The following is a 115343-nucleotide window of genomic DNA, read 5'->3' as shown; positions in this document are numbered from 1 at the left end:
GCGCGACAGTTGGCAGGCAGTGGACGGCCGGGTGCATGTGAACCGTTTTCGTCATGAGGATGACTATCGTCAGCTGTGCGCAGCGAGCGGCCTGCAAGTGCGCAGCCTCGATGTTCGCCCGCAGGTTCTGCATTACCCGGACGTGCGCAGCCTGACGCACGAGTTGAAGGCGCTCGGTGCGCACAATCTCAACCCCGGACGACCCAATGGCCTGACCGGGCGCGAGCGAATCATGGGCATGATTCAGGCCTATGAAGGCTTCCGCCAGGACGCCGGACTGCCCGCTACCTATCAAGTGCTGTACGCGGTGCTTGAAAAAAACTGACGGACTGACAGGAAAGACTGCTGAGATGACTGCTGCCTACTTCATCACCGGGACCGATACCGACGCTGGCAAGACCACGGTGGCTGCCGGTTTGCTGCATGCTGCCCGAATGTCCGGTCTGAGCACGGCAGCCGGCAAGCCCGTTGCCTCCGGTTGTTTTGTCACGCCACATGGGCTGCGCAACCCGGATGCTCTGGCGTTGCTGGCCGAGTGTTCTGTCGAGCTGGATTACGCTGAAGTCAACCCGCTGGCTTTCGAACCAGCCATCGCTCCGCACCTGGCAGCACGCGAAACTGGCGTCGCGTTGACCGTCGATTCGGTGCTGCAACCCATGCGGCAGATGCTCGCCAGACAGGCCGATTTCACCCTGATCGAAGGGGCGGGCGGTTGGCGCGTGCCGCTGTCCGGGCAGAGCACATTGTCCGACCTGGCCATTGCTTTGGACCTGCCGGTGATTCTGGTGGTGGGCGTGCGTCTGGGCTGCATCAATCATGCGGTGTTGACTGCCGAAGCGATTGCCCGTGACGGGTTGCGCCTGGCCGGCTGGGTGGCCAACATCGTGGATGCCGACACCTCGCGGCTTGAAGAAAACCTCGCCACGCTGGTCGAGCGTCTGCCTGCACCTTGCCTGGGGCGGGTGCCGCGCTTGAACGAGGCGAGTGCCGAAAATGTGGCGCAGTATCTCGATTTAAAAGTATTGAGCTGACAGGGCCGCTATGTCGCTGACCGGCAAGACAGTTTTGGATTTTCAAGACTCAGGCTATCGTGCGGCCTAGTGCCATTAGTCTGTTTGTCGAGTATTTCCGGGCAAATGCTGCTTCAATGGGCGTGTTCGTTTTTTGAACTGAGGATCGGCTTATGCAAATCACCATGAACAACACCCTCTACCCAGGCCTTAGCGCAATGCAGGTCGGGCAAAGTCGTGTGGATCAGGCGGCCACCCAGATTGCCAGCTCCAATATCGAAGTGTCGGGCAGAAGCCAGTCTTCTGACTTTCAGCTCGAGAACCTGCGCTCGGTTGATCGCAGCCAGCGTTCCGACTTGCCGTCCAACATCGTCGAACTCGAGGCTGGAAAGGATCAGTTTGCAGCCGGACTGGCTGCGCAGAAAGCCAGCAATGAAATGCTCGGCACGCTGATCGACACCTACGCCTGATTTTCGCGTCAATTCCCGCCGTGCCATCTGCGCACGGCGTTGCCCGCTGAATTTCTCCGCATCATTGTCCTGTATCTCACCTGCACCCGGTTTCGCCCTCCACTAGACTTTTGCTTACGTTTCGCTCGCCCCCGCACGACGTACGCCTGCGTGGCTTATGCATGGGCCGTGGACGAATGGTGCGTGCTTCGCTATTGACAAGGTTTGGGCGTAAACGTATGTTTCAAACACCTGTTTGACCGCGAGGCATACGAGATTGTCTGGCGCTTGAGGGTATCTCTCCAGCGACCGCCCGGTCATTCGTTCCAGGATTCATCAGCAGAGGTTATCGCTATGCCTGACTACAAGGCCCCCTTGCGTGATATTCGTTTTGTTCGTGATGAACTGCTCGGCTATGAAGCGCACTATCAGAGTCTGCCAGCCTGTCATGACGCCACTCCGGACATGGTCGACGCCATTCTGGAAGAGGGTGCCAAGTTCTGTGAGCAGGTGCTGGCACCGCTGAACCGTGTGGGCGATACCGAGGGTTGCACCTGGAGCGAGTCGGGCGTGAAGACGCCGACCGGCTTCAAACAGGCTTACAAACAGTTCGTCGAAGGCGGCTGGCCAAGTCTGGCGCATGACGTTGCGCACGGCGGTCAGGGTCTGCCCGAGTCGCTGGGCCTGGCGGTCAGCGAGATGGTCGGTGAGGCGAACTGGTCGTGGGGCATGTACCCTGGCCTGTCGCACGGTGCGATGAACACGATCTCCGAGCACGGCACGCCCGAGCAGCAGGAAGCGTATCTGACCAAGCTGGTGTCCGGCGAATGGACCGGCACCATGTGCCTGACCGAGTCGCATTGCGGTACCGACCTGGGCATGCTGCGCACCAGAGCAGAGCCTCAGGCTGACGGGACCTACAAGGTTACCGGCACCAAGATTTTCATCTCCGCTGGCGAACACGACATGGCCGATAACATCGTCCACATCGTGCTGGCCCGCCTGCCGGACGCACCGGCTGGCACCAAAGGTATTTCGCTGTTCATCGTGCCCAAGTTTCTCTCGGCTGCCGATGGCGGCATCGGTGAGCGCAACGCCGTAAACTGCGGCTCCATCGAGCACAAGATGGGCATCCACGGCAACGCCACCTGCGTGATGAACTTCGATGGCGCTACCGGTTACCTGATCGGGCCGGCGAACAAGGGCCTGAACTGCATGTTCACGTTCATGAACACCGCACGTCTGGGGACTGCACTGCAAGGTCTGGCGCACGCCGAAGTCGCCTTCCAGGGCGGCCTGCAATATGCCCGTGACCGCCTGCAAATGCGTTCGCTGACCGGCCCCAAGGCACCGGAAAAAGCCGCCGACCCTATCATCGTTCACCCTGATGTGCGTCGCATGCTGCTGACCATGAAGGCGTTCGCCGAAGGCACGCGTGCCATGGTGTACTTCACGGCCAAACAGGTCGACATCGTCAAGTACAGCGAAGACCCTGAGCAAAAGAAAGCCGCTGACGCGCTGCTGGCGTTCATGACCCCGATTGCCAAGGCGTTCATGACGGAAGTGGGCTTTGAAGCCGCCAACCACGGCGTGCAGATCTACGGCGGCCACGGCTTCATTGCCGAGTGGGGCATGGAGCAGAACGTTCGCGACAGCCGGATTTCGATGCTGTACGAAGGCACCACCGGTATCCAGGCGCTCGATCTGCTGGGCCGCAAGGTGCTGATGACCCAGGGCGAAGCGCTCAAGGGCTTCACCAAGATCGTTCACAAGTTCTGCCAGAGCAATGAAGGCAACGAAGTCGTTCAGGAGTTTGTGACGCCACTGGCTGCGCTGAACAAGGAGTGGGGCGACCTGACCCTCAAAGTCGGTATGGCGGCGATGAAGGATCGCGAAGAAGTGGGTGCTGCATCGGTGGACTACGTCATGTTCTCCGGCTATGCCTGCCTGGCGTACTTCTGGGCCGACATGGCGCGTGTTGCGGCCGAGAAACTGGCGGCCGGTACGTCTGACGAGGCGTTCTACCGCGCCAAGATCCAGACCGCGCGCTTCTACTTCCAGCGCATCCTGCCGCGCACCCGTACCCACGTGGCGGCCATTCTGTCGGGCGCTGCCAACCTGATGGACATGAAGGAAGAAGATTTCGGCCTGGCTTACTAAGCTTCGCTGGCGTCATGAAAACCGCCTGATCGCTGATCAGGCGGTTTTTTTATGGGTGCGTTTTAGCGCATCGCTGTATTCGAATCCCCGGCGAGACCTGGGAAGGCGTTCAGGCCCCGTGCATAGTCATGATGTTCTCCAGGACACCTCTCGTTCCTCACGCTCCGCGTGGGAATGCAGTTCGTGACGCTCTGTGTCACCCAACGCATGCCGACGCGGCGCATGGGCACAAGAAGCCCGCAATAAACATTTCCCGCTTCCTGCCGTTACAGAAATTAAGTTGTTTGTTGATCCTGCCGATGCATTGTTTGCTGGGGAGGGGCACAATGCCATCAGGTCAGCCAGTCATCCAGATGCCGGGTAGGAGATAACCCCTTTTGTTGCGTCCATCAGCTGCACGCTTGAGTCATTTTCTGCCTTCACTGGGCTTGCTGGTGGCGGGGCTTGCGGCTGCGTACGTAAAGGATCTGAACGTCTTCTTCACCTCGCTGTTCAACGTGCTTCCGACCCTGGTTCTGTTGTTGGGCGGCGCGTACTGCTGTGTTTACCGACGTCAGCGCGAGCTGTTTCTGATGCTCACGGTGTATATCGCCTACTACCTGCTCGATACCCAGACCGATTACTACCGTGACCACGGCAAGGTCCGCGAAGATGCGGCGGTGATCTTTCACCTGGTCTGCCTGCTGCTGCCGCTGCTGTTCGGGCTGTATGCGGCATGGGAGGAGCGAACACATCTGTTCCAGGACATGGTCGCGCGGCTCGCGGTGCTGGTAGCGCTGGGCGGCGTGGCGGTGGGGCTTGAACAAAGTTATCCGGTCGAGCTGCAAGTCTGGCTGGCCGACATCCGCTGGCCTGTCCTGCATGGCGCATGGATGAGCCTGATCCAGTTGTCTTACGCTATGTTTCTGGTGTCATTCGGGGTGCTGATCTGGCAATACCTGGAAAAGCCGCGACCGCTGCATGCGGCGCAGATTGTCGGCCTGCTGGGTTTGTTCTGGGCATTGCCCAAGACCTTCATCCTGCCGTTCACGCTGAACATCCTGTGCAGTCAGGTGATGCTGATGATTGCCGCTGCTGTCGCTCATGAGGCCTATCAGATGGCCTTTCGCGACGAGCTCACCGGGTTGCCTGGGCGTCGGGCGCTCAATGAGCGCATGCAGCGTCTGGGTCGCAACTATGTGCTGGCGATGAGCGACGTGGATCACTTCAAGAAATTCAACGATACCCACGGCCATGATGTGGGAGATCAGGTGCTGCGTCTGGTGGCCAGCAAACTGTCGAAAATCACCAACGGCGGTGGCAAGGCCTATCGTTATGGTGGCGAAGAGTTCGCCATTGTGTTCGCCGCCAAGACTATCGATGAGTGCATGCCGCACCTGGAAGCCATCCGCGAGACCATCGCCAATTACGAGATTCAGCTGCGCAACAAGGACAGTCGCCCTCAGGACGATCAGCAGGGCCGGCAGCGCCGCAGCGGGGCGCAGTCAGGCAGTGTGTCGGTGACGGTGAGTATCGGCGTTGCCGAACGCCAGCCGGAGCATCGCACGCCCGAAGAGGTGCTCAAATGCGCCGACCAGGCGCTGTATGCGGCCAAGGGCGCCGGGCGCAATTGTGTGGTGGCTTACGGGCAGTTGAACCGACGTGGCGCTGTCCGCACAACTGAAGCGGCAACCTGAGCAAGCCCTTACACTTCCCGTGACCTGTTATGACTATTCAGTCATGACACGACCCTATGTCTCTGAAATGTTGTTCGGTTAGACTCGTGGAACTCGACTGCTGATCTGCGTCGCTGGATGCATCGATCGGCTTCCCAAAGCATTTCGATCCGTGTTCACGAGGTTTGCCATGGCTGACTATAAAGCGCCACTGCGCGATATGCGCTTCGTCCTCAATGAAGTCTTCGAGGTTTCAAAGCTCTGGGCTCAACTGCCCGAGCTGGCCGAAACCGTCGACGCTGAAACGGTCGAAGCCATTCTCGAAGAAGCCGGTAAAGTGACCAGCAAGACCATTGCGCCGCTGAGCCGCAACGGTGACGAGGAGGGCTGCCACTGGAAGGACACCGTCGTCACCACACCTGCAGGTTTCCCCGAGGCCTATAAGACCTACGCTGAGGGCGGCTGGGTCGGTGTAGGCGGTAACCCCGAGTTTGGCGGCATGGGCATGCCCAAGGTGGTGTCGGCTCAGGTCGAAGAGATGCTCAACTCTGCCAGCCTGGCGTTCGGTCTGTACGCGATGCTCACGTCCGGCGCCTGCGTATCGATAGACACCCACGCCAGTGAAGCGCTCAAGACCAAATTTCTGCCCAATATGTATTCGGGCGTCTGGGCCGGGTCTATGTGCCTGACCGAGGCCCACGCTGGTACGGATCTGGGCATGATTCGCACCCGCGCCGAACCCCAGGCGGACGGCGCTTACCAGATCACCGGTAGCAAGATTTTCATTACCGGTGGCGAACACGATCTGACCGAAAACATCATCCATCTGGTGCTGGCCAAGTTGCCGGATGCACCGCCTGGCCCCAAAGGCATCTCGCTGTTTCTGGTGCCCAAGTTCATGGTCGCTGACGACGGCAGCATCGGCGAGCGCAACACCGTCAGTTGTGGCTCGATCGAGCACAAGATGGGCATCCAGGCGTCTGCAACGTGTGTGATGAACTTCGACGCCGCCACCGGTTACCTGATCGGTGAGCCGAACAAAGGGCTGGCGGCGATGTTCACGATGATGAACTACGAGCGCCTCGGCGTCGGTATCCAGGGCCTGGCCTCTGGCGTGCGCTCTTATCAGGCCGCCGTCGAGTATGCGCAGGACCGTCTGCAGAGCCGCGCCCCGACCGGTGCGCAGAACAAGGACAAGGCCGCTGACCCGATCATCGTCCATCCTGACGTGCGTCGCATGCTGTTGACCATGAAAGCCTTCAACGAAGGCGGTCGGGCGTTTTCCAGCTACGTGGCTCTACAACTGGATATTGCCAAGTTCAGCGAAGACGATGCCGCGCGCAAGCGTGCCGATGATCTGGTAGCGCTGCTGACGCCCGTCTCCAAGGCGTTCCTGAGTGATATCGGTCTGGAAACCACCGTTCATGGTCAGCAGGTATTCGGCGGCCACGGTTACATCCGCGAGTGGGGCCAGGAGCAACTGGTGCGTGACGTGCGTATCACGCAGATCTACGAAGGCACCAACGGCATTCAGGCGCTGGACCTGGTCGGGCGCAAGATCGTCGGTTCGAATGGCGCTTTCTATCAGCTGTTTTCCGATGAAGTCCGCCAGTTCATCAGCGGCTCGGACAACGCGCTCGGCGAGTTTACTCAGCCGCTGAGCAAAGCCTTGAACATGCTGGATGAGCTGACCGGCTGGGTGCTGGATCGCTCGCGTAACAACCCCAATGAAATCGGCGCAGCCTCTGTGGAATATCTGCATCTGTTCGGTTACACGGCGTATGCCTACATGTGGGCCATGATGGCCAAGGCAGCACTCGGTAAAGAGCAGCAGGAGGAGTTCTACGCAAGCAAGCTGGGTACTGCACGCTTCTACTTCGGACGTCTGCTGCCGCGTATTCATTCGCTGGATGCCTCGGTGCGCGCGGGTAGCGAGTCGCTATACCTGTTGAAGGCGTCACAATTCTGACTTGGAAAAGCCTTGTAAGCATTTGCTTACACTGCGTGGTGCCAATTGACCTCTTCCCAAGAAAGGGATCCAAAGTTAATCTTTGTTCATGGACGTAGCGCAGGACGCGCAACAAGACATAACAGGGACACGTAGGGAAGCCTGCCAGGATGGCGGGGTGAAAGGGAAATCAGGGAAACAGTCTGGAAAGCCCCGCTTCGGCGGGGTTTTCTTTGTTTGCGTTTTGACGATTCTGTTTTCTTTCCGCTCGCAGCACACGATGCTGTGCCCGCAGTGCAACGCTTGTCCTGATCCTCTCCCGAGAAAGAATAATGGCGCGGTGCCAGAGCCGGTTGAACCCTCACCGCCGGCCAGGGTCGATTAGCTGTATGGCCAATCAGAGCCAATCAATCAGGAGCTTTCCATGGACATCATTCGTATCATTTTCGCCATCCTGCTGCCCCCGGTAGGCGTGTTCATGCAAGTAGGCTTTGCTGGCGCTTTTTGGCTGAATATCCTGCTGACCCTGCTGGGTTACATCCCGGGCATCATCCACGCGATCTACATCATCGTCTCGCGTAAGTAACACCTCGTCGCACTCGCTGATCGTTCCCTGATGCGGGAACGATCACACGGCCTGATCAGGCATCCAGCACATCCCGATAGAAACGCCATTCCTTCTCCAGCGCATCTGCCAGGTTGTTCGCCTTGCGGAACCCATGGTGCTCGTCCGCGTAGAAGTGCGCTTCGGTCTTGATTCCGTTGTCTTGCAACGCCTTGAGCATGGACCGGGTCTGTTCCGGAACCACCACGGCATCCAGCTCGCCCTGAAAGAAGATGACCGGCACGCTGATGCTGTCTGCGTGCAACAGGGGCGTACGAGCCTGATAGCGCTCGATGTCCTTGTCGGGATCGCCGATCAGCCAGTCCAGATAATCACCTTCGAATTTATGCGTCGCCCTGGCCAGTGCCACCGGATCGCTGACGCCGTACAGGCTGGCACCCGCGCGGAATACATCGTGGAAGGCCAAGGCGCAGAGCGTGGTGTACCCACCCGCACTGCCGCCGCGAATAAACGCCTGTCGTTCGTCAATCAGGCCGCGCTCGGCCAGATGTTTCACGACTGCACAGGCATCTTCGACGTCCGCCACGCCCCAGGTGAGGTGCAGGCCTTGCCGGTACACCCGACCGTAGCCGCTGCTGCCGCGATAATTGAGGTCTGCCACGGCGAAGCCGCGGTGTGTCCAGTACTGAATGCGTGGGTCCAGCACCGGATAGCAGGCAGAGGTCGGGCCGCCATGGATGAACACCACCAGCGGCGGTTTCTCCGCGCCGGTCATGGCCGGATAGAAGTAACCATGAGCCTCGGCCCCGCCACTGGGGTAACGCAATGTCTGAGGACGGCTGATCTGGTTGGCCGGCAGCGGCGACCCGCCTCCGGCAAGCACCTGAGCACTGCCGTCGTGGCGAGAAATAGCCAGTACCGCCGAGGTGCTTACGGCTGAGGCCGCGATGCAATAGACGAACTCTTCGTCAATGGCGAGGCTGCGAAAGCGGCTGTAACCCGCGCTGAAATCCTCGACGCTGCCGTCGGCCTGACAAAGCCCCAGAACACTTGAACCGTCTTCGAACCAGCTCGCCAGGTAACCATCGTTGATCGGCAGCCAGGTGCAGCTGCCCATTTGCCAGGGCGCGGAGGCATGATCCGCCGGGCGGGCTGAAAGCGGCGCAAACCCGGAAGGTGATTCGCCCCACGGCTGCCAGAAACCTGCACGATCTGTCAGGCAATACAGCCGCCCGTGGGCATCGAAGCGCGGTTGTTGCAGTGACTCTTGCGCGCCGTCGCCTGCGATGCACTGCGCAGTGGCCCAACTGCCATCGTCCTGTTTCGTCGCAGACATCAAGCGGGTGCTGGTCCACGGCTGATGCGGGCGCTGCCATTCGATCCAGGCCAGGCGTCTGCCGTCGGCGCTGACAATCGGCGATGAGTAGAAATCAGCGCCTTCGGCCAGCAACTGGCGCTTGCCGTCAGCCAGCTCGATAGCCACCAGTCGATGCGTGTTGTGGTCTTCTTCAACGGCCAGAATCTGGCCGCCGCTGAAGAACACGCCGCCGTAGCGCTTGTCGCCCTCGGTCAGCGCCACCGGCTCGCTGGCATCCAGTGCCTGTCGATACAGTTGCTGGTCGCGCTCGTTGACGAAGACTACGGCGTCGTCGGCGAGGCAGAACGAGCCACCACCGTATTCATACACCCGACTGCGCACGCTGAAGCCTTGTGGCGTCAGGCAGCGCTTGCTGTTGGCGTACCAGTGCCAGATACGGCTGGCGCCGTCTTCGGGGCGGTATTCGTTCCAGAACAGGCCCGCCGAGCTGACATCCAGTTCGGCGAAGTCGACGCCTGCAGCGACCGCTTGGGCGGCGCTCAGGCGTTCAGGAGGATTTTGCGATGAGTCGTGAGTTTCGGTCATTGCGAAAGGCCAGCTCTTCAATGGTTTGAGTAGCGGTTTCGGACTCGTCACGAGCCTGAGTGATGATCCCGTGGTGATAGGATTTGCTGCACACCGGGTCGGCATTGGCGGCGTCGCCGGTCAGCATGAAGGCCTGGCAGCGACAACCGCCGAAGTCCTTTTCCTTCTCGTCACACGAACGGCAAGGCTCGGGCATCCAGTCGTAACCGCGGAAGCGATTGAAGCCGAACGAGTCGTACCAGATGTGCTGCATGCTGTGATCGCGCACGTTGGGGAACTGGATCGGCATCTGCCGTGCGCCGTGGCAGGGCAGCGCTGTGCCATCCGGTGTCACGGTCAGGAAGATATTGCCCCAGCCGTTCATGCATGCCTTGGGACGCTCTTCGTAATAATCAGGCGTGACGAAAATCAGCTTGCACGGATGATTCTCTGCCTCCAGCCGGACGCGGTATTCATTGGTGACGGCTTCGGCGCGGACCAGTTGATCTTTGGTCGGCAGCAGGCCGAGGCGATTCAGGTGCGCCCAGCCATAGAACTGACAGGTCGCCAGTTCGACGAAATCCGCCTCCAGCGCGAGACACAGCTCGATGATCTTGTCGATGCGGTCGATGTTGTGTCGATGGGTGACAAAATTCAGCACCATCGGGTAGCCGTGCTTTTTGACCGCCTTGGCCATCTCCAGCTTCTGCGCGAAGGCTTTTTTCGAGCCGGCGAGCATGTTGTTGACCTGCTCGTCGCTGGCCTGAAAGCTGATCTGGATGTGGTCCAGGCCTGCTTCCTTGAAGGCGATGATCTTTTCTTCGGTAAGGCCGATGCCCGAGGTGATCAGGTTGGTGTAGAAGCCCAGACGCCGGGCCTCGGCGATCAGCTCGGCGAGGTCCTGGCGCACCAGCGGCTCGCCGCCGGAAAAACCGATCTGCGCCGCCCCCATTTCCCGCGCTTCCTGCATGACCTTGAACCACTGCTCAGTGCTCAGCTCCTGGCCCTGTTTGGCAAAATCCAGCGGGTTGGAGCAATACGGGCACTGCAACGGGCAGCGATAGGTCAGCTCGGCGAGCAGCCACAGGGGCAGCCCGACCTCGGGAGTGGGCGGTATGTACGGGGTGTTGGTGACGGGGGCCAGGTCAGACAAGATCGATCCAGTTTTTCTTTTTGGCGCCTTCCATGAACTCATCGACGTCCATGCCCAGTTCGGGAACATTGGGGAACTGCTGCTGAAGCTCATGAATGATGGCGGTGATGGTGCGCTTGCCATCGATCAGCCCGCCAATCAGGGCCGCGCTGTCATTGAGTTTGATCATGCCTTCAGGGTAAAGCACCACATGCGCCTTTTGCGCAGGCTCGTACTGAAAGCGATAGCCTTGATGCCATTTGGGTGTCAACGCTCGGAACTGCGGATCGTGCTTCATAGCGTAATCCCCTTATGCCAGACCCTTTGGTCTGTGACGCTGTGATACGGCGGGCGGTTCAACTCGTAGGCCATGGACATCGCATCGAGCATGCTCCACAGGATATCGAGTTTGAACTGCAGGATTTCCAGCATACGCTGCTGACCTTCGTACGTAGTGTAGTGCTGTAACGTGATGGCGAGGCCGTGCTCTACATCGCGTCGGGCCTGACCCAGGCGAGTGCGGAAATACTCGTAGCCGGCCTGGTCGATCCACGGGTAGTGCTGCGGCCAGCTGTCCAGGCGCGACTGATGGATCTGCGGTGCGAACAGTTCGGTCAGCGAGCTGCTGGCAGCTTCCTGCCAGTTGGCGCGGCGGGCGAAGTTCACGTAGGCGTCGACGGCAAAACGCACGCCTGGCAGCACCAGTTCCTGCGAGCGCAGTTGGTCCGGGTCGAGCCCGACGGCCTGGCCGAGGCGCAGCCAGGCTTCGATGCCGCCGTCTTCGCCGGGCGCACCGTCATGATCGAGCAGGCGCTGAATCCACTCGCGACGGATCTCGCGATCCGGGCAGTTGGCCAGAATCGCCGCGTCCTTGAGCGGAATGTTCACCTGATAGTAGAAACGGTTGGCGACCCAGCCCTGGATCTGCTCGCGGGTTGCACGACCCTCGTACATCGCCACATGGTACGGGTGATAGATGTGGTAATAGGCACCCTTGGCGCGCAAGGCCTGTTCGAATTCGGCGGGGGACAGCGCAGTCGATTCGCTCATGTCAGCTCCTAAAGCTCGATGCTCATGCCATCGAAGGCCACTTCGACGTTGCGACGAACCAGCTCCGCACGTTCCGGGGAGTCTTCGTCGAGAATCGGGTTGGTGTTGTTGATGTGGATAAGCACTTTGCGCTGCTCGGGAAAGCCTTCGAGGACTTCCAGCATGCCGCCGGGGCCGTTCTGTGCCAGATGGCCCATTTCCCGGCCGGTACGCGTGCCCACGCCACGGCGCTGCATTTCGTCGTCGTCCCACATTGTGCCGTCGACCAGCAGGCAGTCGGCGTCACGCATTTTCTCGGCCAGTGCGTCATCGACCTTGCCCAGGCCCGGGGCATAGAACAGCTTGCCGCCAGTGCGGGTGTCTTCGACCAGCAGGCCGATGTTGTCGCCCGGGTGCGGGTCGAAACGGTGTGGCGAGTAGGGCGGGGCGGCGCTGCGCAGCGGAAAGGGCGTGAAGCGCAGGTTCGGGCAGGCCGGAATCACAAAGCTGCCCTGTAATTCGATGCGGTTCCAGGTCAGGCCGCCGTTCCAGTGCTTGAGCATTTCGAACAGCGGGAAGCCGGTACTCAGGTCCTCATGGACCATGTCGGTACACCACACCTGATGCGGGCAGCCTTCACGCAGGCTGAGCAGGCCGGTGGTGTGGTCGATCTGGCTGTCCATCAACACGATCGCGCTGATGCCGGTGTCGCGCAATGCGCGCCCGGGCTGCATAGGCGCAAAGCCCTGCAATTGCGCGCGAATGTCAGGTGAGGCGTTGCACAGTACCCAGTTGATACCGTCGTCGGACAGCGCAATGGAAGACTGGGTCCGCGCATGGGCACGCAGGCTGCCGTCGCGAAAACCCGCGCAATTGACGCAGTTGCAGTTCCACTGGGGGAATCCACCGCCAGCAGCAGAACCTAGAATCTGGATGTACATGACAGCTCCTGGGACACGCTCTGAAATAAAAAACAGCCACAACCATAAAAAAAGCCCCGGCGAACCGAGGCTTCACAGCGCACTGAAATCAACGGCTTGCGAAGTACATGGTGACTTCAAAACCGATACGCAGATCAGTGTAAGCAGGTTTAGTCCACGACATAAAAATCTCCTCGGATAAGTGCAGCGGTGGGTGACTACATCTTAGTGCATCGCTGGAGGCATACGTTCAGATGCTTAGGGAGCTATGTTACTCATTTTCACAATTCAGCAGGGCTAGAATCTGCATGAAAGACCGTTACCGTTCAGGTAAGGATTGCGGAACGGCCGCGCTGGCAGGGCGATTGGCCACGATCAGCCAGCCCCCTGTGGCGTTGATCAATTGATCCGCAGAGGCCAGCAACGAGTGTGTATCCAGATTTGACAGAGCGCGCTGCAAGGTCTGCGCATGGTCACCCCGGTGCCCGGCGAGGTGTGCCTGCCACTGCAGGTCGGCACGCTGTTGCTCCGGCAGGCTCGACGGCTCTAACTGCGCTGCAAGGGCTTTGGTCTGCTCAGGCAAATGTGCATCGCGGACCCACTGCGGCAATCCGCCGATAAAGGCCTCGATGTGCGCAAACAGTTGCTGGGCATTGCAGGTGGGTGATTGCACGCCGAACAGCAAACCGGTCCGTCCGTCGATCTGCCTGAGGCTACTGAATACCGCGTAACCCAATTGCAGTTCGACCCGCAGCCGCTGATAGAACGGCGCTTGAGCCAGGTGCGCGAGCAGACGCCAGGCCGCTTCATCTTCGATGGAAGTCGTGGGCGCGGGGCAGAACACCAGCACGGCGTCTTCCGGGGAGGACGATGCTTCCGTCGCCCAGTGCTTGCCAGCGCGAATGGCTGGCAGATCGTGTGGGGAAGTTCGCTGAACGCCGGGTGCTGCATTCAACACCGCGTCCAGCATTGACTGGCTGGCCTGTTCAATACCGCTGGTGAAACTGCTCCAGCGCGAAGCCGCCCATACGCCTGGCAGGTCGCTTGTGGTCGCCTCCGACTCATTGCGCAGGAAGTGATCGGCAAGCTGCTTGAGCAACTGACGAATCGGGATCAACACCGGCTCGTCGTTTTCCTGTGCGTGGGTATCGGGGTGTTGCAAGCGCTGCAGGCTTTGTTTCAGGACCGCCGGCATCGGTTCGCGCAAACCGTTCAATTGAAGCTGCCAGTACGGACCGTACGCGGTGAAGGTCAGGGTTACTCCGGCCTGACGTGCGTCTTCGACCAGTGGCTTGAGCGCCGCATCGAGCATCCGCCAAAGAGCGGGCTGCGGGGATGGCAGTTGCCAGCGCAGGTACAGCGCGGCTTCAGCGGGGTCGTCCGCTGCCGTATGAAGAAACGGATTCGGCGCTGGCAGGCACCAAGTGACCGGCTCTGGAACGAGGTTATCCACATCAGCGGTGAGCTTCGCCAGTAATGCGCTTAGCGCTTTTTGGCCTTGCTCGCTCAACTGCGCAGGCGTTTCGCGACAGTGATGGTTTGCCAGAGCCAATGCTCCGCACATCTGCAGACGGCGTCGTTCGAGACGGTGGTATTCCTCGATTTGCGTTGGCCAGTGAGCTTTGAAAAAACCGAGCCAGCTGAAAAGCAGGCTACTGATAGCGGTCGCGTTCGCCGGGTCGCCTTTAAACTCGATATCCAGCAAAAGCTGCCCGTCGAACTGGTACAGCGGCGCGGCGTTCAATGAGGTGCAAAGGCCCCTGCGTACCAGCTCGGCGACCAGTCCGCCAGGCTGCGCGGCATTGAGCCAGTGACAGAAGAAGGCCACCGCTTCGTCAGCGTTTTCTGGCAAGTCCTCGAAGGCAAACAGCAGATGGTTTTGCTCGCCAGCCTGTCGAGGGCTGGCCATCAATGCTGGAGGCGGGCGCTGTGTGACCTTCATCCCTGAGGCGAAAACCGCGCCGTGGTTTATCGCCAGCGCCTGCAGTTCAGCCACCGGCAGCGGGCCACTCAGGCACAGGGTCATCTGCCCGGCCTGATAGAAGCCTCGATAAAAGTCTTTCAATGCTTGCTGAAAAGCCGGGTTGGGCACTGACAGGCTGTAGCGATTGCCGGCGTGAAAGCCGCGCAGCGGATGCTGTGGGTTGATCGCTGTCAGCAGGCGCGCCTGATCGCCGGATGCGCTATCGCCGCGCCAGGCGATGAATTCGGCATGCAGCACCTCGCGTTCGCGTAATTGATCTGCGGTGTCCATGCGCGGCCGGGCAAGCATGTCGCATAGCCGCTCCAGCCCTTGGGCGAAGGCCGCTTGCGGCAATTCGAAGAAGAAGTCAGTGGTGCGCTCACGGGTGCTGGCATTGACCTGCCCGCCATGACGCTGCACGAAGGTCATCAGGTTATCCCCGGCCGGGAAGCGTTCGGTGCCGAGGAAAAACAGATGCTCCAGAAAATGCGCCAGCCCCGGCCACGCTTGTGGCGCATCGTGACTGCCGGCTGCCACGCGCAATGAGGCCGCACAGCGCTTTAGCCGTGGCTCGTGACACAGCACCACATTCAAGCCGTTGGCCAGCGTGAGGCGTTGAGTGTCGGCGGCGTGTGCGGCAGGCATGAGGGGCGTCCGGAAAGCTGTGCGAGGCGAGGCGTCATGCTAGCGGATTAACAGACCCGTTCGCGAGCCTGCTGCTCAAAGCTGCGAAAAAGAGGATGCAGAGCGTCCAGAACGGCATGCCAACGCAGAGCATTGGCACGATAGGCAACGAGAATGACGATGAGCAAACGCGCTATTTCCAGAGGCTGTACCGGCCTCTTCAGGATCAAGTCAGCGACGTATAAAGCGCCGGGCGGCGATCCACGAAGTAGTCGTTCGCGGTTCGGGCCTGTGCCAGCAGTGACTTGTCCAGCGTGCCGACCAGCAATGCTTCGTCCTGACCCGCCAGCAACGGGCGGCTGCCGTCCGGCGCGCAGAGGCTGCTGAGCCCGCAGTAACGAATCGCGCCCTCGCTGCCGCAGTAGTTGGCGTACACCACGTAGCAGTGATTCTCGAAAGCCCGCGCCCGGACGGTCACGTCGCAGACGAAATCGTAAGGCAGCATGTTTGCGGTGGGGACCAGAATCAACTCGGCCCCCGCCAAGGCCAGCCGACGAGTGTTTTCGGGGAATTCCACGTCGTAGCAAATCAACAGGCCCAGGCGCCAGCCATTCAATTCGACCACCGGGTAATGATCGTCGCCTGCAGCGAACATCGACCTGTCGAGCTCGCTGAACAGGTGCGTCTTGCGATAGTTGCACAGGCGTTTGCCCTGGCTATCGATCAACTGCACAGCGTTGTAGATCTGCCCATCGGCGGCGCGCTCCGGATAGCCGTAGAGGATCGCAATGCCACTAGCCTGTGCGATAGCGGCAATGCGCGTCGCTGCCGGACCGTCCTGCGCCTGTGCCAGCTCACCGACAGCCTGGGCGCCGATGTTGTAGCCGCTGAGGAACATTTCTGGACAGATCAGCACCTGTGCCCCTTGTTCGGCGGCGGCCTGAGCCTGCTGTTCGAGGCGAGTCAGGTTGCCGCTGACATCCAGCGGCAATGGCGGGCATTGATACAGCGCAACGCGCATGGGGGTTTCCTTCTGTCAGTCGCCCAGTGCAATCGGGCCGATTTCGTGGAACACATCACCGGGGCCGGGGTTCTCGGCGTGAGTTTTGCCGCCAAAGTGGTTCATGATGCCCCACACAGCATTCAGCGAAGTCTGCACAGCGCCTTCGACCCATGCCGGTGTCCAGGATACATCGTCGCCGGCGATGAACATGCCGCGCTGTTCGCTGGGCATGTCCTGCTGCATGAAGTGCGCGTACATGCGCTGGTTATAGCGGTAATGGCCCGGCAGCGCACCCTTGAAGGCACCCAGGAAGTGCGGATCGGCTTCCCATGACACGGTAATCGGATCACCGATGATCCGCGCTGCGATGTCCACTTTCGGGTAGATTTTCTTCAAGGCATCCAGCGCCAGCTTCACCCGCTTCTCGATGGGCTGCGGGAGCATCTTCAGTGCATCGCTCATCCACGAGTAGGACAGGCAGATCACGCCGGGCTTGTCGTCGCCGTTATCGAACAGGTAAGTGCCACGGGTCAGCCGGTCGGTGAGGGTCATGCTCATCAGGTCACGGCCGGTTTCCGGATCCTTGTCCTTCCAGAACGGACGGTCGACCATCACGAACGTCTTTGACGACTGCATATATCGGGTGCGGTCCAGGGCCATCCACATTTTCTGCGAGAACAGCGACTCTTCACACTCGATCTGCGTGGTCAGCAGCCAGCTCTGGCAGGTCGTCAGCACGGCAGCGTATTGCCGGGTGTCGCCCCAATTATCGGTCACCGCAAAACTGCCATCCTCGGCGCGTGCGATGCGCTTCACGCCGGGACGTGGTGCGCCGCGGTGCAACGACGACAGGCTGGTGCCCTTGGGCCAGTGCGCGCAATGCTCGGGGACGTGGCTCCACAAGCCGACCGGCACTTGCTGCACGCCGCCGACGATCAGATGCTGGTGCTCATCGCAGTTGGTCATCACCACACGGAAGATTTCCAGCATCGAGTTGGGGAAGTCCGAATCCCAGCCGCCAGTGCCGAAGCCCACCTGGCCAAACACTTCGCGGTGAAAGAAAGACAGCTTGGCGAAGGCCTTGGAGGTCGCGACAAAGTCATAGAACGTGCGGTCGTCCCATAACGGCACCAGCTTGTTCCACAGCTCTTTGAGACGCGGCACATCGCGGTCACGGATCGCCTGCTGGATGTCACCGAATTGCGAGCCGCTTTCCAGTGCATCGGCCCAGGCGTCGGCGACTTCCTGAAACAGTGCCGGCAGGTCCGAGAGCATTTGTGCGTAGTAGGTGGTGCCTTCCAGGTCGATAACGGTGCTGCCGGACGCTGCGGTCAGCGGGTTGGGGAACGGTCTGGACTCAAGGCCCAGCTTGTCGACGTAATGGAAGAACGCTGTCGAGGACACCGGAAAGCGCATGCCGCCCAGTTCGGCCACGATGCCTTTGGCGCCTTCGAACTCCTGCGAGCGCAGGCGGCCACCCATTTTCGAGGCTTCGTACACCACCGGTTTGAGGCCCATCTTCATCAATTCGTAGGCCGCCACCAGACCGGCTATCCCGGCACCGATAATTGCCACTTCAGCACCGTGGTTCTCCACCGGAATGCTGCCCAGACCTTTCGGGTGCTCAATCCAGTCATCGAAGGCGAAGGGGAAGTCGGGGCCGAACATGGTGATCGGCTTTTTGCCGTTGGCGGGGTGACGGTTGTTCTTCATGACGGACCTTGATGGGCAACGGCGAAAAACAACAGTCTAGAGAAGGGCAGACACGTTAATAAGACGCAAAGTGTCGTCGATATGCTGTTTGTTTGGGCTAAGTGACGAATTTGCTGGTCAGTTTGTATCACTGCTTGATAGAAGCGTGCAGTTACACCGGCTGGCCGCGGTCTATCTTGCTGCTGAGGATGATCGATGTCGTGGTCTTCTCGACACCATCCACGCTGCCGATCAGGTCCAGTAGCTGGTCCAGTTGCTCGGGAGAGTCCGTGCGCAGCCAGGCGACATAATCGAACTCGCCACTCACCGCACAGAGTTGCTGAACCTGCGCCATGGCACTCAGCCGCCGCAACACTTCCTTGCCCGAGCGAGGTTGCACGGTAATGCCGACATACGCCTGCAACCCGCCACTGACCACGCGCTGGCCAAGGCGCACGCCGTAACCGGTAATCACTTTGCTGCTTTCCAGGCGCGCCAGCCGCGAGGTCACGGTGGTACGCGCGATGCCCAGTTGCCGGGCGAGCATGGCGACGCTTTCGCGCGCATTGATTTGCAGCGCGGCAATCAGCTGGCGATCGATTTCATCCAGCACAGGCGGGCGGGTATCGGGCACGGGCGGTTCCTTAAAACTTCCAGCGTTTGGCGGTCTTGGCCAGACGTGCCTGCAGGCCGTCGAGGTTGAGCGCCAACTGCTGGGTCATCAAGTGGTAGCCCTTCAGCTCGGTAGGAATGACGGCTTTCACTGGTGGTGTTTCCGGCGTCTCCGGTGTTTCGGTCGTGCGTTCCAGGCGCTCGGTGGCACCGGTTTGCAGGGCGCGCGCCATGCCGATCAGTTGCCGGCGAATCTGGCGGTAGTCAGCGTCCAGCGACGCCTTTAGCGTCTCGTCGGCAAGCTGATTCAGGTTCGCCGGGCGAATATTGGCGAGAATCTCCAGGGTGCTCAGGCACATGCGGAAGTGGCCCTGAATGGCGTCCAGCTCGACCATGGACATCTTCACTTCCTTGGACACCGACGGCAGCAGCGAGCGCAATTGCAGCATCGTGCCGTTGAGCCTGGCGGTCAGTTTCAAATGCTCATCCGCCGTCACTGGCTGGCCTTGCACAATGCGTCCGTAAACCTTGGCGCAGTCACGCAAACCACTGGCCAGGTTGTAGCGCCAGGAAAACACCGCATACAGCGGCAGGGCGAAGGAGAACGCCAGGGCCAGCGCGATACCAATCAGAATATCGACGGTACGCCACAGCCCGTCACTGATCGGGTTGTAACCATGACCGGCGACGATGAACAGCGTGATCGCCGACAGCAGCGCGGTGTAACCCCCTTTGCCGATGGCGTGATAGGCGAAGAAACCGCACATCACCGACATCATTGCGTAGGTCAGCAACGGCATTTCCAGATAGCCCTGCTGGACCACCACGATCAGACCGAGACCGGCACCGATCAAGGTTCCGTAGGCCCGTTCGACCGACTTCTTGCCGATATTGCCGTGATGCTGCAAACCGCCGATCACGATCAGCATGGTCACCGATGCCCACTCACCGTGAGGCAGGTTGAGGCCGGTGGTCAGCAGGATAGTCACCAGCAAGCCCACCGCAATCCGCGCCGCGTGGATCAGCCGCGCATGCCGATAACGGCGATACGGGTCCAGCAAAGGACGCAGAACAGGGCGAAGCCAGGAGGGTATGAAAGCAGAGCGCGAATTCGTCATGCGTTAAGAGACCGCGAGGGTAGGGAAGAGATTCCCTGATTGGATGATGGCAGGCTTCAGTAAGCCACATTTTGATGGGGGATGGGTGGGGTATGTCGATGATCAGTGACGTGGCATTGCGCATTCTAGGTGTAGGAATGACGCGCTGAGGGCAGTAGTCACGATTTATGAGTAGTTAAGGTGTCACTCAGTGAGGCTTTATGAGGATTAATGTGTTCTTTCGTGAGCTGTTATTTTCAGGTCCACACTTCCCATGTCCGTCGGCATCGAAGGGTCGCGGCTCAACCGAGGCAATCTGCTCAGTCAGCACGCTCACTTTGCCTTGAGCAAGGAACAAGCCGAGGCGGCGCTGGACGAGGTGGCCGGTTGGGAAGCCGAACTGCATGATTACTACAGCCAGTTCCTGTCCGGTGCGGAACTGGATGCTGCAGTCGATGCGACCAGTGGCGCACGTCTGAAGCGCTGGCAACTCCTTCTGCTGTGTAGGGTTCTACGGCAAGGGCCGATTGATCTGGTAACGAGTGCTGCGGCCTCCACCGGGCAGGCGAACCAGGCAGTTTTTGGCAAGCAGATCACTTAAGTGGCGGGTAGCGGTGGCCTTCGAGACCTTCGCCACTGCCTGATACTGCGCTGCGCTCAGACCGTTTTCAAAGCCACGCTCGCCGCCATCCAGCAGTCGATTCAGCACCTTGACCTGTTCGGCGTTCAGGTCGTTGTCGCGATGTAATTGCCAAAATCGCGTTTTTCCCAGTACTCGTTCTATATGAACCAAGGCGTTTTCAATGCTTTTCAACAATGTGCGCAGGAACCATTCCAGCCACTCGGTGATATCGGTCGTGCTTTTCTGACTGGTCTCCAGAACGTGGTAATAGCCGGCGCGGTCAGCAAGGATGCTGGCGGACATGGCAAACAGTCGTATGGCTTGCTGATCGCCCTGAGTCAGCGCCAGGTCTGTAATGGCCCGAGTCAGGCGACCATTGCCGTCGTCAAACGGATGCAGGGTTACAAACCAGAAATGCGCGATACCTGCCCGCACGAATGGATCGAGCGTCGGATCACTTTGACTGCCGGCAAACCAGTCGAGAAAATCTTCCAGCTGTTGCTCAAGTCCAGCCCGCGGTGGCGCTTCAAAATGCACGATGGGTCGATCAAGCCTCCCTGAGACCACTTGCATAGGTTCGTCGCTACGCAATTGACCAACCAGGATGCGAGCAGACACAAAGCTGTCCTCTTCCGGGAACAGCCAGCGATGCCAGGTACACAGACGTTGCAAGTCAAGTGGCTGATCATGACCACGTGTAGCGTCCAGCATCAGCTCGGCCAACCCCTCGCTGCGAGGGCTATGCTTGCCGTTATCGGCGATCCCCAGGCGGCGTGCCAGCGACGACCTGACAGAATCTGCATTCAGTCGCTCGCCTTCGATGGCGGACGAAGTGACGATATTCTGCAGCAGGGCATTCAAGCCCTCGCACATTTGCGCATCGCCACCCACTGCACCGCTCATACCCAGCAAGCGACCTTGAGCCTTGGCGCACGCTCGTATCAACGGTGCAAGGCGTTCTTCGCGCCAATGAAAGCGGGGCCAGTTCGGCTGTTGCCAGATCCAGAGATGTTCGGACATCGTATCCGCCTATGCAGTGAGCCGAATAAAAAGTTAATCGGCTCATGAGATGAGCCGATTGTGGTGATTATTCGGCTCACCGTCCAGACGTGCTCATCGGCGTCTGGTTTCGATGTCAGGCAGTCAGGGAGGAAAAGCGGATGGAATTTGATCTGCGTGTGTCGCAACACAGCGACCTGGAATCGTTACAACGCCTGTCGGCGCGGGCGCGTCACCGGTACAAAAGCATTCCTTCCCTGGCGCATGTCGCCGAAAACCCTCCGCTGGGCGCAGACAGGTTCGAAGCCTGCCGGGTGGTGGTGGCTGCCAACAGGCGCAGCGGTGACATCATCGGTTTTACAGCCATGCGCTTGCTGGATGATTTCCTGTACCTGGACAACATCTCGGTCGAGCCTGGTGCATCCGGCAAGGGTGTCGGAAAAAGCCTGCTGGCGTCTGTCGAGGCGTACGCGCAGGTTTGCCAACTGCACGCGATAAGCCTGACGACATTTCGCGAGCCACGCTGGAACGGTCCATGGTTTCGGCAACATGGCTTCCACCCGATGCCGGCAGAGCGTATTGGCGATGGACTGAGAGGCGTCATGGACCGTCAGGCGCAGTCTTTCAACCCCGCGACACGCGAGACCTTGTGGCGCCTGCTGTAACCCGCACAGCAATGTGGGCAATCCGCCACCTTCGTTTTGTTGTTCAAGATTCGTACAGCCAGCCTTTGCCATATTCGCCTTGCCAGCCTGTTCTCTTGCCTCGGTGAGAGCTGCAGTGCTCCAGCCAAAATGTATCAAAACGGACATATTCCGGACACGCAACGACCACAGAATTCGCGCCAATCGCTGACGGACCGGCTCATAACCAGAAAATCTCAGGCACCTCCTTCAGACGAGCTAATACCTGCTGCCATGAATAACCTGAACCTGTCGACGCTAGGCCAGAACGAACAATCGCTGGACGTGATTTACGGTCCAATCCAACCTGAGCTGCTACGTGAGGAGGTGCTGGCCGATTTACTGGAAGCCAGTGCCCGGCGCAACCCGCAGCAAGTGGCACTGATCTTCGGCGAGCATCAGATCAGTTATGGCGATCTGGACCGGCAGGCCGATCAGGTGGCGTCTGCGCTGATCGGTGCGGGTGTCCGGCCGGGGCACATTGTCGGTCTGTGGTTGCCGCGCGGCATCGAGCTGCTGGTCATGCAGGCCGGTATTGCCAAGGCGGGCGCCGCGTGGCTGCCTCTGGATCAGGACACGCCGGTAGAGCGTCTGCAGGTTTGCCTGGACGACGCCAGCGCAGTCGGGCTGGTGTCCTGCGATGCGTTGATGCCGGTGCTGGCCGATACCGGTTTGAAGGTGTGGACTGCCGAACACCTGCTGGCGCCGACCGACGCAGCGTTGGTGCGTCGCAGTGGTGTGCTTCCCGACCATCCTGCCTATGTGATTTACACCTCCGGCTCCACGGGCAAGCCCAAGGGCATTCTGATTTCCCAGCGCAGCATCTGCCATTTTCTGCGCAGCGAGAACGCGATACTTGGTATTCGTGCCAGCGACCGGGTTTACCAGGGCTTTTCCGTAGCCTTTGACATGTCCTTCGAAGAAATCTGGATCGCCTATCTGGTGGGCGCGACGCTGTGGATAGGCCCGAAGGAAACCAGCGGTGACCCCGAAACCCTGCCGCGCTTGCTGAACGAGCAGCGCATCAGCGTCTTGCATGCGGTGCCCACTTTGCTGGCGCTGTTCAGCGAAGACGTTCCCGGCCTGCGCCTGATCAATCTGGGCGGCGAGATGTGTCCTGAGTCGCTGGTCGATCGCTGGGCCACGCCGAACAGGCAGATGTTCAACACCTACGGCCCTACCGAAGCCACTGTATCGGCCAGCCTGGCGCGTCTGTCGCGTGGTCGCCCGGTGTCGATTGGCACACCGTTACCCAATTACGGGCTGTTGGTCATCGCCAATGACCCTGCGGTCGGGAGCACCCTGGCGCCCAGCCTGCTGCCGCGTGGCGAAGTCGGCGAGCTGTGCATCATCGGCCCCGGCCTGGCCGAGGGGTATCTTGGCCGGCCGGACCTGACCCAGGAAAAATTCCTGCCGAACCCATGGTCCACCGGCTATCACGATGCGCGCCTGTATCGAACCGGCGACCTTGCCCGGATCGACGACGAAGGGCAGGTGCAGTGCCTCGGGCGGGCCGACGATCAGGTAAAAATTCGCGGCTTTCGCGTCGAACTGGGCGAGATTGAATCGCTGTTGGCGCAACAGCCTGGCGTGGGCACCGTTGCCGTCCTGTTGCGCAGCGAGGCGGGCGTTGATCAACTCATAGCTTATCTGGTGAGCGACACGTCGACGCCTTCCGCATTCACGAGTCAGTTGCGCAAAACCCTGCAGGCGCAGTTGCCGCCGTACATGGTGCCGGGACACTTCGAACTGCTCGACAGCATGCCGCGCCTCACGTCCGGCAAAATCGATCGCAAAACGCTCAAGGCTCGTCCGTTGACGGTGGATGCCAAGGCCGCCAGCGCAGAGTCCGATGCGGCGCAAACCGAAGGTGAGATCGCACTGTTTGCCGCGCTGAGCACACTGTTCCCCGGCATGCCGATCCGCCGCGATGCGGACTTTTTCACCGATCTGGGCGGGCATTCCTTCTTTGCTGCGCGTTTGGCCTCGGCGCTGCGGGCCAACCCGCGCTTCGCTCAAGTCACGGTGCGCGACATTTACCAGCATCGGCGTATCGGCGCGATTGCTGAAGTGCTGGATCAGGCGCCACAAGAGGTGGATGCGCCGGTGGACTGGACGCCTCCGTCAGCCTGGCGTCGCTGGCGCTGCGGCGTGGCCCAGGCGCTGGCATTGCCGGTCATGGTCAGCCTGCGCATGACCCAGTGGCTCGCACCGTTCTTTACCTATCACCTGCTCACCGGCTCGCCCGACGACTCTGTCACATTGGCGACGCTGGCGTCGATCTCGGTATTCCTGATTGCTACCGTTCTGCAGTTTTTCATCGCGCTGGCAGCCAAGTGGCTGATCGTCGGCCGCCTGAAGCCTGGGATCTATCCGCTGTGGGGCGTTACCTATTTTCGCTGGTGGGCCGCAGACCGCATGGTCGAGTCGGCGCCGACTTACCTGCTGAGCGGCTCCTCACTTTATCCCCTGTGGCTGCGCGCACTGGGCGCGAAGATCGGGCAGGACGTGATTATTGGCGGCGCTACAGTACGGGCTCATGACCTGCTGGAAATCGGCGACGGGGTCAGCGTCGGCAACGGTGTCAGCTTCGAAAATGCGCGCGTCGAGCGGGGCCAGTTGCATCTGGGCCGTATCGCCTTGCAGGACAATGCCTGTGTCGGCTCTTACGTGATCATGGAAGGCAATACGGCTGTAGGCCCGTGGGGGCATCTGGAAGCCCAGTCAGCCATGGCCGATGGTCGGGAGGTTCCGGCTGGGCGCATCTGGCAAGGCTCGCCAGCGCGTGATGTCGGCGCGTTCGATACGCTCGGCCAACCTGCACGGCCTGTGACCAGCCCGGCGCGTTTGCGGGCAGAAAAGCTGTTCTTTGTGTTCGGCGTTCTGCTGGTCGCGACGCTGTTCTTCATCCCGGTCTTCCCGACCTTTTTCCTGATCGACTGGTTCGACACGCAGAACGTCTTGCCATGGTTCGAGGGCAGCGGACCATTGGGACAACTGGCGCGCTATTTCCTGCTCGCGTTCCCGGCCAGTGCGGTGCTGATTGTCGCGACTGTTCTGGCCTCTGCCGCATTGCGCTGGGTCGTCTTCCCACGCCTCAAGCCGGGCCGTTATGAGGTGCACAGCAATACCTACTGCGCCAAGTGGCTGATCAGCCAGATTCAGGAAGCGAGCCTCAACGTGCTGTCCGGCATCTACGCCACGGTGTATTCGCCCTTCTGGTATCGACTGCTGGGCGCGAAAGTAGGGCGCGACGCCGAGATTTCCAGCGCACAGGGCGTCATCCCGGACATGCTGACCCTGGGCGATGAAACCTTTATCGCGGATGCGGTGATGCTCGGTGATGAGCGTATCGACGGCGGCTGGATGACCATGCAACCCACGGTCGTGTCGCATCGCAGCTTTGTCGGCAACGGCGGGTACATCGCGGACGGCACGGTACTGCCGGAAAACGTCCTGATCGGCGTCCATTCCTGCGCGCCGCACAACAGCAAAATGGTCGACGGCGACACCTGGCTGGGCTCACCACCGATCCACCTGCCTGCCCGCGAGCAGGTGAGTGGCGCTCCCGAATCACTGACCTTCAAGCCTTCACCGCTGCGCCGCCTGGCCCGAGGACTGGTCGAAGGCGTGCGCATTGTCACCCCGCACGCGGTGGTGATCGCCGTTGGCTACACGGTCATGCTTGACCTGATGCCACTCGCCGACGACGAGCGCTGGGGCGCGGTGCTGGCCTACCTTGCAGTGATCGGCGTGGCGTACAGCGTGGGTAACTTTCTGCTGATCGCGGCCCTGAAATGGCTGGTGATGGGCCGCTATCGCAAACGCGCTGACCCGATGTGGACGCCCTTCGTATGGCTGTCGGAGGGCATCACCAGTCTGTACGAAGGCATGGCCGCACCGAACTTCATGCGCTACCTGCGCGGCACACCGTGGTTGCCGCTGGCGTTCAATGTGCTCGGCTGCAGGATTGGTCGCGGGGTTTACATGGACACCACCGACATCACCGAATTCGACTGCGTCAGCATCGGCGCAGACAGCGAACTGAATGCTGGCGCCTGCCCGCAGACCCACCTGTTCGAAGATCGAATCATGAAGATTGATCACGTCAGCATCGGCGAGCGCGTGTACATGGGGCCACGCAGCGCCGTGCTGTATAGCGCTGTCGTCGGCAACGATGCGCACCTTGGCGCACTGACCCTGGTGATGAAGGGCGAGCATATCCCTGCCGCCAGCCGATGGGCCGGTTGCCCCGCGTCACCGGACAGGGCATGAAGTGCGGGGCAAGCTGGGTATTCGATGAAGATGGCCGGCTCGCCCCGCCAAAGCCTTTCCCTCGGCAGAATGTATTGCTGGTCAGCTGCGTCACCAGGCCAGGCTGTGCAAGAGATGAGGCCAGAAACCGCATTCGGGCTTGCGTGCGTATCGCCTTGGAACAGTGGCTCGAATTGCCATCCGGGGCGATCACGTTCATCAGCGCCCCAGGTGTCGCGCCGCGATTGCTTATCGACGGGCTGCCGGAGCCCGGGTTTTCCATCAGCCACGAAGCCGGGTTCTCTCTTGCTGCCGTCAATCTCCAGGGCGCAGTGGGCGTGGACTTGATGCAGGTTCAGGCGGTGCCGGACTGGCATGCGGTCGCGCAGGATTATTTGGGGGCTGAGGTTGCTACCCGTCTGTCAGACATGCCCGAGTCGATTCGCCCGATTGCGTTCGCCAAGGCATGGTGCAGGCGCGAAGCGTTTTTGAAGTTGCATGGATTGGCGCTCGATGAATGGACAGCACAGGGAGGGTTGCAGGGGGTGGGGGTTGAGGTTGAATTGGCGGAGGGGATGGTGGGTGTGGTGGCTTTGGGAGCGCTATGTGCTGATGCGTGCGTGCCGCTCTTCAAGCAAAAACATCAGTAAGATTTCCAGCAGGTCGTCACTACACGCCACACGTATTAGTAAGACCATCGATTTGACTGCTGGCTTCCGCATCCGGAAGCCATGCCTGGACAGCTCACGCGCTGGCTACAGTGCTTTTCGCTGCGCGCTGGCCATTATTGGCCTTGCCTGTGGTGCCCTCTCTGACGAGCTTAGGCTTTGCAGCAGCCTTGGCCGAGGCTACTTTTGCTGCTTGCCGCGGTTGCTTACTTGACCCGCTATCAACAGAATTCGTCGCAATTGGCTGCACGGTTAGCTCTACTCCAACGGCCTCCATCAGCTTTCTAATGGTGTCATAGCGAGTCTTCGCGCCGCCCTTAAGCGATTTATAAAGGCTTTCCCGATTAACCCCGGCATCTCGGGCAACCTTGTTCACTCCTTGCGCTTTCGCTACCTCGGACAAAGCCTTCATGAGTAATTCAGGATCTTTTGCCTTCATGCTTTCAGCAAGGTAAGCACTGATCGTTTCCGGATTGTCGAGAAAGCGGGAGGCTTCATAGCGGCTGGTACCGGATGTGTTGAGGTTGAGGATAGGCATCTCCTCTGGAGTTGATTTGATTTCAGTCATTTGATCTTACCCTCATGGCATCAAGAATCGCTTTCGCCTCCTTGATACCGCGTCTTTGGTCGGTTTTGTCACTACCCGAAAGCATAAGGTATTCGGCTTGACCCGAGCGTACGTAGTAAACACGATACCCTGGGCCTACAAAAACCCGCATTTCGCTTACGCCTTCGCCCACTGGTTCAGAGTCACCAAAGTTGCCTGCTTTGGCTCGATCCAAACGGACCAATACAGCAGCCTTGCCTTTTGCATCTTTCACACCGTCAAGCCAGTCATCGAACTGAGACGTGGTGCTTATGGTGTACTCGGTGGTATTCGTCATAGCTTTGAGTGTGGCCTATTGGCTACAGTTTGTCGAGTGGGCTGACATAAGGTCTTACTCAGCCATGATCTGGTTATAGCGCTTTTGATAGTCAGCATAGGGGAGTGCCTGCTCTTTGAGCAGATCAAGCTGTTGCTGCTGGTAAGCCTCTTTTGTCAGCGGCGATCTGCCGGCAACAGAGTTCGAACCTTTGGCTCCCTTCAGTCCGGCCGCGCCCTTTGGAAATAACTGATTAGTCATTTCGGTTATCTTTTTCTCGGCATCGATAAATTTATCGATTACGCGACCGCCACCCCAGCGTGAATCATACTCAGCCTGACCGACCTGCTGACCAAATTGATAAACGCGAATATCGGCGTAACTCATGTAGATCGCCATATCCCAGCTCCAGGTCCCGATATAAGTCGTTGTCAAAGGGCAACTGGATGGGCTGCTGCCCGGCGGGATTTGTCGTGTATGGAAGCCTTTCTCGGTCAGCAATCTTACGTAGGTTGTATTGAATCCCTCGCGCAGGCCATCGGCGGGAATCATGCAGATTTCCGGCGCCAGGTCCGAAGACAGCTCGACGGGAGTCACTGTTTGCTTGATGGTGCAACCAGACGCAAATACTGCTGATGCCAGAATCAGGGGGGTGTAAAGGGTGCGCATGGCGACCTCCTTGTCATGAGTTGGGCGGCGAAGGTATCACGGCTCGTGTGAGTTCACTCGTCCCGACTATGGAGAGGTCGATTTGCGCTTTTATTGACGGTTCGCCGCGGCCTTGAGTCTTAAGGCTCTACCGAGCGTTGCGAGTGTTTGGCGAACTCATTGTGTCCGCCCCGACCGTATCACCAGCATCCCATGCACCTTCAAGGAAAGTCGGACCAGGAAGATGAATGCACGAATGTTCCAGACTCACCTTCTGACGTCAGCGATAACCAATCGCTTTCATCGATTCAGGTGTTTTATGCCTTCCACACACTGGATAGACCTCGCTCGCGACCTTGATACAGGCATCGAGACGCTGCACGCGCACTTTCAGGGGCATGCCTATGATCCCCATTGGCATGACAGCTATCTGGTGGGCGTTACCCGGCAAGGTGTGCAGCAGTTCAATTGCCGCCGTCAGCGCCATGCCAGCACGCCCGGGCAGGTGTTCACACTGGAGCCGGGAGAAATCCATGATGGCAATGCCCCGTGCGCCGAAGGGTTCACCTATCAGATGCTGTACCTGGACCCGCATTGGCTGAGCCGGGAGCTCAGTGGGTTGTTCGAACAGGCTCCCGACCAGCATTTGCCTTCTTTCGCCAACACCCTGCAAACCGAATCACGGCTGGCTCACGCGGTCACGTTCGCTTTCACGGCGCTGCACCAAAATGAGCTACGCATCGTTCGTCAAAGCGCGTTGGATGAATTACTGGCGCAGCTCATTGATCGGGTGCAATGGCGACGCATGACCGATCCCGATCCGCGCTTGCCGCAAGTGGCCTTGCGGGCGAGGGATTATCTGCACGCGCATCTGCATCAGGACGTGGGCATGAACGAGTTGGCAACTGTTTGTGGCGTCGACCGCTTTCGCCTGACGCGGGCGTTCAAGGCCGCCTTCGGCCTGCCGCCTCATGCATATCTGGTACAGCTGCGCCTGGCCAAGGCTCGTCGAATGCTGGCAGCCGGAATCTGGCCCGCTCAGGTGGCCAGCGATCTGGGCTTCGCTGACCAAAGCCATCTGGGCCGCTGGTTCATGCGCGCCTACGGACTTAGCCCGGCGGCCTATCGCTTGCGCTGCTCAAACCTTCCAGACTGATCCTGCGGTATGTCGCAGCATGGGCTTTTTCAGCCCTGGATTGCCGATCATGCTGCCTTTCATACTGTTCGCCTTCGTCGCCTCGATCACCCCCGGCCCCACCAACATCCTGGTATTAAGCAACAGTGCCCGCTTCGGCTGGCGCGCCGTTGTACCGTTGATTCTGGGAGCCTGCACCGGCGCTGCACTGTTGGTGTTGCTCGTCGGCATAGGTGTCGGCCACTCACTGCTCGCGATCCCCAATGCTCAGCGCGTCATGGCATGGGTCGGCGTGCTGTGGCTGACCTGGCTGGCCTGGAAGATAGGTGCCAGCCCGACCGACTCAATCGAGCGGCAAAACAGCCTGCCGATCGGCTTTATCGGTGGAGCAGCACTGCAAATAGTAAATCCCAAGACTTGGGTCATGGCGCTGGCGGTGGTCAGTGTATTCAGCCAGCGCAACCCGGTGTCTTACCTGGCGCTGGTGTTCTTTCTGATTTCCTTGCCCTGCCTCGGCAGCTGGGCGCTGATGGGCGCAGGCTCGACCCGCTGGCTCACATCGCCTTGGCGAGTGAAGTGCATGAATAGAGTGCTGGCGGTTTTGTTGCTGCTGGCGGCGTGGATCGGTTTTATGGACAGTGTCTGAACGTGTGCGGCATGGGTTGGCAGCAGGCACGCGAGGAGTCGGCTTCATTTCAAATCAAAGGCTGCTCTTGTCGAGCAACTCGACTATTTGCTTGTGACGTGAGTTTTGCTCTTCAACTTGCTGGTTTGCTCTGCGGTCGTCATCTCTTTTCACCGCAGAGCTTATATGGCGTCAGATTATTTCGGAGCTTGCGCGCCGCTGGTCCTGGACAGCTCAGCAGGTCGTGTTGCCGCATTGAAGAAAGCCAAATGATAGGCCAGGCCGACGAACACCGCGCCGCCCACCGCGTTACCCAAAAATACCGGGACGAAATTGTCGCCGAACTGCGCCCAGCTCAAGGCGCCGGCAAAGATCGCTGCAGGAATGACGAACATGTTGGCGACGATGTGCTGAAAGCCGATCGCGACGAATGCCATCACCGGAAACCACATGCCGACCACTTTACCGATCACGTCCTTGCTCGCGTAGCTGAGCCACACCGCCAGGCACACCAGCCAATTGCAGCCAATGCCGGAGATGAAGGCCTGTTCAAAGCTGGCCCCCACCTTGGCATTGGCGATGGCCACGGTCTTGGCCATGAAGGCGCCTTCAGTCAGCCCCACCACATGGCCGAAACAATAGGCGACGAACAGCGCGCCGATCAGGTTGGCCAGCGTCACCAGTACCCAGTTGCGCACCAACTGACCCAGACCGATACGCCCGGCGAACAGCGCCATGGGCAGGCTCATCATGTTGCCGGTCAGCAACTCGCCACCGGCCAGCACCACCAGAATCAGCCCGACCGGAAACACCACAGCGCCCAGCAGATTGCCCAGCGACGCCCACTCGTGAGGGATCATCGTGCTGACATGAATATCGAGAAGAAACCCGAGGGCAATGAAAGCCCCTGCCAGAAAGCCCAGGATCATCAATGACGGCAGGCCCAGGTGGGCCTTCTTGACGCCGCTTTCGACGGCAATTTCAGCGATTTGCTGCGGGGTGTTCAAAGACATGGTGGGCTCGTGCGTGGTCGTGGGCTGAGCGGGGGGATTAAAAGCTCAAGCGGTGCGCGCATCTGTCGCACCGGGAAACAACGTTACGGAATGTTTCGGAGGATGGCTAATCGGATGTTTTGATCGGGTGATTGAGAAGGTCGATGACTGGGGAGGATACTGTGGGGGGAGTGGGCTTATAGTGGTTTGGTTGGCAGGTTTGTAGGGGGTCAACTAAACCCGATCACTGAGTTGTCAGCGACCGAGCCATCTTGGAAACGCTGACTCAAGCGCTCAAGCCAGCCGATTCTGACGCAACGGTAGGCAACGGAGCAAGGCGCCAAGGCTTCTGTAAGACGTTTACTCGTTCCGCAACACGATCCTGTTTTTTACTTCATCCGGCTTGGTATTGCCCGGCATCACCCCATAACTATCCCTGTCTCCATAAACCGCAAGGACAGACCATGACCAACCCAACCGAAACCGCCATCCTTGCCGGCGGCTGCTTCTGGGGCATGCAAGATTTGTTGCGACGCTACCCCGGCGTGCTGCACACGCGAGTCGGCTACACCGGTGGTGACGTACCGAACGCCACCTACCGCAACCACGGCAATCATGCCGAAGCGATTGAGATCGTGTTTGACCCGGCGGTGATCAGCTACCGGCAGATTCTTGAGTTCTTTTTCCAGATCCATGACCCGAGCACGCCTAACCGGCAGGGCAATGATCTTGGGCCAAGCTATCGTTCGGCGATTTACTACCTGAGCGAACAGCAAAGGGATATTGCCGAAGATACCGCAGCTGACGTGGACGCCTCCAAGCTGTGGCCGGGGCGTGTGGTCACGCAAATCGAGCCCGCCAGCGAGTTCTGGGAAGCGGAGCCGGAGCATCAGGATTATCTGGAACGGATACCGAACGGGTATACCTGCCACTTCATCCGGCCGAACTGGAAGTTGCCCAAGCGGGCTTGAACCTGAATCGCACCGGAAAAGGCCGCGATAGGGGGAGAGCGCAAAAGCTGGCCTGCCCCTGTCATGCAGGCAACTGTAGTGGTAATCAGACACTTCTCTCTGGTGATATTCTCGCCTGAATGAGTGTCTGGAGTTACTAGACCACTACACTCCAATGAGACGGACATCGAACACTGAAATAATTTTTCTATAATATCTCTAGCTGTTGCCGCACCTTGGGCGGTAGCCAATCAAATTCAGGTAGATTGATTTCCTCGAGGGCCTGCAGCATGGCTTCCAAATCGATCAGGGCGTTAGTTTGAAAGCGACCGATCAGAAGCTTGCTTAACTGCACCTGTGGAACGCACGCCAGTCGTGCTGCGTCACCAAGTGACAATCCTTTTTCCTCTATGAGTCTGATTATTGAGGACACCGTTTGTGCTTTGACCAGCATTTCCTCCGCTTCTGGATCGCTAAGATCAGTGTATACGTAGCCGCGGCCTGCTTCGACCTCAGTCATTGTGGCCTCAAAGCTGTATTAGGATGATTAGAAAGGATTAAGGGGGCCTGCATTGTCTGCGCAGCCCTCAAGGGGCAAGGCTTCTAGCCAGTTAGGCCTGTGGATAACTTATCCAGCGCTACGGTATTTGCTAGCCGACGCTACGGTATTTTCTAGCCAATGCTACGGTACGTCTATCCAACGCTACGGTACTATTTTTTGCTCTCAAAGCCGCTGGCTTTCCTCGCAATATGCCTGGCTTGGCTACTGGTTGGGGTTTTTGTGACATACACGTTGCCACTGCTGATTTCGTAGCTAAACGTCTGTCCGTGTAGACTGCTTGCGTCCTTAAGCGCGTCCAATGCTCTTCGAAGATTCTGTTCACGGCTGGACGCAGAGCTATTGATGCTGCTTGCCATCATCATCAATGTGCCAATTGATACAGGATAGGGCTCAGCATGGGTGGAGAAATACCCATGTAGCCACTGTGCTAGCGGTATAGAGTTCAAAGCCCTGCGGACGGACCAATCGATGTGGGTGAAGTCATTTGGCCCGAATAGGTTAGAGAGCTCAAGGTTCAGCGTGATAACCAGCTTCTGCTCCTGATCATTTCTATGGATCGAGTCAATCAGACCTCCCGTATAGGAATGGCACTTTGCACTTATCTCGAGCTTGCCTGCTGCCAGTCGGAACAAACGCTTGTAGAGAGTTTTCCTATTACTCCCGGCATCCGTCTTCCCTTGTAGTTTCAGAAGCTCGTATGCGCTGGTTTTAAACGATGTCCCCATCTGCTTTTGGCGAGCGATATGCAACAACGTGATCCAGACATCTAAATCGCCCTGGTCCAACCGTGGTCCCGTATATCTCATTTGCGTAGGCCTTTGAGTGTAAATTTCAGCGCGCTGTAGGAAGGCGTTGCTAGCGGAGCGACTGGACCCGAAAAGCGCAGACCGGAGAGTGATATTGGGTACGCCTCGCACTTCGTCTGGCCAGCTCGTCAGCACCTTTTCAGACCTGTCTGGTTCCAGTGATACTACCGCCGGAGTGGGTGGGAGATTGGAAGCCCGTTCCACCAGTCGCGATAGTTTGGTCACTGCGGACACGGGCTAGTCTTACGCTTCGTCGATAAAACGAGCTATGCCAGCTACGCGGAAATAAACGCGCCGACCAATTTTTATCCTGCAGGGTTTCAAGTTTCGGGCGATGTCGTTGTCCCCCGATAATGTTATGCGCAACCCCTCTGGGCTGCGATGAAGGATCTCTGCGACCTGCGATAGTGACAGTAGGGGAGAGCCCCCGTTGCTGGTCAGAATTAGCTCTTCGGTTGTCATGTTTCTTTGCCTACAGTGAGTAATGTAGGTAGAACATTACGAGTAATTACGCCTAGAATGAGGCGATTGTTTTTAACTTATAGGTTGACATGGCGCGTCTCGATTACCTGACGAATCTGCTCGATGTTTACGATCACGATCCTCGTTGTTCAACCCAGTTTGCTTCTGGCTACAGAGCGGTGTTAAGTCGACTTAACGCTTCTTCGAGCCTAACCTCCAGGCGCTATCCCATCTGGCCTCTGGTGAGGGCGAATTTGGATGGGCCGTTTGATCAGTGCCTAGCTGGCTACAAGGGCGACTGGGCCAAGAGTTTGCTGATTGGTGCTCGGCTGTCGGAAATGGCCCATATCCCACCACCTTTTTACGCAGCACCTTACGTTGCACGACCTGAGATAGATGGAAGCGGTCTGACGGCAGATGTTCTGGCTCGCGATTTGATACCTGCTAGGCCAGAAAATATGCCGGAGATCGACTGGCAGCTCCAGAACTTGGATCGCTGGGATTCAAATATTAGGGTCGCCATTCGTAGTTTGCTTAGTCCGAACGGCGCGCCGTTCGAAGGCGCGGAATCGCTTTGCGGGGCTTTGGAATCTATACGTGACTTGTTTCGATTGATGCGCCACTTCAGGCCTCTGCGTACAAAGGCATTGAGGGACTTTGATGCCGCTATAGATGATCGGACCCGTCCACAGGATGGCGGTTACTGTGAGCTTTGCTGGCGTGTAAGCATTCGGTCCAGCAGACTGGACGAGCTTGCAGCTCAACAGCGTTACGAGGTCGGTGAAATTGTCCGTTCAGGTCAGTGCCAGCTCTCTGCTGAAGAACAGGAAGCCAGGATGGCTCAGGCTTGGATGCTGGAAAGCAGCCTCCAGCTTTCTCCATCGTGTACTTTGATATCGAAAGCCGAGGCTGCAAAGCTGCGTCTCGTATTTGAGCGGTTTCGCGTCGAGAGAATCGTTGCTGGGAACCTAAGCAGTCGGCACTGCCATGTACATAAGCCTGGCTCGGCCAAATACCATGCTGACCTACGCTACAAACCTGCGTTTCAACGACACCTTTCCGCACTGAGCAGGTTGGGAAGATCTGAGTTTGCATTCAATTTTCTGCCACCCAGCTCCCCAGATATTCAGGAAATAAGAAAGGTCGCTTATGATCAGGTGCATGCAGGCTTGCATGTTGTCACGATAGGTAAACCCTCATCACTTGGGCTGCGCGAAAAAGTTTGGCTCATGCACGAAGAGGGCATCAGCCAATCAGAGATGGCAAGACGGTTAGGAATATCGCGTCAGGCGATATCAAAAGCCAAGAAAAGCCTAGAGTTACTGATGAATACGCACCATGCAGGCAGCTATATCAACCCGCTAACCGGTGAGGCGCAGGTTCCAGAACCAATTAGAAAGGCGATAAGGGATGCCGTGGTGAAAGGGCTATCGATCACGGTAATCGCTAAGGAAGTGGGGCTCAGCAAGGGTACAGTCGATGGGCTGATACGCCTGATGGGGAACTCTAAGTAAAGGCACAGTGCTAGCCGCTTTTGCTCCGGCGGATTTTCAGCCGGGGGAAAAGGGGCTGAAGATTTGGCTAGGAAGACGGAGTCGGGTCAGCTGCGTGATTGTATCTGCTCACTCATTCAGTCTTCGGTCAGCGAAAACTCATTTGCTTTAAGCAAGAATTTGCATCCGATTGACTATCGCATGGCGACATGAGGCCCGGCAAAAATCGGCGAATGGCGTTAGTAGCTCCACTGGCTGTGAGTAGAGCCGTTGGAAATCTGCCTAACGTAAACTTTGACCTGCTCTGATCGTTGACCTCCGCTGCCCAGTATAAAGCCGGGCTGAGCAGCGTCGTCGCTGAAAAGGTTTAGGCATTTCGCCCATTTGGTTTGTGGTTAAGTGTCATATGAATAAATTGGCCCCTTGATTGTCCTGGCGCGGTGAACGCTTCCCACACGTGCGGAGGACAAGCTGAGTACCACCACTCCACGCCATTGGGAAATCTGACGTAAATGGTTTCAGAATCCGCATCGTATTTTTCTGCAATTATTCGCGTCGAACCAAATACAGCAATCCATTCAGTCATTTTCAGCCTCGTAGGTACCGCGCCATGCGGCTAGTGGTTCACTTATATTTGGGAGATTCGGAGCTTGACGCCAAGACTCGAGCGAAGGATCTTCTGCTCGCGGCATTGGATTCGGTTTATCCAGCATCGCCCGTACCGGCAGTACAAGCGCTTCTCCGCTGACTATCGCTTCTCCTGTTCGCAATGACGGTAAGACCGATGCCAATCCTGCCACGCTGTCAGGTAACGCAGCGCGAATTGCTCCTTGATCTCCGGCATTCGTAAGACGAAGCGCAATTATCGTTCCACACTGCGCTAGCGCTGTTTCCGGGAGTTCAGTTGGCCGCTGGGTTACCAACATTAAACCAACACCGTATTTACGCCCTTCTCGGGCGATCCGATTGGCTGAGTCGCGCGTAGCAGCGCTTGCAGATGCTCCGAGGTATCGATGTGCTTCCTCTAGGACAATTAGAACCGGACTTGGGCGCCCGATTCCTGGCCCATCCGGCTCACTACGCAATGCGACTTCAAACAGCATATTTAAAACGACGCCGATAGCAAGATCTGCAGCTGCTGCAGGGACCCCACTGAAATCTAGGACCGATATCGCGCGATTCCCACCTAACCAATCTTGCATCACCTCAACGAGTGGGTCAGTACCAGAAGGATCACCCATAGGCTCTTGAAAAAAGCGTAGACGCGGGTCAAGTAGTCCTAAACGAATTAAATCAGGCGTTGAACCGTAGACTCCGAATGTAGGACTTTGATGAGGCGGTTGACCTCCAGGACCATACGGCTCGAATTGGCCTGATCGCAATGTAGCTGCATCGCCTGGGTCAACCAGACACGCCGTTCCGGGATCCGATTTTGCTCGGCGAGTCTCACGATTTTCTGAGTCCAGTTGGTGCCAAATTGGACGGATATCAAATGGAACTGGCGTATCCGCAGTGACTGCATTTGGATCAAGTGTTAACCAGCTAGAGCTCGAAACGAATTCCCGACGTGCCTGCGCCACGAGATCGTTAAATCGATTAGTGAATGTGGGGCCGCCTGGCCCGCCGGCAAATATTCTTACTATGTCGTTCGCAGGCAATGCCCAGTATGGAACTCTGAGGCGGTTAATATCATCAGCGAGCACACTACGAACGGAGGCGCTCTCGGCAAGAGCACGTCCATATTCTCCATGCGGATCGACAACTACAATATTGGCTGCGTTCCAGCCGCCTCTTATAAAGCTCTGTAGTAAAGATGCCACTACAGTTGTTTTGCCGGATCCTGTTGAGCCTACGACCGCAGCATGTCTTACGACAAGCTTTTTCGCGTTAAGACAAACTGGTACATCTTCGGTTGCGGATAAACACCCTAATCGTAAATGTTCATCATCCGCATGGGGGAAGATAACGGCCAGTTCTTCAGGTGTCGCGAAATGAACAGGGTCATCGAGCCCGGGAAATACACCAACTCCTCGTTGAAACCGCCCCGTTGCCCGATCAATCTCCCCAAGTAATTGGATTTCTAACCAGCGTTCGTCGCGCTCAATAGTATCGGAAAGGGCTACTTTTCCCACAAGCTCTGCGATACCTACAAGAGTTACAGTAGCAATAAGATCGATAAGGCCCTGAGGTATTCGAACGAGTGAGCCGATTTGTCCAATAGGTTGGAGCCGCCCCCGGTAAATTGGTGCCACTCCAGCGAGGTTGGGATCGAGTGCAACTATGACAGTAGCACCAAGAACGTTCTTTACCTTACCTATGCACGTCGGATCTTGCCATGACATGCTTATTCTCCTGCGCCTAGACTTTGGATTCCCGCTGCCAGTTTTAGTATGTTTTCGAGTCGAATATTATTATCAAAATCACGGCTAGTGCTTTTTGCTAGATACTCGGCCAGTTTGCTGAAGTTTCCGAGTAAGAATGAATTTTGTTCATATATACCAGAACAGTCTTCTTCTGCTTCTGCCCAGTTAGCCCTTACCCCGCCTATGATTGCCTCTCGATTGCCTAGCACCTGAAGGTTTGGCGTCAAAAGTGCTCGGTCGGCCAGGATGCCCGGGATGTCTGAATAACAAAAAACAACTATTTCTGTGCGCTCACGCCGCATCGCTGCATCAAAGATTAGTTCGTTTAAATGAGCATCTCCGAACGAATATCCAGCCACTAATACAAGCGTTTCTGGTTGGTGAAATGCTCTGCGCATACGATCTTGGAGGACAAGAAAGGGTACTCGCCTAGACTCTTCATATTTTGTATCGGAGGGATATATAGCTGCTGCCATTTCATTATGGATCGGCTGGCCGACTCGAACAATTTGGCGATCGTCTTCCCATGCCCAGTTGACGGATCCGTGTAGCTTCCATAAGCGTGAAAAAAAGGCAGGAATACTCTCTGCTTCAGAACCTGGCCGAGTTTCCACTAGATCCGTTTGAAATCGGGCGCGCAAATTTCCAATAAACCCGTCAAAATAAGGGACTTGCATTTCTTCAAGTGCGGTCTCAAGTAAAAGGTCGTAGTTGACTGTGAAGATTTCTACTGGCGTGTGGTAGTTTGTACGGGCAAGCCAAGCGGCAAAGTATCTACTTGGTGTGTGGTTGGCGTTGCTAATATCTAACTCTTTAATTATTATTTGACAGATAGCCAGGTCTAAATCTAATGCTGTCTGGGCAGTGAAGTTGTCTAGAGTTTGATCGCCATCTAACAGTGCAGTTATTCGCCGTAGCCGACTAAGGCCTTGTTCCAAATTTCGACCTTTCAGCAGTAGAGTGAATAGGGTTTTTTGGTCATTGCTGAGGCTTACAAGCACTCGTTCCTGCAATTGGGCAATGTCTGGGAGACCGCATGCTTTCGAAGTGCCAGCTCCAAAAAAGGTACATACGTGCCTTGAGCGCGTTGCCAGTTTCGCCCCTAAGTCAGAGACAAATCGTAAGGGGTCGTGCGTGGCCATATCTACACCAATTCCTTGAGGGTGTAAGCAGGCTAGACCAAGTATCACAGTTGCGTGGTGTTATTCGGTATAATTTATTTGATCGTGAGGCTTTTTTTAAATCACTCTACCTTCCTTAGGACCTAAGGCATTGTTATAGAAGCCATTTTTTATTGAGCAAGTCTGCCTGCTATTGACGTGCAGCTCCTCATAATACGCACCTTAAAAATATCCAAAGCACTGGTAGCCCACCTAACGCGAGCTCTCAATGCCACGCACTCATTCCTTTCTTCGCTTTTATGGGCTTTCAGGTTTCTCCCATTCATGTCGGGCACCGTTTGCAATATTTACACCGGCGAATGATCGGTAACGTCGAATGTAAAAGCTAGGCGGCTATGCATTCACTCAGTTAGGGGCTCTCGCCTCTAGCTTGTCCAATCGGCTTACCAGATCCTCGGCGCGCAGATGCGTGTAGCGCTTCAGCATCTGCATTGACTTATGCCCGCTGATAGCGGAAACCTCCTGATCAGAAAGGCCCCCCTCTACTAGTCGGCTGACTGCTTCATGGCGAAGGTCATGAAAGCGTAGGTCAGGCATCCCCAACTTGGTCCTCAGCTTGCCCCAGGTTTTGGTGAAGGCATACGCACTGCGCTTACCCTCTTTGCCAGGCTCCCCAAAAAACACCAGGTCGCAATCGATTGGTCGAATAGGGTTGCTCATCGCAAGTTGGAAGGTGTCAGTGGCTAACCGGGTCAGTGGCACGGTGCGAGCGCTATCGTTTTTTGTGTCAGAAAGGCGCACCACACGTTTTTTCAAATCAACCTGATGCCGACGCAAAGATGTTATCTCCGAAGAGCGCATGCCTGTCTCCAAAGCGATTCGAACGATCCAGCCAAGCATCGGGTTGCTGTGCGCGTTCACTGCAGCCAGCAACCGGCGTTCCTCCTCGGCAGACAGTCGCCGATCTCTGCCTTCGCCATGACTTGGCTTGCGGATGTTCAGCACCGGGTTGAAACTTAGCCCCAACCCCCACTCCTGGAGTGCCCCGGTGTACAGGTGGCTAAGAAAGGCAAGCTCCAGGCGCACAGTGTTGTTGCTTGTTGGCTTGCCGCGACTGGTGATCGAGGCTAGGCGCGTATCTCGGTAATTGGCAATGATTTCTGCGGATAGTGCAGCCATCGAGTATTTGCCTAGATGGCTGATCAACTGCTGAGCTTTTGTTGCTTCGGCGCGCTGAGTTGTCGGTTTCTTCGTTGGGCTGATCTCGGCCAGATATCGCTTCAAAGCCATGGCTAACGTCATGCGCTCTGAACCGCCCCGCTGGATGTACACGCCTCTGACCATCTCATCTTCTGTGCGACGGGCCCAGTCTTCGCATCACGCTTTGTACGAAAGGTCTTCGCGTTGGCGGGCCAGCCGGTTTTCCGCACCAGGGCTTTCCAGGTACCAGCGTCTGTTTTGACGATGGTGGCTATTTTATTTCTGCTCCAAAAACGTACCGTTGTCTTGGCACTGTACTGATTTTGTACCTGTGGACCATAGGACTGGTCCAGCGGTTTTTGTCGCAGACAGCAAAAAGCCGCGCAATGCGCGGCTTTGAGTATGGTGGGCCCACACGGACTCGAACCGTGGACCAAAGGATTATGAGTCCTCTGCTCTAACCAACTGAGCTATGGGCCCTCAGTAGGTCGCGGATTATAACGGCGGTTTCGCGGCTGTGCTATCCGAAAAGTCCGAAAGATTCATAAGAAGAAATCGCTCGCGGAATTCTTCGGCGTCGAGGGGCAGGCTGACAATGTAGCCCTGGATCTGTTCGCAGCCTTCGCTGGTCAGAAATTGCTGCTGTTCGCTGTTCTCCACGCCCTCGGCGATCACGGTCAGTTGCAGGCTGCGCCCAAGGGCGATGATGGCGCGGACGATGGCGGCGTCGTGGGTGTCTTCCGGCAGGCCGCGGACGAAGGACTGGTCGATCTTGAGGATGTCCAGTGGCAGGCGTTTGAGGTAGCTCAGTGAGGAGTAGCCGGTGCCGAAGTCGTCGATCGCCAGTTGCACGCCGAGTGTTTTCAATTGGTGCAGCACGGCCAGCGCTTCCTGGGTCTGGCTCATGATGAAGTTTTCGGTGATTTCCAGTTGCAGGCAGCCGGGTTCGAGGCCGTTGTCCGTGAGCAGTTGTTCGATGCGTTCGAGCAGGTTGGTCTGGCGCAGTTGTGCGCCTGCCAGGTTCACTGACAGCGGGCCGAACGGCTGACAGGTCTTGCGCCATACGCCCATCTGGCGGCAGGCCTGCTCCAGCACCCAGTCGCCGATCTGCAGGATCATGCCGTTTTCTTCCGCCAGGGGAATGAAGTGCTCGGGCGGCACATCGCCAAAGGTCGGGTGGTTCCAGCGGATCAGGGCTTCTGCGCCTGCCAGTGTGTGGGTCGTCAGGTTGATTTTGGGCTGGTAGGCCAGTGTCAGTTGATTGCGCTCCAGGGCTCTTCTCAGTTCCTGCTCAAGGGCGATGCGCTCGCTGGCCTGGTCACTGAGGTCGCAGGTATAGCTTTCGACCCGGTTGCGGCCTTTTGCCTTGGAGCGGTACATCGCCGCGTCGGCATTTTTGACCAGCGTGGCTACGTCTGTGCCGTCGGTGGGGAACACGCAACTGCCGATGCTGGGGCTGATGTAGAGCTCATGTTCGCCAGCCTCGAAGGGCGTGTTGAAGCAGGCCAGTAATTTATTGGCGATGGCTTGTGCGTCGCTGGCTTGCAGCAGGCCGGGCAGTAGAACGATGAACTCGTCGCCGCCCAGGCGTGCGACGGTGTCGATGTCGCGCAGGGTTTCCTTTAGCCGGTGTGCGATGCCTTTCAGCAACAGGTCGCCGACCGGGTGGCCCAGGCTGTCATTGATGTGCTTGAAGCGATCCAGATCGAGGAACAGAACTGCGCCGAGGCTGCCGGATTCTTCGCTGTGCAGCAGAGCGGCCTGAAGCCGGTTCTCGAACAGTGTTCGGTTGGGCAGGCCAGTGAGCGGATCATGATGGGCCTGATAGTCGAGGCGCGCCTGTGCGTGTTTGAGGCTGGAGATGTCGGCGAACACGGCGACGAAGTGGGTCAGGAGGTTGTCCTTGTCGCGCACGGCACTGATGGTCAGCCAGCTCGGGTAAAGCTCGCCGTTCTTGCGGCGGTTGCTGATTTCACCCTGCCAGTGGCCCTCGGCCGCCAGTTGGTGCCACATCGCGGCGTAGAACGCGCTGTCGTGTTGGCCAGAGGCAAGCAGGCGAGGGGTTTTGCCGATGGCTTCAGCTTCGCTGTAGCCGGTGATTTCAGTGAATGCACGGTTGACGGCGCTGATGGTCTGGTCGGTATTGGTGATGAGCACTCCTTCGGCAGTGCTCTCGAAAACGGTGGCCGCCAGATGGAGTTTCTCCTGCATTTGCCTGCTTTCGGTGATATCCCGGGTAGTCGTCAGCAGACAGTCTTCACCGGCAATGATGACGGGTTGAGATGACAGCTCGCACAGTCGAACATCGCCATTGCTGTTACGAATCCGGACCCGCAGATCCCTGACAAAACCATGTTGTTTCATTTGCTCGATGAGTCTTGAGCGTTCGCTGAGGTCAACCCAGATGCCCAGGTCGAATGTCGAGTGGTCAAGGCAGTACTTTTCGCTATACCCGGTCAAGCGGCAGAACCCTTCGTTGACCTCCAGCAGCATACCGTCCTGCTGTCGGGTAATCGCCATCCCGTCAGGCGACGCATGAAAGGCTTTGGCGAACTTCTCTTCGGAAAGCTGCAATTGTTGCCGGGCCTGTTTGAGCTGGGTGATGTCACGCACTATCACCAGCACGGCAGGTATCGGGCTATGCTCGAACGGTTGGGCGGACATGAGCCCTGAAAAGGTTTCGCCGTTTTTGCGCCGAAAGGGTATCTCCAGATTATGGATATCGCCGGTCTGCAATTGCAGCAAGACTTTTGGGCCGATGCCTGGCACTGCCCACAGATTCAGTTCTGTCGGTGTCTTACCAATTACTTCATCAAGGGGGATGCCTGTTCGCTCTACGAACGCCTCGTTGGCATCCATGATGTGCCCGTCAGCAAGGCTGACGATAAGCATGGCATCCGGGCATTGAGCGAAGATCGAGGCGAATTTTCCTTCGGACAGGCATGACGCTTCCCGGTCACTTTTGTTGATTACTCCACGCATATGCGGCTTACGTCCGTGTCTGACTATCGCTGATGATGGTGTGGCGTAACCCTGTAACTTCAATGATCCAAGGCTTGATTTGAAGAGCGCTGTTGTCTGGTGTGATACATAGTTGTAGGTCAATTTGTCAGGCGCTGCAATTAGACTGACGTCTGACCTCTTCTTGTTTTGGTCAATTGACGACTGGGCCTGCAAAGTTTGAATTTTCTTCTGCCCGGAAACGCAAAACCCCCGGCATGCCGGGGGTCTTGTTGACTCGCTGGTGCGATTACTCGTCGAGGAACGAGCGCAGGTGCTCGCTTCTTGTCGGGTGACGCAGCTTGCGCAGTGCCTTGGCTTCGATCTGACGAATCCGCTCGCGGGTTACGTCGAACTGCTTACCAACCTCTTCAAGGGTGTGGTCGGTATTCATATCGATGCCGAAACGCATGCGCAGAACCTTGGCTTCACGGGCAGTAAGGCCCGACAGCACTTCGCGTGTCGCTTCTTTCAGGCTTTCGACAGTGGCGACATCGATTGGCGACTGCATGGTCGAGTCTTCGATGAAGTCACCCAGGTGCGAATCTTCGTCGTCACCGATCGGGGTTTCCATGGAGATCGGCTCTTTCGCGATCTTCAATACCTTGCGGATTTTATCCTCAGGCATTTCCATGCGTTCACCCAGCTCTTCCGGGGTCGGTTCGCGACCCATTTCCTGCAACATCTGCCGGGAAATACGGTTGAGTTTGTTGATCGTCTCGATCATGTGCACCGGAATACGAATGGTGCGTGCCTGGTCGGCAATCGAGCGAGTGATCGCCTGACGGATCCACCAGGTGGCATAGGTCGAGAACTTGTAGCCACGACGGTATTCGAACTTGTCCACAGCCTTCATCAAGCCGATGTTGCCTTCCTGGATCAGATCGAGGAATTGCAGGCCACGGTTGGTGTACTTCTTGGCGATGGAGATCACCAGACGCAGGTTCGCTTCAACCATCTCTTTCTTCGCGCGGCGGGCCTTGGCCTCACCGATCGACATGCGACGGTTGATGTCCTTGATCTCGGCGATTTTCAGGCCGGTCTCTTCTTCCAGTGCGGACAGCTTCTGCTGGCAACGCTGGATGTCAGGCTGCAGGCGACCGATGGCTTCGGCGTATTTGCTCTTGCCCTTGGCCAGTGCGTCAGTCCAGCTTTCGTCAACTTCGTTGCCCGGGAACTGGCGCAGGAAGTCGGCGCGCGGCATACGTGCATCACGTACACACAGCTGCATGATGGCGCGTTCCTGGGCACGAAGACGCTCAAGGGCACCGCGTACACGCTCCACCAGACCTTCAAACTGTTTTGGAACCAGCTTGATCGGCATGAACAGTTCGGCCAGTGCAACCATTTCGGCAATGGCGTGCTTGTCGTCGCGACCAAATTTCTTCAGGGCCTTGCGGGTGATTTCCATTTGATCGGAAACCGCACCGAAGCGCTGCTGGGCGATGACCGGATCAGGACCGCTCTCGACTTCGTCTTCTTCGTCGCTGGCGTCTGCCGACTCTTCCTCGTCGTCATCGGCACCTTCGGCCTTGACGGCCTTGGGGTCGACAGGCGGCGGGACTTCGGCAGGCGGCGCAATGCCGTCGTCCGGGTCGATATAGCCACTCAGAACATCGGAAAGGCGACCGCCTTCACTGGTGACGCGTGTGTATTCGGAGAGAATGTGGTCAACCGTGCCTGGGAAGTGCGCGATTGCGCCCATCACTTCACGGATGCCTTCTTCGATACGTTTGGCGATTTCGATTTCGCCTTCACGGGTCAGAAGTTCAACGGTGCCCATTTCCCGCATGTACATACGAACAGGATCGGTGGTACGCCCGATGTCGGTTTCGACCGCTGCCAACGCTGCAGCCGCTTCTTCTGCGGCTGCCTCGTCGGTATCGGCGTCGGCCAGCATCAAGGCGTCCGCATCCGGAGCACTCTCGTGTACCGGGATCCCCATGTCGTTGATCATGCGGATGATGTCTTCCACCTGCTCGGGATCTGAAATATCCTCGGGCAAGTGGTCGTTGACCTCTGCGTAAGTCAGATACTTCTGCTCACGACCCAGGGTGATCAACTCTTTGATACGAGATTGCTGTTGCGCTTTTCCGGACATAACACCCTATCCACTGAAGGTCTTGGCGGGCAAAAAACAAGCCGAGGATTATACCCGAGCTATGACCTCACGCGCCAGTTGAGGTCGGGGTTTGTGCGGGAACATTGCGATTTAGCAGTTCCCTAAGCTGAATTTTCTCTTCTGCGCTCAGCTCGGTCTGCCGAGCCTTGCTGATCAGATGTTCCAGACTGCGCTCGCGTTGGCGAGCGGATAAGCTAGTTATAGTGTCGAAAAACTGTTGTTCAAGGTTGTCGGCCTCAATCAGCCATTCCTTTTCTGCCAGTGCGCGCAGCAAACGACCCTGCTCAGTCCCGTGCCATCGCGCTATCAACTGTAACGACCGAAGGTTCGGATTCTTTTGCCTGGCCTCGATAAGAGCGACCAGCAGTTGTGCGTTGGATTGGTCTTCTGCAGCGAAATGGCTGGCATTTTCGACCTTTTCCGCCAATTCGGGGTGATGCAGCAAGGTTCTCAGTGCGGCCTGCATGGGCGGCTCGACGGCGGTGGGTACACGCGGCGTTCGAGGTTCGAAGTCCTGGCGCTTGCCTTTTTTGCCCCAGGATTTGTTGTCCCATTTTTTTTGATTCGGACCGCCGGTTTTCTTCTGCGTCCATTCCTGTTGAGGCTCGTAACCGCCTTGTGGCTGGTAATCGGCAAAATCAGGCATGGCGTCGTAGTCGACATACGGGTCGTAACTCGGTGGCGCCTCTGCCGGCGCGCTCTGCACCAGCTGGCTGACGGCCTCGCCGGTCAGCCCGGTAATTTCGGTCAGGCGCTGACGCATCAGAATACGCAGGTTCGCGCCGGGCACCTTGTCGATCAATGGCGCCGCGAGGGTGGCCATGTGCGCCTTGCCCTCCAGCGAGCGCGGGTCGGACTCTTTGGTCAGTTGCTCGAAAAAATAATCGGCCAGCGGCTGCGCGTGCTGATTGATACGTGCCTTGAACGCATCTGTGCCCTCGGAGCGCACCAGTGTGTCCGGGTCTTCGCCCTCGGGAAGAAACAGAAAGCGCGCCCGGCGTCCGTCCTGCAGGTTCGACAGGGTCGCTTCCAGTGCCCGCCATGCAGCGTTACGCCCGGCCTGATCGCCGTCGAAGCAGAACAGCACGTTGGGCACGACCCTGAACAGGCGCTTCAAGTGCTCTTCGCTGGTAGCAGTACCCAGCGTCGCCACGGCATTGCGCAAGCCTTGCTGGGCCAGGGCGATGACGTCCATGTAGCCTTCGACGACGATGATTTCATCGAGGTTGCGATTGAATTTGCGCGCCTCGAACAGCCCGTACAGCTCCTGACCCTTGTGGAAAACCGGTGTTTCCGGGGAGTTCAGGTACTTGGGTTTGTCATCACCCAGTACGCGGCCACCAAAGGCAATGACACGCCCGCGTGAATCGCGGATCGGAAACATCACCCGGTCGCGGAAGCGGTCGTAGCGTTTGCCGGTTTCGGCGTTCTCGATCAGCAGGCCGGCATCGACCATCACCTTTTGCTGCAATGAGTCGCTGCTCAGGTGCTTGTACAGGTTGTCCCAGCCGGGAGGGGCGAAGCCCAGGCCAAAGTCCCTGGCGATTTCGCCTGACAGCCCGCGGCCCTTGAGGTAATCCACCGCAGCCTTGCGTGACGGGTGGCTTTTCAGGGCCTGACGGTAGAACTCGGCTGCGGCGGTCAGCAGCGGGTAGAGCGGGGAATCGGTGGGTTGCCGGGGCTTCTGGCCTTTTACGCTCTGTTCGCGGGGCACTTCCATGCCGGCGGCCTTGGCCAGGTCCTCGACGGCCTGGGGGAAGTCCAGGTTGTCGTGGTCCATGATGAAGCCGAGCGCGTTGCCACCTGCGCCGCAACCGAAACAGTAATAGAACTGCTTGTCCGGGCTGACGCTGAAAGAGGGTGTTTTCTCTTTGTGGAACGGACAGCACGCGGTGTAATTCTTCCCGGCTTTCTTGAGCTGCACGCGCGAGCTGACAACATCGACTATATCGGTGCGGTTCAGAAGGTCGTCGATAAAGCTCTGGGGAATCAGCCCGGCCATGGCGTTCTCATCATTCAAGCGTGGTGCAAAAGTATCGGATGACTCTACGAGCGTTCCGTCAGCCTGTCAGCCGTCTTTTTGAAGACGTTGGCAATAAACGGGCACGTCTTTGCATCCGAAGGACGGTGTTGGCCTGAAAGGGATAAAGCTTGATCCCGCGAGTGGATCAGAAAGGCCGCAAGCTTCGTTGTCCACGAAGAGCCTGAAGGCACGGAAGACGCTGCCTTGGCTGAGCTTCTTGCGAAGTCATCAAGGCATACTCGTCTGGTCATCGGTCGATGTGCTGCCCGAGTGGGCATGACCGATGTAGCCTGTGAACAGGCTGGACGTGCTTGACTGACATATCCGAGTCGCATCGGCGGCCTGGACAGGATCAATCAATAAAGCGAACGCAAAACAGCGAAGCTGTAACTGCCGACAGCCCGGCTGGTTGGCCGGGCAAGGCAGAAGCTTGCGACGAAGGTCTGTAAATTAATACAGACGAACGGCGCGGCGCTGTTCGCGCTGGACTTTCTTGGCGTGGCGTTTGACAGCAGCTGCTGCCTTGCGCTTACGCTCCGAAGTCGGCTTCTCGTAAAATTCGCGGCTACGAACTTCAGCCAGAACACCGGCTTTTTCGCAGGAGCGCTTGAAACGACGCAGAGCTACGTCGAAGGGTTCGTTCTCTTTAACTTTGACGGCTGGCATCCAGAGCTACCTTCATTCATTACCGGGGTCAACGCTCAGTGCAAACACTGCACAAAAGTACGTCGGTTTTTAAGGGTTGCGGATGTTAACCCTTCATTGAGAGGAATGCAAAGCCTCTGATCGAAAACCGCTGGTCGGCACCTCGGTCGGCGACTATTATGCGCGCCTTCAAATCTGCCCCCTACAAGGCGCAACCCCATGCTAGTACTGGGATTAGAAACCTCCTGCGACGAAACCGGCGTCGCATTGTACGACAGCGAACGCGGTTTGCTTGCGGACGCATTATTCAGCCAGATCGACCTGCATCGTGCCTATGGCGGTGTGGTGCCGGAGCTGGCTTCACGCGATCACGTCAAGCGCATGCTGCCCCTGATTCGCCAGACACTGGCCGAGGCGGACTGCGTGGCCACGGATATCGACGCCATTGCCTACACGGCCGGCCCTGGATTGGTCGGCGCCTTGCTGGTCGGCGCTTCGTGCGCTCAGGCGCTGGCATTCGCCTGGGATATCCCGGCGCTGGGCGTGCATCACATGGAAGGTCATCTGCTGGCGCCGATGCTGGAAGAAAACCCGCCACAGTTCCCGTTCGTCGCCTTGCTGGTGTCCGGCGGTCATACGCAGCTGGTGCGCGTCGACGGCATCGGTCAGTACGAGCTGCTGGGCGAGACCCTGGATGATGCCGCAGGCGAGGCCTTCGACAAGACCGCGAAGATGATGGGCATGCAGTACCCCGGCGGCCCGGAGATTTCAAAGGCGGCCATGCAGGGCGTGGCGGGGCGCTTTGTCTTCCCTCGGCCGATGACTGATCGGCCCGGGCTGGAATTCAGCTTCAGCGGCCTGAAAACCTCAGCGCTCAATACCTGGCAGCAATGCCGGAACGCTGGAGACGACAGTGAGCAAACCCGCTGCGACATCGCTCTGGCCTTCCAGCAGGCGGTAGTGGAGACTTTGACCATCAAGTGCAAGCGCGCGCTCAAGCAGACCGGCCTCAAGAGCCTGGTGATTGCCGGTGGCGTGAGCGCCAACAAGGCACTGCGCGCTTCGCTGGAAAGCATGCTTGGTGACTTGCGCGGGCATGTCTATTACGCACGGCCCGAGTTTTGTACCGATAACGGCGCCATGATTGCGTTTGCCGGTTGTCAGCGTTTGCAGGCCGGACAGAAGGAAGATTTGAGCATCAGCGTGCAGGCGCGCTGGCCCATGGAGCAGTTGTCGGGGCTGTGACGGCAGGCGAGGCGGGTTGCGCCTCAGAAATGTCGTTCGCGCCCGGCGAGCAGGTCGCGTAGATTGCCGCGATGGCGCCAGACGATGAGCAGGGTCAACACGCTCATCGGCAGCAACGCATGAGGCTCCTGCCACGCCAGCAACGGCAGGGTCAGGGGTGTGGCGATCAGGGCTGCGAGCGAGCTGGTGCGGGTCAGGTACAGCGTCAGCAGCCAGGCGACTATCGCCAGGGCGGCGGCAGGCGGATACAGGCCCAGCAGCACACCGGCGGCGGTCGCTACGCCTTTGCCGCCGCGAAAGCGGAAGTACAACGGGAACAGATGGCCCAGCACTGCACACACGCCGATCCAGCCCTGCTGTGCGGTGTCCATGTTCCAGGCGCTGGCGATCAGGATCGGCACCAGGCCTTTGCAGAGGTCGCCGAACAGGGTCAGGATGGCGAGTTTTTTTCCGGCCAGACGCAGCATGTTGGTCGCGCCAGCATTGCCGGAGCCACTGGCGCGCGGGTCCGGCCTGCCGCTCAGGCGGCTGAGCAGAATGGCGAAGGACAGCGAGCCAAGCAGGTAGGCGAAGGTGGCCAGTAACCAAAACATGCGAACCATTCCGGGCGAGGATGCCCTGATTCTAACGGCGCATCGCGCCCTTGTCGTGCAGTGGAGAGTAGTGCTTGGACAGAGTTTTCATCGAGGGCCTTGAGGTCGATACGGTCATTGGCGCCTATGACTGGGAGCGCGGCATTCGTCAGTGCCTGCGTCTTGACCTCAGCTTCGCCTGGGACAATCGCCCCGCAGCTGCTGGGGATGATCTGAGCAAGGCTCTCGACTACGCCAGTGTCTCGACCCGTATTCAGGCATTCGCCGAGCAGGCACAGTTCCAGCTGGTGGAGACCTTCGCCGAGCGACTGGCTGAAGTGCTGATGGGTGAATTCAATATTCCCTGGCTGCGCCTGAAACTGACCAAGCCCGGTGCTGTAGCGGCCGCTGCCGGTGTGGGCGTGGAGATCGAGCGCGGATGTCGCTGACGCGGATTTTCCTCGGCCTGGGGAGCAACATCGAGCGCGAGCGCCACTTGGTAGCGGGGCTTGATGCGCTGGATGGCTTCCTGACCGACCTGAGCTGTTCGCCGGTTTTTGAGAGCCATGCCGTGGGTATCAAGAGCGGGCCGTTCTTCAACCTCGTGGTGTCGGCGCTGACCGATCTGCCCTTGATGGAACTGGATCGACGCCTGAAATTCATCGAAGCGGACAATGGCCGCTACGCCCCGGATCGCAAAGGGTTGCCGCTGGATATCGATGTGCTGCTGTATGGCGAGCAGGTCGGTAATTTCGACGGGTTGATTCTGCCGAGGGCGGAAATCTTAAAGAATGCCTTCGTGCTGCGCCCATTGGCGTTGATCGCCCCTGAATGTCTGCATCCTGGTGTAGGGATTGCCTTCAGCAAACTTTGGGCTGATGCGCAGATTGATCAGCAGCTTTGGCCGGTGGCGTTCGAGTGGCGCGGGCTGGCACTGACGCCTGAGGATTTGCTGCGTAGCTGAGCGTGTCCGCGCCTTCCCGCTCTAACGCTTCTCGTGCCAAGGCTGAAGATCGGACGCAGAGCGTCCAGGGCTGCGCTACCACGCGGAGCGTGGGAGCGATAACCGTGCACAAGAGGCTGTCAGGCGATGTGCTCAGCCTTGTAGGTTTTCAGCGCCTTCAAACGCTCGTTTTTCAGCGCATCACCCAGTTCCTTGCCCTTCAGACCCTGTTCCAGCAGCGGCTGTACTGATACCGCGCGTGCGGCCTCGGCTGCGCCGCGCAGGTAACCGGCCTGTGGATAACTGCGTTGTTCAAAGCCGTGACGTCCTCGCGCGTCCATCTCGCACGCCGCAATGAACTCTTCAAAACGCTGCGGGCGGCGGTAGACGTCGAAGCTTTGCAGCAGCTCCAGCAGGGTCGAGGGTTTCAGCTCCAGCGCTCGGTGGCCGTGGGTGTGGTACTGGCCGACCAGCAGCGCCAGTTCCTGGCAGTCCCTGGGTACACGAAAACGCTCGTTCACCACTTTTATCAGGCGCAGGCCGGTGTGCTCATGGGCGATGTGCCTTGGCCATTCGGCTTCCGGCGTCAGCCCTTTGCCGAGGTCGTGCAGCAGGCAGGCCCAGCGCACCGTTAGCGGGTGTTTGTGGCGTGCGGACTGTTCGAGGACGCTGAGCACGTGTACACCGGTGTCTATTTCCGGGTGATGCGCCGCCGGCTGCGGTACGCCAAACAACGCTTCGACCTCCGGCATCAGCTCCTTGAGCGCGCCGCAATCGTGCAGCACCTGAATGAACACCTGGGGCTGTTCCTCCATGAGTGCGCGAGAGATCTCTTTCCAGCTTCGCTCGGCAGTCAGCGCCTTGAGTTCGCCCGATTCACTGAGCTGTCGCATCAGCCCAAGGGTCTCGGGGGCAATGGTAAAACCGTAACCGGCGTAACGTGCGGCGAATCGGGCCACGCGCAAGACCCTGAGCGGATCTTCGGCGAATGCGGGGGAAACGTGACGCAATATCCGCGCTTCCAGGTCCTTCTGGCCGTTGTAGGGATCGGTTAAATTACCGTCCTTGTCTTCCGCCATGGCGTTGATCGTCAGGTCACGCCGAATCAAATCCTGCTCAAGCGTCACCTCGGGGCTGGCGTGGAAAACAAAGCCTCCGTAGCCCACGCCGCTCTTGCGCTCGGTGCGCGCTAGCGCGTATTCCTCATTGGTCAGCGGATGCAGAAACACCGGGAAATCTGTACCGACCGGACGATAGCCCTTGATCAGCATGTCCTCGGTGCTTGCGCCGACCACGACCCAGTCGATGTCCGTGACAGGTTGACCCAGAAGACGGTCGCGTACAGCACCGCCCACTTTATAAATCTGCATAAAAAACCTCCGTAAGCGCGACAGGATAAACCTTGTGCCGTGCTTGCGGAGGCTAAAGCTGAATGAATAGGCGTTTTAAGCGCTATTGCCTTGGCGCTTAAAGGTGGACGACCGCCATATCAAGCCGGGGATATTCACTGTCGGCATGCTCGCCTTTTGGGGGGACGTGATGGGTCTTGACCACTTGATCGCCCTGCAAGGTTTCCAGGTGGATGTCAAAGCCCCACAGCCGGTGCAGGTGTTTGAGCACCTCGTCTGTCGATTCACCGAGCGGTTTGCGATTGTGCTGTTGGTGGCGCAGGGTCAGCGAGCGGTCGCCTCGGCGGTCGATGCTGTAGATCTGCACATTGGGCTCCCGATTGCCCAGATTGTACTGCGCAGCAAGTATCTCGCGGATGGTTCGGTAGCCGTTTTCATCATGAATGGCGGGCACCAGCAAGTCATCCTGCTGGTCGTCGTCCATGATGCTGAACAGTTTCAGGTCGCGAATCACCTTGGGCGACAGGTACTGGAGAATGAAGCTCTCGTCCTTGAAGCTGGTCATCGCAAACTTGATCGCCGTCAGCCAGTCGGTGCCGGCGATTTCCGGAAACCACTGCCGGTCTTCATCGGTAGGGTTTTCGCACATCCGGCGGATGTCCTGATACATGGCAAAGCCCAGTGCGTAGGGATTGATGCCGCTGTAGTAGGGGCTGTCAAAACCGGGCTGAAAAATCACGCTGGTGTGCGACTGCAGGAACTCCATCATGAAGCCGTCAGTGACCAGCCCTTCGTCGTACAGGTCATTCATCAGCGTGTAATGCCAGAACGTCGCCCAGCCTTCGTTCATCACCTGGGTCTGGCGCTGTGGATAAAAGTACTGCGCGATCTTGCGCACGATGCGCACCACTTCACGCTGCCAGGGCTCCAGCAGCGGGGCGTGTTTCTCGATGAAATAGAGAATGTTTTCCTGCGGCTCGGCCGGGAAGCGTGCATTGTCTTCCTTGCTGCTTTTGTCGGCATTTTTTGGGATCGTGCGCCAAAGATCGTTGATCTGCCGCTGAAGGTGCTCCTCACGGTCCTTCTGCCGACGGCGCTCCTCTTCGGCGGAAATCGGGTACGGGCGCTTGTAGCGGTCCACACCGTAGTTCATCAGCGCATGGCAGGAGTCGAGCAAGTCCTCCACGGCATCGATGCCATGGCGTTCCTCGCACTGCATGATGTACTGCTTGGCGAACACCAGGTAGTCGATGATCGAGCTGGCGTCGGTCCAGGTCCGAAACAGGTAGTTGCCCTTGAAGAAACTGTTGTGGCCATAGCACGCATGGGCCACGACCAGCGCCTGCATGCAGATGGTGTTTTCTTCCATCAGGTAGGCAATACACGGGTCCGAGTTGATGACGATCTCGTAGGCCAGGCCCATCTGGCCGCGAGAATAGGACTTTTCCGTGCTGAGGAAGTGTTTGCCGTAGGACCAATGGTGATAGCCCAGCGGCATGCCCACCGAAGCATAGGCGTCCATCATCTGCTCGGCCGTGATCACTTCGATCTGGTTGGGGTAGGTATCCAGCGCATACCGCTCGGCAATCCTGCCGATTTCGCGGTCGTAGGCGCGGATCAGTTCGAATGTCCACTCTGACCCCGTGGAAAGGGGTTGGCGCTTCTGCTCTCTGGCGGTCATGACACTAACCTTCGCTGAAAGAGTTCGCGGAATACCGGATAGATATCACCGGCAGAGACCAGCTGTTGCTGGGCAAACGTGTCGGCAAAATCTTCACCGATGCGTTCGTATTCATACCACAAGGCCTGGTGCTCGCGCGGCGTGATTTCCACGTACGTGTAGTACTGCACGAAAGGCATGATCTGTTTGGTGAGAATTTCCCGGCAGATGGGCGAATCGTCGTTCCAGTTGTCGCCATCCGACGCCTGTGCCGCGTAGATATTCCAGTCACTGCTCGGGTAGCGTGCGGCCATGATTTCCTGCATCAGTTTCAAGGCGCTGGAAACGATGGTGCCGCCGGTTTCCCGGGAATAGAAAAATTCTTCCTCGTCCACTTCGCGGGCGCTGGTGTGGTGACGAATGAAGACCACATCGATCTTGTCGTAGTTACGTTTGAGGAACAGGTACAGCAGAATGAAAAAACGCTTGGCGATGTCCTTGGTCGCTTGGGTCATGGAGCCGGAGACGTCCATCAGGCAAAACATGACCGCTTTGGAGCTGGGGTTGGGTTGCTTGACCAGCAGGTTGTACTTGAGGTCGAAGGTGTCGAGGTAGGGCACACGACGGATGCGTGCTTTCAGTCGGTCGATCTCTACTTCCAGTTCCTGAATATCACCGAAGTTATCCGGCTCTTCACGCTTCATGCGCTCAAGCTCGGTAGTGGCCTCCCTGAGTTTCGCGCGACTGCTGCCGGACAGCGCGATGCGCCGTGCATGCGCCGAGCGCAGGGTACGGATGATGTTGATCCGCGACGGATTGCCTTCGTTACTGATCCCGGCACGCACGGTCTTGAAGGTGTCGGTGCCGGTCAGGTTGCGCTTGACCAGGTTCGGCAGCTCAAGGTCTTCGAACATGAACTCGAGAAACTCTTCCTGAGTGATCTGAAACGAAAACTCATCCATTCCTTCGCCGGAATTGCCCGCCTTGCCGGGGCCCTTGCCGCCACCGCCGCCTTGAGGGCGGGCGATGTGCTCACCTGTGGTGAACTCCTTATTGCCAGGATGAACAACGGTCTGCTTGCCGCCGCGACCGTGGTGCAGGACCGGTTCGTCGATGTCACGCCCGGGAATGCTGATCTGCTCGCCGTGTTCCATATCAGTGATGGAGCGACGGCTGACTGCTTCCTCCACTGCTTTCTTGATGTGGTCACGGTAACGCCGCAGAAACCGCTGCCGGTTTACCGTGCTCTTGTTCTTGCCGTTGAGACGTCGGTCGATCACATAGCTCATAGGCTCCTCCGGGGAGCTTCAAGTTGTAAGCATCAAGCTGCAGGCGAGCATGCGATCGATCCCGAGCCCGGGTCTCGATCGCTTTTCGCCTGCAGCTGATAGCTTGAAGCTTGCAGCTGCTTTACTGCGATTTCCGCACGCGCAGATACCATTCGGAAAGCAGACGTACCTGCTTGTCCGTGTAGCCCCTCTCGACCATTCGTGTCACGAAGTCGTTGTGCTTCTGCTGATCCTCTTTGCTGGCCTTGGCATTGAAGCTGATGACGGGCAGGAGATCCTCGGTGTTGGAGAACATTTTCTTCTCGATCACCACCCGCAGCTTCTCGTAGCTGAGCCAGGTCGGATTCTTGCCATTGTTGTTGGCGCGGGCACGCAGCACGAAGTTGACGATTTCGTTGCGGAAATCTTTCGGGTTGCTGATGCCAGCCGGTTTCTCGATCTTTTCCAGCTCCTCGTTCAAGGCGACGCGGTTGAGGATCTCGCCGGTTTCCGGATCGCGGTATTCCTGATCCTGAATCCAGAAGTCCGCATACAACACGTAGCGGTCGAAAATGTTCTGACCGTACTCGCTGTAGGATTCCAGATACGCCGTCTGGATTTCCTTGCCGATGAACTCGATATAGCGCGGTGCCAGGTATTCCTTGATAAAGCGCAGATAGCGTTCGCGCGTTTCGGCAGGGAATTGCTCCTGTTCGATCTGCTGTTCCAGTACGTAAAGCAGATGCACCGGGTTGGCCGCGATTTCGTGCGGATCGAAGTTGAAGACCTTGGACAGGATCTTGAACGCGAAGCGGGTCGACAGGCCATTCATGCCTTCGTCGACGCCCGCGCTGTCGCGGTATTCCTGAATCGACTTGGCTTTCGGGTCGGTGTCTTTCAGGTTCTCGCCGTCATACACGCGCATCTTGGAGTAGATGTTGGAGTTGTCCGGCTCCTTGAGGCGCGACAGTGTGGTGAACTGCGCGAGCATTTTCAGAGTGTCCGGCGCGCAATGCGCCTTGGACAGCGAACTGTTGAACAGCAGCTTGTCGTAAATCTTGATCTCGTCGCTGACACGCAGGCAGTACGGCACCTTCACGATGTAGATACGGTCGATGAAGGCTTCGTTGTTCTTGTTGTTGCGGAAGCTGTGCCATTCCGATTCGTTGGAGTGCGCCAGCAGGATACCGTTGAACGGGATCGCGCCCAGCCCTTCGGTACTGTTGTAGTTGCCTTCCTGGGTTGCGGTGAGCAGCGGGTGAAGGACCTTGATCGGCGCCTTGAACATCTCGACGAATTCCATCAGGCCCTGGTTGGCCCGGCACAGCGCGCCCGAGTAGCTATAGGCATCGGCGTCGTTCTGCGGGAATTCTTCCAGTTTGCGGATATCCACCTTGCCGACCAGCGCAGAGATGTCCTGGTTGTTTTCATCGCCGGGTTCGGTTTTCGCCACGGCAATCTGGTTGAGAATAGAAGGGTAGAGCTTCACGACCTTGAACTGGCTGATATCACCGCCGAATTCGGCCAGGCGTTTGGTTGCCCAAGGCGACATGATGGTGCTCAGGTAGCGTCGCGGAATCCCGAAGTCTTCTTCGAGAATCGCGCCGTCCTCGGTGGCGTTGAACAAGCCCAGGGGCGATTCGAAGACGGGCGAGCCCTTGATGGCGTAGAACGGTACTTTTTCGATCAGTTGCTTGAGTTTTTCCGCCAGGGACGATTTACCGCCGCCCACCGGGCCGAGCAGATACAGGATTTGCTTCTTCTCTTCCAGGCCTTGGGCGGCATGGCGGAAATACGAAACGATCTGGTCGATGCATTCTTCCATTCCGTGGAAGTCGGCAAAGGCCGGATAGCGGCGTATGACCTTGTTGGAGAAAATGCGCGACAGCCTGGAGTTGGTGGAGGTATCCACCAGTTCAGGTTCGCCTATAGCCAGCAGAAGGCGTTCTGCGGCAGAGGCATAGGCGCTGCGATCCTGTTTGCAGAGCTCCAGATACTCCTGTAGCGAGAGCTCTTCTTGCCTCGTGCTTTCGAAGCGTTGTTGGAAGTGGCTGAATATACTCATGACGTCACCTCGCTCGATACGTGGAGCCGGCGGCGGATCGTCAGTCGATGCTGGCAACAACCGTAGCACTACGGCTGCTGTTTCCCCCCAGAACACCTTAAAAGTAACTACCGATGACCCACGCGCCGGTGTACCGGCTCTCCCCTGAATACGGATGGCCTAGGCTAAGGATAGTTCGGATTCGGAAAGATAAAGAAGGGATGCGCGAGAAGAGGGGGTGACCGTTCGTCAGATGGCTCGCGAGCCCGCGTAGAACGCGGGATCAGCTGTCATAAAAATATTTTCTATCAGCCTTGCACGGTTTCTTGCGGGTAAGTGGCGCGCCACAGCTCGAAACCACCGTCAACGCTGTACACATCGGAGAAACCCTGGCCGACCAGATAAGCTGCAGCGCTCTGGCTGGAGTTGCCGTGGTAACAGACGACCACCAACGGCTTGTCCAGGTCGGCCTCGCGGATGAAGTCGGCGATCGAGTGGTTGTCCAGATGCACAGAATCGGGAATGTGATTGCTCTGAAAAGCCTGTGGATCCCGAACATCGACCAGCACGGCGCCTTGCTCGCGCAGAGCCTGCGCCTGTTCAGGTGGGATACGTTTGAATTCAGTCATTGCCTGGGCTCCTGAGCCTGAGGTTACGAAAGGGGAGTAGCGCCGGGTTGCACGCGGGTAACAAGCCCGTCGGCGGCATTGCCGATAGCATCGCAATTGCACTGATGACGTTCAAGCGTATCGACATTGAGCAGCGTCATCGAGCCGCCCCAGACACATCCGCTGTCGAGGGCAAAGACGTCCGGTTCGTCGCAGCGACCTTCCAGTGCAGCCCAGTGGCCGAAAATGATTTTCACGTCTCGGGTCTTGCGGCTCTGATGGCTGAACCAGGGCGCGTAGCCAGGTATCGCGGTGCCGACCCCTTCCTTGCTCTTCAGGTCGAGCTTGCCGTCGCTGGTGCAGAAGCGCATGCGGGTGAAGTAGTTGGTGATGACCCGCAGACGCGTCACGCCTTGCAGGTCGTTGTCCCACTTGGCTGGTTCATTGCCGTACATGCCGTCGAGAAAGGCGCCGTACAACTGATCGTCCTGCAGCGCGTGCTCGACTTCGGCGGCGTGCTTCAAGGCTTTTTTCAGCGTCCAGTGCGGCGCGATACCGGCATGCACCATAGCGACATTGCGTTCTGCATCGTAATGCATGAGCTTTTGCCGGCGTACCCAGCCGAGCAGGTCGTCACGGTCAGGCGCTTCAAGGATTTCAAGCAGCGTGTCGCCTTTCTTCAGCAGCTCTTTTTTACGGGCCACTGCCAGCAGGTGCAGGTCATGATTGCCGAGCACGCACACCAGCGATTCGCGGATGCTGTACAGATAGCGAAGCGTTTCCAGCGATTGCGGGCCACGATTAACGAGGTCGCCCACCAGCCAGAGGCGATCCTGCTCCGGGTTGAAGTGGACGTGCTCGAGCAGGCATTGCAGAGGTTCAAGGCAGCCTTGCAGGTCACCCACGGCGTACACTGCCATCAGTGCAGCGAGCCCGGAACGGCCAGACGGAAAGGCTCGATAACGGCATCGAAGCGTTTGCCGTCTTCGGCAAGCATCTGGTAGGTGCCCTGCATATTGCCGACTTTGGTGGTCATGACCGTACCACTGCTGTAGGTATGGCTTTGGCCGACCTTGATCAGTGGCTGCTGGCCAACCACGCCTTCGCCCCGTACTTCCTCGACATTGCCATCACCGTCGGTAATGACCCAGTGCCGCGACAGCAGCCGGGCAGGCAACTCGCCGTTGTTGTGCACGGTGATGGTGTAGGCGAAAGCGAAGCGGTTCTGCTCGGGTTGTGACTGTTCCGAGAGGAAGCGTGTGACGACGCTGACGTCGACCTTGTAACGAGAATCGGGCATGCAATAGGCCTTGAAATCCATAGCTGCGAAAAAGGGCGTGTGCGGCAGGTAGATCAGTCTAGGACAAGTAAGCGGAAAATGAAGACCGAGCCTGCCGTTTACTTGTCCCCAGGGTTCACTCGGTCACAACTTTTTCGCTGAGAGTGTCTGCCAGACGAACGAATGCAGCCAGATCGAGCTGCTCGGGACGCAAGCTGCCGTCTACTCCGGAAGCGGTAATCTCGTCGCTGGTCAACAGCAGCTTGAGCGTGTTGCGCAGGGTCTTGCGACGCTGGTTGAACGCTTCACGCACGATGCGCTCCAGCACACGGTGATCCTTGGCAGGGTGCGGCAGTGTTTCATAAGGGACGAGGCGCACAATGGCCGAGTCCACTTTCGGCGGCGGGTTGAACGCACCCGGTCCGACGTTGAACAGGTGTTCCACGCGGCAATGGTACTGAACCATGATCGACAGGCGGCCCCAGTCACCACCGCCGGGTCCGGCAGCCATGCGCTCGACCACTTCCTTTTGCAGCATGAAGTGCATGTCGCGGATCAGGCTGGCGTTCTGCAGGAGGTGAAAAATCAGCGGTGTCGAGATGTTGTACGGCAGGTTGCCCACCACCCGTAGGCTGCGCGGTTCGGCGCCGAGGGTGTTGAAATCGAACTTCAGCGCGTCGCCCTGATGCAGGTTGAAGTTCGGCTTGTTGGCGAACTGACCGTTCAGGATTGGGATCAGGTCCTTGTCCAGCTCGACCACGTCCAGCTGAGCGCCGCTGTCGAGCAGGCCCTCGGTCAGTGCACCCTGGCCCGGCCCGATTTCCAGCAGCCGGTCTTCAGGTTTGGCACGGATGGCGCGCAGGATCTTGTCGATAACGCCTGCATCGTGCAGGAAGTTCTGCCCGAAGCGCTTGCGCGCCCGGTGTTGGTATTGCTCGGTCATGAATGGGTCTCGGCCATCTGGTAGGCGGTTTGCAGTGCGACGTGCAGGCTGCCGGTGTCGATGTTTGCGGTGCCAGCCAGGTCCAGCGCCGTGCCATGATCGACAGAGGTGCGGATGATTGGCAGGCCGAGCGTCACATTGACCGCTGCGCCGAAACCTTTGTACTTCAGCACGGGCAGGCCCTGATCGTGGTACATCGCCAGCACTGCGTCGCAGTGCTCCAGATATTTGGGGGTAAACAGAGTGTCTGCAGGCAGCGGGCCGCGCAAGTCCAGGCCTTCGCTGCGCAGGCGCTCCAGAGCAGGTTCGATGATGTCGATTTCCTCACGACCCAGATGCCCGCTTTCGCCGGCATGAGGATTGAGGCCGCAGACCAGAATGCGTGGGTGGGCAATGCCGAACTTGTTGACCAGATCGGCGTGCAGGATGCGTGTCACGCGCTCCAGACGATCCGCTGTGATGGCGTCGGCCACATCGCGCAACGGCAGGTGAGTGGTCACCAGTGCTACGCGCAGGTCGCCGGTCGCCAGCATCATCACTACCTGTTCGGTGTGAGTCAGTTCAGCGAGAAATTCGGTGTGTCCGGAAAACGCGATACCGCCGTCGTTGATCACGCCTTTGTGCACCGGGGCGGTGATCATGCCGCTGAACAGCCCATCCAGGCAGCCTTGGCCCGCGCGAGTCAGGGTTTCCAGGACGAATGCAGCATTGGCCTTGTTCAGCACGCCGGTTTCCACCGGAGCGGCCAGTGGCGTATCCCAGACATACAGACTGCCGGCAGGTGCAGGCAGGTCGGGGAGCGCGTCGGGCGTGACTGAGATCAGACTGACCGCCACACCCAGTTGCGCGGCCCGCTCAAGGAGCAGGTCACGGCTGGTGATGGCAATCAGGGGGTATGGCTGAGGCTGCGTGGCGAGCAGCAGGCAAAGGTCGGGACCTATGCCGGCCGGCTCGCCGGGTGTCAGTGCGAAACGCTTGGGTTTCACTGTGCAGCCTGGGTCGCGCCAGGGAGTTTGATTTCAACGTAGGCTTCGTCGCGAATCTGGCGCAGCCAGGTTTGCAGCTCTTCGTCGTACTTGCGGTTACGCAATACGTTCAGCGCCTGCTGTTCACGAGCCTGATCGGTAGCGTCCGTTGAGCGACGACCGAGTACTTCGAGAACATGCCAGCCATACTGGGTCTGGAACGGTTTGGACAATTCGCCTTGTGGCGTTTCGCTCATGACCTGACGGAATTCCGGAACCAGAGAGTTGGGATCAACCCAGTTCAGATCGCCGCCATTGAGCGCAGAACCCGGATCTTCCGAAAAGCTTTTCGCCAGCTCGGCGAAATCTTCGCCGTTCTGGATGCGGTCGTAGATCTTCTGGGCAAGACGCTTGGTCTCTGCCTCGTTACGAATTTCGCTTGGCTTGATCAGGATATGACGCACATGCACTTCATCACGCATTTGCGCCTGACCCTGGCCGCCACGCTTTTCCAGCAGCTTGAGAATGATGAAACCGCCCGGCGTACGTGCAGGAGGTGTCACGTCACCGACAGGCATCGAGCTGAGCATGTCACCGAACGGCGGTGGCAGTTGTGCAGCCTTGCGCCAGCCCATGTCGCCGCCTTCCAGTGCGTTTTCGCTGGACGAGGAGGTGGCTGCGAGCCGGGTGAAGTCAGCACCTTTCTTCAGCTGGTCGTAGATACCCTTGGCCTTGGCCGCTGCAGCCTGGATGGCGTCCGAAGAAGCGCTGTCAGGCGTAGCGATCAGAATGTTGGCCAAGTGAAACTCTTCAGACAACTGAGCCTTGCCCAGATCGGAGGCGAGGAAGTTCTTCACTTCCTGCTGGGACACCTGGATACGTTCGGCCACCCGGCGCTGACGCACGCGGCTGATGATCATTTCCCGGCGCACCTGTTCGCGCGCATCGTTATAGGACAGACCGTCATGCGCCAGCGCGGCGCGGAATTGATCCACGCTCATGTTGTTGCGCTGGGCAATAGTGCCAATGGCCTGATTCAACTCGTCGTCGGAGACGCGAATGCCAGAGCGTTCGCCCATCTGCAACTGCAGGTTTTCCAGGATCAGACGATCCAGAACCTGTGGTTGCAGGGCTTCTGCAGGCGGTACACCAGAACCACGCTTGGCAATGGTCTGCTGAACTTCACGTACACGCTGGTCCATCTGGCTTTTCATGATCACGTCGTTGTCGACGATAGCCACGACACTGTCCAGAGGTTGAACCGCAGCATGCACTGCACCGCTCAGGAGTAACGCGCCCAGCATCAGCGGGCGCAGACAATCAGAAAGCTTGGTCTTCACGTTCACGATAACCTTGAATGCCTTTGTCGAGGAAGCTGTCTACCTTGGCGCCAGTGACACCGCCGAGCCCCTTCAACACGATTTGTAGGAATATGCCGCGGTCGCCTTTCTCGTTCTGAGGTGCTGCCTGGCTGAACTCGTCGTAGTCGATCCAGTAGCGATTGACCAGACGCATTTTCCAGCAGCAGTTGTCGTACTCGAATCCGCCGAAAGCTTCGATGGTGCGTTCACGGTTGTAGTCATACTGCCAGCGGCTGATCAGGCTCCACTGCGGCACGATCGGCCAGATGACCGAGAAATCGTGCTGCTGAATCTTGTAGTAGTCCTTCACATAGTTTGGCGAACCCGGGGTGCCGTAGTCGCCACCACCCACGACCCAACGGCCGGTGCTTTCGTCGTAACGAATCTGGTCGTTGCGATAGCGGTAGCCAAGGTTGACGACCTTGTTCGGATTGTCTTCAGGCTGGTAGTGGAACATTGCGCTGCCCGAACGGGTGCTTCGGCTGTCCGGATCCCAGTTGAAATCGGAGTTGAAGCGCCAGTCGCGGTTGAAGCGGTATTCGTATTCCAGTGCATAAGGCGAAACGTTGGAGCGCGCATCATCACGATCCGCGAACACCACGCCCGGCAACTGCACCTTGCGGTCTTCGAAATACAGCGCCTGACCGATGCTGAAGCGTTGACGTTCGAAGCCGTTTTCCTCGATCCAGCGGTTGGTGACGCCCAGCGACAGCTTGTTCTCGTCGCCGATGCGGTCGGAACCGGTGAAGCGGTTGTCACGGAACAGCGAAGCGAAGTTGAAGGTGCTTTCGCTGGTGTCGAATACCGGGATGTCGGTCTGGTCTTTCTCTGGAACATAGAGATAGAACAGGCGCGGCTCCAGGGTCTGGCGATAATCCTTGCCGAACCAGTTGGTATTGCGGTCGAAGTACAGGCCGCTGTCGACGCTGAAGATCGGCACGCTGCGGCTTTGGCTGCTGCTGTACTCTTCGCCGGCCAGGAGCGTGTTTTTGCCCTGGCTGTCGAGATCCAGATCGTATTGCGTGTAGACATACTTCAGCTTCGGCGTCAGGAAGCCATAGGTCCAGTTCATCGGCAGGCTGACCGACGGTGCCAGGTTCAGACGATCGCCGTTGGCGCGAGCCAGGCCGGCGATGTTGTTGTCCAGGCGTGTCTCGGAGTTGCCGTCTTCATCGATGAACGCGCCGCTGCGCAGGTCACGTTCGAAGCGCACCGCTTCAGTCTGATAATCGAACTTCAGGCCGCCGGGGTTGTAGGGCAACGTACCGTTCAGTGTCAGCTGAGGCAGGCGGTTGTACGGCGTAACGTTGGCAACCGTCGCCAGCTTGTAGGCCTGAGCATTGAGCACTGCCGAGAAGCTGTCGCCACGGTAGGTCAGGGAGCCTTGCTGGTTGAGGAAGTCAGTCCTTTTAACGCCGATCTGATCGGTTTCCAGATCCTGGAAGTAGTACGGATCGCTGATGTCGGTGTAATCGACCTGGGTCAGCCAGCGCGTATCAAGCCCGCCCTTGTGCTGCCAATTGATCATCCAGCGGGTCTTGTCGTAGTCCGACTGCAGTTTGCGGTCGTCGTTTTCGTCGTTCAGGTACGCGCCGCCAAACTGACCTTCGCTGCCTTTGGTCAGGTAGCGGAACTCGCCTTCCATCAGCAAGCCACGATCAGCCATGTAACGCGGGTACAACGTGGCGTCGTAGTTCGGCGCCAGGTTGAAGTAGTACGGGGTGACCAGCGTGAAGCCGTTGTCGCCGCCTGCTGCAATGGACGGCGGCAGGAAACCGGACTGACGACGGTCGTCGATCGGGAAGTAGATATACGGCGTGTACAGAACCGGTATGTCCTTGACCCGCAGGGTAACGTTGGTCGCTGTACCGAAGCCGGTGGCCGGGTTCAGCGTGATGTTGTTGCCCTTGAGCGTCCAGGCGTTGCTGTTCGGCTCGCACGTCGTGTAGGTACCGTCCTTGAGCCGGATGATCGCGTTCTCTGCACGCTTGGCGTACAGGGCGTTACCGCGAATGTTCGACTTGTGCAGGACGTACTCGGCGTTGTCGACACGGGCTTCGCCGGTATCGAGTTGCAGTTCGGCCTTGTCACCGACGATCAGTGCACCATTGTCGCGCAGACGGACATCGCCGTTCAGCTCGCCACGGTTCTCGGCCTGATGCAGTGCAGCCTCCTGGGCCTGCACCTGCATGCTGCCCTGGCGCATCACGACATCACCCGCCAGCGTGGCGACCTGCGCTTCCTGTTCGTAACGCGAAGCCTTGGCTCCGACGAACATCGGCGCGTCTTTCATCGGCGTCTTGTCGTCCATGCCAGGACGGATCGGCTCGACGTAGGCACCCGAGCAATACGGGCCGGTCTCGGCCAGTTGCGCTGCGGTAAGCTTTTCGCGAGGAACCCAATCGAGGTGGCTGTAGTCAGCACTACGCGACTTCAGACCTTTGCCCTTGGCTTCAGTGACCAGTTGCGTACCCGCAGACTGTTCACCCGAAGAGGTGCCTTGTGAGGTGACCGTGCCGTTGGAACTGACCGACGTCGTGTCATGCACGGGGCGCGGAGGCAGATCCACTGCAGCAGCATTGGATTTCGGCGCACAGTTCCAGGCACCCGAAGCAGAGACTGAGCAGTCATACTGTTCCGCGGCGACCACGAACTGAGTGGCCAGAGGTTGCATCGCCAGCAGACTGCCGGTTACGAGCAACGGAAATTTTTTACGAAACGCGGGGGATTTCAATGCCATCTTATTAGTCCGGGCTTCCTGCGCGCCATCTGCCCGCGGGGGGGCCGCACGCCTCTCGATGGGCTGAAAAAGATTCCGGATAATAAAGCATGACCCGCTTGACGGCTAGCGCCGTCGGAGACCCTTGTAATGTCAGATCAAGATATACGCCTGCAATCCCTGAAAGTTTGGCTCGATGAGCAGTTGCCAGCGCTGTTTTCGGCGCACGGTTGGGGCGCTGTGCCCCCGGCTACATTGACTGCGGCCAGTAGTGACGCAAGTTTTCGCCGTTATTTTCGCTGGGAGGGTGCGGGCCGAACTTTTATTGTCATGGACGCCCCTCCACCGCAGGAAAACTGCAAACCGTTCGTGGATATCGCTCATTTATTGGAAAAGTCGGGCATTAATGTTCCAAAAATTTATGCCGAAGACCTGACACAAGGCTTTTTGCTGCTCAACGATCTGGGTCGCCAGACTTATCTGGATGTCATTGACGCCGATAATGCCGATGCCTTGTTCGCTGATGCTATCCAGGCGTTGCTGGCCTACCAGCAACTGCCTATGGACGCGCCGTTGCCCAGCTATGACGTGGCGTTGCTGCGCCGTGAGCTGGAGCTGTTTCCCGAGTGGTACGTAAAGCGGCACCTGGGTATCGAGATGGACGAGGCGCAGTTGAGCGACTGGCAGCAGGTCAGCGAGCTGTTGATCAACAGCGCCCTGGCACAGCCCAAAGTACTGGTGCATCGCGACTATATGCCGCGAAACCTGATGATCAGCGAGCCCAACCCGGGCGTGCTGGATTTCCAGGATGCGGTCTATGGCCCGGTCACCTATGACGTGACATGCCTGTTCAAGGACGCATTTCTGAGCTGGCCGCAGGAGCGTGTCAGTGACTGGCTGCGCACCTACTGGGATCAGGCGCGTGCCGTCGGCATTCCGGTACAGGAAGATTTTGCCGCATTTGAGCGCGCCAGTGATCTGATGGGCGTACAGCGACATTTGAAGGTGATCGGCATTTTTGCCCGCATTTGCCACCGCGATGGGAAACCGCGCTACCTGGAAGACGTTCCGCGCTTTTTCGCTTATATAGAAGCGGTTTTGTCGCGTCGCCCAGAGCTGGCGCAACTCGGGCAGTTGCTCACCAGTCTGCAACCGGTAGACGCGGCTGTCTGAAAAGACAGAGACGGCCAGCTTGAGAGGGCCGGTTTAGACATGGCCGCCTTGAAAGATGGCCATTTTGGAAAAGATCTTGATTGTGTCGAAGAGGACTGCATGAAAGCGATGATTCTCGCCGCCGGTAAAGGCGAGCGAATGCGCCCGTTGACCCTGCACACACCCAAACCGTTGGTACGTGTCGGTGATGTGCCGTTGATCGAATACCACCTGAGCGCCTTGCGCGATGCAGGGTTTCACCAACTGGTCATCAACCATGCGTGGCTGGGCCAGCAGATCGAGGATTACCTGGGTGACGGTCAGCGTTTCGACCTGAGCATCCGTTATTCGCCTGAAGGCATGCCGCTGGAAACGGGCGGTGGCATTCAGCGTGCATTGCCGCTGCTTGGCCTTGAGCCGTTCGTGGTAATCAACGGGGATATCTGGACCGATTACGACTTCGGCGCATTGCGCGTGCCGCTTGCGGGCCTTGCGCATCTGGTATTGGTCGATAACCCTGCGCACCATCCGACGGGTGATTTCTCACTGGTTGACGGTCAGGTGCGCGACGACGATTCGGCAGGTCAGCGGTTGACGTACAGCGGCATCGCCATCCTCCATCCACAGCTGTTTGCCAACTCTGAGCCCGGCGCGTTCAAGCTCGCGCCGCTGTTGCGCGAGGCGATGCATAAGGGACTGGTCACAGGCGAGCACTACCGAGGGCGCTGGGTCGATGTCGGTACCCACGAGCGCCTGGCTGAAGCCGAGCAGATGCTTGCGGAGACTCGCTGAATGCTTTGGCCCGGCACACTGATCGGCGCTGGAGTCGGTTACGCAATTGCCAGTATTCCAGGCGCAATGCTCGGTGCTCTATTGGGGCAGGCGCTGGACCGGCGCCTGAAGCTGCAAAGCTGGGCGCATCTGCGTGAGCGTCTGGGTGGGCGTGCAACGATCCCCCAGGACGACCTGCTGTTCGTGTTGCTGGGCCGTCTGGCCAAAAGTGACGGACGGGTTCTGGCCAGCCATATCCACCAGGCACGTATCGAGATGCGCCGTTTGAATCTGAACGAGACGGATCAGTTGCGCGCCATCAACGCTTTCAAGCGCGGCCGCGACGGCTCCGATGGGCTGCGCAGTTATCTGCGTGGTCTGCAACGGCAGCCGGACATTGCCGAAGACATGTTGCGCGCCTGTTGGCGGATGGCCTGGGCGGACGGCAAGGCTTCTCGGGTCGAGCGCGAGCTGATCGGGGTATGGGGCATGTGGCTTGGCTGGACAGGGCCGCAGGTCGAGGCGCTGGCGGCTGACCACGACCCTATGAAGCGTTCACCGATCAGCAGCGGCGACGACTACAAAAGTGCGATGACGCTGCTGGGAATAAGATCGGACACGGATCCTCTGAGCATCAAGCGTGCCTACCGGCGTCTGCTCAGCCGGCATCACCCTGACAAGATTGCCGGCTCGGGCGCCAATCCGCAGCAAGTGCGGGTGGCGACCGAGAAGACCAGCGAGTTGCACAATGCCTATCGGGTGGTGAAAGCCCGACGCGGGTTCAACTGAATCTGCGCTTATTTTTCCTCTTTGGCGTCTATCCAGCCACGAACACGGCGAAATAGCTGCTCTTGTTCGGTATCTCCGCTGCCGGCGATGTTGATCAGACCAATCTGGGTAAAACCCGGCCCCTTGGTGCGTTTACTGGCCTGCAGGCGGGCTTTTGCAGCCTCGTCAGGCGAGTTTTTGTAGATGAAGTCGACGGCTTTTACTTTCAACTGAGGCACCATGTCCAGCAGCGAAGGCTTGGCATTCAGGGGTTCACGCGCCGCCAGCATCACCAGCTTCTGCACCACAGGCGATGTCCGCTCGTTGAGGAACCTGGCCGCCCAGTACGCGCCGCTGCTGTGGCCGATCAACACGATACTGCGTGCCTTGTTCTGCTGCGCAAAGCTGATCGCGGCTTCGATCCGCGCAAAGATGCGCTCGGCCTGGGCCTTGTTAATCTCTTCGTCGGCTGCAGCCTTGGCTGTTTCAGCAGCCGCCAGAGCCTCGGCTTCTGCCGCCGGGTCCTTCGCTGTCGCGCTGGCGTCCTTGGGTGTTTCCTTCGGCGTTTCAGTGGCTTTGCTGGCGTTTGCATCTGCCGGAGTTGCATCGGGCTCGCGTGCCCCCGGCGTGTTGTCGAGCGGATCCGGCATGGTGATACTCAGGCTCGACCAGCCGACATCCGGAAACTTGCGACGCAGCGGGCCGACAGCGTCGGGCCAGTCCGGTGATTCAGCGTCGCCAGGCACAATGATGACCGCGCCTTCGGGGGCGTCGGTGTTGGCGGGTTTCCAGAGCGCGAGAAAGCTTTCGTCTCCGGCCTGAAGTTGCTGCTGGTCTTCGCGGGGCAATTGGCGTTCCAGTGCTATTGCGTCTTCCTGCGAGCGGCTGAGCAGCGGGGCTCTTTCGACCGGCGCATCCGCGGCAGCGTCTTTGGCAGGGGCCGGGTCGGCTGCGACGGCAGGCAAGGCGCAAGGCAGTATCAATGACAGAAACAATGCAGGAAACGTTGCGCGAAAGGTGTAGGACATCGGATATTCCAAGCCAGAAACTATCCCGGCAGCCTAATGGGTTGATCGGCTTTTGTCAGGCCTGAGCCTGCGCGGCACATGACCGCGATACGCACACACGAGAGCGACATACTGATGATTCGTCTTCTGCGCACCGGTTTTATCGGCTGCCTGGCTTTGCTCTTGATGGCTCAGATGGTCGATACGCAGGCTGACGAACCTGAAACACCTGCCGTTGCGCAGTTGAGTTCGGCGCAGCGTAATTGGCTCGACCAGCATGGTCCCTTGCGCATAGGGCTGGTACTGCGGGCGCCTTACGCGCAGTTCGATCAACGTTTGCAGCAATTGTCCGGCGCCAATGTCGATTTGATGAATGCGCTGGCGGCGACGCTGCCGGTTGAGTTGCTGTGGCGAAACTTTCCTGACCAGAGCGCGCTGGAGAACGCGCTGGCCAAGGGTGAAATCGACGTTGCGCCCGGCTTGATACAAACCCCGGCAGGCCTGCGTCTGTGGTTGTTTTCCGACCCGTATTTGCGTGTTTCGCAGTTGTTGATCGGCGAACGTGATGGCAGCACTGCCGTGGATCTGGAGAAACTCGATAGCCTTTCCCGCGTTGCGGTGCGCATGCCCGGTACCACGGCGGACTACCTGCGCAGCAATTTCCCGCACCTCAATCTGCAAGGAGTGCCGTTGGAGCGCCAGGCGCTGCAATTGTTGCTCAGTCAGCAAGCACGTTATGCCGTGGTGGACGAGGCGCAACTCAGCCGTTTGCTGCGCGAGCCGGAGTTCGCAGGGCTGGCGGTGGTGGGGGATATCGGGCTGCCCCAATTGTTACGTGTGGCTTCACGTCGCGACATGCCGGAACTGGCGGCCATCGTCAGCGCAGCATTGCGGGCGATCCCTGCCAAGGAGCTGGAGCAACTGCATTCGCGCTGGATGCCGCTGACCCCCGCACATTTCATCGAGTCGACCAAGCTCTGGAAGAACCTGTGCATTCTGCTGCTGGTGATGTTGCTGGCGTGTTTCGCCATCGTGGTCTGGCAGCGACGCCAGCAGCAGGCGCTGGAGCAGGAACTGCTGGCTGCACGCGAAGAACTCGCCCTTCGTGTCGAGGGCGAGGAAGCCTTGCATCTGGCGCAATTCTCTATTGATCAAAGCACCGTCGGCATCCTGTGGGTCAACTGGGACAGCCGTGTGCGTTACGCCAACCGGGCAGCGGAGTCCATGCTGGGCTATGCGCCGGGGCAGGTGGTAGAGCGCCCGCTGATCGATTTCGAGCCCGGTCTGCATATGGATCGCTGGCTCAACCTGTGGAAGAACGCGCGCTCCAGCGAAGACAGCCCGCAAGTCTTCGAGACCCATTGCCTGCGCGCCGATGGCAGCCTGCTGCCCACCGATATCTCGTTGAGCTTCCTGCGCTTTCGTGACGCCGAATACTTGGTGGTATTCCTCACTGACGTCAGCGAACGACGCCGCGCGCATGACCAGTTACGTGACTTGTCGGCGCATCTGGAAAGCGTGCGTGAAGAGGAGAAGGCGCATATTGCCCGCGAGGTTCATGACGAACTGGGTCAGATGCTGACGGTATTGAAGCTCGAGACGTCGATGTGCGAGCTGGCCTATGCCGACCTCGACCCTGGCCTGAGCGAGCGACTGGACAGCATGAAGCGTCTGATCGCTCAGTTGTTTCAACTGGTGCGCGATGTGGCCACGGCCTTGCGGCCGCCGATTCTCGATGCCGGCATCGCATCAGCCATTGAATGGCAGGCGCGCCGTTTCGAGGCGCGCACGCAGATCCCTTGTCTGGTGCAGGTGCCGGACAATCTCCCGGCGCTCAGCGATGCCCGGGCTACAGGCATGTTCCGGATCCTTCAGGAGGCCCTGACCAATGTGATGCGCCATGCCCGGGCACACACGGTAGAGATCAGTCTGACGCTGCAGGACGGCATGATGTGCATGAGCGTCGCCGATGACGGGCAGGGGTTTGTCATCGAGTCAGGCAGGGCGGTTTCGTTCGGTCTGGTCGGGATGCGCGAGCGGGTGCTGATGCTCGGTGGCCGACTGGAGCTGGACAGCGAGGTGGGTGAGGGCACAACCTTGCGCGCCTATATCCCGCTGGACACCCTCGCACAGGAGCGAAGACAGTGATTCGTGTTTTGGTAGCCGAAGACCACACCATCGTGCGTGAAGGGATCAAGCAATTGATTGGTCTGGCCAGGGATCTGCAAGTGGTGGGCGAGGCGAGCAATGGCGAACAGTTGCTCGAAACCCTGCGTCATGTGGCCTGCGAAGTGGTGCTGCTGGATATCTCCATGCCCGGCGTCAACGGGCTTGAGGCGATACCGAGGATTCTCGCATTGACCAACCCGCCGGCCATTCTGGTGCTGTCGATGCACAATGAGGCGCAGATGGCTGCGCGTGCATTGAAGGTCGGCGCGGCAGGTTATGCCACCAAGGACAGCGATCCGGCGCTGCTGCTGACGGCCATTCGCCGGGTGGCAGCCGGCGGGCGTTATATTGATCCGGATCTGGCCGACCGCATGGTCTTCGAAGTCGGCCTCACCGACAGCCGGCCTCTGCACTCGCTGCTGTCGGAGCGCGAGTTTTCAGTATTCGAGCGCCTCGCCCAGGGCGCCAACGTCAACGACATCGCTCAGCAACTGGCCTTGAGCAGCAAGACCATCAGCACCCACAAGGCGCGGCTGATGCAAAAAATGAAACTCAACTCGCTGGCCGATCTGGTCAAGTACGCAATGGAGCACAAGCTGCTCTGAGTCTGAAAACGACACCTGACACCCCGCGCCCCTTTGCGACGCAGAGCGTCGAGACCTGCATTCCCACGCGGAGCCTGCGGAACGATAGGCGTCCTTGAGAACGCTATTGTTCTCGTGCTCTGCGTGGGCATACCGTTCGGAGCGATAGGCGTCCTTGAGAACGCTATCGTGCCCATGCTCCGCGTGGGCATGCCGTTCGGGACGCTCTGCGTCCTCTTGCGATGCCGCGCGTCGAGAAGGGGAGGAACCGACATATCCAATCGCGCCATCTCTGTAGGGCAATCCCTACCCCTGGCCTTCCAGCCAGCCTAGGCGATTCTCTCCCGGCCCCCGATTTGCCGGGGCTTCGGGCTGCTCTAGGCTTGAGCCCACGCAGACAAAACAAAGGTGTGGGTAATGAGCGACGTCGATACAAGCGCTGGAGCAAATGATGTTCTGGTCAGCTTTCGTGGTGTGCAGAAGAGCTACGACGGCGAAGCACTGATCGTCAAAGACCTCAACCTGGACATTCGCAAGGGCGAGTTCCTGACCCTGCTCGGTCCGTCCGGCTCGGGCAAGACCACCAGCCTGATGATGCTGGCCGGTTTCGAGACCCCGACGGCTGGTGAAATCCTCCTCGGTGGCCGCGCCATCAACAACGTGCCGCCGCACAAACGCGACATCGGCATGGTGTTTCAGAACTACGCCTTGTTTCCGCACATGACTGTGGCCGAGAACCTGGCGTTCCCGTTGTCGGTGCGTGGCATGAGCAAGACCGACGTCGGCGAGAAGGTCAAAAAGGCACTGGGCATGGTCCAGCTGGACACGTTTGCGCATCGCTACCCGGCGCAGTTGTCCGGTGGCCAGCAGCAACGCGTGGCGCTGGCACGCGCGCTGGTGTTCGAACCCCAGCTGGTGCTGATGGATGAGCCGCTCGGTGCTCTCGACAAGCAGCTGCGCGAACACATGCAGATGGAGATCAAGCACCTGCACCAGCGCCTGGGCGTGACCGTGGTCTATGTGACCCACGACCAGGGCGAAGCCCTGACCATGTCCGACCGGGTCGCCGTCTTCCATCAGGGCGAGATCCAGCAGATCGCACCGCCCCGCAGCCTGTACGAAGAGCCGAAGAACACCTTCGTGGCCAACTTCATCGGCGAGAACAACCGCCTCAATGGACGTCTGGTCAGCCAGGACGGCGACCGCTGCGTGGTCGAGCTGGAGCGTGGCGAGAAAGTCCACGCACTGGCGATCAACGTCGGTCAGCCTGGCGGTCCGGTGACCCTGTCGATCCGTCCCGAGCGCATCAACCTCAATGGTCGCAGCGAGAGCTGTGCCAACCGGTTTTCCGGTCGTGTGGCCGAGTTCATCTATCTGGGCGACCACGTTCGCGTGCGCCTGGAAGTGGCAGGCAAGAACGACTTCTTCGTCAAACAGCCGATTGCTGAACTGGACCCGACGCTCAGCGTGGGCGATGTCGTGCCGATCGGCTGGCAAGTCGAGCACGTCCGCGCGCTCGACCCCTTGCAGCAAGTGCATTGATCTATCAATAAAAGCAATAACAGAGGCGACCTGATCGCCCATCCCAATCGCTTACCAACACTGCTCGTGGAGAAAAGAACCTATGTTGAAGTCTTTGAAGTTCACCGCTATCACGTTGGGCCTGATGTGCGCCGCGCAGGCCATGGCTGCCACCGACCTGACCGTCATCTCCTTTGGCGGTGCCAACAAGGCCGCTCAGGAAAAAGCGTTTTACGCGCCTTGGGAAAAGGCCGGCAACGGCAAGATCATCGCCGGTGAGTACAACGGGGAAATGGCCAAGGTCAAAACCATGGTCGACACTAAGAGCGTTTCCTGGGACCTGGTAGAAGTCGAATCGCCGGAACTGGCGCGTGGTTGCGACGAAGACATGTTCGAAGAGCTGGACCCGAAACAGCTGGGCAATGCTGCTGACTTCGTGCCTGGCGCCATCACCACCTGTGGTGCCGGCTTCTTCGTCTGGTCCACCGTGCTGGCGTACAACGCTGACAAGGTCAGCACTGCACCCAGCGGCTGGGCCGATTTCTGGGACACCAAGAAATTTCCAGGCAAGCGCGGCCTGCGCAAAGGCGCCAAGTACACCCTGGAATTCGCCCTGATGGCCGACGGCGTTGCGCCGAAAGACGTCTACAAGGTATTGGCCAGCAAAGATGGCCAGGACCGCGCGTTCAAAAAGCTGGATGAGCTCAAGCCAAACATTCAGTGGTGGGAAGCTGGCGCACAGCCGCCGCAGTACCTGGCTTCCGGTGATGTGGTGATGAGCTCGGCCTACAACGGCCGGATCGCCGCCGTGCAGAAGGAAAGCAACCTCAAGGTCGTGTGGACTGGCGGCGTGTACGACTTCGACGCCTGGGCCATCCCTAAGGGTTCGAAAAACGCCGATGCCGCGAAGAAGTTCATCGCCTACATGCTGAGCCCCGATCAGCAGAAGACCTACTCGCAGAACATTGCCTACGGCCCGGCCAACACCCAGGCGGTCAAGCTGCTGGACAAGGAAACCCTGCAGAACATGCCGACCACGCCTGAGAACATCAAGGATCAGGTGCAGATGGACGTGGCGTTCTGGACCGACAACGGCGAATCCCTCGAGCAGCGTTTCACTGCCTGGGCTGCCAAGTAAGTCATTTGCGTTGAGTCAGAACCGGGCGCTCCCTGAAACGGGGAGCGCCCCCTCGTTGAAAGATCCCGGAGTTCGCTATGGCCATCGCCGTGCCCCTGACTGAAGGCGCCAGCCCCAACTTGAAGCAACGTCTCGCTCGCGCCGAGCGGGTCAACCGCTGGAAGGCTCAGGCACTGATCGCGCCGTTGGTGATTTTCCTGTTGTTGGTGTTTCTGGTGCCCATCGCCGCGCTGCTCTACAAGAGTGTTGGCAACCCGGAAGTCGTGACGGCACTGCCGACCACTGTGGTCGAAGTGCAAAAGTGGGATGGAAAAGGGCTGCCGCCCGAGTTGGTCTACAAGGCAATGAGCCTGGACCTGGCCGAAACACGCAAGAATTCCACGCTGGGCGATCTGTCCAAGCGTTTGAACATGGAACTGGCCGGTTATCGCAGCCTGCTGAGCAAGACCGCCCGCGCGCTGCCGTTCAAGACCGAGCCTGCCTCTTATAAAGAAGCGCTCGAAGCATTGGACGAGCGCTGGGGCGACCCGGCGTACTGGCAGGCGGTGCGCCGCAATACCAGCAGTGTTACGCCGTATTACCTGCTGGCGGCCGTCGACCATCGTATCGATGACCTCGGCGAAGTCGCCCCGGCGACCCCGGACCAGGCGATCTATCTGGACATCTTCGCCCGTACGTTCTGGATGGGCCTGGTGATTACCGCGATCTGTCTGGTACTGGCTTATCCGCTGGCCTATCTGCTGGCCAGCCTGCCCGCCCGGCAGAGCAACCTGCTGATGATTCTGGTGCTGCTGCCGTTCTGGACCTCGATTCTGGTGCGCGTAGCTGCCTGGATCGTGTTGTTGCAGTCCAGCGGTCTGATCAACAGTGCGCTGCTGGCGATGGGCATCATCGACAAGCCGCTGGAGCTGGTCTTCAACCGCGTCGGCGTGTACATCTCGATGGTGCACATCATGCTGCCGTTCATGATCCTGCCGATCTACAGCGTGATGAAGAACATCTCCCCGACCTACATGCGCGCTGCGATTTCGCTGGGCTGCCACCCGTTTGCGAGCTTCTGGCGCGTGTACTTCCCGCAGACTTACGCCGGGATCGGCGCCGGCTGCCTGCTGGTGTTCATTCTGTCGATTGGCTACTACATCACCCCGGCATTGCTGGGCAGCCCGAACGATCAGATGGTCAGCTACTTCGTCGCCTTCTACACCAACACCAGCATCAACTGGGGCATGGCCACCGCGCTCGGCGGGCTGCTGCTGTTGGCGACCATCGTGCTGTACCTGATTTATAGCTGGCTGGTCGGCGCCAGCCGCCTGCGTCTGAGCTGAGGAGTGTCACCATGCTGAACCCTTACACATCGCCGATCGAGCGCCTCTGGTACTACGCCTTGCGCATCATCTGCACCCTGGTGCTGCTGTTTCTCGTGCTTCCGGTATTGGTCATCGTGCCGCTGTCATTCAACTCCGGCAGCTTTCTGGTCTACCCGCTGCAAGGCTTCTCGTTGCAGTGGTATCAGGACTTCTTCAACTCCGCCGAGTGGATGCGCGCGCTGAAGAACAGCATGATCGTCGCCCCGGCCGCGACCCTGCTGGCGATGGGCTTCGGCACGCTGGCAGCGATCGGCCTGACCCGCGGCAACTTCCCTGGCAAGGCGCTGGTCATGGCCTTGGTGATTTCGCCGATGGTGGTGCCGGTGGTGATTGTCGGCGTCGCCAGTTACCTGTTCTTCGCGCCGCTGGGCCTGGGCAACAGCTACACCTCGCTGATTCTGGTCCATGCGGTGCTGGGTGTGCCATTCGTGATCATCACCGTGTCGGCGACCTTGCAGGGTTTCAATCACAATCTGGTGCGTGCGGCTGCCAGCCTTGGTGCCTCGCCACTGACCGCCTTCCGGCGCGTGACCCTGCCACTGATTGCGCCAGGGGTGATTTCCGGCGCGCTGTTCGCCTTCGCGACCTCGTTCGACGAAGTGGTGGTCACGTTGTTCCTCGCCGGACCGGAACAGGCGACCCTGCCTCGGCAGATGTTCAGCGGCATACGCGAAAACCTCAGCCCGACCATCGCCGCCGCTGCGACCTTGCTGATCGGTTTTTCGGTGGTCTTGCTGCTGGTGCTTGAGTGGTTACGCGGGCGCAGCGAAAAACTCAGAACGGCTCAGTAACCGAGCGCGACAAGTCTCAAGCGGCCAGCCAGGGCGAATCCATTGGCGTGCAGCTTGAGGCTTACCGCTCCGGGCGAAGCTTGGCGTACAATCCGCGCACCGTGATTCTGCTCAAACAGGTGCGTCATGCAGCCCTTCGTTATTGCCCCATCGATTCTTTCCGCTGACTTCGCCCGTCTGGGTGAGGAAGTCGACAACGTGCTGTCCAGCGGCGCCGACTTTGTCCACTTCGATGTCATGGACAATCACTATGTCCCGAACCTGACCATTGGTCCGATGGTGTGCAGCGCGTTGCGCAAATATGGCGTCACCGCACCGATTGACGTGCACCTGATGGTCAGCCCGGTGGATCGCATCATCGGCGACTTCATTGAGGCCGGTGCCACCTACATTACCTTTCACCCGGAAGCGACCCAGCATATTGATCGTTCGCTGCAGTTGATCCGCGAGGGTGGCTGCAAGGCGGGCCTGGTGTTCAATCCGGCCACGCCGTTGAACCTGCTCGAATACGTCATGGACAAGGTCGACATGATCCTGCTCATGAGCGTCAACCCCGGTTTTGGCGGGCAGAAGTTCATTCCCGGCACGCTCAACAAGCTGCGTGAAGCACGCGCCTTGATCGATGCTTCCGGACGCGACATCCGCCTGGAAATCGACGGCGGCGTGAACGTCAACAATATCCGCGAAATTGCAGCGGCAGGTGCTGATACCTTCGTCGCCGGTTCAGCCATTTTCAATGCTCCGGACTACCGCGAAGTGATCGAAAAGATGCGCACAGAACTGGCGTCATCCCGCGCATGAGCGGCTTCGAGCAGCTGTTTGCAGGCAAACTTCCCAAGCTGATCATGTTCGACCTGGACGGCACCCTGGTGGACTCGGTTCCCGATCTGGCCGTGGCGGTGGACACCATGCTCGCCGAGCTGGGGCGTCCGATCGCCGGGCTGGAATCGGTGCGGTCCTGGGTGGGCAACGGTGCGCCGATGCTGGTACGCCGCGCGCTGGCCAACAACCTCGACCACAGCGGGGTCGATGACGCGCTGGCCGAGCAGGGCCTGGAGATCTTCATGCGCGCTTATGCGCAGAAGCATGAGTTCACCGTGGTCTATCCCGGCGTGCGCGAAACCCTCAAGTGGCTGCAGAAAATGGGTGTCGAAATGGCCCTCATCACCAACAAGCCGGAGCGCTTCGTCGCGCCGCTGCTGGACGAGATGAAACTGGGGCGTTTCTTTCGCTGGATCATCGGCGGTGACACCATGCCCCAGAAAAAGCCCGATCCTGCTGCACTGTTTTTCGTGATGAAAATGGCCGGCGTACCGGCCTCGCAATCACTGTTCGTTGGCGACTCGCGCAGTGATGTGCAGGCGGCCAAGGCTGCCGGTGTGGCCTGCGTCGCGCTGAGCTATGGCTATAACCATGGGCGGCCGATTGCCGAGGAAAACCCGGCGATGGTCATCGATGATCTGCGCAGGCTGATTCCCGGTTGCCTGGACATGGACGCTGAGATACTGTTGCCCGACATCAAACGTCCCTCCTCAAGAGAATCCATCGTGGTGGTCACTCGCAAACTCTGGATGAAAGTCATCAAGGCCCTGGCCCGCTGGCGTTGGCGCGCCTGACCTGATTCTGGCCGGCCTGCCGGCACGTTTGCCTACCTGACCGTTTTGTCCTCAAACCACGAGGTTGCTCATGAACCGTGAAGAATTCCTGCGTTTGGCCGCTGAAGGCTACAACCGCATCCCGCTTGCCCGCGAAACCCTGGCCGACTTCGACACACCGCTGTCGATCTACCTCAAGCTTGCCGACCAGCCCAACTCCTACCTGCTGGAGTCGGTTCAGGGCGGCGAGAAGTGGGGGCGTTATTCGATCATCGGCCTGCCATGCCGCACGGTGATGCGCGTGCATGGTCATCACGTCAGCGTGACCCATGATGGCGTCGAGATCGAAAGCCTGGATGTCGAAGACCCCCTGGACTTCGTCGAGACCTTCAAGGCGCGCTATAACGTGCCGACGATTGCCGGGCTGCCACGCTTCAACGGCGGGCTGGTGGGCTACTTTGGCTACGACTGTGTGCGCTATGTCGAGAAGCGTCTGGCCAACTGCCCGAATCCTGACCCGCTGGGCGTGCCGGATATCCTGTTGATGGTGTCTGACGCGGTCGTGGTGTTCGACAACCTGGCGGGCAAGATGCACGCCATCGTGCTGATTGATCCAGCGCAGCAGGACGCCTACGCAAGTGGTGTGGCGCAGCTCGATGAACTGATGCACAAGCTGCGCCAGCCGATCACGCCGCGCCGCGGTCTTGACCTGGACCGGCCTCCGGCTGCCGACCCGGTGTTTCGCTCCAGCTTTACTCAGGATGATTACGAGGCGGCGGTCGACACGATCAAGCAGTACATCCTCGCTGGCGACGTGATGCAGGTTGTCCCGTCACAGCGCATGTCCATCGATTTCAGCGCCGCGCCCATCGATCTGTATCGGGCGCTGCGCTGCTTCAACCCGACGCCTTACATGTATTTCTTCAACTTCGGCGACTTCCATGTCGTCGGTAGTTCGCCGGAAGTGCTGGTGCGGGTCGAGGACAACCTGATCACCGTGCGTCCGATTGCCGGTACTCGCCCTCGTGGCGCCACCGAAGAGGCGGATCGCGCGCTGGAAGAAGACCTGCTTTCCGATCACAAGGAAATCGCCGAACACCTGATGCTCATCGATCTTGGCCGCAACGATACCGGTCGGGTGTCCGAGATTGGCACGGTCAAACTGACCGAGAAAATGGTCATCGAGCGTTATTCGAACGTGATGCACATTGTGTCCAACGTTACAGGCCAGTTGAAAAGCGGGCTGAGCGCGATGGACGCTCTGCGCGCGATTCTGCCGGCCGGCACCCTGTCCGGAGCACCGAAGATCCGCGCCATGGAAATCATCGATGAGCTGGAGCCGGTCAAGCGCGGCGTCTATGGCGGGGCAGTCGGTTATCTGGCCTGGAACGGCAACATGGACACGGCGATTGCGATTCGGACTGCGGTAATCAAGAACGGTGAGCTGCATGTACAGGCCGGCGGCGGCATTGTCGCCGACTCCGTGCCAGTGCTGGAATGGGAAGAAACCCTGAACAAACGCCGCGCCATGTTCCGCGCCGTGGCCCTGGCCTCGCAAACTGCCGAGGGTTGAGCAGGCTTGCTGCTCTGGTAATGAACGGTAGTTAGAGAGCTATCGTTCCTCACGCTCCAGCGTGGGAATGCCGTGGGTGACGCTCCGCGTCACAGATTTGCGCCGCGCCGCAGTTCTCAGGATAGGACGCGGAGCGTCCAGAAAGGCATGCCCACGCGGAGCATGGGCACGATAGTGAAACCCTGAAAAAGCGCCACGCACGATAGTTGAGATTATCGTTCCTCACGCTCCAGCGTGGGAATGCCGTGGGTGACGCTCCGCGTCACAGATCTGCGTCGCGCCGCAGCTCTCAGGATAGGACGCGGAACGTCCAGAACGGCATGCCCACACGGAGCATTGGCACGATAGTCAGATCATCGTCCCTCACGCTCCCTCCTGCGGCAGTCTAAAAACTCAGACTCAACGCGACATTCACCCCTTGCTGGGTCACGTCATCGTTCTTGCGCCAGTTGTAATTGCCGCGCAGTGTCAGGTCCTGAGTCAGCTTCTGGCTGACGCCCAGCGTTGCCCGGTTCAGGTCGCGTTGCGGCGTGTAGCCTTCCAGCGTGAAACCCACTGACTGGACACTGTTGAGCGCCATGGTTACGTCCTGCTGATCGGTCTCGAACTCCCGTTCATGGGCAATTTCTCCCCATACCTGTGTGCTCGGTGTCACCTGGAATTTGCCCTGTACACCCACGCCTGCACGCCGCGATTTGCGCGTCTGGTCACTGAAGGTCAGCGCGGTCGAGCGGTCGCCTTTTTCCGAGTAGCCATCGACATCGATGTGCGCGTAATCGGCGCTGACGAAAGGCGACAGATGCCAGCGACTGGTCGGGCCCGCGATGTCGAAGCCCACTCGCCCGCTGGCAGCCCACATTTCACCGTCGGTATCGCCTTTTTCCTGACCTTCGCTGACGCCCAGCGCGAACTTGCGCTCGGCATTTTCGTAGTCCAGTTTGCCGCCCGACACTGCCAGATCACCCCACCAGTGGTTGGCCTGATACTGCAGGAACGCAGTGGCGATGTAGCTGTTGAGTTTGTAGTCCGAGTCTCTTGGGCCGGCCTCAAGATTCTGGCGATACGCGCCGGCGACAACCCCTGTGCGCCAGTTTTCGGCAAACCGGTAGCTGCCGCCTATGGTCAGGTTATAGCCTCTTCCGTCAGCATCAGCCGAGCTGTCCTGCGCGTCGAAGTCCATTTTCTGACCGCCTGCCGAAAGCATGCTCTGCCACTGCCCGACACCTTGCCAGTTGCCCCAGTCGCTGAGCCACTGGGCGCGAATTTCGTCCTGATGCATACGCAGCGTGCCATTGGCCATTTCCGGCAGCAGGGAGACTTCCCAAGGGGCCGAAAGCAGCGAGTAGGCGTAGTCGGCCAGCAACCTCTGTCCGGCCTCGGTCGGGTGCACGCGATCGTTGAAGAACAGCCGGTTCGGATTCGGCGTCGCACTGGACCTGCCGTTGGTGGTGCTTTCCCGGCAGCTATTGCCGCTGAAACAGGTGCTGACCAGATTCTCGTTGGGATCGAACCCGAAGCGTGCCGGTTCAGCGAGGATCTCATTGATCAGCAACGGAACGTTCAGCGGAATGATCTGCGCATTGATCTGCGCCAGTCGGCTGACCAGTTGCTGATTGAAACCCGCGCTGAGTGCCGAGGTGGCCGAAGCCAGTGGCGAACCGCTCAAGGCTGGCGTTTTACCGATGTCCGGCAGCAACCAGACCATGATGTAGCGCGCACCGGCCTGTTGCAGGGCTTGCGCGCTGTCCGCCAGCTGATTGGCAGCTTGCGCGGCGCTGCTGGCACTCAACACGCGACCTTGCAGAAAGTCGTTGCCGCCTCCGGTCAGGTAGTAAAGAGCGTTGGGGTCAGCGCGAAAACCGTTGGCGGGCAGATAACCTGTCCGGCTGCGCAGCAGCGTGCCGGTGTTCGGGTCGACGACGGTGGATTGCGAGTTGATCGAGTCGAGAATCTGATCGGTCCGATAGCCGCCGACCGCCCAGTTATTGCCATCGGGCACTCCCAGCGCAGCATTGACCGGTGACGTCGACGCCGCCAGATCTCCTGACGGCACACCGAGCATCCTGCCGATCAGCGTCGACGAGTTCAGGTTGAACACTTCACCGCTGCCGTCCTGATAGGTGGGGCCGACACGATTGGTGAACCTGAGCGTGGAGCCTCTGGGCCCGGCGGTGTCCGGAAACTGCCCGGCATCGGCGAGACTGTCACCGAACACCACCATGGTCGAATAGGGCGCGGCAGCAGCGGTGCCGCAGGCAAGCGATAACAGGCAGGCCGCGAAGGGCCAGCGCCTCGATGTCTTGGTCATGAACGGATCCCGATTGTTTTTGTTTTGTACCGGAAACGTAGCAAGATTTTTCATGGCTGCAAAGTTCGATGAACATTATCGCGCTGCGGCGGTGCTTTTTTGACCTCAGGCTGCCCTGTTGGTCACGATGGCGCTCAGGTAGTTGGCCAGGTCATGCAGGTACACGAAGGGGTGACCCTGACGACTGCCGCCTGTGCGGCTGACCTTCAAGTCGATGCGTCCTGCGTTGATCTTGCGCAGCAGATTCCTGTCGTTCGACAGGTGCGAAAAATAACGCTCTCGGACGGCGCTCAGTGAAGGGCACGGCGTGGCGAATTCTTTGCGAAGTTGATCCAGTATTTCGTTCATTCCATGACTCCCTGTGGTTTGCATGTGAGTACTCCCGAGATGGGGTGCAGACAAACAATACGATATGTAGTGCGTCGTGACAATACAGTTTGTATTTTAAATACGATTTGTATTGTTCGTCTCACAGGGAATCGATGTACCAGGACACGCGAGCAGTGCCGTTTTCAGGGTTGCGGGTCACGCTGATACCTTCGGCCTCGCTGATCTGATCCATGATGCGCTCCCAGTGAGCCACCGATTCGCCAGGCTCCCTGATCAGCAGGACCTGATGCTCGATCTGCGCCTTGTCACTGGTGATAGCGTCCTGAATGCGCTGTGCCAAGGCCAGGTAAGCGTCATGTTGCGAGGTGTCGGGGAACTGCTTGAGCATGAGTGAACTCCTTTTTACTGTATGTGCATACAGTAATTGAGGGGTGTTTCTCACGCAAGCTACAAATGTTTCCTACACGGACACCTGCCCGGGACGAAACGGTGGCGCATGAAAAAGCCCCGGTTATCGGGGCTTGGACGTGGCATGCCGGGGGTCAGAGACGCATCGTCATCTGCCTGATGACACCGATCAGTTTGCACTCCTCGGTCACCGCAAGGGTCGGGTAGGCGGGGTTCAGCGGCTTGAGAAAGTAGCGTCCGGCGTCTTCGACCAGTTTTTTGAACGTGGCCTCGTTACTTTCCGGCAGTTTGGCGATGACCAGCTTGCCAGCAGTGGGCTCGATTCCGGTGTCGACCAGAATCAACATGCCTTCAGGAATGCTCTGGCCTGCGGGTGCGGTCATCGAATCGCCACGGACCACCAGCCAGAAGGCTCTGCCCTTGGCTTTATAGTCGCTGATCTCGAAGGTGTCCGAATAGCCGGCAGGGTAGGGCTCGACGGCTTCACTCCAGCCACCGGCCTCTACCCAGCTGATGACCGGATAGCGATAGAAACGCGAGGGCTGCACCGTGGGCTCCACGTTGTGCATGCCGGGCTCGCTGGCCGGAATGGAGGTGGTGAGAATCGGCAGGCCGAGCTCGGTCAGGAACCGATTGATAACCTCGATCTTCGGCTCACGCTTGCCATTCAGCCAATGCCCTACCGCACCGGGCGTCACGCCCATCCGTTCAGCCATCTCTTCCTGGCTGATCTGCTGGGTTTCCATGACCTGTCTTGCGACTTCATACCATTTTCTGTTCATGCGTCGAATCATACAGGCTGTAGGGTGTTGAGCAATATACATAATGTAATGCTTCGTTGTGTCATAAAAATACAAAATGTATTGTAAGGCCTTGGTTCTGCGCAGCGAAAGGCGCTGCGCAGCGTTTCAGAAAGGTCATACAGGAGAGACACGATGATCGAGAAAATAGAAGCCGTGATGCAGCATTGGGGAGAACAGCGCATGCGCATTGGCCTGGGCGGCGGACTGAGCAGCCCGATGGCCGGGATCATGGAGTGGGGCGCGTACATTCCGCGCCGCACACCCGGCTCGCGCGCACTGGTGGGTAATGGCAGCGGCCTGGACTATATAAGCAGCGAAGTCGAGGCGGCTGTGGCGCAGCTTTCGCGCAGCCCTGCAAAGAGCCGCGGGCCTGAACTGGCGCAACTGGCTACATTGCGTTATGTCGAGTCGTTGCCGGTGCGCGAGCAGATGCGTCTGGTGGGCATCAATGAAGGCGCAGACCGCACCTATCGCAACTGGATCGACAAGCTTCACCAGCAAGTGCTGGCGATTCTCGCTGAGCGCAGCGCTTCCAGAAGCAACAACGCCGTCGCCGACAAGGCTGCGCAAGGGTAAATGAAGACACGGTTTCACGCCGTTTATCCGGGTCGATTGCACAGCTGTGGCCGAACTCGTGTTGAACTCCGGTCAAACTCGACCCACCCCGAAACTGCCCCTTCCCAGGCTTTCCGGAGGGGGGTAAAAAGGTCCCACGATATGCGATTTGCGCCTCAGGGCAGCAGCCGGAAACAGGCTGATCAACAGCCACAACCGGTCACTCGCGACCCATCTCAAACCCCGCCTCGGCGGGGTTTTTTATTGGGCCAGGCACACGGAGGCCAGTGCACATGTTGAAGGACTATCGATGCGGGCAGTGCAAAAAGCTGCTGGCCCGCATGGGTGAGTACACAGAGCTCCAGATCAAATGTTCCCGCTGCGGAACGTTGAATCATGTGAAGGCCACGAGCCTCGAGTTATCGCCGTTGAGCGACAGAGGTACAGCAGCGTCGTTGCTGCCTCGCGGTGCTAACCAGAGGTATTAATCATGTCCAATAGCAGTTCTGCTGTCAGCCAGCTCAAGAATATTCCGCTGGTAGGTATCAACCTGGGTTCAGTGGCAAACGCCGGGCAGATCGTGCCGGGCGAGGCAGGGACTCATTATCAGTGGCCCAATCGTGGAACCATCACTACCTGGGTCAAGAATCGGGGCGTGCGTCTGATCCGTTTCCCGTTCGAACTTCAGCGCGCTATTCAGCTGTCGACTCTGGACGGCTTGCCAGGCCAAGGGGCGAACCTGAATACCGACTTCGTGAAGCGCTGGAAAGAAATGCTTGGCTGGATTCGTGAAGACTCCAATGGCGAGGCCAGAATCATTCCTGATCCGCACCACTACATGCGTTTGCATCGCTACGAAACCGATGCAAACGGGAACCTGACCGGGCGCATTCTTCCTGCCGCGGAGGCCGGTAATCAGAACGGCTGGAAGGCAACCGAGTCGGTATTGATCAAGGATGGGAACGGTGTCAGTGGCACTTTCTGGAGCGCCGTTCACCTGGCCAACTTTCACCAGAAGCTGGTCACCGAATGCGACGATCCGATGGTGCTGGGCTGGGGGTTGGGTAACGAGCCGTATTCGAATACTACGGTGGGTGCCAAGGACTACATTACGTTCCCTGCTCTTGAGGCGCTGTACATCAGCACGATGAATACCGTGCTGCAGGCGTTGCGCAACAGCTCGAAAAAGCCGGTGTTCATTTGTGGGCTTGAGTTTGCAAGCGCCAGAAACTGGGCCACCGTCTCTGCCAACCTTCAGTCGAAGATCGTCGACCCGGCCAATGCAATTGTCTGGGAAGCCCATGCTTACGGCGATTACGATAAAAGCTCCAGCGGTGCCTACGCCAATAACAACGACCTGATCTCGCCGACCGTTCTGCGCGATGAAATCGTGGGTCCGTTTCTGACCTATGCCAAGACCAACAAGATGGCCGCATTTATCGGCGAAACAGGGATTCCGCCAACGGCTGCCGGTCGCACCGCGCTGAAAAACCTGCTCGATAAAGCGAAGGCGGAAAAAGTGCCAGTGACACTGTGGGTCACAGGGCCAGGCACCGATGGCGAAAAGATGAGCCTGGAGGCCAGCAATCAGGCGGAGACCGTCGCACTGGTCACACCGTACTTTGCCGAGCGCATTGCCCTATGGGGTTATGCACAAGCATGACGGTGCGAGTCATTCCGTTCTGACCCAACAACGGAGCCCCGCATCAAGGGGCTCTTTCCAGTTTATTCAGGCTTTCGATTTTCGAGGGCCTTGAGAGTCCACCACCCTATTACGGAGCACCAATGGACCCAACCGACCTAGGCCCAGGCACAGCTACCTGGCTGGGCGGCACGGGCACAATACTGCTTGGCGGCTTTCTATGGCTGCGCAAGTTTCTTTCCAGAGATGCAACAGACCGGGCGATGGACAACGCGGACATCGGTACGGTGCGCCGCCTCAATGAACTGCTCGACTCCGAGCGCCAGGCGCGCAAGGAAGCTGAAGCGCGGGCTGATCAGTTCGCCAAGGAGCGCAACGAGCTCGCCGCAGCGGTTGGGCGGATGGAGGGCAAGATCGAAGCCCTCACCAGCCACATCGTTCAACTCACCGACAAGGTCACCACGCAAAGCGCCGAAATAGCCCGGCTGCGATCCCAACTCGGAGGTGCAAACGATGCACAGATGCGCAATTGATTTCATCGCTCGCCATTGGTGGCGGCGCCTGGAGGTCTGGCTGATTTCCGTGCTGCTGATCGCTGGGTGCCTGATGCTCGGTTTTCAGGCCGGGCAGTGGTCGGCGAATGCCGAGCATACGCAGCAGCTGGCCGAGGTTCGCAATGCCTACGACGCAGCACTGGGCAAGCGCGACCGGCGCCTGGACAGGCTGGCCGAAACCACCACCCAGGCGGCAGACAAGGTCGAGAGTGCTGCATCAATTGCCAATCAGGCCGCTCACACGGCCAGCCGTGCTGCAGACAAGGCTGATGAGGCGTTGGGCAAGGCGAACCAGTAGGCGTTTCCCACGCCGCAATCAACCTTCAACACACGCGGAACCCCTCATGAAGATAACCCCGATAGTTGCCCACTTGCAGGCGACCTGCCCGAGCTTTGCCGGGCGAATCAGTGCCGGTATCGACTGGGCGGCGGTCGCCCTCGGTGATCAGCTCGCCCACCCGTCAGCGTACGTGATTGCCACTGGCGATCAGTCCACCGCCAACGATTTGCAGAACGTCATTCGCCAGAACATCACCGACACGATCGATGTCGTGGTGGTGCTCGATGGCGGTGACAAGCGCGGGCAGGAAGCCAGTGAGCAACTGCATGCCCTGCGCGCCGAACTGTGGCGTGCGCTGGTGGGCTGGAACCCGGATCACGATTACGACGCGATGCAGTACACCGGTGGCGCGCTGGTGCAGATCAGCGGCGACCGGGTGACGTATCGCTTCGGCTTTGCAGCGCAGTTTCAACTGGGCCGCAATACCTCCGATCAGCCTGCCGAGACCTGGCACGAAGCGTATCTGGATGGTTTGCCCGGGTTTACCGGCGCCACCATTGAGATGGACTGCGTTGACCCCGCAGATCCGAACCTGAAATCCCCCGGCCCTGATGGCCGTATCGAAGCGAAGTTCACAGCAGAGGTAACCCCATGACTCAACGCATCACTGTAGTACCGGCCGAGGGCCGCACTGTGCCGGATCCGGAGGCGGGCGATTTGCTGCCCGTCGAAGGCCGGCAGGTGACCTTCAACGCCTGGTGGCAGCGTCGTCAGAACGACGGCGACATCACCCTTAAAACCGAGCAATCCACCACCACCCATCAAGCCTTCACGGCTTAACCAAGAGGAAGCCAAACAATGGCTATCAGCTTTAACAACATTCCATCCGATGTTCGCGTTCCGCTGTTTTATGCGGAGATGGACAACTCGGCCGCCAACAGCGCGTCGGCCAGCATGCGTCGACTGATCGTTGCGCAGGTCAACGACGATGTGTCCGGCCCTGAGCTGGGTTCTCTGGTGCTGGTGCCAAGCGTGGCGCTGGCGAAAAACATCGGCGGTCAGGGCTCCATGCTGGCCTCGATGTATGAAACCTGGCGCAAGGCGGACCCCACCGGCGAAGTCTGGTGCCTGCCGCTGCTCAATACCGAAGGCGCCAAGGCCGGTGCGAAAGTCACCCTCAGCGGGGCGGCGACCGAAGCCGGTCTGCTGAACCTGTATGTCGGCGGCATGCGAGTGCAGGCCACTGTCGTTAACGGCGCAACCGCTGCCCAAGCGGCCACGGCACTGTCGGTGAAAATCAACGCCACACCTGATCTGCCGATCACCGCGGCTGTCGAAGCGGGTGTGCTGACCCTTTCCTGCAAATGGAGCGGGGCAAGCGGCAATGACATCCAGCTGGAATTCAATCGCCAGGGCAAGACCAATGGCGAAGTCGTTCCTGCCGGCCTGACGGCGGCAGTCACCGCCATGACTGGTGGCGTAGGTACGCCTGATCAGCTCAAGGCACTGGCTGCGCTGGGCGATGAGCCGTTCGAGTTCATCTGCATGCCCTGGACCGACACTGCTACGCTGGATGCCTGGAAAGCGGCAATGGACGACAGCACCGGTCGCTGGAGCTGGGCGCGTCAGTTGTACGGCCACGTTTACAGCGCCAAGCGCGGCACGGTCGGTACGTTGGTGGCCGCAGGTCAACTGCGCAACGACCAGCACATCACCCTGCAGGGTGTCGAAAATGGTGTGCCGCAACCGGTCTGGCTGCAAGCCGCTGCCCTGGCTGCGCGCACGGCGGTGTTCATTTCTGCCGACGCCAGCCGTCCGACCCAGAGCGGCACCATGCCTGGTATCGATCCGGCTCCGGCCAGTCAGCGTTTCACCCTGACCGAGCGTGAGTCGCTGCTGCGTTACGGCATCGCCACGGCGTACTACGAAGGCGGTTACGTGCGCATTCAGCGTTCGATCACCACCTACCAGAAGAACGCTTACGGCCAGGCGGACAACTCGTACCTGGACAGCGAAACCATGCACCAGTCGGCGTTCATCATCCGTCGTCTGCAAGGCATCATCACCAGCAAGTACGGCCGCCACAAGCTGGCCAACGATGGCACGCGCTTCGGTGCCGGCCAGCCGATCATCACGCCGAGCACCATCCGTGGCGAGTTGATTGCGCAATACGCACGTCTTGAAGAAGAGGGTCATGTGGAGAACGCCGAAACGTTCGCCCAGCACCTGATCGTCGAGCGTGACGGCAATGACCCAAGCCGCGTGAACGTGATGTTCCCGCCTGACTACATCAACGGCTTGCGCGTGTTCGCGCTGCTCAACCAGTTCCGCTTGCAGTACGACGAAGCGGCATAAGCCTAACCAACCCTTTCAAGCCCGCCTCGTGCGGGTTTTTTCATTCTGGAGATAAACAACATGGGTCAGAAAGTTGCGGGTACCTGCTACATCAAAGTGGATGGCACCCAATTGACCATCAGCGGCGGCGGCGAAGCGCCTCTGATGAACATCAAGCGCGAGACCGTCGTGCCTGGTTACTACAAGGAAACCGAAAAGGCCGCCTGGTTGAAATTCACCGCCGTGCATACCGCGGATCTGCCGCTCAAGCTGCTCACTACCGGTGTGGATATGACCATCACCTGTGAGTTCAAGAACGGCAAGACCTACGTCCTGTCCGGCGCCTACCTGGTGGAAACGCCGAGCAGCAAGGCTGACGACGGCACCATCGAACTGCAATTCGACGGCAATCAGGGGAGCTGGCAATGAGTGAAGTCATCGACCTGGCCAGCCCGATCGAAGCGCACGGCGAAACCCTTTCGCAACTGACCTTCCGGCGCCCTACGGCGCAGGAAGCGCGGGCTATCAAGGCTCTGCCGTACAGGATCGACAAGAACGAGGAAGTTTCCCTGGATCTGGACGTGGCGGCGAAGTACATCGCCGTCTGCGCCGGCATCCCGCCCTCGTCGGTCAATCAGATGGACCTGTGCGACATCAATACGTTGAGCTGGAAGGTTGCGAGTTTTTTCATGGCAGCGGCATCAGCAACCTCGAAGGACTGATCGCCGTCGTTTACGACCTCGCGTATTTCTGGAAGACCGATCCCGAAATGATGATGTCCAGGGAGCTGGACGTCATCACCGAGTCGATCTTGCAGACGCAACGCATCAACCAGATCCTGCAGGGGGAGTGATGGCAGACACTATCAAGACGCTGATTACCGGCGTCGACCAGCTGTCTCCAACGCTGGCAACTATCCGCAACAATGTCAAAGGCCTCGAGACCAGTCTGGGGGCCATAGAACTTGGCAAGGCAGTCACGGAAAACGCTTTGGCGGGGCCTTTGATTGCCGGGGTAAAGGCAGCGATCGGTTTCGAGACCAGCATGGCCGGCGTGAAACGCTCGGTAAGCTTTGAAACACCGCAGCAGTTCCAGCAGATGGGGTCCGATATTCTGGACCTCAGTGAACGGCTGCCGGAAAGCGCCAATGGCATCGCGGCGATTGTTGCTGCCGGTGCCAAGGCCAATGTGCCGCGTGAAGAACTGACCGGGTTTGCCAGCGATGCCGTGAAAATGGGTGTCGCATTCGATCAGACGGCGGCCGAGTCGGGCGACATGATGGCCTCGTGGCGCTCATCGTTCCAGATGACTCAACCGCAGGTCGCGGCGCTGTCCGAGAAGATCAACGTGCTCGGCGGCAACAACCTGGAAAAAAAAATCGCCACCATGGTGACTGCAATGGGCCCGCTTGGGCCGGTTGCGGGGATGGCTTCCGGGCAACTGGCGGCAATGGGCGCCACGCTTGCCAGCGTCGATGTGCCGGCCGATGTGGCCGCCAGCGGTATGAAGCGATTCATGCAGTCGTTGACCGAAGGTGGCGCGGCGAAAGCCGGGGCGTTCGAAGCGTTGCAGCTCGACGTCAACCAGCTGACCCAGGGCATGCAGAGTGACCCGTCCGGGACCATTGAAAAGGTTCTGACGGCGGTTTCCAGTGTTGATCCCGGCAAACAGTCGGACGTCATCACGCAGCTGTTCGGTGCCGAATCGCTGGGCGCGATCACGCCGCTGCTGGCCCACCTCGATGTGCTCAGGTCCAACCTGGCCAAGGTCGGGGAGGGCGTGCAAAACAGCGGCTCCATCGAGAAGGAGTTCGCAGACAACTCCCAGACCACGGCCACTGCCATCAAAGAGATGACCAACCGTGTCGATCGTCTGGGCATCAATATCGGCAGTATGTTCCTGCCGGCGATGAACGAAGCAATGGCCGTGATCGGGCCGATGATTTCTCAGGTCGCCGCGCTGGCGGCCGAACATCCAGAGGTGATCAAGGGCGTCGTGGGCGCCGCGATTGCTTTCGGCGTGCTGCAAGTCGCCGTTCTCGCTGCGACGAGTGCCGCCAGGCTGCTGGCTGCGGTCATGGGCATGTCACCGTTGGGCCTGATCGTGCGCGGCCTCGCGCTGGCGGCAGGTTTTCTGATCGCCAACTGGTCGACCGTCGCACCTTATTTCCAAGCGGTCTGGGAGGCGATTCGCGGACCGGTGATGGCGCTGTGGGACGTACTCAAGGCGGTCTTCGCCTGGACGCCGCTGGGCATGATCGCAGCCAACTGGCAGCCACTGACCGAATTCTTTGCTGCGCTGTGGGACGTGATCAAGGCGCTGGCCACGCCGTTTTTTGATTTTCTGCAGACGCTGTTTGCGTGGTCGCCATTGGGCATGGTCGTGGCCAACTGGCAGCCGCTGTCCGAGTACCTGGCCGGCCTGTGGGAAACCATCAAGGCCGAGGCGCAACCGTTTACCGATGTGCTGGCAACGCTGTTCAGTTTTTCGCCGCTGGGCATGGTCATCGAGAACTGGCAGCCGATCAAAACCTGGTTCGCAGGTCTGTGGGCGGGCATCAAGCCATTCATCGAACCGATCATGAGCTGGTTTGGTGGCGACACTGATAAGACCGTCCTGCAGAGGGCGACCGAGACGACCAATCGGTTCGCGGAAGAACAGCGGATACGCAACGCAGGGCCGGGCGGCGGGACCGGTGCGTTTCTGGCGGCCGGTGCCGTCGAGAACGTTCGCATGAATCAGCAGTTGCTCAATCAGGCCACTGGCGTGCCGTCGACCAGCCAATTGCTCGGCGTACCCACCCCGCTGGCGCCCGGCAGCCTGTTGTTGCAACAGGGCGCAGCCGGGGCCGGCCCGCGACTTGAAGGCGAGCTCAACATTCGCTTTGAAAACGCGCCACCGGGCATGCGCGCCGGACAAGTGCAAACCAACCAGCCGGGTTTGACGATATCGCCAAACGTCGGTTATCGAACCCTCGGCGCAGGAGCCGGATCATGAGTACATGGCGTGACAGCCTGCTGCCGGCGTCTTTCCGTGGCGTCGGTTTTTTCATTGAAAAAGCCGTCGTTCCGGCAGGTCGCAAGGGGCAGTTGCATGAGTTTCCACAACGCGACGAGCCTTATTTCGAGTCGCTGGGCAAACAGTCGAAAGTGCATACGCTGACGGGGTTCATTGTCGGTCCCGACTGTTTCGAACAGCGAGACAGACTGCTACAGGCACTGGAGCAGGAAGGTGCCGGCGAGCTGGTGCATCCGTGGCTGGGTCGTGTGCAGGTCCAGGTTGGCGAGTGCGGCGTCACACACAACCTGAACGAAGGCGGACTCGTCCGACTGGACCTGAAATTCTATCCGGCCAACCCGCTCAAGTTTCCCGTGTCGACGCTCAATACGCGACGGCAATTGCTGGGCGCGTCCGAGACCCTGCTGGATTCGGCGCTCAGGCGCTACCGCTCGGTGATGGCCACAGTGGACGCGGTACGTATCAACATTCAGGCGCTGCGCAGTGCCTTGTCGGGCGTATTCGCGACCATTCAGCGGCAGTTCACACCGTTCATGACGATCTATTCGGATGTCACTGCGCTGGTGCATTCGCTGGTCAATGCGCCGTTGACGGTCAGCACGCTGTTTACCACGTTCTTCGCCAGTTTCGACGGGGACAGTCGTCGAGCCAGAAGAGCGAACGGCACCAGCAGTATTGGCGGGGCGAGTGCCGGGACAAGTGCCGGGTCAGGTTCCGGCAGCTCGACAGGGGGCGGCTCAGGCAGCGGATCCGCGAGTGGCAGTAACGGCACCGCTGCGAGCAGCGCGGCAGCAAGGTCCGGCAGCAATGGCGGCGTGTCCTCTGTTGAAACGGTCGATTATCGCTCCGTGATTTCCGAGGCCACGCAACAGGCGGAAGCGGTGTCCGGTATCAATCTGGTTAGCCAGGGCAGCGGGCTGGATACCGGCGTGACGGCTCAGGCCGCGGCCAATCTGGTTCAGGATGCCTTGTTGGTCAAGGTGGCGAAAATCGTCGCGAGCATGCCGGTTGCGACGACCGTCACGCCGCTCACCGTGGTGCCGTCGCTGGATCAGCAAGTGACGCAAGCGCTGCAGCGCGTCGATGTGCCGGTTGCCGATGACGTCATCGAACTGCGTGACACGCTGAGTTCGGCGATCTGGGAAGCGTCGTTGAAAGCCGATCCCGAACATTACCTGGCGCTCAACACGTTGCGTCAGGCGTTGATCAGGCACCTCAACGCGGTGGCGGCCTCCGGTGTACGTCTGGTGGACATGAAGGTCTCCGAGCCTTTGCCCGCGCTGGTGCTGGCCTATCGCCGATTCGGTGACGCCAGCCGGGCGCAGGAAATGGTGCAGCGCAATCGGCTGGCCCACCCGGGTTTCGTACCGCCAGGCACGCTGAAGATCGCACAGGAGTGACCCATGATCGACCCTAACGTTGTCACCCTGACGGTTGACGAGCACGACTACGCCGGCTGGAAGTTGGTGGAAATCTCTGCGGGGATCGAGCGTCAGGCGCGCAGCTTTGACGTGAGCATTACCTGGCAGTGGCCGGGCACTGAAATCTCGCATCCGATCACGCCCGGCGCAGCGTGCGAAGTACGTATCGGCGGCGAGTTGATTCTGACCGGCTGGGTGTTTGCCGCGCCGATCAGCTATGACGGCAAGCAAATCACGCTAAAGATTTCCGGACGCTCGAAAACCGCCGACCTCATCGACTGCTCGGCCATCAACAGGCCGAGCCAGTGGAAGGAGGTGGGGGTGTTGAAGATTGTTGAAGCGCTGGCTGCTCCTTATGGTTTGTCGGTGATCAGCGAAATACCGGAGACCTCGAAGATGGCCGATCACACCATCGAGCCTGCCGAAACCGTGTTCAAGTCCATTGACCGGCTGCTGACCCTGTTCCGGATTTTTTCCACCGATGACGAATACGGCAATGTGGTGCTGGCCAGGCCGGGTAGTCGCGGGCAGAGCGCAGACGCGCTCGAACTCGGCAAGAATGTGTTGAGCGCCGTCATCGCGCGGGACTTTTCCGGGCTTTTTTCCGAGTACCGGGTCATTGGTCAACAGACCGGTAATGACCAGACGTTCGGGAAGGAGTCGTCGGAAGTCTCGGCAGAAGTCACGGATAACCGGCATGACGACCCTGCGCATAAAAAGCGTCTTCGCGTACTGGTCGTTCATGAGGATGCGCCGATCACACCGAAACTTGCCCTGAGTCGCGCCAATTGGGAGCGTGGTCAGCGGGCCGGCAAGGCGCTGCTCACCACCTACAAGGTCCAGGGCTGGCGGCAGTCCAACGGGGCGCTCTGGCGGCACAACACCATGGTCCGGGTGATTGATCCGGTCATCGGTTTCACAAGCCGCAACATGCTGATTTCAGCCGTGACCTACTCGCTGAGCGACCAAGGCACGATCACCACACTGGTGGTCGGTCCGCCTGAAGGTTTCCAGGCCGAGCCAGGTGACCCCAACAAGCGCAGCAAGGTGCAGGTCAATCAGGACGCTTACTCCTGGCTGCTGCCCATCGACGAGGAAACAACCTCATGAGCTTACTCAATCGCATGCTGGTGCGCGGCACGGTGGTGCTCGCCAGGGCCAGCAGCAAAATGCAGGCGCTGCAAATGCGCCTCACCGCCGGAGAGGTCAAGGACGACATGGAGCACTTCGAACCCTATGGCTTCACCAGCAACCCGCTGGCCGGCGCCGAGGGCATTGCCGCCTTCATTGGTGGCGACCGGTCGCACGGTCTGCTGCTGGTGGTGGCCGACCGGCGCTATCGCCTCAAGGGCCTGGAGTCGGGCGAAGTGGCGATCTATACCGACGAGGGCGACAAGATTCATCTCAAGCGCGGCAAGGTCATCGACATTGAAACCGACACCCTGAACATCAAGGCGACGGTGGCCGTGAACTTCGACACACCGCAGATCACCCAGACCGGAAAGATCGTCTCCCAGGGCGACCAGCTTGCCGCTGGCATCAGCCAGATCAGCCATCTGCACGGCAACGTGCAGGGCGGTAATGGCCAGAGCGGGCCGCCCGTTGGAGGTGCTGGATGATTATCGAAGGCTCTCTGCAAGCGTCCTTGCTGCGCTCGGTGGTCATCAGCCTGTTCACCTGGCGGCGTGCCGAAGCGGACGACCCGTTCGACGATGCCGAGCGCTATGGCTGGTGGGGCGACACCTACCCGGCACAGGCCAATGACCGCATTGGTTCCAGGCTGTGGCTGCTGCGCCGGGTCAGGCTGACTGCCCAGACCCAGCGCGACGCCGAGTTCTATGCCCGCGAAGCGCTCGACTGGCTGATCGAAGATGGCCAGGTCAAGCACATCAACATCCTTACCGAACAGGTTCAGAGCAACCGCCTGAACCTGGGCGTCGAGCTGGTCGTCTCGGACGGTCAGCTCGTGCGTTTCAACCCTTCTGAACAGTGGCAGGTGATTTATGCCGTTTGAAACACCTACGTTACCGGCGCTGATCAACCGAACCCAGGTCGACCTCGCCGACGAAGCGCTGCGTCAGTCCGATGCGCGGGTATTGTCCCGTGCGCACAGCGGCGCGGCCTACGGTCTGTACGGCTATCAGGACTGGATCGCCGACCAGATTCTGCCGGACACCGCCGACGAGGAAACTCTCGAGCGGCAGGCCATCCTGCGCCTGAGGCAGCCGCGTAAGGTGGCACAGGCGGCTACCGGCACGGTGCGCTTTACCGCTGCAGCCGGCGCGGTGCTGGATGCGGACACTGTGCTGCAGTTCAGTGATGGACGCTTCTACCGCGTCACTAAAGGCGTCACCACGGTTGCGGGCAATAACACCACCACGGTCGAAGCGGTCGATGCCGGTGTTCTGGGTAATGCGGATGCCGGTCTGGTCATGACTGCCGTGCAACCGGTCGAAGGCATCGACAGCACTTTCACCGTCATTGCCGACGGACTTTCCGGCGGCATCTCGCAGGAAAGTATCGAGTCGTTGCGTGCGCGTGTCGTGCGCTCCTACCGGGTCATCCCGCATGGCGGCAATCAGGATGATTACGTGACCTGGGCGCTGGAAGTGCCGGGCGTGACGCGCGCCTGGTGTGTGCGCCGGTTCATGGGGCCGGGGACGGTGGCGGTGTTCTTCATGCGTGACGACCAGGCCGATCCCATTCCTGACGCCGAGCAGCTGGCTGCGGTCGCTGCGTATATCGAGCCGCTGCGTCCGGTCACCGCAGACGTGTATGTGCTGGCGCCGGTGCAGAAACCGGTGGTCTACACCATCCGGCTCACACCGGACACCTCCGCCGTGCGGGCGGCGGTCGAAGCGCAACTGCTGGACCTGCACAACCGTGAGGGCGGACTGGGCGAAACCCTGTTGCTCACGCACATCGCCGAGGCCATCAGCCGCGCGACAGGCGAAACCGATCATGTGCTGGTTTCACCCGTGGCCAACGTTACTGCTGCGGCCAACCAGTTGCTCACGTTCGGGGGTATTCAATGGTCGTCATAAGAACTGCCGAACATTACGCCGGACAACTGCAGGCGCTGTTGCCACCCGGTCCCGCGTGGGATCCGGAGCGGGTGCCGGAATTGCAGCAGGTGATTACCGGCCTGTCCCGCGAGTTCGCACGCATCGATGGCCGCGCGTTCGACCTACTCAACGAGATGGACCCCGCCACCGTCAGCGAGCTGGTCCCGGACTGGGAGCGGGTGATGAACCTGCCTGATCCGTGCCTGGGGCTCAACCCCTTGTTCGCAGACCGGCGCCTGTCGGTGCGCCAGCGGCTCGTGGCGACAGGAGGGCAGAACGCAGCGTTCTACATCGACATTGCCATCAGCCAGGGCTATCCCGATGCCACCGTGACCGAACACCGAGCGCCCCGTATGGGGCGTTCGCGTTTTGGCCGGGCGCACTTCGGCACCTGGAGCGCGCAATTCATGTGGACCCTGAACACCGGCGGGCGTCAGCGCCTGGGGCGGCGCTTCGGGGCGAGTTACTGGGGAGAGCGGTTCGGGGTGAATCCCGGGCTCGCCATCGAATGTTTGATCCGTCGAGCAGCACCGGCGCACAGCGTCGAATTCGTAAACTTCAACTGAGGAACACAATGTGGATTATCCCAAGAGTGTGCCGGGCGTAGGCTTGGCAAGCGGCAAGTTTGTAGATGAAAACCCGGCGACCGGCACCCCTGGTTCGCTGATCCCGGCGCAGTGGGGCAACTCGGTGACGCAGGAGATCTTGAACGTGATCCTGGGGGCTGGTCTCGTACCTAACGAGGAGGATGTCACCCAGTTACATCGAGCCATTCTTGGCCTGGCAGCATCCGATTACAAAAAATCGGTGCGTTGCGCCACGACAGTTTCCATTGGGCTGAGCGGTTTGCAGACCATCGATGACGTCACACTGGTGGCCGGTGATCGGGTGCTGGTCAAGAATCAGGACACTGCGTCGCAGAACTGGATTTATGTGGCCGCGGCAGGCGCCTGGGCTCGTGCGCAGGATGCGAACGAAAGCACCGAATGCACGCCGGGTCATATGGTGCCGGTGCAGGCCGGCACGAAGAACGCGGGCACCGTATGGCAACTGGTCAATACGACAGTGCCGGTGCTGGGTACAACTGACCTTGCGTTCGAGCGTCTGCTGGGACGCAGTGGTGTGGCCGCGGGTGATTACACGCGGGTCAAGGTCAATAAATATGGGCAGGTGGAAGAGGGGAGCAATCCGACAACCCTCAGCGGCAATGGTATTTCGGATGCGTACACCAAGGCCGAGGCCGATCTGCGCGATCTTCAGCGGCCGCTACGTGATTCCATTACCTATGTGGGGCTGGCCAACAATAAGCCTGATGCGCCTTACATGCGCCGTGAGTCAGATGGTGCTTTGGTTGCCCTGCAACCGAGCCTGGGATTCACTCCGGTACAACAAGGAGGAGGTACCGGTCAACTAGACAACAAGGTGAAGATCGGCTGGTCGAATAACGGCCTCAAGGCGATGGTCGATAATACTGACCTTGGCAACCTTTGGTATTCCATTAACTTCGATCCGACCACTAAAGCCAACTGGGGTACTACGCTCGCTGCGTACAGAATTGCCGATGCTTATACTAAGGCAGAGGTTGATCTACGAGATGCCCGTTACCCCACCAGGGACTCTATTACGGCGGTTGGCCTGGCGTCCAACCAGCCCGATGCACCGTATATGCGTCGTGAGTCGGATGGCGTGGTGTATTACCTGCAAACCAAGTTGGGCTATACCCCGGTTCAGCAAGGTACTGGTATAGGGCAGCTGGGCAATCCTGTAAAAATTGGTTGGTCTTCATCGGGTCTGAAAGCAACCGTTGATGAAACTGATCTGGGCACCCTATGGACGTCGTCTAATTTTAAACCCTCTGACAAGGCTGATAAGGCTTCTACATTATCGGGCTATGGAATCACTGATGGCTATACAAAGGCCGAGATAGATCTTCGTGATTCTCAGCGTCCGCTTGCTGACTGGATAAGTACTGTCGGGATTGCCGCCAACAATCCGGATATGCCTTATATGCGGCGGTCCAGCGACAACACCGTTTACTACCTGCAACCCAGGCTAGGCTTTGCTCCCGTACAGCAGGGCACAGGTGCCGGTCAGGGTAGTAACCTCATAAAAATCGGCTATGACGGTACTAATCCCCGAATCACGGTAGACGCGACTGACTTCGGCTGGATCATGAATGAAAAAAACACCATGTCGTTTATTGGTTCACAAGGTGCGGGTGCGGTCGGCACCTATGCGCTTCTCTTGCTAGGCGGAGGAGCAACAAATGTCGCTGTTAATGCTGGAGAACTTATAGCCGGTGCATCGTGCCTGTTTTCTGCTGCCTCTTCCCATGCGGCGGGTGCACCCATTGGCACATGGCGTCTTATGGGATATGTCCAGGATAGAAATCTGGACGCAACCAATTCCGTTACTATTTGCCTGAGGGTTTCTTGATGGCCACTTTGAAGAGTGCGCGTAATCCGCGTTGGAATACTGAACACACGATGATCACATTGGATGTGGTTTTTGTTGAAACACAGGAGACATTGGGCGAGATCCCGTTTTCATCTTCTCCAAACGACAGCGCTGCTCATGGGCGTGATATCTATGAGAGAGCATACGCTGGGGAGTTTGGCGATATTGCAGAGCCGGTAGAAGTAGAGGTGCTTGCATCAGTCATGCTTAAGCGTGACGCAGCATCGTCGCTGGCAACGGCGAAAATCAATTCGCTGCAAACGTCTTTGGAAATCATCGAGGATACAGCGGAGTTGGAAGGGGAGACCAGTGAGCAAACTGACAGAATTCCAGCACTGAAGGCAGAGTTCAAGGCGTGGAGAACCTACCGAGTCCGCCTTGCTCAGATCGAGTCGCAATCTGGTTTTCCGCTCTCGGTCGAGTGGCCTGAGCCGCCTGCGGAACCTTTCACCTACTCGGCTCCTTCGGACTCGACTGTTCAAAATACGGGCACTTGATAGCGCTTTATTTTTAACGTTGTGTCTATAACTCGGATCACTGACTTTAAGGCGATATAGGGCTGTGCAAAGTTTTGGCTCAGCACGACCAAATGGGATATCTGACGGCATAAGCCTCAGGAGGTTAAATGCCTATCAACCAGCAACAACTACTGCAAATCCTCCCCAACGCCGGCCCTAAAGCCGGCGTTTTCGTTCTTGCTCTCAACACCGCCATGGCCCGGTACGCCATCGACACTCGCCTGCGTATCGCCGCGTTCATCGCTCAGATAGGGCATGAGTCCGGGCAGCTTCGTTATGTGCGCGAGCTGGGTAGCGACAGCTATCTGGCCAAGTACGACACGGGCCAGTTGGCGCTGCGTTTGGGCAATACGCCAGAGGCAGATGGCGACGGTCAGTTATATCGGGGCCGTGGGCTGATTCAGGTGACGGGGCGGACCAACTACGAGGCGTGCGGGGAGGCGCTCGGACTGGACTTGCTTGCCCAGCCGCAACTGCTCGAACAACCCGACCACGCCGCTATGTCGGCGGCATGGTTCTGGGACAGGGCCAACCTCAATGCGCTGGCAGACAAGGGTGATTTTCTGATGATCACCCGCCGCATCAACGGCGGTACCAACGGCCTGGCGGATCGGCAGGCGCTTTACCAGCGGGCATTGGAGGTGCTGCCGTGAAAGTGCTGGATATGCGATTCCTGATCCTCGCATTCGTGCTGGGGTCAGGGCTGGGTACATGGGCCGCCTGGAAATGGCAGGCGGCCCGCTATGGCCTGCAACTGTCCGCGCAACAGCTGACGTGGCAGCGCGAGCGCGAGCAGGCGGCGCTCGCGCTAGTCGACTGGCAGAACGCCGAGCAGGCACAACGACGGGCGCTGGAAGTCCGTTTGCACACCAACGATACAACCATCCACAAGGAGTTGAGCGATGCACAGACTGCTCAGGCTCGTTTGCGTGATCGCCTGGCTACCGCTGATTTGCGGTTGTCAGTCCTCCTCGCCAACAGCCCCGCCAACCGTGATGGCATGCCAGCCGGCACCGATACCGGCGGCGTGGTTCATGGAAGCTCGCGAGGCGAACTTGACCCAGCGGCTGCTGGACGAATTGTCGCCATCACCGACTACGGCGATCAGGGATTGATCGCTTTGAAGGCCTGCCAAGCCTACGTGCGCGAGATTGCGCACTGATGTTCCTCTCGGCTCCCCACCCTCGGCCATCGTGCCCCTGCCTCAATCCCGCCTCCGCGAGGAGGCGCGGCCCTCTTTTCAGCCTTTAACCGCTTTTCAATCGGCGCAGCCCGGTACATTCATATTGCACCGGCCGATTCGGTACGCTAATGTCCTGAAACGTACCGATGAGACCCCTTCCGTGACGACAGTCAGCAAGCTTTTGATGCGCGTTATCAAGGCTCACGCCCGTTGGCGTTGGCGCGCCTGACTATTTCCTTGCCGGCCCTGCCGGTCCCGTACCTGTATGCCTTCGATTTTGTGATGTTTTTCTCCGTCCCCCGGCCTTATGGCTGACGAGGGGATGCATGAGTGAAGCAGAATCCGGAAGGCCTGAATCAAGTCAGTAAATCAAAAGGTTGATAGCAAAATGCTGCTGATGATCGATAACTACGATTCGTTTACCTACAACGTCGTGCAGTACTTTGGTGAGCTGGGGGCAGACGTCAAAGTCATTCGCAATGACGAACTGAGCATCGCCGAGATCGAAGCCCTGAACCCGGAGCACATCGTGGTCTCGCCTGGCCCGTGCACGCCCAATGAAGCCGGCGTCTCGCTGGATGTGATCAAGCACTTCGCGGGCAAGCTGCCGATTCTGGGCGTGTGCCTGGGGCATCAGTCCATCGGTCAGGCCTTTGGCGGCGACGTGGTTCGTGCGCGTCAGGTCATGCATGGCAAAACCAGCCCGGTCATTCACGAAGATGGCGGGGTGTTCGATGGTTTGAATCATCCGCTGGTGGTCACCCGCTACCACTCGCTGGTGGTCAAGCAGGATACGCTCCCCGACTGCCTGGAAGTGACGGCCTGGACCGCGCTGGAAGACGGTTCGGTCGATGAGATCATGGGCCTGCGTCACAAGACACTGAACATCGAAGGGGTGCAGTTTCACCCCGAGTCGATCCTGACCGAGCAGGGCCACGAGCTGTTCGCCAATTTTCTCAAGCAGAGTGGCGGCCATCGTCAGGGCTAAGGATTTTTTATGAGTACCCCCATGAATATCAAAAGCGCGCTGAATCGCGTGGTCAACCAACTGGACCTGACCACTGAAGAGATGAGCGATGTCATGCGCGAAATCATGACCGGCCAATGCACTGAAGCGCAGATCGGTGCGTTTCTGATGGGCATGCGCATGAAGAGCGAAACCATCGATGAAATCGTTGGTGCGGTTTCGGTGATGCGCGAGCTGGCCGGCAAGGTCGAACTGAAAACCCTGGACGGCGTGGTAGACATCGTGGGGACGGGCGGCGACGGCGCGAACATCTTCAACGTGTCGACGGCTTCAGCCTTCGTCATCGCAGCCGCCGGTTGCACCGTGGCCAAGCACGGTAATCGTGCTGTCTCGGGCAAAAGCGGCAGTGCCGATCTGCTCGAGGCTGCCGGGGTTTATCTGAACCTCACGCCTGTTCAGGTGGCGCGTTGCATCGACAGCGTGGGTATCGGCTTCATGTTCGCCCAGTCTCATCACACGGCCATGAAGCACACGGCCGGACCGCGCCGCGAGCTGGGCCTGCGCACACTGTTCAATATGCTTGGCCCGCTGACCAATCCGGCGGGTGTTCGTCATCAGATCGTCGGCGTGTTCAACCAGGCGCTGTGCCGCCCGCTGGCCGAGGTGCTGCTGCGTCTGGGCAGCAAGCATGTGCTGGTGGTCCATTCGCAGGACGGCCTGGATGAATTCAGTCTGGCGGCACCGACCTTCGTGGCCGAGCTGAAAAACGGCGAAGTCACTGAATACTGGGTACAGCCCGAAGACCTCGGCATCAAAAGCCAGAGCCTGTACGGCCTTGCCGTGGAAAGCCCGGCGGCTTCGCTGGAGCTGATTCGCGATGCGCTGGGACGTCGCAAGACCGAGAACGGTCAGAAAGCTGCGGAAATGATCGTGCTCAATGCCGGCGCCGCGCTTTATGCTGCAGATCACGCCACCAGCCTGAAAGAGGGCGTGGCCCTGGCACACGATGCGCTGCACACTGGCCTGGCGCGGGAAAAACTGGAAGAGCTGGGTGCCTTCACGGCGGTATTCAAGCAGGAGAACGAAGCATGAGTGTGCCAACCGTACTGGAAAAGATCCTCGCCCGAAAGGCCGAGGAAGTCGCGGCTCGTCGTGCGATTGTGAGCCTGGCCGAGCTTGAACAACAGGCAGCCCGGGCCGACGCGCCACGTGGCTTTGCCAAGGCATTGATCACTCAGGCCAAGGCAAAGCAGCCTGCCGTTATCGCCGAGATCAAGAAGGCCTCGCCAAGCAAGGGCGTCATCCGCGAACACTTCCTGCCGGGCGAGATCGCCAGAAGTTATCAGGCCGGTGGCGCGACCTGTCTGTCAGTGCTCACCGACGTGGACTTCTTTCAGGGTGCCGATGCCTATTTGCAGGAGGCCCGTGCAGCGTGCAACCTGCCGGTGATCCGCAAGGATTTCATGATCGACCCTTATCAGGTGGTCGAAGCACGTGCTTTGGGCGCTGACTGCATTCTGCTGATCGTGTCGGCACTGGATGACGCGCAACTGTCTGAACTGGCTGCCGTTGCCAAAAGCTTGGAGCTGGATGTGCTGGTCGAGGTGCACGACGGCAACGAGCTGGACCGTGCACTCAAGACGCTCGATACACCGCTGGTGGGCATCAACAATCGCAACCTTCACACGTTTGAAGTGAGCCTGGAAACCACGCTGGACTTGCTGCCGCGTATTCCGCGTGATCGCCTGGTCGTCACCGAAAGCGGCATTCTCAATCGTGCGGATGTCGAGCTGATGGAAATCAGCGATGTCTATTCGTTTCTGGTGGGGGAGGCCTTCATGCGTGCCGAACACCCTGGCGCCGAGCTGCAGCGGTTGTTCTTCCCTGAGCGCAAAATCGCGGTAAGCGCTTCGTCCATCGACTGAGCGCATTGAGCTGAACACCCTCCCGAGGTCCGGCATGCAAGACGCGATCATCGACATTTGTGTCGAACAAGGCCTGCAGGCCGAGCAGGATCTTCTCGCCTCGGTATGCTCCGGGGCGGCAGATCACGGGCTGCTGTTCTGGCGGCCCAATGATCGAGCGCTGGTCATGCCACGGCGGATGAGCCGGTTACCGGGTTTTGCCGAGGCCAGCGAGACCCTGTCGGACAATGCATGGCCCGTCCTCTTGCGTGAAACCGGCGGCGAGCCAGTGCCACAGTCCTCTGCCACGCTGAACATCGCGCTGGTCTATGCGCAGCCGCACACTGATGTCGATCGTGACCGCATAGAAACCGCCTACCTGCGATTGTGTCAGCCGATTCTCGATCTGTTGACCGAGCTTGGCGGCAAGGCTTCACTGGGTGAGGTGGCAGGCGCATTCTGCGATGGCCGCTTCAACGTCAATCTCGATGGTCGCAAGATGGTTGGAACGGCTCAGCGCTGGCGTCAGAGCCAGGGCGGAACGCGTCCTGTAGTGCTGGCGCATGGTGCGCTGTTGCTGGATAACGAGCGCGTCCAGATGGCCGCTGCGGTAAACCGCTTCAATGAGCTGTGCGAGCTCGAGCCGCGTGTTCAGGCCGAAAGCCACATCGCCTTGTACGAAGCGTTTCCGGACGCTGATGTCCTGGAGCGTCTGGCGCAGGCTTACCGGAAACTGCTCGCCGGGCTCTGAATAGCAAGGGCTCAGCGTGTCCCGTAGACCACCATGGTCTTTCCTTTGACGTTGACCAAGCGCTGTTCTTCAAGGGCCTTGAGCACACGTCCGACCATTTCCCTCGAACAGCCGACGATGCGTCCGATTTCCTGTCGGGTAATCTTGATTTGCATGCCGTCCGGGTGAGTCATTGCATCCGGCTGCTTGCACAGCTCGAGCAACGTGCGAGCCACTCGCCCGGTGACATCGAGAAACGCCAGATCACCCACCTTGCGCGTTGTGTTGCGTAGGCGCTCGGCCATCTGGCTGCCGAGCGCATACAGAATTTCCGGCTCTTGCCTGGTCAGCTCGCGGAACGTGTCATATGAAATCTCGGCCACTTCGCACTCTGTCTTGGCCCGCACCCAGGCGCTGCGTACGGATTCCTTGCCCGGTTGCTCGAACAGGCCCAGTTCGCCGAAGAAATCCCCGCTGTTGAGGTAGGCGACGATCATCTCCCGGCGCTCGTCATCCTCGATCAGAACCGTGACTGAACCCTTGAGGATCAGAAACAACGACTCGGAGCGCTCACCGGCATTGATGATGTTGGTTTTCGCGGGGCAGCGGCGGCGTTCTGCATGGGGCAGCAGCTTGTCCAGACTGTTTGCTTTGGGCGTAAAAGTTATTGCGACCATGCGAGACTTCCGAAATAAGGTGTATGGCCAAATGGCATACCTATAGGTATCGGCTGCGCCTTTATTCTCGCCAGCTTTTCCAGACGTGTAGGAAGCTATTTGCGAACATTCCTACGCGTTTCCTACAAAAAGCATTTCTTCCGGGCAGCTTTTGGCCCTGTGCTAAGCTGGCGACCCCTTTTTTTACAGTGGAGTCTTGGCGATGAAGGCACGCATCCAATGGGCTGGCGAAGCCATGTTCCTCGGCGAATCCGGCAGCGGTCATGTGGTGGTAATGGATGGTCCGCCGGAAAGCGGCGGTCGCAACCTGGGTGTACGCCCGATGGAAATGGTCTTGATCGGTCTGGGTGGCTGCAGCAACTTCGATGTTGTGAGCATTTTGAAGAAGTCGCGCCAACCCGTCGAAAGCTGCGAGGCGTTTCTGGATGCCGAGCGTGCGGATGAAGACCCGAAAGTGTTCACCAAAATCCACCTGCACTTTGTCGTCAAAGGGCGCGGGTTGAAAGAAGCGCAGGTCAAGCGCGCGATCGAACTGTCCGCAGAGAAGTATTGCTCTGCCTCGATCATGCTCGGCAACGCGGGTGTGAAGATCACTCACGATTATGAAATTGTCGAACTGGGCTGAACGCCAGACATCCAACGATCATAAAAACGGCGCACACTCTGGCAGACGGCTTCGGACGTCTGCATAATGCGCCACTTTTTACGGGCGCAGCATGTATTGGTTTTCTGCTGCCGGTCCGAACAGACAACCAAAATCGCCAACGCGAAGAGGTGTTAACCGTCCTACGCAGATGAGCCGGGCTCACCTGACGGGCATGCTTGATCACGCGGCTGGCGCCGCACCCATATAGAGAGTTTTTAACGGTGAAAAGCAAACTCAAGCTCCACGGGTTCAATAACCTGACAAAGACCTTGAGCTTCAACATTTATGACATCTGCTATGCGGAAACCCCGCAGGACCAGCAGGCGTATGTCGAGTACATCAACAGTGTGTACGACGCAGAACGCCTGACGCGGATTCTGACTGATGTTGTCGATATCATTGGTGCCAACATCCTGAACATTGCGCGTCAGGATTACGATCCACAAGGTGCCAGTGTGACCATTCTGATCTCTGAGCAGCCGGTGACGCCTACCGAAAGCCAGATCGAAGAGTCGCCAGGTCCACTGCCGGAAACCATCCTGGCGCACCTGGACAAGAGCCATATCACGGTCCACACCTACCCGGAAATCCACCCGGTTGACGGTATTGCCACGTTCCGCGTGGATATCGATGTGTCGACCTGTGGCGTTATTTCACCGCTCAAGGCGTTGAACTACCTGATCCATAAATTCGAGTCGGATATCGTGACGGTCGACTATCGCGTGCGCGGCTTTACCCGTGACGTGGAAGGCAAGAAGCACTTCATCGACCACGAGATCAACTCGATCCAGAACTACCTCTCCGAAGACACGCGCAACGGTTACCAGATGACCGACGTGAACGTGTATCAGGAAAACCTGTTTCACACCAAGATGCTGCTCAAGCAGTTCGAACTGGACAACTACCTGTTTGGCGACGCCACCAGCAACTTGTCTCCCGAGCAGCGCGAGCAAGTGACCGCCAAGGTCAAACACGAAATGCTGGAAATCTTCTACGGCCGCAACGTCGCCGTATAAGCCCGGATTCCGGACATTAAAAAGGCGCCTGATTCAGGCGCCTTTTTTATGGGCGTTGTATACGCCTCGTCAGATGCGATAAGTCGACTTGGTCATGACCTTGGCCAGCACACTCATGCCGAACTTGACCGGTGCCGGGAAACGAAAACCGCCTGCTTCCAGTGCGGATTCAGCGTGGTGTTCTTCATCGCTGAGCATCTGTTGCAGAATAGCCCGGGACTTTCCGTCCTCGGTCGGCAGTTGCTCCAGATGTTCAGCCAGGTGCTTGCAGACCTGATCTTCAGTCGCCGCGACAAAACCCAGGCTGACCCGGTCGCTGATAACACCGGCTATTGCGCCCATCCCGAAGGACAGGCTGTAGAACAGCGGGTTCAGCACACTGGTATGGCTGCCAAGCTGATGGATGCGCTGTTCGCACCAGACCAGATGATCGATTTCTTCTTCAGCCGCATGCTCCATCGCCTTGCGCACCTTGGGCAGCTTTGCCGTCAGCGCCTGGCCCTGATAAAGCGCCTGGGCGCAGACTTCGCCGGTATGGTTGATGCGCATCAGACCCGCGACGTGGCGCGTATCGACTTCGCTCATCTTGTGTTCGGGCTGAACGACGGCAGGGGAAGGGCGCTGCGAGTGCGCGCTGGACGGCAGCAAGGTGCGCATCGCGCTGTCGGCTTGCAGTAACAGACGGTCGAGGGGGGAGTATTGACGTTCGGTAGCCATGGGCACCTCCGGAAGATCATGCGGGCAGTTTACCCCAATCGGCCGGAGCGGGCAGGGCTTGTGTGGTCCGACCAGCGCTGATCCCACGCGCTGGTCGGCCGGAAAGCCCGAAAACGCTGGCTCAGCCCGGTGGCCAGTTCATCTGACGCTGACCGAGTACGTGCATGTGAATGTGGTAGACGGTCTGCCCGCCCAGCTCATTGCAGTTCATCACCACGCGGAAGCCTTCTTCGCAGCCCAGTTCGAGGGCCAGACGCTGCGCCGTGAACAGAATATGCCCGGCCAGGCCTTTGTCTTCCTCGGTCAGATCGTTCAGGGTGCGGATAGGCTTTTTCGGGATAACCAGAAAATGCACGGGTGCCTGTGGGGCGATGTCGTGAAAGGCCAGTACCTGATCATCCTCATAGATGATCTTCGCCGGGATTTCCCGATTGATGATCTTGGTAAACAAAGTGTCCACAGCCGTTTGCTCCTTGTCGGTTGATGGTCGTCACAGGGTGTCGCTGTGCTTCAGCGCGTCCGAGTGTACTGAGCGGGACGCGGCTCGCCCAGCCGTTTGTCGCTCAGCGCGGGCAGTATTTCTTGTTGATATAGCCGCTGATCTGGCGAGCCAGCCAGCGTGAAACCAGGCGCGGGCCGAGCGTCCACAACCGGTTACCGAAGCCGGGCGTGATCACCGCACGGTTTTTTGCCAGCGCGCGAACGGTATACAGCGCCACTTCTTCCGGGCTCATCAGGTTATCCACATTGACCTGCAACTGTGCGGTGCGAAAAAAAGCCGTCCTGGTCGGACCGGGGCACAGCACCGATACCTTCACCCCGGCCTTCTTCACTTCCTCGCGCAGCCCTTCGGAAAAATGCAGCACATACGCCTTGCTCGCGTAGTAAGTGCTCATCCATGGCCCAGGCTGAAACGCCGCCACCGAGGCGATGTTGAGTATCTGGCCGCCGCCCTGAATGGCCATCAGGTTGCCGACCGTGTGGCACAGGCGCGTCAGGGCCAGGATGTTCAGATCGATCAGGTCCTGCTCGGCACTCCAGTCCTGAGCCAGAAAAGGTCCGCATGTGCCGATGCCGGCAGCGTTGACCAGCAGATCGATCTGGTGGGCACCGTCTTCCAGCTCCAGCAGAAAGCCCGAGAGCCTCAGTGGCTCGCCCAGATCGCATGCTCGAAACAGCACTTCCACGCCAAAACGCTGAGTCAACTCCAGTGCAATTGTTTCCAGCAGGTCGCGCTGGCGGGCGACCAGGATCAGGTTGCGACCGCGACGTGCCAGCGCTTCGGCCATCGCCAGGCCTATGCCGCTGGACGCGCCGGTGATCAGGGCGTAACGGGTCATGCAGTTCTCCATTGAGCGTGTTGCGACCGGCAGTCTGCCGAACCGTGGGGCAGTCTATTACTTGTCGCTTTGTTCTTCGGGCTCTATGTTGACATCCGCTGGCGCGGTCAAGGCACTGTCACGGCTTTCTTCGTCGTCATAGGGGAGGGATTGCTCGTATTCATCGGTCTGCAATTCCAGCTCATCGCGCAGCATGCCTGCGCCGCCAGCGGTGAGCACCATCACGACTATGGGGATGAGTAACACCCACAGAATCGCCAGGGTCTTCACACCTCTGGAGTTCGGTGGCGGCGGTGGGCCGAAAGCGTTGGGACCTTTTGTTCCGGGCAGCAGGATCATCAGGAACGGGAAGACGCTGCCTACGAACGGCACCATGGTCAGCAGCAGAAGCCAGCCTGACCAACCCAGATCGTGCAGCCGCTGAACGCCGATCTGTGCGCCGATGACCGCGAACACGACGAGCACCACCGCCATCAGCAGGCCACCGGCGACCAGCGAACCGTTCATGACCAGCAGGCACACACCTACCAGCACCAGCGTCGCGGCGCTCAAGACCATGCTCCACGCCAGATAGCGCAAGCGCCCTATACGCCCGTTGATACTCAGCACCTTCAGCGTCGAATGGCCGGGCTGATCAGCGCCAACCTGTGCCTTGGGCGGTGCGTAGGGTGATATGTCCAGATGTGCGGATTTGGGGGAGGGCTGGCTGACCACTTCATCCAGACTCAGGCTGATTTCAATGTCGGGTTCGATACGCGCTTCGACGCCCGCATCGTTCAGCGCCTTCAGGTAGCGTTCCGCGTCCTCGTAAGCAAGCCCGCGCTTGAGCGCAACGGGTTGACCACTGAACAGTTTCTGCACTGCAGACGGTTCGCTTTTGAACAGCCCCGCCAGGTTGGCCTTTGCGGTGTCGAGCTCGACGCCTTCACGCACCTGCCCTTCAAATACGATCTTGAAGTGTGAATCGGCCATACGGGGCTTCCTTGTCTTTAAATGGAAAACAATGCCGGGCGCCTGTCTGAGACAGGGCGCCCTGTCGCGTTACTGATGAGGCCGGGTGACTCCTGGAATCAGAAGGGTTTGACGATAACCAGAATGACGATGGCGATCAGAATCAGTACCGGGATTTCATTGAACCAGCGATAAAACACATGGCTGCGGCCATTTTCACCACGGGCAAAGCGTTTCATCTGTGCGCCGCAGACGTGGTGATAGCCGATCAGCAGGACAACCAGTGCGAGCTTGGCGTGCATCCAGCCCTGACTGAAATAACCGCTGGGGTCGAAGCTGATCAGCCAGCCGCCGAAGACCAGGGTTGCGATCATTGCCGGGGTCATGATGCCACGGTACAGCTTGCGCTCCATGACGATGAAACGCTCGCGGCTGACTGTGTCCTCACTCATCGAGTGATAGACGAATAGTCTTGGCAGATAGAACAGGGCTGCAAACCAGCAGACCATTGAAATGACATGAAGCGCCTTTATCCATAGATAGAGCATTTTTGATTATTCCCAGGTTCACGGTGGCCGAATAGTAGTGTCTTGTGCGCCCATACGTCACGTTGTCGGTTGTCGCAGAGGCGATAGGCTCCTATTATCGACCGCTTTCCAGTTGTTTCGTTGAGGGCAGGTTATGGTCAAGGTCGGTATCGTCGGCGGCACGGGTTACACCGGGGTCGAGCTGCTGCGTCTGTTGGCACAGCATCCGCAGGCAGAAGTAGTGGTCATTACCTCGCGCTCGGAGGCCGGCATGCCAGTCGCCGAGATGTATCCAAACCTGCGCGGGCACTATGACGGCCTTGCGTTCAGCGTGCCTGACGTGAAAACCCTGGGTGCCTGTGACGTTGTGTTCTTCGCCACGCCCCACGGTGTCGCTCATGCCCTGGCCGGCGAGCTGCTCGCGGCAGGCACCAAGGTGATCGACCTGTCTGCCGACTTCCGTCTGCAGGACCCGGTCGAGTGGGCCAAGTGGTACGGCCAGCCTCATGGTGCTCCGCAACTGTTGGAAGACGCGGTGTACGGGCTGCCGGAAGTCAATCGCGAACAGATCAGGAACGCGCGACTCATCGCCGTACCGGGTTGCTATCCGACCGCTACCCAGTTGGGTTTCCTGCCGCTGCTTGAGGCCGGTATTGCCGATAACACTCGTCTGATTGCCGACTGCAAATCCGGCGTGAGCGGCGCGGGCCGTGGTCTGAACATCGGTTCGCTGTACTCGGAAGCCAATGAAAGCTTCAAGGCCTACGCTGTGAAGGGCCACCGTCACCTGCCTGAAATTACCCAGGGGCTGCGTCGCGCAGCGGGTGGGGATATCGGCCTGACGTTCGTGCCACATCTGGTGCCGATGATTCGCGGCATTCACTCAACGCTCTATGCAACGGTCACTGATCGCTCGGTGGACCTGCAGGCATTGTTCGAGAAGCGCTACGCCGATGAGCCATTCGTGGATGTGATGCCAGCTGGCAGTCATCCCGAAACCCGCAGTGTGCGTGGCGCCAACGTGTGTCGCATCGCAGTGCATCGTCCGCAGGGCGGCGATCTGGTCGTCGTGCTTTCGGTGATCGATAACCTGGTCAAAGGTGCGTCCGGTCAGGCAGTGCAGAACATGAACATCCTGTTCGGCCTTGATGAGCGCGCCGGGTTGTCTCATGCGGGCATGATGCCGTAAGGACTGCCGCCCTCCAGCAAATAGTTGACCGATTTTCTAGGAGAAGCGGATAATGCCGTCATTACGCATTACGACGGCTAACGCCGGGAGATATCTGACATGAGTGTCGAATCCTTCACGCCTACCGCTTTGGAGTTCACTCCAAATGCAGCGCACAAGGTGAAAACCCTGGTCGACGAAGAGGGCAATGATCGTCTCAAACTGCGTGTATTCGTTACAGGTGGCGGTTGCTCAGGTTTTCAGTACGGTTTTACTTTCGATGAAGATGTGGCAGACGATGACACCATCGTCGAGCGCGAGGGCGTAAGCCTGGTTGTCGATCCAATGAGCTTTCAGTACCTGGCCGGCGCAGAAGTCGATTATCAGGAAGGGCTTGAAGGGTCGCGCTTCGTGATCAAGAACCCGAATGCCTCCACGACCTGTGGTTGTGGCTCTTCGTTTTCGATCTGATTGAAGCTTGCTGTAAACAAAAACGCCGCTCATTGAGCGGCGTTTTGCATTGTGGCATCGCGTCAGGCGGGGTAGATGGCGCCCAGAACGCGTCTGCCTTTGGCGCCGGTCACCGTCGGACGGTTGGCCGGAACGCCTTCGAGGCAACAATGAGCCAGCCAGGCAAACGCCATCGCCTCAACCCAGTCAGGGTCTACGCCGAACTTCTCGGTACTGCTGACCTCGGTGCCGGGCAGCAGTTCTGCGAGGCGTTTCATCAGCGCCTTGTTATGCGCACCGCCCCCACACACCAGAAGCTCCCGGGTAATCGCTTGCGCCGATTGCAGGGATTCGGTGATCGTCAACGCCGTCAGTTCCAGCAGAGTGGCCTGCACATCCTCGGGCGCCAGGGTTGGCAACTGGAACAGATGGTGGTGAACCCAGCCCAGGTTGAACACTTCCCGGCCTGTACTCTTGGGGCCCTTGGTCAGGAAAAACTGATCGCTGAGCAGTTTCTTGAGCAGCGCAGAATCTACCTTGCCGCTCGCCGACCACGCGCCATCCTTGTCGTAGCTCTCGTGGCGCTGTGACTGTATCCAAGCATCGAGCAGGACGTTACCGGGTCCGCAGTCGAAGCCTTCGACCGGGCGATCAGACTCGATCAGGCTCAGGTTACTGAACCCGCCGATGTTCAATACGGCGCGATGATCCTTGTTGTCGTCGAACAGCGCTTCGTGGAAAGCCGGTACCAGAGGGGCGCCCTGGCCGCCTGCTGCGATATCGCGGCGGCGGAAGTCGCTGACCACGGTAATTTCAGTCAGCTCTGCCAGCAGCGCAGGGTTGCCGATCTGAATGCTGTAGCCGCGCGCGGGCTCATGACGAATAGTCTGGCCGTGGCTGCCGATGGCGCGAATCTGAGCGGGCACCATGTTTTGATCTTTCAGCAAGGTATGCACGCCCTGTGCGACCAGCCTGCACCACTTTTGCTCTGCAATTGCAGCACGCGCAAGCTCATCAGCGCCGCTGGAGCAAAGCCCCAGCAGCTCGGCATGCAGGTCTTCCGGCATGGGGATGTAGTGAGTGGCCAGAAGCCTTGATCGGTCATCCTGCTTCAAAAGGGCGATATCAATCCCATCGAGACTGCTGCCAGACATCACACCTATATAGAAGAAGTCCATGGATTACCTTTTATTCGAGGCCAGCGTGGTGGCTTTTTCCTGGTCCATGCGTGCCATCAACGGCTGGCTTTGCTGCATGAACCGCTGTTTTTCGGACTTGGCGATCGGGTCCGCCATTGGGAGCTTCTGGCCCAGTGGATCTACGTGAACGCCATTGACCTGAAACTCATAGTGCAAGTGCGGGCCTGTGGACAGGCCGGTAGTTCCAATATAGCCGATAACCTGACCTTGCTTGACAGTGCCGCCGGTCTGTATGCCTTTGGCGAAGCCCTGCATGTGGCCGTACAGCGTGCGGTAGGTGTCACCGTGCTGAATGATAACGGTATTGCCGTATCCGCCACGGCGGCCGGCGAGCAGCACCTTGCCATCGCCGGTTGCCTTGATCGGCGTACCGCGTGGCGCTGCGTAATCGACGCCTTTATGGGCGCGGATCTTGTTGAGGATCGGGTGCTTGCGGCCCATCGAGAACATCGAGCTGATGCGGGCGAAGTCTACCGGGGTACGGATGAAGGCCTTGCGCATGCTGTTGCCATCAGCCGTGTAGTAATTGGTATTACCTTGCTTATTAGTGTAACGAACGGCGGTGTAGGTCTTGCCCCGGTTAGTGAAGCGGGCGGACAGGATATTCCCCGTACCTACGCTCTTGCCGTTGACCACTTTCTGTTCGTATACCACATCGAATTCATCGCCCTTGCGGATGTCCTGCGCGAAGTCGATGTCGTAGCCGAAGATGTTGGCCATGTCCATCGTCATGCTATGAGTCAGGCCGGCACGTTGCGCGGACTGCGACAGGGAGCTGTTGATCACCCCGTGGACGTAGACGTTACGCACGTTGGGCTTGCTGATTTCGCGATTGAACGCGTAGCCCGTTGCCGTCTTCGACAGGCTGATGGACTCGACTTCGCTGAGTTTTGTGTGCAATTGCTTGAGCTGGCCATCCGGCGTCAGCTCGAACTGCAGCGTCTGTCCGTTCTGCAGCTTGCTGAACTGCTTGGCCTGCTTGTCGCTGGCCAGTACTTCGTGAACAGTGGCGGCGGGCAATCCGACCTTTTCAAACAGGGTCGACAGCGTGTCGCCTTTGCTGACGGTGACTTCCTTGTGCGCAGAATCCTTCGCAGCGGCTGGCGCGGGTTTCTCTGCCTGAGGCTGTGCGTTGGCGGTGTCTTGAGCCTGATCGTCGGCAGTGTCGATCTGGGCAAATGGCGATTCGGTGGTTTCAGGTGTGGCTTGAGTGGCTTGTTGAGCGTCTTGATCTTGTACGTCCTGATCCGGTGCTTCCAGATCGAGGGGAATGTTCGTTCGTTTGGCTTCGACTTCGCTGGATGGAAAAACCAGGAGAGCCAGGCTCAACAATGCGGCAATGCCGCTTGCAGCGAGCAGGTGACTCTTCGGATAAAGCGGGGGCGCTTTAGGCGGTGTGTCTTTCATAGGTAATTTGACTTTGAAAAAGGTGAAATGGAAAAGATGAATGACATGATGAAGATGAAATAACTGTATAAAATATAACCAAAACCTGCTCGAAGCAACCCTTCCCGCGTATCAGTGACTGATTCGCAGGCAAACGCTGGGCAAAACTTGTAATTGGGCTCTGATCTTGTAAGGTTGGTTCCCTTTGAATTGGGGACTGAAATGAAGTCGGTTGAAGAGCAGCTGGCGCTGATAAAGCGCGGTGCAGATGAACTCCTGGTCGAGGCCGAGCTGGTCGAGAAGCTGAAGCGTGGCCAGCCACTGCGTATCAAGGCTGGTTTTGATCCGACGGCACCCGATCTGCACCTTGGACATACTGTGCTTATTAACAAGCTGCGGCAGTTCCAGGATCTGGGGCATCAGATCATCTTCCTGATCGGTGATTTCACCGGCATGATCGGCGACCCGAGCGGTAAAAGCGCTACGCGTCCGCCGCTCACCCGGGAGCAGGTTCTCGACTATGCCGAAACCTACAAGTCTCAGGTCTTCAAGATTCTCGATCCGGCCAAAACCGAAGTCGCGTTCAACTCGACCTGGATGGACCAGCTGAGTCCGGCTGACTTCATTCGCTTGTCTTCGCAGTACACGGTCGCACGGATGCTTGAGCGCGACGATTTCGACAAGCGCTATAAAAGCAATCAGTCCATAGCCATTCACGAATTCCTATACCCGCTGGTGCAGGGCTATGACTCCGTGGCCTTGAAGGCCGACGTAGAGTTGGGTGGCACCGATCAGAAATTCAATCTGCTGATGGGGCGCGAGCTTCAGCGCGCTTATGGGCAGGAGCCGCAATGCATCCTGACCATGCCGCTGTTGGAAGGCTTGGATGGCGTGAAGAAGATGTCCAAGTCGCTGGGCAACTACGTCGGCATTCAAGAAGCACCGGGCATTATGTACAGCAAGCTCGTGTCGATTCCTGATTCCCTGATGTGGCGCTACTTTGAGCTGCTGAGCTTCCGCTCGATGGAAGAGATCAATAGCTTGAAGGCTGATTGCGAAGCGGGTGCAAACCCTCGCGATATCAAGATCAAGCTGGCCGAAGAGCTGGTCGCTCGTTTTCATGGCGAGGAAGCTGCGGCCAATGCGCATCGTTCTGCGGGCAACCGTATGAAGGAAGGCGAGCTGCCGGATGATCTGCCTGAGATATCGGTGGCTGCTGCCGAGGACATGCCGATCTCTGCGGTCCTTAATAAAGCAGGCCTGGTAAAGAACGCAGCAGTCGCTCGTGATCTGCTGGCTTCCGGTGGTGTACGTATAGATGGTGAGGTCGTGGATCGCAGCTTTGTATTCAAGCTGGGGGCTACCCATGTTTGTCAGGCCGGCAAGAAGGCTTTCGGACGCGTTACGCTGGTTTCCGAAG

General features: G+C 58.8%; 110 protein-coding genes, 1 tRNA gene and 1 pseudogene (1 of these 112 running past the window's edge). 60 read left to right on the top strand and 52 right to left on the bottom strand.

What is annotated here, in order from left to right:
* From bioC to LCH65_RS22265, 7 genes are all read left to right on the top strand, one after another.
* Positions 1–325 carry the 3' end of a malonyl-ACP O-methyltransferase BioC gene (gene bioC, locus LCH65_RS22295; RefSeq protein ID WP_226439804.1) on the top strand. It extends 485 nt beyond the left edge of the window, so the window shows 325 of its 810 coding nt (coding positions 486–810); its start codon lies beyond the left edge, outside the window; the stop codon is at positions 323–325.
* A 25-nt stretch (positions 326–350) separates the two neighbouring features.
* On the top strand, positions 351–1031 hold the full coding sequence (gene bioD / locus LCH65_RS22290) for a dethiobiotin synthase (protein ID WP_096121215.1): 681 nt from the start codon (positions 351–353) through the stop codon (positions 1029–1031).
* Positions 1032–1183: 152 nt separating this feature from the next.
* Entirely contained in the window at positions 1184–1480 is a 297-nt protein-coding gene (locus LCH65_RS22285; protein WP_003316196.1) for a hypothetical protein, read from the top strand.
* Positions 1481–1813: 333 nt separating this feature from the next.
* Positions 1814–3619, top strand: coding sequence for a phenylacyl-CoA dehydrogenase (locus tag LCH65_RS22280; protein ID WP_003432609.1), 1806 nt, complete (start codon positions 1814–1816; stop codon positions 3617–3619).
* 377 nt (positions 3620–3996) lie between these two features.
* A complete protein-coding gene (locus LCH65_RS22275; RefSeq protein WP_044309144.1) occupies positions 3997–5295 on the top strand; it encodes a GGDEF domain-containing protein in 1299 nt (432 codons plus the stop codon).
* 169 nt (positions 5296–5464) lie between these two features.
* On the top strand, positions 5465–7243 hold the full coding sequence (locus tag LCH65_RS22270) for an acyl-CoA dehydrogenase C-terminal domain-containing protein (RefSeq protein ID WP_226439803.1): 1779 nt from the start codon (positions 5465–5467) through the stop codon (positions 7241–7243).
* Positions 7244–7646: 403 nt separating this feature from the next.
* Entirely contained in the window at positions 7647–7808 is a 162-nt protein-coding gene (locus LCH65_RS22265) for a YqaE/Pmp3 family membrane protein (RefSeq protein WP_002555565.1), read from the top strand.
* 55 nt (positions 7809–7863) lie between these two features.
* Here the strand turns inward: LCH65_RS22265 and LCH65_RS22260 are convergent, their stop codons facing one another.
* The 11 genes from LCH65_RS22260 to LCH65_RS22210 all read right to left on the bottom strand — a co-directional run bounded on the left by LCH65_RS22260 (position 7864) and on the right by LCH65_RS22210 (position 19762).
* Positions 7864–9690, bottom strand: a complete 1827-nt coding sequence (locus LCH65_RS22260; protein ID WP_003432614.1) for a S9 family peptidase — start codon at positions 9688–9690, stop codon at positions 7864–7866.
* Positions 9653–10822 carry a pyrroloquinoline quinone biosynthesis protein PqqE gene (pqqE, locus tag LCH65_RS22255; protein ID WP_003372397.1) on the bottom strand — a complete coding sequence of 390 codons (1170 nt, stop codon included), beginning with the start codon at positions 10820–10822 and terminating at the stop codon, positions 9653–9655. The genes LCH65_RS22260 and pqqE overlap by 38 nt, the downstream gene beginning before the upstream one ends.
* Positions 10815–11099: a pyrroloquinoline quinone biosynthesis peptide chaperone PqqD gene (pqqD, locus tag LCH65_RS22250; protein ID WP_002555562.1), complete on the bottom strand. Its 285-nt coding sequence runs from the start codon at positions 11097–11099 to the stop codon at positions 10815–10817. Before pqqD ends, pqqE begins: the two co-directional genes overlap by 8 nt.
* Complete coding sequence (pqqC, locus tag LCH65_RS22245) at positions 11096–11851, bottom strand: pyrroloquinoline-quinone synthase PqqC (RefSeq protein ID WP_226439802.1); 756 nt, start codon at positions 11849–11851, stop codon at positions 11096–11098. The genes pqqD and pqqC overlap by 4 nt, the downstream gene beginning before the upstream one ends.
* Positions 11852–11859: 8 nt before the next feature.
* Positions 11860–12771 (bottom strand): pyrroloquinoline quinone biosynthesis protein PqqB, encoded by a 912-nt coding sequence (gene pqqB / locus LCH65_RS22240; protein WP_058416069.1) that lies wholly within the window; start codon positions 12769–12771, stop codon positions 11860–11862.
* A gap of 88 nt (positions 12772–12859) precedes the next feature.
* On the bottom strand, positions 12860–12934 hold the full coding sequence (gene pqqA / locus LCH65_RS22235) for a pyrroloquinoline quinone precursor peptide PqqA (protein ID WP_003422658.1): 75 nt from the start codon (positions 12932–12934) through the stop codon (positions 12860–12862).
* A gap of 135 nt (positions 12935–13069) precedes the next feature.
* Positions 13070–15358, bottom strand: a complete 2289-nt coding sequence (gene pqqF / locus LCH65_RS22230) for a pyrroloquinoline quinone biosynthesis protein PqqF (RefSeq protein ID WP_226439801.1) — start codon at positions 15356–15358, stop codon at positions 13070–13072.
* Positions 15359–15563: 205 nt separating this feature from the next.
* A complete protein-coding gene (locus LCH65_RS22225; RefSeq protein WP_074807335.1) occupies positions 15564–16358 on the bottom strand; it encodes a carbon-nitrogen hydrolase family protein in 795 nt (264 codons plus the stop codon).
* Positions 16359–16373: 15 nt separating this feature from the next.
* Positions 16374–18053 carry an NAD(P)/FAD-dependent oxidoreductase gene (locus tag LCH65_RS22220; protein ID WP_003341224.1) on the bottom strand — a complete coding sequence of 560 codons (1680 nt, stop codon included), beginning with the start codon at positions 18051–18053 and terminating at the stop codon, positions 16374–16376.
* 151 nt (positions 18054–18204) lie between these two features.
* Positions 18205–18666 carry an Lrp/AsnC family transcriptional regulator gene (locus LCH65_RS22215; protein WP_002555556.1) on the bottom strand — a complete coding sequence of 154 codons (462 nt, stop codon included), beginning with the start codon at positions 18664–18666 and terminating at the stop codon, positions 18205–18207.
* A 10-nt stretch (positions 18667–18676) separates the two neighbouring features.
* Positions 18677–19762 carry an FUSC family protein gene (locus LCH65_RS22210; protein ID WP_032609321.1) on the bottom strand — a complete coding sequence of 362 codons (1086 nt, stop codon included), beginning with the start codon at positions 19760–19762 and terminating at the stop codon, positions 18677–18679.
* A gap of 253 nt (positions 19763–20015) precedes the next feature.
* Here LCH65_RS22210 and LCH65_RS22205 point away from each other — a divergent pair, with 253 nt between their 5' ends.
* Positions 20016–20342 (top strand): hypothetical protein, encoded by a 327-nt coding sequence (locus tag LCH65_RS22205; protein WP_226439800.1) that lies wholly within the window; start codon positions 20016–20018, stop codon positions 20340–20342.
* Here the strand turns inward: LCH65_RS22205 and LCH65_RS22200 are convergent.
* Entirely contained in the window at positions 20253–21383 is a 1131-nt protein-coding gene (locus LCH65_RS22200; RefSeq protein ID WP_003372383.1) for a Fic family protein, read from the bottom strand. The two genes, LCH65_RS22205 and LCH65_RS22200, sit on opposite strands and share 90 nt — an antisense overlap.
* A 140-nt stretch (positions 21384–21523) precedes the next feature.
* Between LCH65_RS22200 and LCH65_RS22195 the strand changes: the two genes are divergently transcribed.
* The 3 genes from LCH65_RS22195 to LCH65_RS22185 all read left to right on the top strand — a co-directional run bounded on the left by LCH65_RS22195 (position 21524) and on the right by LCH65_RS22185 (position 26949).
* Complete coding sequence (locus LCH65_RS22195) at positions 21524–22027, top strand: GNAT family N-acetyltransferase (RefSeq protein WP_054081704.1); 504 nt, start codon at positions 21524–21526, stop codon at positions 22025–22027.
* Positions 22028–22279: 252 nt separating this feature from the next.
* Entirely contained in the window at positions 22280–26320 is a 4041-nt protein-coding gene (locus LCH65_RS22190) for a Pls/PosA family non-ribosomal peptide synthetase (RefSeq protein WP_226439799.1), read from the top strand.
* Positions 26317–26949, top strand: a complete 633-nt coding sequence (locus LCH65_RS22185; RefSeq protein WP_226439798.1) for a 4'-phosphopantetheinyl transferase superfamily protein — start codon at positions 26317–26319, stop codon at positions 26947–26949. Before LCH65_RS22190 ends, LCH65_RS22185 begins: the two co-directional genes overlap by 4 nt.
* A gap of 94 nt (positions 26950–27043) precedes the next feature.
* Here LCH65_RS22185 and LCH65_RS22180 read toward each other — a convergent pair whose 3' ends face one another.
* From LCH65_RS22180 to LCH65_RS22170, 3 genes are read right to left on the bottom strand one after another with little or no spacing between them, the layout of a single operon-like run.
* Positions 27044–27535, bottom strand: a complete 492-nt coding sequence (locus tag LCH65_RS22180; RefSeq protein ID WP_003372378.1) for an addiction module antidote protein — start codon at positions 27533–27535, stop codon at positions 27044–27046.
* Positions 27528–27851, bottom strand: a complete 324-nt coding sequence (locus LCH65_RS22175; RefSeq protein ID WP_072366997.1) for a type II toxin-antitoxin system RelE/ParE family toxin — start codon at positions 27849–27851, stop codon at positions 27528–27530. Before LCH65_RS22175 ends, LCH65_RS22180 begins: the two co-directional genes overlap by 8 nt.
* 54 nt (positions 27852–27905) lie before the next feature.
* Positions 27906–28499 (bottom strand): Sbal_3080 family lipoprotein, encoded by a 594-nt coding sequence (locus LCH65_RS22170; protein ID WP_003432636.1) that lies wholly within the window; start codon positions 28497–28499, stop codon positions 27906–27908.
* Between the two features lie 298 nt (positions 28500–28797).
* Here LCH65_RS22170 and LCH65_RS22165 point away from each other — a divergent pair, with 298 nt between their 5' ends.
* Together LCH65_RS22165 and LCH65_RS22160 are read left to right on the top strand one after the other, a co-directional pair.
* Positions 28798–29634 (top strand): AraC family transcriptional regulator, encoded by an 837-nt coding sequence (locus LCH65_RS22165; RefSeq protein WP_003432637.1) that lies wholly within the window; start codon positions 28798–28800, stop codon positions 29632–29634.
* A 49-nt stretch (positions 29635–29683) separates the two neighbouring features.
* On the top strand, positions 29684–30259 hold the full coding sequence (locus tag LCH65_RS22160) for a LysE family translocator (protein ID WP_226439797.1): 576 nt from the start codon (positions 29684–29686) through the stop codon (positions 30257–30259).
* Between the two features lie 176 nt (positions 30260–30435).
* Here the strand turns inward: LCH65_RS22160 and LCH65_RS22155 are convergent, their stop codons facing one another.
* On the bottom strand, positions 30436–31251 hold the full coding sequence (locus LCH65_RS22155) for a formate/nitrite transporter family protein (protein WP_058416080.1): 816 nt from the start codon (positions 31249–31251) through the stop codon (positions 30436–30438).
* A 443-nt stretch (positions 31252–31694) separates the two neighbouring features.
* Here LCH65_RS22155 and msrA point away from each other — a divergent pair, with 443 nt between their 5' ends.
* Entirely contained in the window at positions 31695–32201 is a 507-nt protein-coding gene (msrA, locus tag LCH65_RS22150; RefSeq protein WP_003372371.1) for a peptide-methionine (S)-S-oxide reductase MsrA, read from the top strand.
* 187 nt (positions 32202–32388) lie between these two features.
* Here msrA and LCH65_RS22145 read toward each other — a convergent pair whose 3' ends face one another.
* The 3 genes from LCH65_RS22145 to LCH65_RS22135 all read right to left on the bottom strand — a co-directional run bounded on the left by LCH65_RS22145 (position 32389) and on the right by LCH65_RS22135 (position 34010).
* Entirely contained in the window at positions 32389–32700 is a 312-nt protein-coding gene (locus LCH65_RS22145) for an XRE family transcriptional regulator (protein WP_003372370.1), read from the bottom strand.
* A gap of 191 nt (positions 32701–32891) precedes the next feature.
* Positions 32892–33683: a plasmid replication initiator TrfA gene (trfA, locus tag LCH65_RS22140; RefSeq protein WP_226439827.1), complete on the bottom strand. Its 792-nt coding sequence runs from the start codon at positions 33681–33683 to the stop codon at positions 32892–32894.
* 108 nt (positions 33684–33791) lie between these two features.
* A complete protein-coding gene (locus tag LCH65_RS22135) occupies positions 33792–34010 on the bottom strand; it encodes a plasmid-related protein (RefSeq protein WP_080479916.1) in 219 nt (72 codons plus the stop codon).
* An 89-nt stretch (positions 34011–34099) separates the two neighbouring features.
* Between LCH65_RS22135 and LCH65_RS22130 the strand changes: the two genes are divergently transcribed.
* Positions 34100–35524, top strand: a complete 1425-nt coding sequence (locus LCH65_RS22130) for a helix-turn-helix domain-containing protein (RefSeq protein ID WP_226439796.1) — start codon at positions 34100–34102, stop codon at positions 35522–35524.
* A 557-nt stretch (positions 35525–36081) separates the two neighbouring features.
* On the opposite strand, the gene LCH65_RS22120 is transcribed toward LCH65_RS22130, so the two are convergent.
* The 8 genes and pseudogenes from LCH65_RS22120 to rpsU form a co-directional block, all read right to left on the bottom strand.
* On the bottom strand, positions 36082–37845 hold the full coding sequence (locus LCH65_RS22120; protein ID WP_080479913.1) for an ATP-binding protein: 1764 nt from the start codon (positions 37843–37845) through the stop codon (positions 36082–36084).
* Between the two features lie 2 nt (positions 37846–37847).
* Entirely contained in the window at positions 37848–39008 is a 1161-nt protein-coding gene (locus LCH65_RS22115) for an SIR2 family protein (protein WP_003372812.1), read from the bottom strand.
* Between the two features lie 384 nt (positions 39009–39392).
* Positions 39393–40462 (bottom strand): annotated as a pseudogene (locus tag LCH65_RS22110) (site-specific integrase).
* 128 nt (positions 40463–40590) lie between these two features.
* Positions 40591–40667: transfer RNA gene (locus LCH65_RS22105), tRNA-Ile, on the bottom strand.
* A 15-nt stretch (positions 40668–40682) separates the two neighbouring features.
* Entirely contained in the window at positions 40683–43169 is a 2487-nt protein-coding gene (locus LCH65_RS22100) for a bifunctional diguanylate cyclase/phosphodiesterase (RefSeq protein WP_226439795.1), read from the bottom strand.
* Between the two features lie 268 nt (positions 43170–43437).
* Complete coding sequence (rpoD, locus tag LCH65_RS22095) at positions 43438–45288, bottom strand: RNA polymerase sigma factor RpoD (protein WP_003411788.1); 1851 nt, start codon at positions 45286–45288, stop codon at positions 43438–43440.
* A gap of 67 nt (positions 45289–45355) precedes the next feature.
* Entirely contained in the window at positions 45356–47311 is a 1956-nt protein-coding gene (gene dnaG, locus LCH65_RS22090; RefSeq protein WP_024663251.1) for a DNA primase, read from the bottom strand.
* Between the two features lie 471 nt (positions 47312–47782).
* Positions 47783–47998 carry a 30S ribosomal protein S21 gene (gene rpsU, locus LCH65_RS22085; protein ID WP_002551877.1) on the bottom strand — a complete coding sequence of 72 codons (216 nt, stop codon included), beginning with the start codon at positions 47996–47998 and terminating at the stop codon, positions 47783–47785.
* A gap of 198 nt (positions 47999–48196) precedes the next feature.
* On the opposite strand from rpsU, the gene tsaD reads away from it, so the two are divergent.
* A complete protein-coding gene (tsaD, locus tag LCH65_RS22080; RefSeq protein ID WP_003372796.1) occupies positions 48197–49222 on the top strand; it encodes a tRNA (adenosine(37)-N6)-threonylcarbamoyltransferase complex transferase subunit TsaD in 1026 nt (341 codons plus the stop codon).
* A 23-nt stretch (positions 49223–49245) separates the two neighbouring features.
* On the opposite strand, the gene plsY is transcribed toward tsaD, so the two are convergent.
* Complete coding sequence (gene plsY, locus LCH65_RS22075; RefSeq protein ID WP_024663250.1) at positions 49246–49815, bottom strand: glycerol-3-phosphate 1-O-acyltransferase PlsY; 570 nt, start codon at positions 49813–49815, stop codon at positions 49246–49248.
* A 74-nt stretch (positions 49816–49889) separates the two neighbouring features.
* Here plsY and folB point away from each other — a divergent pair, with 74 nt between their 5' ends.
* The gene (folB, locus tag LCH65_RS22070; RefSeq protein ID WP_003316242.1) at positions 49890–50243 is read left to right on the top strand and encodes a dihydroneopterin aldolase; all 354 of its coding nucleotides are present in this window, start codon (positions 49890–49892) and stop codon (positions 50241–50243) included.
* Positions 50234–50758 carry a 2-amino-4-hydroxy-6-hydroxymethyldihydropteridine diphosphokinase gene (gene folK, locus LCH65_RS22065; RefSeq protein ID WP_096127923.1) on the top strand — a complete coding sequence of 175 codons (525 nt, stop codon included), beginning with the start codon at positions 50234–50236 and terminating at the stop codon, positions 50756–50758. Before folB ends, folK begins: the two co-directional genes overlap by 10 nt.
* 119 nt (positions 50759–50877) lie before the next feature.
* On the opposite strand, the gene LCH65_RS22060 is transcribed toward folK, so the two are convergent.
* The 11 genes from LCH65_RS22060 to LCH65_RS22010 all read right to left on the bottom strand — a co-directional run bounded on the left by LCH65_RS22060 (position 50878) and on the right by LCH65_RS22010 (position 64954).
* On the bottom strand, positions 50878–52107 hold the full coding sequence (locus LCH65_RS22060; RefSeq protein ID WP_003433258.1) for a multifunctional CCA addition/repair protein: 1230 nt from the start codon (positions 52105–52107) through the stop codon (positions 50878–50880).
* Positions 52108–52204: 97 nt separating this feature from the next.
* The gene (locus LCH65_RS22055; RefSeq protein ID WP_003433256.1) at positions 52205–53767 is read right to left on the bottom strand and encodes a SpoVR family protein; all 1563 of its coding nucleotides are present in this window, start codon (positions 53765–53767) and stop codon (positions 52205–52207) included.
* A complete protein-coding gene (locus LCH65_RS22050; protein WP_003433255.1) occupies positions 53764–55035 on the bottom strand; it encodes a YeaH/YhbH family protein in 1272 nt (423 codons plus the stop codon). Before LCH65_RS22050 ends, LCH65_RS22055 begins: the two co-directional genes overlap by 4 nt.
* 121 nt (positions 55036–55156) lie before the next feature.
* Positions 55157–57079, bottom strand: a complete 1923-nt coding sequence (locus LCH65_RS22045) for a PrkA family serine protein kinase (RefSeq protein ID WP_003372786.1) — start codon at positions 57077–57079, stop codon at positions 55157–55159.
* Positions 57080–57366: 287 nt separating this feature from the next.
* Positions 57367–57687 (bottom strand): thiosulfate sulfurtransferase GlpE, encoded by a 321-nt coding sequence (gene glpE / locus LCH65_RS22040; RefSeq protein ID WP_003372784.1) that lies wholly within the window; start codon positions 57685–57687, stop codon positions 57367–57369.
* Between the two features lie 23 nt (positions 57688–57710).
* Positions 57711–58586 (bottom strand): symmetrical bis(5'-nucleosyl)-tetraphosphatase, encoded by an 876-nt coding sequence (locus LCH65_RS22035; protein WP_226439794.1) that lies wholly within the window; start codon positions 58584–58586, stop codon positions 57711–57713.
* A complete protein-coding gene (apaG, locus tag LCH65_RS22030) occupies positions 58586–58966 on the bottom strand; it encodes a Co2+/Mg2+ efflux protein ApaG (RefSeq protein ID WP_003316251.1) in 381 nt (126 codons plus the stop codon). The genes LCH65_RS22035 and apaG overlap by 1 nt, the downstream gene beginning before the upstream one ends.
* Before the next feature lie 115 nt (positions 58967–59081).
* Positions 59082–59888 (bottom strand): 16S rRNA (adenine(1518)-N(6)/adenine(1519)-N(6))-dimethyltransferase RsmA, encoded by an 807-nt coding sequence (gene rsmA / locus LCH65_RS22025; protein ID WP_003433248.1) that lies wholly within the window; start codon positions 59886–59888, stop codon positions 59082–59084.
* Positions 59885–60874 carry a 4-hydroxythreonine-4-phosphate dehydrogenase PdxA gene (gene pdxA, locus LCH65_RS22020; protein ID WP_003433247.1) on the bottom strand — a complete coding sequence of 330 codons (990 nt, stop codon included), beginning with the start codon at positions 60872–60874 and terminating at the stop codon, positions 59885–59887. The genes rsmA and pdxA overlap by 4 nt, the downstream gene beginning before the upstream one ends.
* The gene (locus LCH65_RS22015; RefSeq protein WP_003433245.1) at positions 60871–62193 is read right to left on the bottom strand and encodes a peptidylprolyl isomerase; all 1323 of its coding nucleotides are present in this window, start codon (positions 62191–62193) and stop codon (positions 60871–60873) included. The genes pdxA and LCH65_RS22015 overlap by 4 nt, the downstream gene beginning before the upstream one ends.
* A complete protein-coding gene (locus LCH65_RS22010) occupies positions 62174–64954 on the bottom strand; it encodes an LPS-assembly protein LptD (protein ID WP_003433243.1) in 2781 nt (926 codons plus the stop codon). The genes LCH65_RS22015 and LCH65_RS22010 overlap by 20 nt, the downstream gene beginning before the upstream one ends.
* A gap of 129 nt (positions 64955–65083) precedes the next feature.
* Here LCH65_RS22010 and LCH65_RS22005 point away from each other — a divergent pair, with 129 nt between their 5' ends.
* The 3 genes from LCH65_RS22005 (at position 65084) to LCH65_RS21995 (ending at position 67645) form a co-directional block, all read left to right on the top strand.
* Complete coding sequence (locus LCH65_RS22005; RefSeq protein WP_044309473.1) at positions 65084–66106, top strand: phosphotransferase; 1023 nt, start codon at positions 65084–65086, stop codon at positions 66104–66106.
* Positions 66107–66205: 99 nt separating this feature from the next.
* Entirely contained in the window at positions 66206–66877 is a 672-nt protein-coding gene (murU, locus tag LCH65_RS22000) for an N-acetylmuramate alpha-1-phosphate uridylyltransferase MurU (RefSeq protein WP_003433236.1), read from the top strand.
* Positions 66878–67645, top strand: a complete 768-nt coding sequence (locus LCH65_RS21995) for a TerB family tellurite resistance protein (protein WP_003433228.1) — start codon at positions 66878–66880, stop codon at positions 67643–67645.
* Positions 67646–67653: 8 nt separating this feature from the next.
* On the opposite strand, the gene LCH65_RS21990 is transcribed toward LCH65_RS21995, so the two are convergent.
* Entirely contained in the window at positions 67654–68652 is a 999-nt protein-coding gene (locus LCH65_RS21990) for an alpha/beta hydrolase family protein (RefSeq protein ID WP_024663245.1), read from the bottom strand.
* A gap of 78 nt (positions 68653–68730) precedes the next feature.
* Here LCH65_RS21990 and LCH65_RS21985 point away from each other — a divergent pair, with 78 nt between their 5' ends.
* From LCH65_RS21985 to trpE, 9 genes are all read left to right on the top strand, one after another.
* Positions 68731–70779 carry a transporter substrate-binding domain-containing protein gene (locus tag LCH65_RS21985; RefSeq protein ID WP_226439793.1) on the top strand — a complete coding sequence of 683 codons (2049 nt, stop codon included), beginning with the start codon at positions 68731–68733 and terminating at the stop codon, positions 70777–70779.
* Positions 70776–71405, top strand: a complete 630-nt coding sequence (locus tag LCH65_RS21980) for a response regulator transcription factor (RefSeq protein WP_003341145.1) — start codon at positions 70776–70778, stop codon at positions 71403–71405. Before LCH65_RS21985 ends, LCH65_RS21980 begins: the two co-directional genes overlap by 4 nt.
* Positions 71406–71801: 396 nt before the next feature.
* The gene (locus LCH65_RS21975; protein WP_003372763.1) at positions 71802–72926 is read left to right on the top strand and encodes an ABC transporter ATP-binding protein; all 1125 of its coding nucleotides are present in this window, start codon (positions 71802–71804) and stop codon (positions 72924–72926) included.
* A gap of 82 nt (positions 72927–73008) precedes the next feature.
* On the top strand, positions 73009–74043 hold the full coding sequence (locus tag LCH65_RS21970; RefSeq protein WP_003372761.1) for an ABC transporter substrate-binding protein: 1035 nt from the start codon (positions 73009–73011) through the stop codon (positions 74041–74043).
* Between the two features lie 77 nt (positions 74044–74120).
* Positions 74121–75368, top strand: coding sequence for an ABC transporter permease (locus LCH65_RS21965; RefSeq protein ID WP_096105315.1), 1248 nt, complete (start codon positions 74121–74123; stop codon positions 75366–75368).
* Positions 75369–75379: 11 nt separating this feature from the next.
* Positions 75380–76201, top strand: a complete 822-nt coding sequence (locus LCH65_RS21960) for an ABC transporter permease (RefSeq protein WP_003394916.1) — start codon at positions 75380–75382, stop codon at positions 76199–76201.
* Positions 76202–76327: 126 nt separating this feature from the next.
* Positions 76328–77002: a ribulose-phosphate 3-epimerase gene (gene rpe / locus LCH65_RS21955; RefSeq protein WP_003304938.1), complete on the top strand. Its 675-nt coding sequence runs from the start codon at positions 76328–76330 to the stop codon at positions 77000–77002.
* Positions 76999–77817, top strand: coding sequence for a phosphoglycolate phosphatase (locus LCH65_RS21950; protein ID WP_058416475.1), 819 nt, complete (start codon positions 76999–77001; stop codon positions 77815–77817). Before rpe ends, LCH65_RS21950 begins: the two co-directional genes overlap by 4 nt.
* Positions 77818–77887: 70 nt before the next feature.
* Positions 77888–79369 (top strand): anthranilate synthase component I, encoded by a 1482-nt coding sequence (trpE, locus tag LCH65_RS21945; protein WP_003433217.1) that lies wholly within the window; start codon positions 77888–77890, stop codon positions 79367–79369.
* Between the two features lie 385 nt (positions 79370–79754).
* On the opposite strand, the gene estP is transcribed toward trpE, so the two are convergent.
* The 4 genes from estP to LCH65_RS21925 form a co-directional block, all read right to left on the bottom strand.
* Complete coding sequence (estP, locus tag LCH65_RS21940; RefSeq protein WP_226439792.1) at positions 79755–81677, bottom strand: esterase EstP; 1923 nt, start codon at positions 81675–81677, stop codon at positions 79755–79757.
* 105 nt (positions 81678–81782) lie between these two features.
* A complete protein-coding gene (locus tag LCH65_RS21935; protein ID WP_003316268.1) occupies positions 81783–82025 on the bottom strand; it encodes a pyocin activator PrtN family protein in 243 nt (80 codons plus the stop codon).
* Positions 82026–82146: 121 nt separating this feature from the next.
* Positions 82147–82395: a DUF1654 domain-containing protein gene (locus LCH65_RS21930; protein WP_002551908.1), complete on the bottom strand. Its 249-nt coding sequence runs from the start codon at positions 82393–82395 to the stop codon at positions 82147–82149.
* Between the two features lie 154 nt (positions 82396–82549).
* Positions 82550–83161 (bottom strand): LexA family transcriptional regulator, encoded by a 612-nt coding sequence (locus tag LCH65_RS21925; RefSeq protein ID WP_003372744.1) that lies wholly within the window; start codon positions 83159–83161, stop codon positions 82550–82552.
* Between the two features lie 189 nt (positions 83162–83350).
* Here LCH65_RS21925 and LCH65_RS21920 point away from each other — a divergent pair, with 189 nt between their 5' ends.
* The 25 genes from LCH65_RS21920 to LCH65_RS21800 all read left to right on the top strand — a co-directional run bounded on the left by LCH65_RS21920 (position 83351) and on the right by LCH65_RS21800 (position 103867).
* The gene (locus tag LCH65_RS21920) at positions 83351–83794 is read left to right on the top strand and encodes a hypothetical protein (protein ID WP_003433209.1); all 444 of its coding nucleotides are present in this window, start codon (positions 83351–83353) and stop codon (positions 83792–83794) included.
* A gap of 272 nt (positions 83795–84066) precedes the next feature.
* Positions 84067–84261 carry a Com family DNA-binding transcriptional regulator gene (locus LCH65_RS21915; RefSeq protein WP_003372742.1) on the top strand — a complete coding sequence of 65 codons (195 nt, stop codon included), beginning with the start codon at positions 84067–84069 and terminating at the stop codon, positions 84259–84261.
* Between the two features lie 2 nt (positions 84262–84263).
* The gene (locus tag LCH65_RS21910; protein WP_016982694.1) at positions 84264–85436 is read left to right on the top strand and encodes a cellulase family glycosylhydrolase; all 1173 of its coding nucleotides are present in this window, start codon (positions 84264–84266) and stop codon (positions 85434–85436) included.
* Positions 85437–85558: 122 nt separating this feature from the next.
* Entirely contained in the window at positions 85559–85948 is a 390-nt protein-coding gene (locus tag LCH65_RS21905; RefSeq protein ID WP_003411734.1) for a hypothetical protein, read from the top strand.
* Entirely contained in the window at positions 85929–86267 is a 339-nt protein-coding gene (locus tag LCH65_RS21900; protein ID WP_003372736.1) for a hypothetical protein, read from the top strand. The genes LCH65_RS21905 and LCH65_RS21900 overlap by 20 nt, the downstream gene beginning before the upstream one ends.
* Before the next feature lie 46 nt (positions 86268–86313).
* On the top strand, positions 86314–86904 hold the full coding sequence (locus LCH65_RS21895) for a hypothetical protein (protein ID WP_003433201.1): 591 nt from the start codon (positions 86314–86316) through the stop codon (positions 86902–86904).
* The gene (locus LCH65_RS21890) at positions 86901–87089 is read left to right on the top strand and encodes a DUF2635 domain-containing protein (RefSeq protein WP_003419716.1); all 189 of its coding nucleotides are present in this window, start codon (positions 86901–86903) and stop codon (positions 87087–87089) included. Before LCH65_RS21895 ends, LCH65_RS21890 begins: the two co-directional genes overlap by 4 nt.
* 18 nt (positions 87090–87107) lie before the next feature.
* Positions 87108–88604 carry a phage tail sheath subtilisin-like domain-containing protein gene (locus LCH65_RS21885; protein ID WP_122240639.1) on the top strand — a complete coding sequence of 499 codons (1497 nt, stop codon included), beginning with the start codon at positions 87108–87110 and terminating at the stop codon, positions 88602–88604.
* Between the two features lie 60 nt (positions 88605–88664).
* Positions 88665–89012: a phage tail tube protein gene (locus tag LCH65_RS21880; RefSeq protein ID WP_010438998.1), complete on the top strand. Its 348-nt coding sequence runs from the start codon at positions 88665–88667 to the stop codon at positions 89010–89012.
* Positions 89009–89305, top strand: coding sequence for a phage tail assembly protein (locus LCH65_RS21875; RefSeq protein WP_003316280.1), 297 nt, complete (start codon positions 89009–89011; stop codon positions 89303–89305). Before LCH65_RS21880 ends, LCH65_RS21875 begins: the two co-directional genes overlap by 4 nt.
* A gap of 130 nt (positions 89306–89435) precedes the next feature.
* On the top strand, positions 89436–91580 hold the full coding sequence (locus LCH65_RS21870) for a phage tail tape measure protein (protein WP_226439791.1): 2145 nt from the start codon (positions 89436–89438) through the stop codon (positions 91578–91580).
* Positions 91577–93001 (top strand): DNA circularization N-terminal domain-containing protein, encoded by a 1425-nt coding sequence (locus LCH65_RS21865; protein WP_226439790.1) that lies wholly within the window; start codon positions 91577–91579, stop codon positions 92999–93001. The genes LCH65_RS21870 and LCH65_RS21865 overlap by 4 nt, the downstream gene beginning before the upstream one ends.
* A gap of 3 nt (positions 93002–93004) precedes the next feature.
* Entirely contained in the window at positions 93005–94132 is a 1128-nt protein-coding gene (locus LCH65_RS21860; RefSeq protein ID WP_226439789.1) for a phage baseplate assembly protein, read from the top strand.
* On the top strand, positions 94129–94641 hold the full coding sequence (locus LCH65_RS21855; RefSeq protein WP_003372720.1) for a phage baseplate assembly protein V: 513 nt from the start codon (positions 94129–94131) through the stop codon (positions 94639–94641). Before LCH65_RS21860 ends, LCH65_RS21855 begins: the two co-directional genes overlap by 4 nt.
* On the top strand, positions 94638–95036 hold the full coding sequence (locus LCH65_RS21850; protein WP_003394886.1) for a phage GP46 family protein: 399 nt from the start codon (positions 94638–94640) through the stop codon (positions 95034–95036). Before LCH65_RS21855 ends, LCH65_RS21850 begins: the two co-directional genes overlap by 4 nt.
* Positions 95026–96066, top strand: a complete 1041-nt coding sequence (locus LCH65_RS21845) for a baseplate J/gp47 family protein (protein WP_003372716.1) — start codon at positions 95026–95028, stop codon at positions 96064–96066. The genes LCH65_RS21850 and LCH65_RS21845 overlap by 11 nt, the downstream gene beginning before the upstream one ends.
* Positions 96054–96653: a putative phage tail protein gene (locus LCH65_RS21840; protein WP_187810145.1), complete on the top strand. Its 600-nt coding sequence runs from the start codon at positions 96054–96056 to the stop codon at positions 96651–96653. The genes LCH65_RS21845 and LCH65_RS21840 overlap by 13 nt, the downstream gene beginning before the upstream one ends.
* Before the next feature lie 10 nt (positions 96654–96663).
* Entirely contained in the window at positions 96664–98523 is a 1860-nt protein-coding gene (locus LCH65_RS21835) for a phage tail protein (protein WP_096107748.1), read from the top strand.
* A complete protein-coding gene (locus tag LCH65_RS21830; protein WP_032611728.1) occupies positions 98523–99041 on the top strand; it encodes a phage tail assembly chaperone in 519 nt (172 codons plus the stop codon). Before LCH65_RS21835 ends, LCH65_RS21830 begins: the two co-directional genes overlap by 1 nt.
* A 128-nt stretch (positions 99042–99169) precedes the next feature.
* Entirely contained in the window at positions 99170–99715 is a 546-nt protein-coding gene (locus tag LCH65_RS21825) for a glycoside hydrolase family 19 protein (protein WP_226439788.1), read from the top strand.
* Positions 99712–100224, top strand: a complete 513-nt coding sequence (locus LCH65_RS21820; protein WP_003372700.1) for a lysis system i-spanin subunit Rz — start codon at positions 99712–99714, stop codon at positions 100222–100224. Before LCH65_RS21825 ends, LCH65_RS21820 begins: the two co-directional genes overlap by 4 nt.
* A gap of 409 nt (positions 100225–100633) precedes the next feature.
* Entirely contained in the window at positions 100634–101233 is a 600-nt protein-coding gene (locus LCH65_RS21815; protein ID WP_054081676.1) for an aminodeoxychorismate/anthranilate synthase component II, read from the top strand.
* A gap of 21 nt (positions 101234–101254) precedes the next feature.
* Complete coding sequence (gene trpD / locus LCH65_RS21810; RefSeq protein ID WP_003372695.1) at positions 101255–102304, top strand: anthranilate phosphoribosyltransferase; 1050 nt, start codon at positions 101255–101257, stop codon at positions 102302–102304.
* Positions 102301–103137 carry an indole-3-glycerol phosphate synthase TrpC gene (trpC, locus tag LCH65_RS21805; RefSeq protein ID WP_054081675.1) on the top strand — a complete coding sequence of 279 codons (837 nt, stop codon included), beginning with the start codon at positions 102301–102303 and terminating at the stop codon, positions 103135–103137. Before trpD ends, trpC begins: the two co-directional genes overlap by 4 nt.
* Positions 103138–103171: 34 nt before the next feature.
* The gene (locus LCH65_RS21800) at positions 103172–103867 is read left to right on the top strand and encodes a lipoate--protein ligase family protein (RefSeq protein WP_226439787.1); all 696 of its coding nucleotides are present in this window, start codon (positions 103172–103174) and stop codon (positions 103865–103867) included.
* 11 nt (positions 103868–103878) lie between these two features.
* On the opposite strand, the gene crp is transcribed toward LCH65_RS21800, so the two are convergent.
* Complete coding sequence (gene crp, locus LCH65_RS21795; protein ID WP_003433187.1) at positions 103879–104523, bottom strand: cAMP-activated global transcriptional regulator CRP; 645 nt, start codon at positions 104521–104523, stop codon at positions 103879–103881.
* A gap of 202 nt (positions 104524–104725) precedes the next feature.
* On the opposite strand from crp, the gene LCH65_RS21790 reads away from it, so the two are divergent.
* Both LCH65_RS21790 and speD read left to right on the top strand, forming a co-directional pair.
* Positions 104726–105148, top strand: coding sequence for an OsmC family protein (locus LCH65_RS21790; RefSeq protein ID WP_003372688.1), 423 nt, complete (start codon positions 104726–104728; stop codon positions 105146–105148).
* Between the two features lie 242 nt (positions 105149–105390).
* Complete coding sequence (speD, locus tag LCH65_RS21785; protein WP_003316303.1) at positions 105391–106185, top strand: adenosylmethionine decarboxylase; 795 nt, start codon at positions 105391–105393, stop codon at positions 106183–106185.
* A gap of 69 nt (positions 106186–106254) precedes the next feature.
* On the opposite strand, the gene coq7 is transcribed toward speD, so the two are convergent.
* The 5 genes from coq7 to hemJ all read right to left on the bottom strand — a co-directional run bounded on the left by coq7 (position 106255) and on the right by hemJ (position 109741).
* The gene (coq7, locus tag LCH65_RS21780; RefSeq protein WP_003433185.1) at positions 106255–106902 is read right to left on the bottom strand and encodes a 2-polyprenyl-3-methyl-6-methoxy-1,4-benzoquinone monooxygenase; all 648 of its coding nucleotides are present in this window, start codon (positions 106900–106902) and stop codon (positions 106255–106257) included.
* 121 nt (positions 106903–107023) lie between these two features.
* On the bottom strand, positions 107024–107362 hold the full coding sequence (locus LCH65_RS21775; protein WP_003316306.1) for a histidine triad nucleotide-binding protein: 339 nt from the start codon (positions 107360–107362) through the stop codon (positions 107024–107026).
* A 103-nt stretch (positions 107363–107465) separates the two neighbouring features.
* Positions 107466–108242 carry an SDR family oxidoreductase gene (locus tag LCH65_RS21770; protein ID WP_003372679.1) on the bottom strand — a complete coding sequence of 259 codons (777 nt, stop codon included), beginning with the start codon at positions 108240–108242 and terminating at the stop codon, positions 107466–107468.
* Between the two features lie 57 nt (positions 108243–108299).
* Positions 108300–109214, bottom strand: a complete 915-nt coding sequence (locus LCH65_RS21765) for a DUF805 domain-containing protein (protein ID WP_054081673.1) — start codon at positions 109212–109214, stop codon at positions 108300–108302.
* Positions 109215–109312: 98 nt separating this feature from the next.
* Positions 109313–109741 carry a protoporphyrinogen oxidase HemJ gene (gene hemJ / locus LCH65_RS21760; RefSeq protein ID WP_003316309.1) on the bottom strand — a complete coding sequence of 143 codons (429 nt, stop codon included), beginning with the start codon at positions 109739–109741 and terminating at the stop codon, positions 109313–109315.
* 133 nt (positions 109742–109874) lie between these two features.
* On the opposite strand from hemJ, the gene argC reads away from it, so the two are divergent.
* Both argC and erpA read left to right on the top strand, forming a co-directional pair.
* Entirely contained in the window at positions 109875–110909 is a 1035-nt protein-coding gene (gene argC / locus LCH65_RS21755) for an N-acetyl-gamma-glutamyl-phosphate reductase (RefSeq protein ID WP_003433179.1), read from the top strand.
* Between the two features lie 99 nt (positions 110910–111008).
* On the top strand, positions 111009–111359 hold the full coding sequence (erpA, locus tag LCH65_RS21750; protein ID WP_002551953.1) for an iron-sulfur cluster insertion protein ErpA: 351 nt from the start codon (positions 111009–111011) through the stop codon (positions 111357–111359).
* 62 nt (positions 111360–111421) lie between these two features.
* Here erpA and LCH65_RS21745 read toward each other — a convergent pair whose 3' ends face one another.
* Together LCH65_RS21745 and LCH65_RS21740 are read right to left on the bottom strand one after the other, a co-directional pair.
* On the bottom strand, positions 111422–112516 hold the full coding sequence (locus LCH65_RS21745; RefSeq protein WP_032609444.1) for an anhydro-N-acetylmuramic acid kinase: 1095 nt from the start codon (positions 112514–112516) through the stop codon (positions 111422–111424).
* A 3-nt stretch (positions 112517–112519) separates the two neighbouring features.
* On the bottom strand, positions 112520–113944 hold the full coding sequence (locus LCH65_RS21740) for a peptidoglycan DD-metalloendopeptidase family protein (protein ID WP_003433174.1): 1425 nt from the start codon (positions 113942–113944) through the stop codon (positions 112520–112522).
* 201 nt (positions 113945–114145) lie between these two features.
* Between LCH65_RS21740 and tyrS the strand changes: the two genes are divergently transcribed.
* Positions 114146–115343, top strand: a 1198-nt coding sequence (gene tyrS / locus LCH65_RS21735) for a tyrosine--tRNA ligase (protein WP_226439786.1), incomplete at its 3' end; no start/stop codon positions are given.

It is taken from the genome of Pseudomonas sp. MWU16-30316, assembly GCF_020515645.1.
GTDB classification, from domain to species: Bacteria; Pseudomonadota; Gammaproteobacteria; order Pseudomonadales; family Pseudomonadaceae; genus Aquipseudomonas; species Aquipseudomonas cerasi.
The sequence above is the reverse complement of the archived record's forward strand: the minus strand, read 5'-3'. Positions and strand labels throughout refer to the sequence as shown.

Coding starts and splice junctions, on each gene's coding strand:
- LCH65_RS21985 (WP_226439793.1), top strand. CDS start 68,731: ATGACCGCGATACGCACACACGAGAGCGACATACTGATGATTCGTCTT.
- LCH65_RS21740 (WP_003433174.1), bottom strand. CDS start 113,944: ATGAAAGACACACCGCCTAAAGCGCCCCCGCTTTATCCGAAGAGTCAC.
- coq7 (WP_003433185.1), bottom strand. CDS start 106,902: ATGGCTACCGAACGTCAATACTCCCCCCTCGACCGTCTGTTACTGCAA.
- LCH65_RS22200 (WP_003372383.1), bottom strand. CDS start 21,383: ATGTCCGAACATCTCTGGATCTGGCAACAGCCGAACTGGCCCCGCTTT.
- rpsU (WP_002551877.1), bottom strand. CDS start 47,998: ATGCCAGCCGTCAAAGTTAAAGAGAACGAACCCTTCGACGTAGCTCTG.
- LCH65_RS22010 (WP_003433243.1), bottom strand. CDS start 64,954: ATGGCATTGAAATCCCCCGCGTTTCGTAAAAAATTTCCGTTGCTCGTA.
- LCH65_RS21960 (WP_003394916.1), top strand. CDS start 75,380: ATGCTGAACCCTTACACATCGCCGATCGAGCGCCTCTGGTACTACGCC.
- LCH65_RS21765 (WP_054081673.1), bottom strand. CDS start 109,214: ATGGCCGATTCACACTTCAAGATCGTATTTGAAGGGCAGGTGCGTGAA.
- apaG (WP_003316251.1), bottom strand. CDS start 58,966: ATGCCCGATTCTCGTTACAAGGTCGACGTCAGCGTCGTCACACGCTTC.
- LCH65_RS22145 (WP_003372370.1), bottom strand. CDS start 32,700: ATGACTGAGGTCGAAGCAGGCCGCGGCTACGTATACACTGATCTTAGC.
- LCH65_RS22210 (WP_032609321.1), bottom strand. CDS start 19,762: ATGACGAATTCGCGCTCTGCTTTCATACCCTCCTGGCTTCGCCCTGTT.
- bioD (WP_096121215.1), top strand. CDS start 351: ATGACTGCTGCCTACTTCATCACCGGGACCGATACCGACGCTGGCAAG.
- LCH65_RS21965 (WP_096105315.1), top strand. CDS start 74,121: ATGGCCATCGCCGTGCCCCTGACTGAAGGCGCCAGCCCCAACTTGAAG.
- LCH65_RS22100 (WP_226439795.1), bottom strand. CDS start 43,169: ATGCGTGGAGTAATCAACAAAAGTGACCGGGAAGCGTCATGCCTGTCC.
- crp (WP_003433187.1), bottom strand. CDS start 104,523: ATGGTCGCAATAACTTTTACGCCCAAAGCAAACAGTCTGGACAAGCTG.
- LCH65_RS21845 (WP_003372716.1), top strand. CDS start 95,026: ATGCCGTTTGAAACACCTACGTTACCGGCGCTGATCAACCGAACCCAG.
- plsY (WP_024663250.1), bottom strand. CDS start 49,815: ATGTTTTGGTTACTGGCCACCTTCGCCTACCTGCTTGGCTCGCTGTCC.
- LCH65_RS22180 (WP_003372378.1), bottom strand. CDS start 27,535: ATGACTGAAATCAAATCAACTCCAGAGGAGATGCCTATCCTCAACCTC.
- argC (WP_003433179.1), top strand. CDS start 109,875: ATGGTCAAGGTCGGTATCGTCGGCGGCACGGGTTACACCGGGGTCGAG.
- LCH65_RS21895 (WP_003433201.1), top strand. CDS start 86,314: ATGAAGATAACCCCGATAGTTGCCCACTTGCAGGCGACCTGCCCGAGC.
- LCH65_RS22205 (WP_226439800.1), top strand. CDS start 20,016: ATGTCCGTCGGCATCGAAGGGTCGCGGCTCAACCGAGGCAATCTGCTC.
- LCH65_RS22225 (WP_074807335.1), bottom strand. CDS start 16,358: ATGCGCGTTGCGCTGTATCAATGCCCGCCATTGCCGCTGGATGTCAGC.
- estP (WP_226439792.1), bottom strand. CDS start 81,677: ATGACCAAGACATCGAGGCGCTGGCCCTTCGCGGCCTGCCTGTTATCG.
- LCH65_RS21950 (WP_058416475.1), top strand. CDS start 76,999: ATGAGCGGCTTCGAGCAGCTGTTTGCAGGCAAACTTCCCAAGCTGATC.
- trpD (WP_003372695.1), top strand. CDS start 101,255: ATGAATATCAAAAGCGCGCTGAATCGCGTGGTCAACCAACTGGACCTG.
- glpE (WP_003372784.1), bottom strand. CDS start 57,687: ATGACTGAATTCAAACGTATCCCACCTGAACAGGCGCAGGCTCTGCGC.
- LCH65_RS22120 (WP_080479913.1), bottom strand. CDS start 37,845: ATGTCATGGCAAGATCCGACGTGCATAGGTAAGGTAAAGAACGTTCTT.
- LCH65_RS22155 (WP_058416080.1), bottom strand. CDS start 31,251: ATGTCTTTGAACACCCCGCAGCAAATCGCTGAAATTGCCGTCGAAAGC.
- pqqB (WP_058416069.1), bottom strand. CDS start 12,771: ATGTACATCCAGATTCTAGGTTCTGCTGCTGGCGGTGGATTCCCCCAG.
- LCH65_RS21830 (WP_032611728.1), top strand. CDS start 98,523: ATGGCCACTTTGAAGAGTGCGCGTAATCCGCGTTGGAATACTGAACAC.
- LCH65_RS22115 (WP_003372812.1), bottom strand. CDS start 39,008: ATGGCCACGCACGACCCCTTACGATTTGTCTCTGACTTAGGGGCGAAA.
- LCH65_RS21970 (WP_003372761.1), top strand. CDS start 73,009: ATGTTGAAGTCTTTGAAGTTCACCGCTATCACGTTGGGCCTGATGTGC.
- LCH65_RS22170 (WP_003432636.1), bottom strand. CDS start 28,499: ATGCGCACCCTTTACACCCCCCTGATTCTGGCATCAGCAGTATTTGCG.
- LCH65_RS22035 (WP_226439794.1), bottom strand. CDS start 58,586: ATGGCAGTGTACGCCGTGGGTGACCTGCAAGGCTGCCTTGAACCTCTG.
- LCH65_RS21990 (WP_024663245.1), bottom strand. CDS start 68,652: ATGTCCTACACCTTTCGCGCAACGTTTCCTGCATTGTTTCTGTCATTG.
- LCH65_RS22135 (WP_080479916.1), bottom strand. CDS start 34,010: ATGACAACCGAAGAGCTAATTCTGACCAGCAACGGGGGCTCTCCCCTA.
- msrA (WP_003372371.1), top strand. CDS start 31,695: ATGACCAACCCAACCGAAACCGCCATCCTTGCCGGCGGCTGCTTCTGG.
- LCH65_RS21885 (WP_122240639.1), top strand. CDS start 87,108: ATGGCTATCAGCTTTAACAACATTCCATCCGATGTTCGCGTTCCGCTG.
- LCH65_RS21840 (WP_187810145.1), top strand. CDS start 96,054: ATGGTCGTCATAAGAACTGCCGAACATTACGCCGGACAACTGCAGGCG.
- tsaD (WP_003372796.1), top strand. CDS start 48,197: ATGCTAGTACTGGGATTAGAAACCTCCTGCGACGAAACCGGCGTCGCA.
- LCH65_RS22265 (WP_002555565.1), top strand. CDS start 7,647: ATGGACATCATTCGTATCATTTTCGCCATCCTGCTGCCCCCGGTAGGC.
- LCH65_RS21910 (WP_016982694.1), top strand. CDS start 84,264: ATGTCCAATAGCAGTTCTGCTGTCAGCCAGCTCAAGAATATTCCGCTG.
- LCH65_RS21790 (WP_003372688.1), top strand. CDS start 104,726: ATGAAGGCACGCATCCAATGGGCTGGCGAAGCCATGTTCCTCGGCGAA.
- LCH65_RS22175 (WP_072366997.1), bottom strand. CDS start 27,851: ATGACGAATACCACCGAGTACACCATAAGCACCACGTCTCAGTTCGAT.
- LCH65_RS21995 (WP_003433228.1), top strand. CDS start 66,878: ATGCTTTGGCCCGGCACACTGATCGGCGCTGGAGTCGGTTACGCAATT.
- pqqF (WP_226439801.1), bottom strand. CDS start 15,358: ATGCCTGCCGCACACGCCGCCGACACTCAACGCCTCACGCTGGCCAAC.
- LCH65_RS21875 (WP_003316280.1), top strand. CDS start 89,009: ATGAGTGAAGTCATCGACCTGGCCAGCCCGATCGAAGCGCACGGCGAA.
- LCH65_RS21770 (WP_003372679.1), bottom strand. CDS start 108,242: ATGACCCGTTACGCCCTGATCACCGGCGCGTCCAGCGGCATAGGCCTG.
- LCH65_RS22190 (WP_226439799.1), top strand. CDS start 22,280: ATGAATAACCTGAACCTGTCGACGCTAGGCCAGAACGAACAATCGCTG.
- LCH65_RS21850 (WP_003394886.1), top strand. CDS start 94,638: ATGATTATCGAAGGCTCTCTGCAAGCGTCCTTGCTGCGCTCGGTGGTC.
- LCH65_RS21870 (WP_226439791.1), top strand. CDS start 89,436: ATGGCAGACACTATCAAGACGCTGATTACCGGCGTCGACCAGCTGTCT.
- LCH65_RS21935 (WP_003316268.1), bottom strand. CDS start 82,025: ATGAACGAAATACTGGATCAACTTCGCAAAGAATTCGCCACGCCGTGC.
- pqqD (WP_002555562.1), bottom strand. CDS start 11,099: ATGAAGCACGATCCGCAGTTCCGAGCGTTGACACCCAAATGGCATCAA.
- LCH65_RS22285 (WP_003316196.1), top strand. CDS start 1,184: ATGCAAATCACCATGAACAACACCCTCTACCCAGGCCTTAGCGCAATG.
- LCH65_RS21860 (WP_226439789.1), top strand. CDS start 93,005: ATGATCGACCCTAACGTTGTCACCCTGACGGTTGACGAGCACGACTAC.
- hemJ (WP_003316309.1), bottom strand. CDS start 109,741: ATGCTCTATCTATGGATAAAGGCGCTTCATGTCATTTCAATGGTCTGC.
- LCH65_RS21880 (WP_010438998.1), top strand. CDS start 88,665: ATGGGTCAGAAAGTTGCGGGTACCTGCTACATCAAAGTGGATGGCACC.
- LCH65_RS21905 (WP_003411734.1), top strand. CDS start 85,559: ATGGACCCAACCGACCTAGGCCCAGGCACAGCTACCTGGCTGGGCGGC.
- LCH65_RS22270 (WP_226439803.1), top strand. CDS start 5,465: ATGGCTGACTATAAAGCGCCACTGCGCGATATGCGCTTCGTCCTCAAT.
- LCH65_RS21855 (WP_003372720.1), top strand. CDS start 94,129: ATGAGCTTACTCAATCGCATGCTGGTGCGCGGCACGGTGGTGCTCGCC.
- rsmA (WP_003433248.1), bottom strand. CDS start 59,888: ATGACCGAGCAATACCAACACCGGGCGCGCAAGCGCTTCGGGCAGAAC.
- LCH65_RS22160 (WP_226439797.1), top strand. CDS start 29,684: ATGCTGCCTTTCATACTGTTCGCCTTCGTCGCCTCGATCACCCCCGGC.
- LCH65_RS21925 (WP_003372744.1), bottom strand. CDS start 83,161: ATGGAAACCCAGCAGATCAGCCAGGAAGAGATGGCTGAACGGATGGGC.
- LCH65_RS22005 (WP_044309473.1), top strand. CDS start 65,084: ATGTCAGATCAAGATATACGCCTGCAATCCCTGAAAGTTTGGCTCGAT.
- LCH65_RS21865 (WP_226439790.1), top strand. CDS start 91,577: ATGAGTACATGGCGTGACAGCCTGCTGCCGGCGTCTTTCCGTGGCGTC.
- LCH65_RS22195 (WP_054081704.1), top strand. CDS start 21,524: ATGGAATTTGATCTGCGTGTGTCGCAACACAGCGACCTGGAATCGTTA.
- LCH65_RS21920 (WP_003433209.1), top strand. CDS start 83,351: ATGATCGAGAAAATAGAAGCCGTGATGCAGCATTGGGGAGAACAGCGC.
- rpoD (WP_003411788.1), bottom strand. CDS start 45,288: ATGTCCGGAAAAGCGCAACAGCAATCTCGTATCAAAGAGTTGATCACC.
- LCH65_RS22055 (WP_003433256.1), bottom strand. CDS start 53,767: ATGACCGCCAGAGAGCAGAAGCGCCAACCCCTTTCCACGGGGTCAGAG.
- LCH65_RS21825 (WP_226439788.1), top strand. CDS start 99,170: ATGCCTATCAACCAGCAACAACTACTGCAAATCCTCCCCAACGCCGGC.
- LCH65_RS22220 (WP_003341224.1), bottom strand. CDS start 18,053: ATGAAGAACAACCGTCACCCCGCCAACGGCAAAAAGCCGATCACCATG.
- dnaG (WP_024663251.1), bottom strand. CDS start 47,311: ATGGCCGGGCTGATTCCCCAGAGCTTTATCGACGACCTTCTGAACCGC.
- LCH65_RS22165 (WP_003432637.1), top strand. CDS start 28,798: ATGCCTTCCACACACTGGATAGACCTCGCTCGCGACCTTGATACAGGC.
- pqqC (WP_226439802.1), bottom strand. CDS start 11,851: ATGAGCGAATCGACTGCGCTGTCCCCCGCCGAATTCGAACAGGCCTTG.
- LCH65_RS22050 (WP_003433255.1), bottom strand. CDS start 55,035: ATGAGCTATGTGATCGACCGACGTCTCAACGGCAAGAACAAGAGCACG.
- folK (WP_096127923.1), top strand. CDS start 50,234: ATGTCGCTGACGCGGATTTTCCTCGGCCTGGGGAGCAACATCGAGCGC.
- LCH65_RS21915 (WP_003372742.1), top strand. CDS start 84,067: ATGTTGAAGGACTATCGATGCGGGCAGTGCAAAAAGCTGCTGGCCCGC.
- trpC (WP_054081675.1), top strand. CDS start 102,301: ATGAGTGTGCCAACCGTACTGGAAAAGATCCTCGCCCGAAAGGCCGAG.
- LCH65_RS22130 (WP_226439796.1), top strand. CDS start 34,100: ATGGCGCGTCTCGATTACCTGACGAATCTGCTCGATGTTTACGATCAC.
- LCH65_RS21930 (WP_002551908.1), bottom strand. CDS start 82,395: ATGCTCAAGCAGTTCCCCGACACCTCGCAACATGACGCTTACCTGGCC.
- murU (WP_003433236.1), top strand. CDS start 66,206: ATGAAAGCGATGATTCTCGCCGCCGGTAAAGGCGAGCGAATGCGCCCG.
- LCH65_RS22280 (WP_003432609.1), top strand. CDS start 1,814: ATGCCTGACTACAAGGCCCCCTTGCGTGATATTCGTTTTGTTCGTGAT.
- LCH65_RS22045 (WP_003372786.1), bottom strand. CDS start 57,079: ATGAGTATATTCAGCCACTTCCAACAACGCTTCGAAAGCACGAGGCAA.
- LCH65_RS21815 (WP_054081676.1), top strand. CDS start 100,634: ATGCTGCTGATGATCGATAACTACGATTCGTTTACCTACAACGTCGTG.
- erpA (WP_002551953.1), top strand. CDS start 111,009: ATGAGTGTCGAATCCTTCACGCCTACCGCTTTGGAGTTCACTCCAAAT.
- rpe (WP_003304938.1), top strand. CDS start 76,328: ATGCAGCCCTTCGTTATTGCCCCATCGATTCTTTCCGCTGACTTCGCC.
- LCH65_RS21890 (WP_003419716.1), top strand. CDS start 86,901: ATGACTCAACGCATCACTGTAGTACCGGCCGAGGGCCGCACTGTGCCG.
- LCH65_RS21975 (WP_003372763.1), top strand. CDS start 71,802: ATGAGCGACGTCGATACAAGCGCTGGAGCAAATGATGTTCTGGTCAGC.
- LCH65_RS21745 (WP_032609444.1), bottom strand. CDS start 112,516: ATGGACTTCTTCTATATAGGTGTGATGTCTGGCAGCAGTCTCGATGGG.
- trpE (WP_003433217.1), top strand. CDS start 77,888: ATGAACCGTGAAGAATTCCTGCGTTTGGCCGCTGAAGGCTACAACCGC.
- LCH65_RS22185 (WP_226439798.1), top strand. CDS start 26,317: ATGAAGTGCGGGGCAAGCTGGGTATTCGATGAAGATGGCCGGCTCGCC.
- LCH65_RS21900 (WP_003372736.1), top strand. CDS start 85,929: ATGCACAGATGCGCAATTGATTTCATCGCTCGCCATTGGTGGCGGCGC.
- LCH65_RS22260 (WP_003432614.1), bottom strand. CDS start 9,690: ATGACCGAAACTCACGACTCATCGCAAAATCCTCCTGAACGCCTGAGC.
- LCH65_RS21800 (WP_226439787.1), top strand. CDS start 103,172: ATGCAAGACGCGATCATCGACATTTGTGTCGAACAAGGCCTGCAGGCC.
- LCH65_RS22060 (WP_003433258.1), bottom strand. CDS start 52,107: ATGCAGATTTATAAAGTGGGCGGTGCTGTACGCGACCGTCTTCTGGGT.